At 37.1% G+C, this 115,343-nt stretch carries 120 protein-coding genes and 2 riboswitches (2 of these 122 cut by a window edge); of the genes, 37 read left to right on the forward strand and 83 right to left on the reverse strand.

Translation table 11 applies throughout. From position 1 onward, the window contains the following. Nucleotides 1-93, reverse strand: partial view of a YkyA family protein gene (locus M3610_RS02205; protein WP_251456250.1) — the beginning only. Its footprint begins 570 nt before the window's first position; only the first 93 of its 663 coding nucleotides appear in the window; its start codon is at nt 91-93; its stop codon lies off the left edge, out of view. 178 nt (nt 94-271) lie between these two features. Between M3610_RS02205 and def the strand changes: the two genes are divergently transcribed. The 3 genes from def (at nt 272) to rnjA (ending at nt 3,210) form a co-directional block, all read left to right on the forward strand. Then, the gene (def, locus tag M3610_RS02210) at nt 272-826 is read left to right on the forward strand and encodes a peptide deformylase (RefSeq protein WP_251456252.1); all 555 of its coding nucleotides are present in this window, start codon (nt 272-274) and stop codon (nt 824-826) included. 500 nt (nt 827-1,326) lie between these two features. Continuing rightward, entirely contained in the window at nt 1,327-1,536 is a 210-nt protein-coding gene (locus M3610_RS02215) for a DNA-dependent RNA polymerase subunit epsilon (protein ID WP_098572596.1), read from the forward strand. A 6-nt stretch (nt 1,537-1,542) separates the two neighbouring features. After that, the gene (gene rnjA / locus M3610_RS02220; protein ID WP_251456255.1) at nt 1,543-3,210 is read left to right on the forward strand and encodes a ribonuclease J1; all 1,668 of its coding nucleotides are present in this window, start codon (nt 1,543-1,545) and stop codon (nt 3,208-3,210) included. An 85-nt stretch (nt 3,211-3,295) separates the two neighbouring features. On the opposite strand, the gene M3610_RS02225 is transcribed toward rnjA, so the two are convergent. From M3610_RS02225 to M3610_RS02275, 11 genes are all read right to left on the reverse strand, one after another. Beyond that, nucleotides 3,296-3,955, reverse strand: coding sequence for a potassium channel family protein (locus M3610_RS02225; RefSeq protein ID WP_098572594.1), 660 nt, complete (start codon nt 3,953-3,955; stop codon nt 3,296-3,298). A gap of 83 nt (nt 3,956-4,038) precedes the next feature. Then, nucleotides 4,039-4,947 carry a DUF4349 domain-containing protein gene (locus M3610_RS02230; RefSeq protein ID WP_251456257.1) on the reverse strand — a complete coding sequence of 303 codons (909 nt, stop codon included), beginning with the start codon at nt 4,945-4,947 and terminating at the stop codon, nt 4,039-4,041. Between the two features lie 140 nt (nt 4,948-5,087). After that, nucleotides 5,088-5,543, reverse strand: coding sequence for a TlpA family protein disulfide reductase (locus M3610_RS02235; RefSeq protein WP_098572592.1), 456 nt, complete (start codon nt 5,541-5,543; stop codon nt 5,088-5,090). A gap of 64 nt (nt 5,544-5,607) precedes the next feature. Next, on the reverse strand, nt 5,608-6,156 hold the full coding sequence (locus tag M3610_RS02240; RefSeq protein WP_098572591.1) for a peroxiredoxin: 549 nt from the start codon (nt 6,154-6,156) through the stop codon (nt 5,608-5,610). A 265-nt stretch (nt 6,157-6,421) separates the two neighbouring features. Continuing rightward, the gene (locus tag M3610_RS02245; RefSeq protein WP_251456259.1) at nt 6,422-7,543 is read right to left on the reverse strand and encodes an N-acetyldiaminopimelate deacetylase; all 1,122 of its coding nucleotides are present in this window, start codon (nt 7,541-7,543) and stop codon (nt 6,422-6,424) included. 93 nt (nt 7,544-7,636) lie between these two features. Then, nucleotides 7,637-8,347, reverse strand: a complete 711-nt coding sequence (dapD, locus tag M3610_RS02250) for a 2,3,4,5-tetrahydropyridine-2,6-dicarboxylate N-acetyltransferase (RefSeq protein WP_098572589.1) — start codon at nt 8,345-8,347, stop codon at nt 7,637-7,639. 76 nt (nt 8,348-8,423) lie between these two features. Continuing rightward, the gene (locus M3610_RS02255) at nt 8,424-9,311 is read right to left on the reverse strand and encodes a transcriptional regulator CcpC (RefSeq protein WP_285850881.1); all 888 of its coding nucleotides are present in this window, start codon (nt 9,309-9,311) and stop codon (nt 8,424-8,426) included. A 33-nt stretch (nt 9,312-9,344) separates the two neighbouring features. Then, nucleotides 9,345-10,856 (reverse strand): MDR family MFS transporter, encoded by a 1,512-nt coding sequence (locus tag M3610_RS02260; protein ID WP_251456261.1) that lies wholly within the window; start codon nt 10,854-10,856, stop codon nt 9,345-9,347. Between the two features lie 55 nt (nt 10,857-10,911). Then, nucleotides 10,912-11,364 (reverse strand): cyclic-di-AMP-binding protein CbpB, encoded by a 453-nt coding sequence (gene cbpB, locus M3610_RS02265; RefSeq protein WP_251456264.1) that lies wholly within the window; start codon nt 11,362-11,364, stop codon nt 10,912-10,914. Between the two features lie 150 nt (nt 11,365-11,514). Then, nucleotides 11,515-11,751, reverse strand: coding sequence for a YkuJ family protein (locus M3610_RS02270; protein ID WP_026566292.1), 237 nt, complete (start codon nt 11,749-11,751; stop codon nt 11,515-11,517). A 221-nt stretch (nt 11,752-11,972) separates the two neighbouring features. Next, a complete protein-coding gene (locus tag M3610_RS02275) occupies nt 11,973-13,184 on the reverse strand; it encodes an EAL domain-containing protein (RefSeq protein WP_098572585.1) in 1,212 nt (403 codons plus the stop codon). 139 nt (nt 13,185-13,323) lie between these two features. Here M3610_RS02275 and M3610_RS02280 point away from each other — a divergent pair, with 139 nt between their 5' ends. The 5 genes from M3610_RS02280 (at nt 13,324) to M3610_RS02300 (ending at nt 17,534) form a co-directional block, all read left to right on the forward strand. Beyond that, entirely contained in the window at nt 13,324-14,172 is an 849-nt protein-coding gene (locus M3610_RS02280; protein ID WP_251456265.1) for a C39 family peptidase, read from the forward strand. A 156-nt stretch (nt 14,173-14,328) separates the two neighbouring features. Then, on the forward strand, nt 14,329-15,204 hold the full coding sequence (locus M3610_RS02285; RefSeq protein WP_251456266.1) for a metallophosphoesterase: 876 nt from the start codon (nt 14,329-14,331) through the stop codon (nt 15,202-15,204). A 184-nt stretch (nt 15,205-15,388) separates the two neighbouring features. Next, entirely contained in the window at nt 15,389-15,865 is a 477-nt protein-coding gene (locus M3610_RS02290; RefSeq protein WP_098572583.1) for a YkyB family protein, read from the forward strand. A 155-nt stretch (nt 15,866-16,020) separates the two neighbouring features. Beyond that, nucleotides 16,021-16,221, forward strand: a complete 201-nt coding sequence (locus M3610_RS02295) for a hypothetical protein (RefSeq protein WP_098572582.1) — start codon at nt 16,021-16,023, stop codon at nt 16,219-16,221. A gap of 158 nt (nt 16,222-16,379) precedes the next feature. Beyond that, nucleotides 16,380-17,534, forward strand: a complete 1,155-nt coding sequence (locus tag M3610_RS02300) for an aminotransferase A (protein ID WP_098572736.1) — start codon at nt 16,380-16,382, stop codon at nt 17,532-17,534. 50 nt (nt 17,535-17,584) lie between these two features. Here the strand turns inward: M3610_RS02300 and M3610_RS02305 are convergent, their stop codons facing one another. From M3610_RS02305 to M3610_RS02345, 9 genes are all read right to left on the reverse strand, one after another. Next, nucleotides 17,585-17,764 (reverse strand): hypothetical protein, encoded by a 180-nt coding sequence (locus tag M3610_RS02305; RefSeq protein WP_144548723.1) that lies wholly within the window; start codon nt 17,762-17,764, stop codon nt 17,585-17,587. Between the two features lie 74 nt (nt 17,765-17,838). Beyond that, nucleotides 17,839-18,717, reverse strand: a complete 879-nt coding sequence (locus tag M3610_RS02310) for an NAD(P)-dependent oxidoreductase (RefSeq protein WP_180230037.1) — start codon at nt 18,715-18,717, stop codon at nt 17,839-17,841. Between the two features lie 162 nt (nt 18,718-18,879). Then, nucleotides 18,880-19,353: a hypothetical protein gene (locus M3610_RS02315; protein WP_251456268.1), complete on the reverse strand. Its 474-nt coding sequence runs from the start codon at nt 19,351-19,353 to the stop codon at nt 18,880-18,882. A gap of 87 nt (nt 19,354-19,440) precedes the next feature. Then, a complete protein-coding gene (locus tag M3610_RS02320) occupies nt 19,441-20,226 on the reverse strand; it encodes an SDR family oxidoreductase (protein WP_251456270.1) in 786 nt (261 codons plus the stop codon). Between the two features lie 126 nt (nt 20,227-20,352). Beyond that, nucleotides 20,353-20,988, reverse strand: coding sequence for an FMN-dependent NADH-azoreductase (locus M3610_RS02325; RefSeq protein ID WP_098572578.1), 636 nt, complete (start codon nt 20,986-20,988; stop codon nt 20,353-20,355). 107 nt (nt 20,989-21,095) lie between these two features. Next, entirely contained in the window at nt 21,096-21,242 is a 147-nt protein-coding gene (locus tag M3610_RS02330) for a hypothetical protein (protein WP_180230028.1), read from the reverse strand. Nucleotides 21,243-21,477: 235 nt separating this feature from the next. Further along, nucleotides 21,478-23,190, reverse strand: a complete 1,713-nt coding sequence (gene ptsP, locus M3610_RS02335; RefSeq protein WP_251456272.1) for a phosphoenolpyruvate--protein phosphotransferase — start codon at nt 23,188-23,190, stop codon at nt 21,478-21,480. Next, nucleotides 23,190-23,456: a phosphocarrier protein HPr gene (locus tag M3610_RS02340; RefSeq protein WP_026566280.1), complete on the reverse strand. Its 267-nt coding sequence runs from the start codon at nt 23,454-23,456 to the stop codon at nt 23,190-23,192. Before M3610_RS02340 ends, ptsP begins: the two co-directional genes overlap by 1 nt. 412 nt (nt 23,457-23,868) lie before the next feature. Beyond that, nucleotides 23,869-24,063 carry a hypothetical protein gene (locus tag M3610_RS02345; RefSeq protein WP_098572576.1) on the reverse strand — a complete coding sequence of 65 codons (195 nt, stop codon included), beginning with the start codon at nt 24,061-24,063 and terminating at the stop codon, nt 23,869-23,871. A gap of 250 nt (nt 24,064-24,313) precedes the next feature. Here M3610_RS02345 and M3610_RS02350 point away from each other — a divergent pair, with 250 nt between their 5' ends. Beyond that, a complete protein-coding gene (locus M3610_RS02350; RefSeq protein ID WP_026566278.1) occupies nt 24,314-24,502 on the forward strand; it encodes a YkvS family protein in 189 nt (62 codons plus the stop codon). A 70-nt stretch (nt 24,503-24,572) separates the two neighbouring features. Here M3610_RS02350 and M3610_RS02355 read toward each other — a convergent pair whose 3' ends face one another. Continuing rightward, nucleotides 24,573-24,692, reverse strand: a complete 120-nt coding sequence (locus tag M3610_RS02355) for a DUF6254 family protein (protein ID WP_222127323.1) — start codon at nt 24,690-24,692, stop codon at nt 24,573-24,575. A gap of 145 nt (nt 24,693-24,837) precedes the next feature. Between M3610_RS02355 and M3610_RS02360 the strand changes: the two genes are divergently transcribed. After that, entirely contained in the window at nt 24,838-25,449 is a 612-nt protein-coding gene (locus M3610_RS02360; RefSeq protein ID WP_251456274.1) for a CPBP family intramembrane glutamic endopeptidase, read from the forward strand. 32 nt (nt 25,450-25,481) lie between these two features. Here the strand turns inward: M3610_RS02360 and M3610_RS02365 are convergent, their stop codons facing one another. Next, entirely contained in the window at nt 25,482-26,531 is a 1,050-nt protein-coding gene (locus M3610_RS02365) for a YkvI family membrane protein (protein ID WP_251456276.1), read from the reverse strand. 193 nt (nt 26,532-26,724) lie between these two features. Between M3610_RS02365 and M3610_RS02370 the strand changes: the two genes are divergently transcribed. Further along, nucleotides 26,725-28,878 carry an ATP-dependent Clp protease ATP-binding subunit gene (locus M3610_RS02370; protein ID WP_251456278.1) on the forward strand — a complete coding sequence of 718 codons (2,154 nt, stop codon included), beginning with the start codon at nt 26,725-26,727 and terminating at the stop codon, nt 28,876-28,878. A 50-nt stretch (nt 28,879-28,928) separates the two neighbouring features. Here M3610_RS02370 and M3610_RS02375 read toward each other — a convergent pair whose 3' ends face one another. Both M3610_RS02375 and M3610_RS02380 read right to left on the reverse strand, forming a co-directional pair. Further along, nucleotides 28,929-30,623: a M3 family oligoendopeptidase gene (locus M3610_RS02375; RefSeq protein ID WP_251456280.1), complete on the reverse strand. Its 1,695-nt coding sequence runs from the start codon at nt 30,621-30,623 to the stop codon at nt 28,929-28,931. 103 nt (nt 30,624-30,726) lie between these two features. Then, nucleotides 30,727-31,167: a MarR family winged helix-turn-helix transcriptional regulator gene (locus tag M3610_RS02380; RefSeq protein ID WP_251456282.1), complete on the reverse strand. Its 441-nt coding sequence runs from the start codon at nt 31,165-31,167 to the stop codon at nt 30,727-30,729. 235 nt (nt 31,168-31,402) lie between these two features. Here M3610_RS02380 and M3610_RS02385 point away from each other — a divergent pair, with 235 nt between their 5' ends. Next, entirely contained in the window at nt 31,403-32,644 is a 1,242-nt protein-coding gene (locus M3610_RS02385; protein WP_251456284.1) for an MFS transporter, read from the forward strand. Nucleotides 32,645-32,668: 24 nt separating this feature from the next. Here M3610_RS02385 and M3610_RS02390 read toward each other — a convergent pair whose 3' ends face one another. Further along, nucleotides 32,669-33,190 (reverse strand): hemerythrin domain-containing protein, encoded by a 522-nt coding sequence (locus M3610_RS02390; RefSeq protein ID WP_251456286.1) that lies wholly within the window; start codon nt 33,188-33,190, stop codon nt 32,669-32,671. 223 nt (nt 33,191-33,413) lie between these two features. On the opposite strand from M3610_RS02390, the gene M3610_RS02395 reads away from it, so the two are divergent. Further along, nucleotides 33,414-33,761 (forward strand): hypothetical protein, encoded by a 348-nt coding sequence (locus M3610_RS02395; RefSeq protein WP_251456288.1) that lies wholly within the window; start codon nt 33,414-33,416, stop codon nt 33,759-33,761. Between the two features lie 136 nt (nt 33,762-33,897). Here M3610_RS02395 and M3610_RS02400 read toward each other — a convergent pair whose 3' ends face one another. From M3610_RS02400 to M3610_RS02415, 4 genes are read right to left on the reverse strand one after another with little or no spacing between them, the layout of a single operon-like run. Beyond that, nucleotides 33,898-34,182 (reverse strand): ferredoxin family protein, encoded by a 285-nt coding sequence (locus M3610_RS02400; protein WP_026566270.1) that lies wholly within the window; start codon nt 34,180-34,182, stop codon nt 33,898-33,900. Continuing rightward, the gene (locus M3610_RS02405) at nt 34,182-35,477 is read right to left on the reverse strand and encodes an FAD-dependent oxidoreductase (protein ID WP_098572568.1); all 1,296 of its coding nucleotides are present in this window, start codon (nt 35,475-35,477) and stop codon (nt 34,182-34,184) included. Before M3610_RS02405 ends, M3610_RS02400 begins: the two co-directional genes overlap by 1 nt. Next, nucleotides 35,470-36,501 (reverse strand): electron transfer flavoprotein subunit alpha/FixB family protein, encoded by a 1,032-nt coding sequence (locus M3610_RS02410; protein ID WP_251456290.1) that lies wholly within the window; start codon nt 36,499-36,501, stop codon nt 35,470-35,472. The genes M3610_RS02405 and M3610_RS02410 overlap by 8 nt, the downstream gene beginning before the upstream one ends. A 35-nt stretch (nt 36,502-36,536) precedes the next feature. After that, nucleotides 36,537-37,361 carry an electron transfer flavoprotein subunit beta/FixA family protein gene (locus tag M3610_RS02415; protein ID WP_098572566.1) on the reverse strand — a complete coding sequence of 275 codons (825 nt, stop codon included), beginning with the start codon at nt 37,359-37,361 and terminating at the stop codon, nt 36,537-36,539. A 407-nt stretch (nt 37,362-37,768) separates the two neighbouring features. Here M3610_RS02415 and M3610_RS02420 point away from each other — a divergent pair, with 407 nt between their 5' ends. Continuing rightward, the gene (locus tag M3610_RS02420; protein ID WP_098572565.1) at nt 37,769-38,503 is read left to right on the forward strand and encodes a ZIP family metal transporter; all 735 of its coding nucleotides are present in this window, start codon (nt 37,769-37,771) and stop codon (nt 38,501-38,503) included. A gap of 47 nt (nt 38,504-38,550) precedes the next feature. Here M3610_RS02420 and M3610_RS02425 read toward each other — a convergent pair whose 3' ends face one another. From M3610_RS02425 to M3610_RS02450, 6 genes are all read right to left on the reverse strand, one after another. Then, nucleotides 38,551-38,793, reverse strand: coding sequence for an aspartyl-phosphate phosphatase Spo0E family protein (locus tag M3610_RS02425; RefSeq protein ID WP_098572564.1), 243 nt, complete (start codon nt 38,791-38,793; stop codon nt 38,551-38,553). A gap of 279 nt (nt 38,794-39,072) precedes the next feature. Then, nucleotides 39,073-39,603, reverse strand: a complete 531-nt coding sequence (locus M3610_RS02430) for a 1,2-dihydroxy-3-keto-5-methylthiopentene dioxygenase (protein WP_251456292.1) — start codon at nt 39,601-39,603, stop codon at nt 39,073-39,075. 39 nt (nt 39,604-39,642) lie between these two features. Beyond that, nucleotides 39,643-40,263 (reverse strand): methylthioribulose 1-phosphate dehydratase, encoded by a 621-nt coding sequence (locus M3610_RS02435; protein ID WP_251456294.1) that lies wholly within the window; start codon nt 40,261-40,263, stop codon nt 39,643-39,645. Further along, nucleotides 40,260-40,931, reverse strand: coding sequence for a 2-hydroxy-3-keto-5-methylthiopentenyl-1-phosphate phosphatase (locus M3610_RS02440; protein WP_251456296.1), 672 nt, complete (start codon nt 40,929-40,931; stop codon nt 40,260-40,262). Before M3610_RS02440 ends, M3610_RS02435 begins: the two co-directional genes overlap by 4 nt. Further along, the gene (mtnW, locus tag M3610_RS02445; RefSeq protein WP_251456298.1) at nt 40,928-42,139 is read right to left on the reverse strand and encodes a 2,3-diketo-5-methylthiopentyl-1-phosphate enolase; all 1,212 of its coding nucleotides are present in this window, start codon (nt 42,137-42,139) and stop codon (nt 40,928-40,930) included. Before mtnW ends, M3610_RS02440 begins: the two co-directional genes overlap by 4 nt. 75 nt (nt 42,140-42,214) lie before the next feature. After that, a riboswitch (SAM riboswitch) is annotated at nt 42,215-42,325 on the reverse strand. A gap of 161 nt (nt 42,326-42,486) precedes the next feature. Beyond that, nucleotides 42,487-43,680 (reverse strand): pyridoxal phosphate-dependent aminotransferase, encoded by a 1,194-nt coding sequence (locus tag M3610_RS02450; protein ID WP_251456300.1) that lies wholly within the window; start codon nt 43,678-43,680, stop codon nt 42,487-42,489. A gap of 124 nt (nt 43,681-43,804) precedes the next feature. Between M3610_RS02450 and M3610_RS02455 the strand changes: the two genes are divergently transcribed. Together M3610_RS02455 and mtnK are read left to right on the forward strand one after the other, a co-directional pair. Next, nucleotides 43,805-44,590 carry a carbon-nitrogen family hydrolase gene (locus M3610_RS02455; protein ID WP_098572558.1) on the forward strand — a complete coding sequence of 262 codons (786 nt, stop codon included), beginning with the start codon at nt 43,805-43,807 and terminating at the stop codon, nt 44,588-44,590. A gap of 65 nt (nt 44,591-44,655) precedes the next feature. Beyond that, a riboswitch (SAM riboswitch) is annotated at nt 44,656-44,807 on the forward strand. 102 nt (nt 44,808-44,909) lie between these two features. Further along, nucleotides 44,910-46,094 carry an S-methyl-5-thioribose kinase gene (gene mtnK / locus M3610_RS02460; protein ID WP_251456302.1) on the forward strand — a complete coding sequence of 395 codons (1,185 nt, stop codon included), beginning with the start codon at nt 44,910-44,912 and terminating at the stop codon, nt 46,092-46,094. A gap of 32 nt (nt 46,095-46,126) precedes the next feature. Here mtnK and M3610_RS02465 read toward each other — a convergent pair whose 3' ends face one another. The 7 genes from M3610_RS02465 to M3610_RS02495 form a co-directional block, all read right to left on the reverse strand. After that, a complete protein-coding gene (locus M3610_RS02465; RefSeq protein WP_251456735.1) occupies nt 46,127-46,711 on the reverse strand; it encodes a DUF2087 domain-containing protein in 585 nt (194 codons plus the stop codon). Between the two features lie 129 nt (nt 46,712-46,840). Continuing rightward, on the reverse strand, nt 46,841-49,135 hold the full coding sequence (locus M3610_RS02470) for a thiamine pyrophosphate-dependent enzyme (RefSeq protein ID WP_251456304.1): 2,295 nt from the start codon (nt 49,133-49,135) through the stop codon (nt 46,841-46,843). After that, nucleotides 49,135-50,148 (reverse strand): 2-oxoacid:acceptor oxidoreductase family protein, encoded by a 1,014-nt coding sequence (locus M3610_RS02475; RefSeq protein ID WP_251456307.1) that lies wholly within the window; start codon nt 50,146-50,148, stop codon nt 49,135-49,137. The genes M3610_RS02470 and M3610_RS02475 overlap by 1 nt, the downstream gene beginning before the upstream one ends. Nucleotides 50,149-50,423: 275 nt before the next feature. Beyond that, nucleotides 50,424-51,143 (reverse strand): LutC/YkgG family protein, encoded by a 720-nt coding sequence (locus tag M3610_RS02480; RefSeq protein WP_285850884.1) that lies wholly within the window; start codon nt 51,141-51,143, stop codon nt 50,424-50,426. Nucleotides 51,144-51,145: 2 nt separating this feature from the next. Further along, nucleotides 51,146-52,570: a LutB/LldF family L-lactate oxidation iron-sulfur protein gene (locus M3610_RS02485; protein ID WP_251456309.1), complete on the reverse strand. Its 1,425-nt coding sequence runs from the start codon at nt 52,568-52,570 to the stop codon at nt 51,146-51,148. 84 nt (nt 52,571-52,654) lie between these two features. Beyond that, nucleotides 52,655-53,371: a (Fe-S)-binding protein gene (locus M3610_RS02490; RefSeq protein WP_098572552.1), complete on the reverse strand. Its 717-nt coding sequence runs from the start codon at nt 53,369-53,371 to the stop codon at nt 52,655-52,657. A gap of 221 nt (nt 53,372-53,592) precedes the next feature. Then, nucleotides 53,593-54,321 (reverse strand): FadR/GntR family transcriptional regulator, encoded by a 729-nt coding sequence (locus tag M3610_RS02495; protein WP_311315792.1) that lies wholly within the window; start codon nt 54,319-54,321, stop codon nt 53,593-53,595. A 321-nt stretch (nt 54,322-54,642) separates the two neighbouring features. On the opposite strand from M3610_RS02495, the gene M3610_RS02500 reads away from it, so the two are divergent. Further along, on the forward strand, nt 54,643-56,334 hold the full coding sequence (locus M3610_RS02500) for an L-lactate permease (RefSeq protein WP_098572550.1): 1,692 nt from the start codon (nt 54,643-54,645) through the stop codon (nt 56,332-56,334). A 119-nt stretch (nt 56,335-56,453) separates the two neighbouring features. Further along, entirely contained in the window at nt 56,454-58,199 is a 1,746-nt protein-coding gene (locus tag M3610_RS02505; protein ID WP_251456311.1) for a B12-binding domain-containing radical SAM protein, read from the forward strand. A gap of 18 nt (nt 58,200-58,217) precedes the next feature. Here M3610_RS02505 and M3610_RS02510 read toward each other — a convergent pair whose 3' ends face one another. Both M3610_RS02510 and M3610_RS02515 read right to left on the reverse strand, forming a co-directional pair. Next, complete coding sequence (locus tag M3610_RS02510) at nt 58,218-58,355, reverse strand: hypothetical protein (RefSeq protein WP_251456313.1); 138 nt, start codon at nt 58,353-58,355, stop codon at nt 58,218-58,220. Then, a complete protein-coding gene (locus tag M3610_RS02515) occupies nt 58,355-58,516 on the reverse strand; it encodes a hypothetical protein (protein WP_166257651.1) in 162 nt (53 codons plus the stop codon). Before M3610_RS02515 ends, M3610_RS02510 begins: the two co-directional genes overlap by 1 nt. Nucleotides 58,517-58,656: 140 nt before the next feature. Here M3610_RS02515 and M3610_RS02520 point away from each other — a divergent pair, with 140 nt between their 5' ends. From M3610_RS02520 to M3610_RS02540, 5 genes are all read left to right on the forward strand, one after another. After that, entirely contained in the window at nt 58,657-59,010 is a 354-nt protein-coding gene (locus tag M3610_RS02520; RefSeq protein WP_251456315.1) for a DUF3905 domain-containing protein, read from the forward strand. Nucleotides 59,011-59,120: 110 nt separating this feature from the next. Then, the gene (locus tag M3610_RS02525) at nt 59,121-60,248 is read left to right on the forward strand and encodes a CdaR family transcriptional regulator (protein WP_251456316.1); all 1,128 of its coding nucleotides are present in this window, start codon (nt 59,121-59,123) and stop codon (nt 60,246-60,248) included. Between the two features lie 119 nt (nt 60,249-60,367). Further along, nucleotides 60,368-61,831: a glycolate oxidase subunit GlcD gene (gene glcD, locus M3610_RS02530; RefSeq protein WP_251456317.1), complete on the forward strand. Its 1,464-nt coding sequence runs from the start codon at nt 60,368-60,370 to the stop codon at nt 61,829-61,831. Continuing rightward, complete coding sequence (locus M3610_RS02535) at nt 61,828-63,153, forward strand: (Fe-S)-binding protein (protein ID WP_251456318.1); 1,326 nt, start codon at nt 61,828-61,830, stop codon at nt 63,151-63,153. Before glcD ends, M3610_RS02535 begins: the two co-directional genes overlap by 4 nt. Nucleotides 63,154-63,489: 336 nt before the next feature. After that, nucleotides 63,490-63,687, forward strand: coding sequence for an alpha/beta-type small acid-soluble spore protein (locus M3610_RS02540; RefSeq protein ID WP_026566245.1), 198 nt, complete (start codon nt 63,490-63,492; stop codon nt 63,685-63,687). Between the two features lie 44 nt (nt 63,688-63,731). Here M3610_RS02540 and M3610_RS02545 read toward each other — a convergent pair whose 3' ends face one another. The 6 genes from M3610_RS02545 to M3610_RS02570 all read right to left on the reverse strand — a co-directional run bounded on the left by M3610_RS02545 (nt 63,732) and on the right by M3610_RS02570 (nt 70,975). After that, entirely contained in the window at nt 63,732-64,973 is a 1,242-nt protein-coding gene (locus M3610_RS02545; protein ID WP_251456319.1) for an anti-sigma factor domain-containing protein, read from the reverse strand. Beyond that, on the reverse strand, nt 64,970-65,719 hold the full coding sequence (gene sigI / locus M3610_RS02550) for an RNA polymerase sigma factor SigI (RefSeq protein WP_251456320.1): 750 nt from the start codon (nt 65,717-65,719) through the stop codon (nt 64,970-64,972). The genes M3610_RS02545 and sigI overlap by 4 nt, the downstream gene beginning before the upstream one ends. A gap of 309 nt (nt 65,720-66,028) precedes the next feature. Continuing rightward, nucleotides 66,029-66,493, reverse strand: coding sequence for a hypothetical protein (locus M3610_RS02555; protein WP_098572542.1), 465 nt, complete (start codon nt 66,491-66,493; stop codon nt 66,029-66,031). A gap of 109 nt (nt 66,494-66,602) precedes the next feature. Further along, nucleotides 66,603-68,141, reverse strand: a complete 1,539-nt coding sequence (locus tag M3610_RS02560; protein ID WP_251456321.1) for an aldehyde dehydrogenase family protein — start codon at nt 68,139-68,141, stop codon at nt 66,603-66,605. Nucleotides 68,142-68,156: 15 nt separating this feature from the next. After that, on the reverse strand, nt 68,157-69,254 hold the full coding sequence (locus M3610_RS02565; RefSeq protein WP_251456322.1) for an SDR family oxidoreductase: 1,098 nt from the start codon (nt 69,252-69,254) through the stop codon (nt 68,157-68,159). A 140-nt stretch (nt 69,255-69,394) separates the two neighbouring features. Next, nucleotides 69,395-70,975, reverse strand: coding sequence for a peptide chain release factor 3 (locus M3610_RS02570; RefSeq protein WP_251456324.1), 1,581 nt, complete (start codon nt 70,973-70,975; stop codon nt 69,395-69,397). A gap of 175 nt (nt 70,976-71,150) precedes the next feature. On the opposite strand from M3610_RS02570, the gene M3610_RS02575 reads away from it, so the two are divergent. From M3610_RS02575 to M3610_RS02585, 3 genes are all read left to right on the forward strand, one after another. After that, on the forward strand, nt 71,151-71,411 hold the full coding sequence (locus M3610_RS02575) for a hypothetical protein (RefSeq protein ID WP_251456326.1): 261 nt from the start codon (nt 71,151-71,153) through the stop codon (nt 71,409-71,411). A 150-nt stretch (nt 71,412-71,561) separates the two neighbouring features. Further along, entirely contained in the window at nt 71,562-73,301 is a 1,740-nt protein-coding gene (locus M3610_RS02580) for an AAA family ATPase (protein WP_251456328.1), read from the forward strand. 125 nt (nt 73,302-73,426) lie between these two features. Beyond that, entirely contained in the window at nt 73,427-73,843 is a 417-nt protein-coding gene (locus M3610_RS02585; RefSeq protein WP_251456330.1) for a YkvA family protein, read from the forward strand. 25 nt (nt 73,844-73,868) lie between these two features. Here the strand turns inward: M3610_RS02585 and M3610_RS02590 are convergent, their stop codons facing one another. Then, nucleotides 73,869-73,994 carry a YjcZ family sporulation protein gene (locus M3610_RS02590; protein ID WP_251456332.1) on the reverse strand — a complete coding sequence of 42 codons (126 nt, stop codon included), beginning with the start codon at nt 73,992-73,994 and terminating at the stop codon, nt 73,869-73,871. A 34-nt stretch (nt 73,995-74,028) separates the two neighbouring features. Beyond that, nucleotides 74,029-74,124, reverse strand: coding sequence for a YjcZ family sporulation protein (locus tag M3610_RS02595; RefSeq protein ID WP_098572537.1), 96 nt, complete (start codon nt 74,122-74,124; stop codon nt 74,029-74,031). A gap of 243 nt (nt 74,125-74,367) precedes the next feature. Here M3610_RS02595 and M3610_RS02600 point away from each other — a divergent pair, with 243 nt between their 5' ends. Next, nucleotides 74,368-75,174: a glycerophosphodiester phosphodiesterase gene (locus M3610_RS02600; protein WP_251456334.1), complete on the forward strand. Its 807-nt coding sequence runs from the start codon at nt 74,368-74,370 to the stop codon at nt 75,172-75,174. 86 nt (nt 75,175-75,260) lie between these two features. On the opposite strand, the gene M3610_RS02605 is transcribed toward M3610_RS02600, so the two are convergent. From M3610_RS02605 to phaQ, 4 genes are all read right to left on the reverse strand, one after another. Further along, entirely contained in the window at nt 75,261-76,097 is an 837-nt protein-coding gene (locus M3610_RS02605) for an undecaprenyl-diphosphate phosphatase (protein WP_098572535.1), read from the reverse strand. A gap of 223 nt (nt 76,098-76,320) precedes the next feature. Next, a complete protein-coding gene (locus tag M3610_RS02610; protein ID WP_251456741.1) occupies nt 76,321-77,520 on the reverse strand; it encodes a coiled-coil domain-containing protein in 1,200 nt (399 codons plus the stop codon). 221 nt (nt 77,521-77,741) lie between these two features. Next, complete coding sequence (locus M3610_RS02615) at nt 77,742-78,341, reverse strand: hypothetical protein (RefSeq protein WP_251456336.1); 600 nt, start codon at nt 78,339-78,341, stop codon at nt 77,742-77,744. Then, a complete protein-coding gene (gene phaQ / locus M3610_RS02620) occupies nt 78,322-78,759 on the reverse strand; it encodes a poly-beta-hydroxybutyrate-responsive repressor (protein ID WP_251456338.1) in 438 nt (145 codons plus the stop codon). The genes M3610_RS02615 and phaQ overlap by 20 nt, the downstream gene beginning before the upstream one ends. Nucleotides 78,760-78,904: 145 nt before the next feature. On the opposite strand from phaQ, the gene M3610_RS02625 reads away from it, so the two are divergent. Then, complete coding sequence (locus M3610_RS02625) at nt 78,905-79,687, forward strand: alpha/beta fold hydrolase (RefSeq protein WP_251456340.1); 783 nt, start codon at nt 78,905-78,907, stop codon at nt 79,685-79,687. A 68-nt stretch (nt 79,688-79,755) separates the two neighbouring features. Here M3610_RS02625 and M3610_RS02630 read toward each other — a convergent pair whose 3' ends face one another. From M3610_RS02630 to M3610_RS02665, 8 genes are all read right to left on the reverse strand, one after another. Next, nucleotides 79,756-80,808 (reverse strand): alpha/beta fold hydrolase, encoded by a 1,053-nt coding sequence (locus M3610_RS02630; protein ID WP_251456342.1) that lies wholly within the window; start codon nt 80,806-80,808, stop codon nt 79,756-79,758. A 5-nt stretch (nt 80,809-80,813) separates the two neighbouring features. After that, on the reverse strand, nt 80,814-81,362 hold the full coding sequence (locus M3610_RS02635) for a hypothetical protein (RefSeq protein WP_251456344.1): 549 nt from the start codon (nt 81,360-81,362) through the stop codon (nt 80,814-80,816). Nucleotides 81,363-81,380: 18 nt separating this feature from the next. Beyond that, the gene (locus M3610_RS02640; RefSeq protein WP_251456346.1) at nt 81,381-82,034 is read right to left on the reverse strand and encodes a hypothetical protein; all 654 of its coding nucleotides are present in this window, start codon (nt 82,032-82,034) and stop codon (nt 81,381-81,383) included. 38 nt (nt 82,035-82,072) lie between these two features. Further along, the gene (gene adhE, locus M3610_RS02645; RefSeq protein ID WP_251456348.1) at nt 82,073-84,676 is read right to left on the reverse strand and encodes a bifunctional acetaldehyde-CoA/alcohol dehydrogenase; all 2,604 of its coding nucleotides are present in this window, start codon (nt 84,674-84,676) and stop codon (nt 82,073-82,075) included. A 257-nt stretch (nt 84,677-84,933) separates the two neighbouring features. After that, nucleotides 84,934-87,693, reverse strand: a complete 2,760-nt coding sequence (ppc, locus tag M3610_RS02650; RefSeq protein WP_251456350.1) for a phosphoenolpyruvate carboxylase — start codon at nt 87,691-87,693, stop codon at nt 84,934-84,936. A 170-nt stretch (nt 87,694-87,863) separates the two neighbouring features. Then, on the reverse strand, nt 87,864-88,970 hold the full coding sequence (locus M3610_RS02655; protein ID WP_251456353.1) for a cadherin-like beta sandwich domain-containing protein: 1,107 nt from the start codon (nt 88,968-88,970) through the stop codon (nt 87,864-87,866). A gap of 84 nt (nt 88,971-89,054) precedes the next feature. Further along, a complete protein-coding gene (locus tag M3610_RS02660; RefSeq protein ID WP_098572525.1) occupies nt 89,055-89,504 on the reverse strand; it encodes an SRPBCC family protein in 450 nt (149 codons plus the stop codon). Between the two features lie 125 nt (nt 89,505-89,629). Beyond that, the gene (locus M3610_RS02665; protein ID WP_251456355.1) at nt 89,630-90,811 is read right to left on the reverse strand and encodes an LL-diaminopimelate aminotransferase; all 1,182 of its coding nucleotides are present in this window, start codon (nt 90,809-90,811) and stop codon (nt 89,630-89,632) included. A gap of 178 nt (nt 90,812-90,989) precedes the next feature. Between M3610_RS02665 and M3610_RS02670 the strand changes: the two genes are divergently transcribed. Continuing rightward, a complete protein-coding gene (locus M3610_RS02670; RefSeq protein ID WP_251456356.1) occupies nt 90,990-91,625 on the forward strand; it encodes a YczE/YyaS/YitT family protein in 636 nt (211 codons plus the stop codon). A 74-nt stretch (nt 91,626-91,699) separates the two neighbouring features. Here M3610_RS02670 and M3610_RS02675 read toward each other — a convergent pair whose 3' ends face one another. The 9 genes from M3610_RS02675 to pabB form a co-directional block, all read right to left on the reverse strand. Next, entirely contained in the window at nt 91,700-92,356 is a 657-nt protein-coding gene (locus tag M3610_RS02675; RefSeq protein WP_396953632.1) for a YcnI family copper-binding membrane protein, read from the reverse strand. Between the two features lie 31 nt (nt 92,357-92,387). After that, entirely contained in the window at nt 92,388-94,034 is a 1,647-nt protein-coding gene (locus tag M3610_RS02680) for a copper resistance CopC/CopD family protein (RefSeq protein ID WP_251456358.1), read from the reverse strand. Nucleotides 94,035-94,344: 310 nt separating this feature from the next. Then, complete coding sequence (locus M3610_RS02685) at nt 94,345-95,712, reverse strand: 4Fe-4S binding protein (RefSeq protein WP_251456359.1); 1,368 nt, start codon at nt 95,710-95,712, stop codon at nt 94,345-94,347. Further along, on the reverse strand, nt 95,699-96,061 hold the full coding sequence (locus M3610_RS02690) for a hypothetical protein (RefSeq protein WP_251456360.1): 363 nt from the start codon (nt 96,059-96,061) through the stop codon (nt 95,699-95,701). The genes M3610_RS02685 and M3610_RS02690 overlap by 14 nt, the downstream gene beginning before the upstream one ends. Nucleotides 96,062-96,297: 236 nt before the next feature. Next, entirely contained in the window at nt 96,298-97,032 is a 735-nt protein-coding gene (locus M3610_RS02695) for an urease accessory protein UreH domain-containing protein (RefSeq protein ID WP_251456361.1), read from the reverse strand. Between the two features lie 208 nt (nt 97,033-97,240). After that, on the reverse strand, nt 97,241-98,011 hold the full coding sequence (locus tag M3610_RS02700; protein ID WP_251456743.1) for a nucleotidyltransferase domain-containing protein: 771 nt from the start codon (nt 98,009-98,011) through the stop codon (nt 97,241-97,243). A 2-nt stretch (nt 98,012-98,013) separates the two neighbouring features. Beyond that, the gene (gene pabC, locus M3610_RS02705; RefSeq protein WP_251456362.1) at nt 98,014-98,880 is read right to left on the reverse strand and encodes an aminodeoxychorismate lyase; all 867 of its coding nucleotides are present in this window, start codon (nt 98,878-98,880) and stop codon (nt 98,014-98,016) included. Between the two features lie 2 nt (nt 98,881-98,882). Further along, nucleotides 98,883-99,476 carry an aminodeoxychorismate/anthranilate synthase component II gene (gene pabA, locus M3610_RS02710; RefSeq protein WP_251456363.1) on the reverse strand — a complete coding sequence of 198 codons (594 nt, stop codon included), beginning with the start codon at nt 99,474-99,476 and terminating at the stop codon, nt 98,883-98,885. Beyond that, nucleotides 99,473-100,873, reverse strand: a complete 1,401-nt coding sequence (gene pabB / locus M3610_RS02715) for an aminodeoxychorismate synthase, component I (RefSeq protein WP_251456365.1) — start codon at nt 100,871-100,873, stop codon at nt 99,473-99,475. The genes pabA and pabB overlap by 4 nt, the downstream gene beginning before the upstream one ends. Nucleotides 100,874-101,048: 175 nt before the next feature. Here pabB and M3610_RS02720 point away from each other — a divergent pair, with 175 nt between their 5' ends. The 4 genes from M3610_RS02720 (at nt 101,049) to M3610_RS02735 (ending at nt 104,567) form a co-directional block, all read left to right on the forward strand. After that, nucleotides 101,049-101,744 carry a response regulator transcription factor gene (locus M3610_RS02720; RefSeq protein WP_251456367.1) on the forward strand — a complete coding sequence of 232 codons (696 nt, stop codon included), beginning with the start codon at nt 101,049-101,051 and terminating at the stop codon, nt 101,742-101,744. Further along, nucleotides 101,741-103,099 (forward strand): sensor histidine kinase, encoded by a 1,359-nt coding sequence (locus M3610_RS02725; protein ID WP_251456369.1) that lies wholly within the window; start codon nt 101,741-101,743, stop codon nt 103,097-103,099. Before M3610_RS02720 ends, M3610_RS02725 begins: the two co-directional genes overlap by 4 nt. A gap of 68 nt (nt 103,100-103,167) precedes the next feature. Continuing rightward, entirely contained in the window at nt 103,168-103,959 is a 792-nt protein-coding gene (locus M3610_RS02730; protein WP_251456371.1) for a PepSY domain-containing protein, read from the forward strand. Nucleotides 103,960-104,084: 125 nt separating this feature from the next. Further along, nucleotides 104,085-104,567 (forward strand): PepSY domain-containing protein, encoded by a 483-nt coding sequence (locus M3610_RS02735; RefSeq protein WP_251456373.1) that lies wholly within the window; start codon nt 104,085-104,087, stop codon nt 104,565-104,567. Nucleotides 104,568-104,753: 186 nt separating this feature from the next. Here the strand turns inward: M3610_RS02735 and M3610_RS02740 are convergent, their stop codons facing one another. The 3 genes from M3610_RS02740 to M3610_RS02750 all read right to left on the reverse strand — a co-directional run bounded on the left by M3610_RS02740 (nt 104,754) and on the right by M3610_RS02750 (nt 106,847). Next, nucleotides 104,754-104,948 (reverse strand): IDEAL domain-containing protein, encoded by a 195-nt coding sequence (locus M3610_RS02740; protein WP_098572509.1) that lies wholly within the window; start codon nt 104,946-104,948, stop codon nt 104,754-104,756. Nucleotides 104,949-105,103: 155 nt separating this feature from the next. Beyond that, a complete protein-coding gene (locus M3610_RS02745; RefSeq protein ID WP_251456375.1) occupies nt 105,104-105,946 on the reverse strand; it encodes an ABC transporter permease subunit in 843 nt (280 codons plus the stop codon). Beyond that, nucleotides 105,939-106,847 carry an ABC transporter ATP-binding protein gene (locus M3610_RS02750; RefSeq protein ID WP_251456377.1) on the reverse strand — a complete coding sequence of 303 codons (909 nt, stop codon included), beginning with the start codon at nt 106,845-106,847 and terminating at the stop codon, nt 105,939-105,941. Before M3610_RS02750 ends, M3610_RS02745 begins: the two co-directional genes overlap by 8 nt. A 270-nt stretch (nt 106,848-107,117) precedes the next feature. On the opposite strand from M3610_RS02750, the gene M3610_RS02755 reads away from it, so the two are divergent. Next, nucleotides 107,118-107,966, forward strand: coding sequence for an alpha/beta fold hydrolase (locus tag M3610_RS02755; protein WP_251456379.1), 849 nt, complete (start codon nt 107,118-107,120; stop codon nt 107,964-107,966). Between the two features lie 81 nt (nt 107,967-108,047). Here the strand turns inward: M3610_RS02755 and M3610_RS02760 are convergent, their stop codons facing one another. Next, entirely contained in the window at nt 108,048-108,647 is a 600-nt protein-coding gene (locus M3610_RS02760) for a response regulator transcription factor (RefSeq protein ID WP_251456381.1), read from the reverse strand. Beyond that, nucleotides 108,640-109,782 carry a sensor histidine kinase gene (locus tag M3610_RS02765; RefSeq protein ID WP_098572504.1) on the reverse strand — a complete coding sequence of 381 codons (1,143 nt, stop codon included), beginning with the start codon at nt 109,780-109,782 and terminating at the stop codon, nt 108,640-108,642. Before M3610_RS02765 ends, M3610_RS02760 begins: the two co-directional genes overlap by 8 nt. Nucleotides 109,783-110,043: 261 nt before the next feature. Between M3610_RS02765 and M3610_RS02770 the strand changes: the two genes are divergently transcribed. Further along, nucleotides 110,044-110,826: an alpha/beta fold hydrolase gene (locus M3610_RS02770; RefSeq protein ID WP_251456383.1), complete on the forward strand. Its 783-nt coding sequence runs from the start codon at nt 110,044-110,046 to the stop codon at nt 110,824-110,826. A 68-nt stretch (nt 110,827-110,894) separates the two neighbouring features. On the opposite strand, the gene M3610_RS02775 is transcribed toward M3610_RS02770, so the two are convergent. Genes M3610_RS02775 through M3610_RS02790 form a run of 4 tightly spaced genes read right to left on the reverse strand, consistent with a single transcriptional unit; the run spans nt 110,895 to nt 113,654 of the window. After that, entirely contained in the window at nt 110,895-111,965 is a 1,071-nt protein-coding gene (locus M3610_RS02775; RefSeq protein WP_251456384.1) for an alpha/beta fold hydrolase, read from the reverse strand. A gap of 19 nt (nt 111,966-111,984) precedes the next feature. Further along, complete coding sequence (locus M3610_RS02780; protein WP_251456386.1) at nt 111,985-112,551, reverse strand: polyhydroxyalkanoate biosynthesis repressor PhaR; 567 nt, start codon at nt 112,549-112,551, stop codon at nt 111,985-111,987. A 22-nt stretch (nt 112,552-112,573) separates the two neighbouring features. After that, on the reverse strand, nt 112,574-113,197 hold the full coding sequence (locus tag M3610_RS02785) for a hypothetical protein (RefSeq protein ID WP_251456388.1): 624 nt from the start codon (nt 113,195-113,197) through the stop codon (nt 112,574-112,576). After that, entirely contained in the window at nt 113,187-113,654 is a 468-nt protein-coding gene (locus tag M3610_RS02790) for a hypothetical protein (RefSeq protein ID WP_251456390.1), read from the reverse strand. The genes M3610_RS02785 and M3610_RS02790 overlap by 11 nt, the downstream gene beginning before the upstream one ends. A 532-nt stretch (nt 113,655-114,186) precedes the next feature. Between M3610_RS02790 and M3610_RS02795 the strand changes: the two genes are divergently transcribed. Both M3610_RS02795 and M3610_RS02800 read left to right on the forward strand, forming a co-directional pair. Next, nucleotides 114,187-114,966, forward strand: a complete 780-nt coding sequence (locus tag M3610_RS02795) for an alpha/beta fold hydrolase (RefSeq protein WP_251456392.1) — start codon at nt 114,187-114,189, stop codon at nt 114,964-114,966. Nucleotides 114,967-115,059: 93 nt separating this feature from the next. Continuing rightward, a protein-coding gene (locus M3610_RS02800; RefSeq protein ID WP_251456394.1) for an alpha/beta fold hydrolase crosses the window boundary here: on the forward strand, nt 115,060-115,343 show its start. The gene runs 520 nt beyond the window's last position; 284 of the gene's 804 nt are visible here — the first part of the coding sequence; the start codon lies at nt 115,060-115,062; its stop codon lies off the right edge, out of view.

A 115,343-nucleotide genomic window follows, 5' to 3' on the forward strand; every position in this document is an offset into this window, starting at 1 on the left:
TTCTTCAGGTGTTTTTTCTTTTGTACATCCTGCAAAAATCACTGCCAAAACCAATATAAAAAAAATAAAACCAGAATTTTTTATAAATGACATGTTTTAAACCTCCTGCTTATTCCATATTCTACTATATCGACACTTGGTTTGTTTGACAATAACAAGTTTGTGAAAAGGATTCATCAGGAGGGCTTTAATCAATTGTTAACTTTTTATTAATTGTCTGATAGACTAATTATTATCAATAATTCAGTTAGAGTACAGGAGTGAGTGTTTCATGATAACGATGGGTGATATCATACGAGATGGCCATCCTTCCCTTAGAAAAGTGGCAGCAGAAGTATCCATGCCGCCTTCTGAAGAGGATAAACAAATACTAAGCAGCTTATTAGAATATGTCGTTAATAGCCAAAATCCTGAAATGTCTATACAATACGGCCTGCGCCCTGGAATCGGTTTAGCCGCCCCACAAATCAATGTCTTAAAACGAATGATTGCTGTCCATTTAATGGATGAGACAGGGACTCTTTATAGTTATGCGCTATTTAATCCAAAAATTATTAGCCATTCTGTTGAAAAATCCTATTTGAACTCAGGCGAAGGCTGCCTGTCCGTTGATAGAGCGATTCCTGGCTACGTCCCGAGATATGCAAGAATCACGGTAAAGGGAACAACTCTAAACGGTGAAGAAGTGAAACTTCGTTTAAAAGGACTTCCTGCTATTTGTTTTCAACACGAAATTGATCATTTAAATGGGATTATGTTTTATGATTATATTAATCATGAAGATCCATTAAGACCGATCGAAGGTGCCATTGCAATCGAGCGGTAAATCGCCATATTTGAAGTTGTAAAAACATAAAAGAACTGGCCCAAGGGTCGGTTCTTTTTTAGCTGGATTTTATATTGTCAATCTAATTCCATGTTTAACCATGATTGAATCAGCATTTTCTTCATATAATAAAGTAAAAATACTCTTATTTTAAAAAAACTCCAATAATCTGCCATAGCTTACTTTACATTGGACAAGGTTCGTATAAAATAGGAGATAAGGAGATGATCCACTATGTTAAAGAAGCTTAGAAAGAAGCTCTTAAAACAGTGGAATGATTTACTTCGAAAAAAATCTATTGCATAATTCCATTGCCTAAATTTATTTAGGGCCCTTCAAACTTGCGAAGGGCTCCTTCATTATTGTAAATTGTAAAAACAACGATTCTTTTTACATACTTTTCATACAAGACTAATGTTTTCCAAAGAAAATAAATGAAAAAGATGAAAATGTTTTATATAATAGAAAAAGCTATGTCCCAAGTTAGGAGCGATATTGTAATGATATTTAAAGTATATTATCAGGAAAGCATCACAGAAGTACCTGTCAGAGAGAATACAAAAACCCTTTTTATTGAAGGTGAATCAGTAAGAGACGTCCGTTCAAAAATTGCTGACCGTGGCTATAATGTTGAATCCGTTCAAGAAGTTAAGGGAGCACACCTTAGTTATGAACAACAAAATGAAGACTATAACGTATTGGAGAAATGATAATTTATGAAATTTGTTAAGAATGATCAAACTGCAGTTTTTGCCCTGGGTGGATTAGGCGAAATTGGCAAAAACACATATGCAGTTCAGTTCCAGGATGAAATAATTTTAATTGATGCCGGCATAAAATTTCCAGAGGACGAGCTATTAGGCATTGATTATGTTATTCCGGATTATACCTATCTGGTTAAAAATCAAGAAAAAATAAAAGGTTTATTTATTACTCATGGACACGAGGACCACATTGGTGGTATTCCCTATTTATTACGTGAAGTCAATGTTCCAATTTATGGAGGCAAACTGGCTCTTGGATTAATTAAAAATAAACTTGAAGAACACGGCTTATTAAGAAATGCAAAGCTGATTGATATAAAAGAAGACGATGTCATTAAGTTCCGCAAAACATCGGTTACTTTTTTCCGCACCACTCATAGTATTCCTGATTCTTATGGAATTGTTGTTAAAACACCACCAGGTCAAATTGTTCATACTGGTGATTTTAAATTTGATTTTACTCCTGTCGGTGAACCAGCTAATTTAACTAAAATGGCCGAAATAGGTAAGGAAGGCGTACTTTGTTTACTCTCAGACAGTACGAATAGTGAAATACCTGAATTTACGATGTCAGAACGCCGCGTAGGCGACAGTATTAACGATATTTTCCGTAAAGTGGATGGCCGAATTATATTTGCTACCTTTGCATCGAATATTCACCGATTGCAGCAAGTAGTAGAGGCTGCCGTGGTATATGGAAGGAAAGTTGCCGTTTTTGGACGCAGCATGGAAGCTGCCATAAATATTGGACTTGAGTTAGGGTATATTAATGCACCTAAAGAGACCTTTATTGAAGCAAATCAAATTAATCGACTGCCTGCTGATAAAGTTACCATCCTTTGTACTGGAAGTCAGGGCGAGGCAATGGCTGCCCTATCAAGAATTGCAAATGGTACACACAGACAAATTCAAATCATTCCCGGAGATACCGTTGTATTTTCATCTTCACCAATTCCTGGGAACACAATTAGCGTGAGCAGAACTATTAATATGCTCTACAGAGCAGGTGCTGAAGTCATTCACGGAAAACTCAGCAATATTCATACCTCTGGTCACGGTGGACAGGAAGAACAAAAGCTTATGCTTCGCTTAATCAGACCGAAGTTCTTTATGCCTATTCATGGTGAATATCGTATGCAAAGAATGCATGCTAAGATTGCCGTTGATTGTGGCGTACAAGAAGAAAACTGTTTTATCATGGATAATGGTGAAGTATTAGCACTTTCCGAGGATACAGCACAAGTTGCAGGAAAGATCCCATCTGGTTCCGTTTATATTGATGGCAGCGGAGTAGGCGACATCGGAAATATCGTTTTACGTGACCGTAGGATCCTCTCAGAAGAGGGGTTAGTGGTTGTGGTGGTAAGTATTAATATGAAAGAATTTAAAATTGCATCAGGACCAGATTTAATTTCACGTGGATTTGTTTATATGCGAGAATCAGGCGATTTAATCAATGACGCACAAAACCTCATCACCAAACACTTAAATAGGGTAATGGAAAGAAAGACAAGCCAATGGTCAGAAATTAAAAACGAAATTACCGATACATTAGCTCCTTTCCTGTACGAAAAAACAAAACGCAGACCAATGATCTTACCAATCATAATGGAAGTATAAATAATAAAAGAAGCGGAAGCACCTGTAGGGGCGCTTCCGCTTTTCTTTATTGTCTAGCTCCAGCGCCTAGGCGCCTCCGCTTTTCTTATTCCAATACCTTTTTTTCAAATCGATCGATATCCTGGTCTGTTCCGATTACAATTAACACATCATTAGCGTGAAAGGTTTCTTTCGCTTGTGGAGAAACAATAATCTCTTCTCCTCTTTTAATAGCAACAATATTCAAACCATATCTCTTCCGAATGTCCAAATCCATAATCGTATGACCACTAAGTCTTCCATTCGCGACAATTTCAACAATACTGTGTTCATCTGAAAGTTCAAGATAGTCAACAACGTTACTAGAGGCCATATTGTTTGCTATACGTCTTCCCATATCTCTTTCTGGATGAACAACACTGTCTGCTCCAATTTTACGAAGGACTTTTTCATGGTAATCATTCTGAGCCTTTACTGTAATACGTACGACACCTAATTCTTTAAGAATAAGGGTTGTTAGTATGCTTGATTGAATATCATCGCCAATAGCAACGATTACATGATCAAAGTTCCGGATCCCTAAGCTTTTTAAAACGGCTTCGTCTGTTGTATCACCTACAACTGCATGGGAAGCAATCATAGCATATTCATTGACACGTTCCTCATTTTTATCAATTGCCAGTACTTCCATCCCCTCATCGGTCAGTGTACGGCAAATACTTCCACCGAATCGGCCCAGCCCAATGACTGCAAAGCTCATTTTCATAGTATTACCCCTCTGCATCAAACATTCTTACTATGATCCATTTTAGCATTATTCATTAAAGATATATAGTATGGTACTTCTATTTACTCCGGTCTGTTTTTCTTCTTCCTATAAAAGAAAACGAAAAGAAATCCTAATAATAATAAAATAGCTATGATAGGGATATTGCCAATAATCAATACAACTAAACTTGATAAGCCAGCCAACAACAAATTGATACTTTTCATAAATTGTTTTTTTGTTTTTTCCCAAGTATTTAACTTGTCTTTATCGATAGTTGGAATAACTACGCTTTTTTCATATAAAGTGATGTTAACCGTCGAAAGGGATGTTTGATTTTCTAAGAATTTCATCTTTCCTTCAATGGCCTCGATTTCCTCTTGAACAACTGCTAAATCAGCAGAAATTTTCAATAAATCTTCTGTCTTTACAGCACTTTTCATGAATGCTGTTAACCGCTCTTCCACTACCCTTTTTGATTTTAATCTTGATTCAAGATCAACATATTCCTCCGTTACATCCTGCCCCGTAATGCTTCTATGCAGAACCTCAGCAGCTTGGCTCTCTGCATCATGTAAAAAAGCTTGAAAGTTTTTTTGTGGTATTCTTATTCTAATGCTGCCACTTACTTGCTCCTTCCCCTCTTTGTACACATTGGACTCAGTAATATAGCCACCATATTTGATTACTTTCTCTTCAAGAGTTCGGACCGTTTTATCGAATTTTTTTACACGTAGTTCGAGATCCGCTTGATAAATGACCATTTGGTTTTGAATTTTTATATTATTGGGTTCAGTTGGTTTTTCCGCCTTTCCCGATTCACCTGAATAAAAGTCTGCTTGCTCGCTACTTCCAGATTGAGCTTTATTTAAAGCCACATCATTACTTTGAGACATTTTTTCACTTTTTTCCTCACTGCCCGCACTGCAACCAGCAATCCAAACTAATAAGATAATAAATAGGATAGGTAACCTTCGTATTCTATTTTTCATCTTCAAACACCCCTTTAATTCTTATTGTTATGGCATGTATAAATATTTACTTATAAATACCGACGAGTAAAAGGCTGCAAGGTTACAGTCATATAAAAAAGCTGCCCGTTGAATTACAACGGGCAGCTTTTCAATGGTTATTATTCTGTTTTTTCCAATTCATCCAAGACACGGTTTACACGTTTCTCGAGCATTTTCATGCCGCTTCCACCTGCTTGGAAATGACGGAGCTTCCCTTCACGGTCAAAGACATAATACGCAGGGACATATTGATTTTCGAACGCTTCTGTTAACTTATGTTCACTGTCTACAAAAATCGGTTGATTGATACCATGTTCTGCGGCTACTTGTTTAATTTCCTCTATATTCAAATCGTTTTCAGAACGCGGCATATGAACAGCAACCACATTTAATTTGTCCTTAAAATCATCACGAAATTGGTTGACTTGAGGCATTGCTTCTTTACATAGATGGCAGCTGACCGACCAAAAATGGATTAATGTTGGTTTTTCACCGATAAGGTCAGACTTTGTTACTTCACCATTTAACCATTCAACAGCCCCAGTTAATTCTGGCATTGGTTCACGTAATTTCATGTGGTATCCCCCTATTAAAAAGACCTAACACTATAATAGGTTAGGTCAATCTATTTTCTACAAATTATACATTCAATGTAGCTTGTCCAGGCTTCCAGTTAGCTGGGCAAAGACCACCAGTTTGTAATGCTTGAAGTACACGAAGAGTTTCATCAACATCACGGCCGATATTGTTGTGGTTCACAACAGAATACATTAATTCACCTTCAGGGCTGATAATGAATAATCCGCGTAATGCGATCCCTTCTTCTTCAATTAGAACACCATAGTCACGAGCTACAACATGGTTAGTATCAGCTGCTAATGCGTAGTTTAAATCACCAAGACCATTTTCTTTACGGTCTGTTTTGATCCAAGCAAGGTGAGTATGAATAGTATCAGTAGATGCACCAATAACAACTGCATCTAAATCATCAAACTCTTCATAGCGGTCTGATAAAGCTGTGATTTCAGTTGGACAAACAAATGTAAAGTCCATTGGATAGAAGAATAATACAGTCCACTTATCGTTTTTCATGTTTTCTTCTAGACTTACTTTACCAAATTCTTTATTTGGCAATACTGCATCCATTTCAAAACGTGGTGCTTGTTTACCTACCATACGTTCAGGCATTCAAATCCCTCCAAATATTAAGTGGTTATAGCAATTCTCATTTGCTATCCTTTATCACAATACTAATTATAGGGTAGAACTTATTTCGAGTCAATATTAAATTATAATCAATTTAATTAAATAATTATTATTAATTATAACCCTATTTCCCCTCCATAAGTTTACCCTATTTACTTCAGAATAAAACGACGATATGTAACAATTTCCCTTTTAATTCTCTTTTATTTTATCATGATTGCGAATCAGAATAAAATAATCAGCCTGCTTATCTATTCCCCAGATGAGAAAAATAAGATCTAATAACTTTAATTGCTACACCTATTGCTTCTTCCTGTGGATTTAACTTTGCATGGTGCAATCCATATGGTGATTCTACACCAAGCCAAAACATAAGCCCGGGGATTTCTTTTAACATATAACCAAAGTCTTCACCTGTCATCGCTTCCTTACACTCAATGACATCTACATTGGTTTCTCCTCCAATATATTGCATAAAGTCTCTTGTGATCGACTCCGTGTTATATACTTGATGATACATCGAACCATAATCGATTGAGGCTTCACATTCAAAGCCTGCTTCGATTCCTTTAACAATTGCTTCAATGCGATGTTTAACCTTTTTCATTGATTCAGCTGAAAGCGATCTAATCGTTCCTTCAAGTCTTGCATTTTCAGCAATAATGTTTTGAACTGTGCCTCCAGTAATTTTCCCTATGGTTATAACAGCACTATCTAATGGGTCAACATTTCTCGAAACAATGGTTTGGAGCTGATTGACCAATGAACATGCGGCAACAACCATATCATTCGTTTCGTGCGGTCTTGCTGCATGCCCCCCCTTGCCCTTTAGATCAATAAACAATTCAGAGGTATTTGCAAATAATAACCCTTCCTTCAATGCTATTGAACCAACGGGATACTCTGGTGCAATATGTAAGGCAAAAATCAAGTCTGGCTTCCATTTTTGCATTTCTTCTGATTTTAACATTGGTTCTGCTCCGCCAGGTCCTTCCTCGGCCGGTTGGAAAACAAATAAAAGGTCGTCTTTAATTGGATTCTCTGTGAAATAAGTAAGTACCCCAAGAGCAATGCTCATGTGAAAATCATGGCCACAAGCATGCATCTTGTCATTATGTGTAGATGAAAAGGGTAAGTTTGTATCTTCACTTATAGGTAATCCATCAATATCAGTTCTATAACCAATTGTTTTATGAGGATCGATACCGTGGATCTTAACAAACAAACCAGTCTTCCATTTCTTTATGGTCATACGGTCTTGAGGCAAAGATTCAAGGTAATTTAACAAGTATGCCTGTGTTTTAAACTCTTGGAATCCTAGTTCTGGAATTTGATGAAGGTCACGGCGGATTTTGATAAAATGATTCATTTAATTACCTTTCCCCCCTATAAAAGAAGCGTGGAAAGAATCCACGCTTCCACTTTTATTATCTAACCCTAGTACCTCTAGGCAATTCCGCTTTTATAGTTGTCGAAGTTCTTGCATAATTTCAGTTTTCGATTTTGTTTTTTCATCGATGTCTTTTATTTTCCTAGCAGGCATACCAGCTACAACTGTGTACGGCGCTACATCTTGAGTAACTACTGCACCAGCAGCAACTACTGAACCTTGTCCAACTGTTACTCCCTCAAGGACGACGGCATTTGCACCAATAAGAACGTCATCTTCAATTACAACTGGCTTAGCAGATGGTGGTTCGATTACTCCCGCTAATACTGTTCCAGCTCCAATATGACAATTCTTTCCAACTGTCGCTCTGCCGCCAAGGACAACACCCATATCAATCATGGATTTTTCGCCAATCACAGCACCAATATTGATAACAGACCCCATCATAATTACTGCATTATCCCCAATCTCTACTTGATCACGGATAACGACTCCTGGCTCGATTCGCGCATTAATATGTTTCATATCTAATAAAGGGATTGCAGAATTACGGCGGTCATTTTCAACTACATAATCTTCAATATTTGCTTTATTCGCTTCTAATATTTCATTAATATCAGACCACTCACCAAAAAGAACACCAGTATTCCCATTAATAAAAGTTTTTGTATCATTACCAAAATCAATACCCTCTAATTGACCTTTTACATAAACCTTTACTGGTGTAGATTTTTTGCTATTTTGAATAAAAGAAATAATTTCATTTGCATCCATCATTTTCATTAGTAGGCCCCCTATTGTTGTCGTTACTAAAAATTACTTTATCAAACAAAAGAACTGAAAACAAGGAAAAACCACCTTATTCTTCTGAAGATTCTGCGATATATTCCTTAATTAATTCGACAAAAGCTTTAACTTGCTTTAGTTGAAAGGCTGATTCATAGCCCAAAAGCCATGTATCACGTTTTAAGGGGTGATTATTCTCATCAACAAGCGGTATTTTGAAAATTTCCCTGTCAGTTTTCGTTAATGTTATCGCCGGTAGTATGGCATAACCGATACCATTAAATGCCATTTGTTTACAGGTTTCAATTTGATCGACGACTACTGTTCTTTTTGGTGAAGTCTTAAAATTTCTCATCCACCAATCCTGAATTTCTTGATAATAATTTGAATCACTTTTAAATTGAATGAAGGGACGGTCTGTATGTAACACTTGTTCAGGACTAGTAATTTCCCTGTCAACTAAATATAACGGGTCATTAAAAAGGTGAACCTTAACCCCTTTCCAATCAGGAGTTCCCCGAATAATTCCAATATGAACTTGGTCCTCATATAAGAATTTTAAAATTTCGCTGCTCCATCCGGTCACTAATGAAATCTTAACTTGAGGGTATCTATCAATAAATTTCTTTAACACCTGCGGAAGCCAGTTTTGCCCTACAATCGAAGCAACAGCAATTTTTAAAGTGCCTGACACCCCCGATTGGAGAGAATAAATAGTTTCACGAACCTTTTCTTGCTTGGTAAGTACATCATTGACAAATTGAATAACATGTTCACCAGCAGGAGTTAGTGATAAACCTTTTTGTGAGCGAATAAATAGTTTAGTGCCCCAATCTTTTTCAATTGTTTGCAAGCGTTGTGAAAGGGCGGGTTGTGAAACAAATAGTCGTTCCGACGCCTTTCGCATATTCATTTCCTGAGCCAATACAGATAGTAGCTGAAATTCAGATAATGAGGACAAACGGACCACTCCTTAAAAAAAGCCCTGTGAAAGTTACACAGAGCTATCAATCTTTTTCGGTATAAATAATATTAATAGTAAACTAATAACAGCAAATGCAAGGACAACATAATAAACAAAGTGAAGGGAATGGGTCAATCCATTCTGTAAGATACTTCGGGCTGATTCTGAGAGTTGGTCTCGTTCAGTAGATTTTAAGAGGATATTGACATCATCCACTGAATATGAATGTCTATTTTGGCTGAAATACTGACTTAGCCGATTATTTAGGATACCTCCTAGTAATGCGGCACCAATTGTATTTCCAAGATTCCGCATAAACATATTAGATGCGGTGGCGATTCCTCTTTGTTCCCAACTAACAGTACTTTGAATCGAGACAATAAATGCTGTTGATGTTAAGCCCATCCCTAATCCTACCAAAAATGAACCCAACGCTGCCCATAACGGCCCAGATGATGCTGACATTGTCACAAAAGTTATACTGCCGATGATTAAGGACACCCCGCCAATAATTGAAGTTTTTCGATAGCCAATGGTAATTAACCATCGTCCTGCTAGAGTGGATGCGATAGGCCAGCCTATTGACATCGTTGTCAATGTAAATCCTGCGACAATAGGGGTTTGTTCCATCACACCTTGTACAAATGTTGGTAAAAAGCTGGAGATTCCAATTAACATAATACCTGTTGTAAGCGATGTTGTGTTAGCGATAAGAATTGAACGTTCTTTCCATAGCGAAAATGGCATAACCGGCTCCTTAGCACGGCTCTCTTGAAGCACGAACAAAAGGAATGTTAAGGCACAAAATGCAAATAAACTAAGTGTCTGCCATGAATCCCAAGCAAAGCGGCTTCCACCCTCCACAAGAATAAACATCAGCGAAGAGATCATGAACGTCATCAATAGCGCACCAAGATAATCTATCTCATGTTTTTTCTTACTGATATCTTCATGTAAAAACATCCAGAGACCCACTAATGAAAGAATCCCAAGTGGAATGTTAATCCAGAAAACATAATGCCAGCTAACATATTGAACAAGTAATCCCCCAACTGCTGGTCCTGTAATTGCCGAAATACCCCAAACACTAGATAGATATCCCTGAATTTTCGCTCTTTCCTCAGTAGTGTAGATATCACCAACGATGGTTGTCGCGATTGGCGTTACAGCCCCAGCGCCAAACCCTTGAATCAAACGGAATACTATCAACATTTTCATGGAAGTAGCAAACCCACATAGTATCGAACCGATTAAAAAGAATATAATACCGATTGTAAGTATTGGTTTCCGACCGAATAAGTCAGATAATTTCCCATAGATTAGCACGGTTACAGAATTCATTAATAAGTACGCAGAAAATACCCAGCTATAAAGGGTGAATCCGCCTAGGTCTGCAACTATGGCCGGCATAGCAGTGGAAACAATCGTGGCTTCAATCGCTCCCATAAACATTGCTAACATCACTGATGCTAATACTAGTGGTTTTTTTGTTTGCTTTTTTCGTGAACTTTCTTTGGTAATCTTTCCAGTAGGGATACTCATATTACCACCTCAAACGTTAAAAAAATCAAGCTCCCATTTTGGGAGCCTATAAGCATTATTTTTCAGTGTTTTGAATTTTGTTAATTATTTTATTTAATTGATTTAATAAAGTGCTTCTTGGTAATATTCCTTCAAAATAACCATCTTCTGTCTCTACACATAAAAAAGGTTGAGTAACAAGTAACTCAAGACATGTTTTAATTGATGCCGAAATCTTCACGCGTGGTACCGAGCTTTTCATAATCTCTTCTACACGCTTTCTTTCAAGTTGTTCAAACTCAATTCGCTCTAATCCTAGAATTGAATCCATAATAATTGGTGTGCTAATTAACCCATGAAGTTTGTAATGGGGATCTAACACAGGAATTGCCGTATAACCGCTTTTTGTTAAAACTAATAAGGCATGTTCGAGGTTATTCCCAATTTGCACATGCGCGACCCGTTCAGAGGGGATCATTAATTCTTTTATCGTTAATTTTAAAAATTCATCGTTAGGAAGACTGATCATCGCCGTAACTCCTCAATTTGTTTTTCTACAGTTACATTCTACCATAGTATCCAGGAGTCTGTGTTAAATTTGGTACCGTAACGTTGGAAACGTTTCCTCCTCCTGCACCATTGTGCACGACATGAAAAAGAAAGGAACCCTTAAGGTCCCTTATTGAATCAAATCAAAAATTTCAATTGTAATCATATCAATATTATCAAATTGATAACGTTTTGGTTTTTCCTTTTCATTATAGACCTCTAATTCAAATGTCTCCGTTTTCGGATGAAATGTTACTTGACACTTCCGATCTCCGTTTACTTCGAAATAGCGTTGTGCTGGTTCACCACTATTTGCTGTTTCCTGAAGATTTTTTAACCTCGTTAATATACCTTGAAGCTGTGACATATGCTTCGACTCCTTTCCAACCAAACAAACATCTACAATTATATTTCTCATTTAGCATTTTTCTATCCGAGTGGATGACTTTCACAATTTTCCAGACGTAATTAAATATGCCAATATTAAAAGAATAAAATAACACTGACCATTTGTCCAAGTAAAAATAATAAAATAGGGTAATTTTTTCTATGTGACTGAATTTTGGGTATTAAACATATAACAATCCTTTAAAGTAATTGATCGTTTTGGAATAAGTATTGATAGGCAATATCAATAAATAAATAATCATCCCCATTCATAGGAAAAGAAAAAGTACGAATGGTTTCTCCAGTTTCTATATCAGAGTATAAGTCAGATAAGATCCCTTTCCGCTCATTTCTCATTTTAATAATATTTTCTAAAAAATATGGCCGCCAGCTCCAGTTCTTATGAATGTATTCTGCTTGTTCAATCCATCCATCTATCCCTTTGAAAATATTGACAGATTTCTGGAAGCCATCCTCATCACAGACATACATCCTAAAAGCTATCTGGTCTAATTCTTTTATTAAAGCCTGAAAAAGGGTTTGAAATGTTCCATTCCTGTTTTTCATCACAATCTCTTGAACCTTAGCTTGAAAGGTTTCTGCAGTCGTATAAACAGCCTCTAATTTCTTTTTTTCATAGGAAATAAAGTCATGAAACTTATCTTTTAATCGCTCTTTCAACAAATCATGTTGAATAAAGTCAGGTGCAGGCGGATGTAAATAATATCCCTGATAATAGCGGCCGCCATTTTTCCATGCAAATTGCAGCTGATAACTCATCTCAATATTCTCAAACAAGAGGGTTGCACCTATTTTCCTTGCCAGCAGGGATAACGAATACAATACATCATTAAAATTTATTCCTGTTGATGTTGATTTTAAAGCCTGTAAGTTAATTTTCAAAATATCTGGTTCCAGCTGCCCAATCCGTTCAAAATAATGACTTTCACTATCAATTCTTGCAATGGCTATTTTTATTCCATATGTTCGATAATATTGCAGTAAGTGATCAAATTGATTTAAATCCCCAGAATAATTCCGATCAGATATTTCAAGGACAATTCGAGTGAGATTAAACCCTTTTTTTTCAAAAGAGAGCAGTTCTTGTAAGAAAGGCTCACCATGCCCGTACATTAATAAATCAGCATGTCTATTTAAAAATATACTTACATCCTCATCTAGGGTCAGTGCTTTTTCTAGCGCCATTTTAACTAATAACAAATCTACTTCGTATTTATATTCATCAGGAATTTGATCATCTTGAAAAAAGTTCCCTAAACTAATGATATTCTCTTCAGATTTATATCTCCCTAAGACCTCATAGGCAATTACACTTTGTTGATCGGCACTAAAAATCGGTTGAAAATAGGGAAATACATTTTCAAGATCCGATAGTATTTCCAAAGCATCCATCCAAGTACCTCCAAAAATTTTTTCTTATTATACCATACGCTTATGTAAAGTTTATCGTTCTTTTCCAAAAGGATACCATTATAACCGCCTAGAAACAATCATATCCTATACCCAAGTTGTATGATAAGGAGGATATGTTTTGAAAAGACTTTGTTTATTAACCATGATCCTTCCTATGTTTGGATGTAGCCATTTTGATGCTGATACCAATGATAACATTGAAATTAAACAGCCTCTCTCCGCGGTAACAGTAGAAGAGAGCACACCCAACTCTTCAGCACCTAAGTTAAATAGTACTCCTTACAATATTCACGATGTAACAGAGCAAGTGATAAATGTTAAGAATAAAGTAAATAAAAGCAAGTCGGTTACTACCACCCAAAAGAAAAAAGAATCCGTAATGCTGAATGTAGTGCTAATAAAGCAAAATCCTGAGTTACGATACGGTTGTGAAGTCACAAGTCTTGCAATGGTGTTAAATTATGCCGGGGTAAAAACAAGCAAGTTCGACCTTTACAGATCTGTTCGGAAAGATTCAGACCCGTTAATCAAATCACCAAAGGGTGATATTTTACGTTGGGGAAACCCTGCTGATGGCTTTGTTGGGGATATGACTGGCCGAAGAGCAGGGTATGCTGTGTTTGACCAACCAATGATTGATTTAATCAACCAAAAACTTCCTGGAAGAGCGGTTAATTTAACAAACAAGCCCTTCGATCAAGTATTAGAACATGTATCTGCAGGATATCCTGTTGTAGTTTGGACAACCGGGGATTACCGCCTGCCTGACCGTTGGGAGGGATGGTACCATGGGAATCAATATATTAAAACTCCCCTTGATTTACATGCCGTCGTTTTAGTAGGGTATGACACCAATTATGTCTACTTGAATGACCCCCTTTCAGGTAGAAAAAAAGTACGGGTTGGTAAACAACAATTTATATCATCGTGGAAAGCATTAAAAAGCCGAGCCGTTAGTTACCATTAGGAAAAGCAGCCAAATTTGGCTGCTTTTAAGAATATTTTATCTTTTTATGAATAAACACATACAAAGTACCTTTCCACTTGCATTATTTATCGTTTTTAATGAAAATACAGAAAGATGCTGCTTTTTTGGTAAATAACAGATAGGCTGGTAGAAAAAATGGCTAAAAAACAGACGAGGAGAACGTTTTTAAGACGATCATTTGGCTCAGTCCTTACCCTTCTTGGCTTAAGTTCGGGTGGATTTCTATATGCTAACCGAATAGAGCCTTCCTTACTCGATATACAAGAACTTCAAATAAAACATCCATTAATCCCAAAAAGCTTTGATGGGATAAAACTAGTACAATTTAGTGATACTCATTTAGGTTTTCAGTATAGTCTTCACCAATTTACTAAATTAGCAAAAAAAATTAATAGTCTTCAACCTGATATAATTTTGTTTACTGGAGATTTAATGGATGAGCCCAATCAATATACAGAAATTAATAAATTGCTGCCGATTTTAAAAAGTTTACATGCCCCACTTGGAAAATACTGCATTTTTGGAAATCACGATCATGGCGGATATGGTTCTGATATTTACAGAAATATCATGGAGAACTCTAATTTCAACGTCCTTTTAAATGAATCAGCTCTAGTTAAAATGAGTGATGGAAGCATGATCTGTTTACTCGGAATTGATGATGCGATGTTAGGGAATCCTAATTTGCCATTGGCATTAAGAAATGTACCTCAAAATACTTTTAAACTATTATTATCGCATGCCCCTGATCTTGCACAAACTGCGGCACAATATCCGGTCCATTGGCAACTTAGCGGCCATAGCCATGGGGGACAGATTAAAATCCCATTTTTGGGAGCACTTGTGACTCCCCCCTTTGGCCAATTATACCCAGAGGGTCTTTATTCAGTTGGTGATGATTCCCCCCTATCACTCTATGTGAACAGAGGAATTGGAACCACTCGTCTCCCCTTTCGCTTTTTGTCAAAACCTGAGTTAACTATTTTTACGCTTAGTAGACACGAAAAATAATCAAAAAAAAAACTCCTTTCCATTATTTTTGATGGGGAGTTTTTTTAAATTAGAAAAAGTTCTTTACAATAATGTTTGTACATTCAATTATTTATATTTTACAATGAAATTAACGTTATATTCCTTTTTCTTAATAAAAAAGGTATAATATAGATGTTTTATATAACTGAAAGGAGAACATATTTTGAATCGTGATCAGAAAGGCCCCCTAATCAATCTAAATCTAACCATCGACAACCTCGCACAAGCTATCTTTATTGTGAATCGCCATGCCAAAACAGCACCTAATCCCAAATTATTGTACAAATTAAAACAGGAAACACTTAAGAAATTAATTAACGAAGGTAAAGCGAAAAAAGTGGGTCTCCATTTTTCTGAAAATCCGCGAAATAGTCAACAGCAGTCCGATGTGCTAGTTGAATGTGGAAGGTACACATTTCATATGCCTCCAACGAAAACTGACTTTCTAAATCTACCTCATTTTGGGAAATTAGACGAACGAGTAAGAAACCCAAAAGCAACACTTTCCCTTAATTCAGCAAAAGCATTACTTCAACTTTATACAGGTATTTCAGATCTTGAGCAAATTCCACCGAAAAATAAAAAAAGCAAAACCTATCAAAAACCCATCTTCAAAAAATTAGGCGAAAGATACTCTTGAAGCCAGGTCTCCTGGCTTTTTCATTTGGCACGTCTGTCCTTTTTCGCAAAAGCTTCGTGATGATTTTGTGAACAATATCACTAAAATATAGACGTGTATTCACAGTAGATTTACAATACAGTTATAGATAAATAATTCAAAGAGGTGCTTTACCAATGAAAGGAACTGCGATTCTTTTTCAGGAGCAAAATGTTACATTTATTGAAGATGTTGATCATTCTATTTATGAAGAAATTAAAGAACAGTGTGGTTGTGAACAATGTCATTGCAAACTCGAAAATAAATTAGTTAATTTCGGTGCTGTATCACCTGTATTTTGGCACGAAGACGAAGTTGACTGGGACTATGGCTACTAAGACATTTTAATTTTTATAAACACCCCCACCCCCTAAAAACGGTCTGAGAGCTCAGATCGTTTTTTCATTCCTGTTTGGTAGAATCTTCACCCCAAAATAGTCTATAATCATTTTATACATAAAAAGAAATGAAGATTTACTCGGAAGGATGGACAATGTTGGAGCATTTAATCAATCAACGCGTAAAAAATATCGAAATCTCCGGAATTAGAAAGTTTTTCAATATGGTAGCCGATGTCGATGACTTAATTTCCTTTACGATTGGGCAGCCTGATTTTCCTACTCCAGAGCATGTGAAAATGGCCGGTATTGATGCGATTAAGCAAAACTTCACTTCATACACCCATAATGCAGGAACGATAGAATTAAGGGAAGCTGCTTGTAATTTTGTTAAAACTAAATATGGCTTGGATTATAAACCTGAATCAGAGGTTATTGTTACTGCAGGGGCAAGCGAAGCAATCGATATTGCATTTCGGACTATTTTAACAGAGGGTTCGGAAGTTCTTTTACCGGGGCCGATTTACCCTGGCTATGAACCAATTATTAATATGATGGGAGCAACCGCAGTCCATGTCGATATTCGACAAAATCAGTTTCGCTTTACTCTAGAAATGATTAAACCCTTAATTACTGAGAAGACCCGCTGTATCGTACTCCCCTACCCTTCTAACCCAACGGGAGTGAGTCTTACAGAATCAGAGTTAAGAGAAATAGCCGATTATCTTAAGAATAAAAATATCTTTATCCTGGCTGACGAAATATATAGCGAGCTTACCTATGATCAGCCACATAAGTCAATTGCTGCTTTTCTAAAGGAACAAACCATCCTCATTAATGGTTTATCAAAATCCCATTCAATGACAGGCTGGAGAATCGGCTTTTTATTTGCCCCTGATAGCATCGCAAAACATATTTTAAAGGTTCATCAATATAATATTTCTTGTGCCACTTCCATAGCACAGAAGGCAGCCTATGCGGCATTAACAACAGGTATTGATGATGCGATTGTTATGAAAGAAGAATATTTAAAAAGAAGAGAGTATGTTTACAAGCGTTTATCGGCTATGGGACTTAATGTAGTTAAGCCAGACGGTGCATTCTATTTCTTTATAAAAATCCCTGAAACCATCGCATTAAACAGCTTTGATTTCTGCCTTAAGCTTGTTCAAGATACAAAAGTGGCTGTTGTTCCAGGTAGTGCTTTCTCAGAATATGGAGAGGGCTATTTCCGTTTATCGTTTGCTTGTTCGATGGAATTATTAGAACTCGGCCTAAACCGGCTAGAACCATTCTTGAAAAACTTGAAATAGGGAAAATTCAAGACCCTCACAATGAATGTGAGGGTCTTAAGATGTAAGTATTACTGCCCTTTGTATTTCCCATTATTTTTAGGTGCTTTTTCTTTTTTTGCTTTTTCTTTATGAGCTTGATTTGCCGCTGCTGAACCTATTTCAGTGGCGAATTCTTCGTTGGCAACTGCAGAATCAAATCCCTTTTTATTCTTTTGTTTAGCGTCGTTCTTTTTCGTCCTTTTAGCCATGTTACAATTCCTCCTATATCAAGATATCTCTCATAGTTTCAAATAGATAGGAGGAATTTATTCAATCCAATTTATCACTTCCAATATTTATAAAGCGCTTGGGTACCGCTATTTTCTTCTCCTCTTTCTGCCAATTGATCATATAAAGACTTTGCCAAGGAAAGACCTGGCACTTCCATCTCCATTCGTTCTGCTTCATCTATCGCGATTTTCATATCTTTAATAAAATGCTTTATGTAAAAACCAGGTTCAAAATTTCCTGCTAACATTCTAGGAGCAAGATTGCTCAACGACCAGCTGCCAGCAGCTCCGGTGGTTATACTTTTAAGGACATTTTCAGGGTCCAGACCAGCTTTTTCAGCATAATTAATCGCTTCACAGACACCCATCATATTTGAAGCAATCGCAATTTGATTGCACATTTTTGTATGCTGACCTGCACCAGGTTTACCTTGATAGACTACGTTAGTTCCAAGAAGTTCTAAAATAGGCCGCACCTCTTCAAATGCTTCCTTTTCACCCCCAGCCATGATCGAGAGTTTAGCTTCTTTCGCTCCCACATCTCCACCAGATACTGGTGCATCTATAGCCTGGATTCCTTTTTTCTTTGCCTCCTCATAAATTCTAACCGCAAGTGAAGGAGAGGAGGTTGTCATATCGATAAAGTAACTACCTGAAGTTCCATTAAAAATTAAACCATCTTCATCGAAGTATATTTCTTCCACATCTGTAGGATAACCTACCATTGTAAATGTCACCGATGCTTTTTCTGCCACCACTTTGGGAGTTGCAGCCCAATCTGCACCTAGATCTAATAGTTCTTGTGCTTTTTCCTTTGTCCTTGAATAAACAACTAAGGAGTATCCAGCATTTATTAAATGACCTGCCATACTTTTTCCCATAACCCCAGTCCCAATAAAACCAACCACCGTATTTTCTGGTGAAAGCAACATCATCATCCCTCTCATGTTTATTTTCTTATTTATTTTAGCATTATCTATTAAAAATATCGCAAAAAAAAACCGGAGCGTCCCAATCGCTCCAGTCTTTGTGCTCCATCTCCAATATTATGCACATCTTTATTTTGCCCTTTTTCATTCCAACATAATCATAAATTACAACTCTGATGAAAAGTTTGTGAGATAGACACGTCCGAATACTTCTTGATTATTAAAGACTTCAATCGAAACCGCATTATTCTTTTCAATCATGTTTTTAAGTTCATGAATATGTAAATCTTCTTTTAGTGGAAGCGGGTCCATAAAAATATATTTTTCGCTTTTTCCTTTTACTTCTAAATATTCACCGTTTAACACTTGATCTTCGCCGTATACTATTTCTCTTTTACCAATTGCGGCTGCTAGTTTATCATCATGAATAGTTACTTTCACTTTATATAATTGCTGCCCTGATAATATATCATTGTTAATTCGAAAACGGAACTGTAATTCATTATTTTTTGTCAACAAAGCATCTGCATAACGATTGACAATTAATTCATTGGAAAACAGTAAACCACAGCCACTCATTAGCATGGACCCACATAGAACCAAGAGCAAAACAGTCATGAAACGAATATTTTTCAGCATGTAATAACACTCCCTTAATATTTTTACCATCGCCAAAATACATCGGTAATAAACGTAAAGAAAGGTTAATATAGGAAAAAACTTTTTTTAAATTGCTTTGATCATCCCTCCATCTACTAAAAATGAACTGCCTGTCATATAAGAATTAGCATCAGATAATAGGAATGCCGCAACATTTGCAAATTCCTCAGGAGTACCGTATCTCTTTAAAGGAATTCCTTCCTTGGCCTTCAATGCAATGGTTTCTCTGTCAACCCCTAATTTATCTGCGTTTACTTGATCTAAATGATTAACGCGGTCCGTGGCAATCCGACCAGGTGCAATCGTATTAATTAAAATATGATATGGAGCTAACTCAGACGCTAGTGTCTTTGAAAGCCCAACAATGCCAGTCCGGAAAGTGTTTGAGAGTATTAATCCTGGAATCGGTTCTTTAATTGAAGTAGATGCGATGTTAAGAATTTTCCCGCCTTGTTGTTTTAAATAGGGCAATGCTGCACGAATCAATCGAACATATGATAATAAATTCAATTCAAAGGAACTCTGCCATTCATCATCTGTTAATTCCTCAAACGAACCTGCAGGGGGACCTCCAGCATTGTTCACTAGCAAATCGATACTTTGAAATGTATCTGCAGTTACTTTTACCAACTGATTAATATCCTCTACATTCATTATGTCAGTTTTTTGGTAGGCTACTTTTCCCATTCCGAGAGATTCAAGCTGACTTGCTTTCTGTCTTAGCTTTTCCTCGTCACGTCCAGAAATCATAACATTTGCTCCCTCTTTTACTAAACGTTCAGCTATTGCAAACCCTAGACCCTGGCTCGAAGCAACAACCAAAGCTGTTTTACCAGTTAAATTCAACTCCATCGTGTTCGATTCCTCCTTCATAAATCTACTACTAGTATACAGGATATATTGAGGGAATACTTGGTAAAATTTCATAAAAAAAGAGACAGATTTATTCTGCCTCTTTTCCAAAAACTAGAGTGGTCTTTAAAAGGTATGTGCCAAATCTTTTGCTCTTGCAATTGCATTTTCTTTAATTTCTTGCGCCTTGTCAGGCATAGCATTATGACCTTCTACAAACAATCCTTCAAGAGAAGGAACTCCAAAGAAACTCATCATCACACTAATATACCGGTGCCCCATTTCCATCTCTGCTGCAGGCCCCTCTGAGTAAAATCCACCTCGTGCTTGTATGTGCAAGGCTTTTTTATCAGTTAACAAACCTATTGGACCTTTTTCCGTATATTTAAAGGTCTTTCCTGCAACTGCTACTGAATCAAGATATGCCTTCATAATGGGTGGAAATGAGAAATTCCATAGAGGCGTGACAAATACATATTTATCGGCACTCACAAACTGCTCACTTAACTCGTTAAGGCGGCTGACTTTCTGCTTTTCTTCTCCTGTTAGTTCATCAAAGCTTTGACCGGAACGGAGTTTCCCCCATCCGCTAAATACATCAGCATCAATATGAGGTATATTTTCTTTATACAAATCTAAATGTATAACCTCGTCACCAGAATTAACTTGTTTATAGCTATCAATAAAAGCCTTACCTACTGCCATACTATAGGATTGTGTTTCATCGTGAGGATGTGCCGTGATATACAAAACGCGTACCATTCATGCTCCACCTTTCATTTGAATAAAGACATTATTATTATCAGTTTAAAGGCAGGAAAATAATCAAAAAGGATCTGCCCGAAGACAAATCCTTTTTCTTCCATTATTTATTCATTTGTATCAAGGGAGTAAGGGTTCCGACCAATATTACTTCTCATTTCATCAGTCATCTGGAATGTTTCATTAACCAATGACTCATTTGTTGCCTGACCTAGTAGTGAACTCCCATCATAATGTACAGGTTTTTGTTCCATATGTCCTTTCACCTCCGCCATTACTACTATAGTATGTATAATTATCACCTAATATATTTCCTGATTTTGTCTATCAACCACCCAAAAGAACTTCCATAAAAAAGGGTATTTAGCATTACTTATTATACTCAAAGATCGATAATAAAAATGACAAATATATGAAAAGTCAAAAAAATATATGTATGCATAACAAAAAGACCGGCTAATCTTCAGCCGGTCTTTCTGTTTCATATATTTACTTTGTTGCAGCATTAACTGCTTCGATAACCTGATCAGTTGTTTGCATATTTAAAACTTCTTGAGCAAGCTTCTCCATATCAGATTTTTTCAAATTCCTGATTTGAGAACGAGCTTTTAAAATTGATGTAGCACTCATTGAAAATTCATCAAGTCCGAGTCCAATAAGAACTGGAATAGCTGTTTCATCTCCTGCCATTTCCCCGCACATACCTGTCCATTTTCCTTGTGCATGTGCTGCATCAATAACCATTTTTACTAATCGTAAAATGGATGGGCTATATGGCTGGTATAAGTAAGAGACACGCTGATTCATTCGGTCTGCAGCCATTGTATATTGAATTAAATCATTTGTACCGATACTAAAGAAGTCTACTTCTTTTGCAAATTGATCCGCTAAGACGGCCGTTGACGGAATTTCAACCATAATACCAAGTTCAATACCTTCAGCAACTTTCTGGCCTTCTGCAAGAAGTTTTTGCTTTTCTTCTTCAAGAATTGTTTTGGCAGCACGGAACTCATCTAGTGTTGCAATCATTGGGAACATGATTTTTAAGTTTCCATAGTTGCTCGCACGTAACAGTGCTCTAAGCTGAGTTCGGAAGATGCCTTGCTCTTCTAAACATAAGCGAATTGCACGGAAGCCTAAAAATGGATTCATTTCCTTTGGAAGATCCAAGTAAGGAAGTTCCTTATCTCCACCAATATCCAGGGTACGAACAACCACTGGCTTACCATTTAAACCCTCTAAAACAGCCTTGTAGGATTCAAACTGTTCTTCTTCTGTTGGAAGTTGATCTCTTCCCATATAGAGGAATTCAGTCCGATATAGACCTACACCCTCACCGCCATTTTCAATAACTCCTTTTAAATCCTTGGGAGTTCCGATATTGGCTACTAACTCAACATGGTGATCATCATTTGTTACAGTTGGTTCATTAACAAGCTTGGCCCATTCGGCTTTTTGAACTTCGTACTCATTATGAATTTTACGGTACTGTTCAACAAGCTCAGGTGTTGGGTTAATATGTACCTCACCCTTAAGTCCATCAACAATAACAAGATCTCCATTATTGATTTCCTCTGTCGCTGCCTTTGTTCCAACTACCGCTGGAATTTCCATTGAACGAGCCATGATAGCTGAATGAGAGGTACGTCCACCAATGTTTGTTGTGAATCCTAAGACAAATTGTCTGTTTAATTGTGCTGTGTCGGAAGGAGTTAAGTCTTCAGCAACAATAATCACTTCTTCAGCAATCATACTTGGATTAACAAGCTGCACACCTAATAAATGGGCTAATACACGCTTCGTTACGTCACGAATATCTGCTGCACGTTCCTTCATATATTCATTATCCATCTGTTCAAACATCATAATGAACATATCTGCTGTTTCCTTTAATGCAGATTCAGCATTTACTTTATCAGACTGAATTTTATCTTCAATTGGTGAATTTAATTCAGGGTCACTTAATACAAGTAGATGTGCTTCAAAAATCGCTGCTTTATCAGCTCCAAGGTCTACTTTTGCACGGTCACGAATTGCTTCGAGTTCTGTTTTAGATTTCTCTATAGCCTTGCGGAAACGGTCAACCTCAGCAGCAGCATCATCAATTGTTCTTGATTCAAAAGATAAATCTGGTTCAACAAGACGGTATGCTTTTGCAATAGCGATCCCGTTTGATGCGGCTATTCCCTGTAAAAAAGTCATTATTCTGCCAATCCTTCTTTTTTCAATGTCTCTTCAAGGCTATTTAATGCATCGTTTGCATCGTTTCCTTCTGCAGAAATGGTAATATCAGCTCCTTGGCCAACACCTAAAGACATAACGCCCATAATTGATTTTAAGTTAACTTTTTTACCTTTATATTCTAAATGAATCTCAGAATCAAATCTGCTTGCTGTTTGAACTAATAAAGTTGCTGGTCTAGCGTGAATTCCTGTTTCTGCGACTATTTTAAATTGTTTTTCTGACATGCTAATCAAACTCCTTTAGTATTTATATAAGATAAAACTTGCTTCATTAAAAATAAACATTTCTCATCATTTAGTCAACTAAATCAATAACTAACTAAAGAGTAATAGTAAAATCATTTCTTTCCAACTATTTTTTCCCAAAAAGAAACAAACATGTAATGCTTATTTACTCTGATGATAATGTTTTGATTTATACAATTGCTAGAATATCATTTTCTTCATATTCAAACAACTGAAAAAGCTAATTTATATTTTATGTCACAAATCTGTCAAAAACAATCAAAATCTTTCATTTTTTTAATAAACATAAAAAATCCTTCAACATAACTTCTACAGCATTTTAGTTATCCGGATTTTTTATTACTATATAGAAAAAGAACTCCCTATTGTGAGAGTTCTTCTGTGTCAGCCATTAACTTCTTGGCTCCTCTAGATATTGATACAATACATCTCCGCCCCTTTGACCAATCCCGCGGAAATGTTTAAAGTCTGCCCTTTTCACTAGCACCTGACGAAATTCCATAAACTGATCATTTGTGACATAATACTCAGAAAGTTCCCCTGACATGAGGCGATTCAATATATCTGTAATCATTTCTTCTGTCATTCCAAACACCACCTTCACCTGATTTTATTTTAACGCAACCGCCTTTCCTTAAGCCAGCATTGTAAATTTCTTCAGCTATATTTGAAAGCGTTTTCTATTCTTTTGTTGCCTTTTTTCTCATATAATTATATTGTTAATAAAGAATTAACATAATTGTCAAATAAAAGGCTTTACGAAACGAAAAAAGTAGTGCAAACTGTTATTTAACTGGATTTTATTTATAGTTTTTGAGGTAAAGGAGAGAGACATTATGAGAAAAGCAGAAGTTGGAAATATCATAGAATTCCGTGGTGGCTTGAAAGGGATTGTTGAAAAGGTAAATGAAAATTCTGTCATTGTCGACCTAACAGTTATGGATAATTATCGTGATTTAGAATTGGATCAGCGGACTGTTGTCAATCACAAAAACTATAAAGTTATAAAAGAAAGCGCTTATTAAAATAATAGTATCCTAGAAAAGGCAGCCCTTATTATGGCTGCCTTTTCTTTTTTGACATTAGCCAAAATAGTTATTGGCCTTTTCCAGCTTCATTTGCCAATTGCTTTTTTGTTTTTACTTTTCCATGTGGATTTTGATCTTGCTTCCGGACAGTCCATTCTCTTTCTTGTTCACTTTTTGATTTGCTCATTTCTTTCACTCCCTTCCTTTTTTATTTTTTTCTTTTCTTTATGTTCTAACCTAACGAAACCGTAAAATTTGAGATGTAATGATTTCCATTCGAAAAACTTATTTGATAAAATATATTTTATGTTTTGTAAAAAGGAGATCGCGTAATGAAGATATTCTTCCAAGACCCGCGCGTACTAATTGGATTAATTATTGCACATATACTTTTATTTTTTTCATTTCATGATAAAGTGATCTTTTGGTATATTTTTGCTGGTTCGATTTTAATCTTAATCGCATATGCTATGTTTCAAGAAGAGGTGGATGATAACGTATCCTTTATTCAGTATATTTTTCTTGGGGCACTTACCGGTTTATTATTATATAGTATCTTTTGGCTTGGGATTCGGGGAATGAAGCTCCTGCATCTACCCTATGATACAAGTCTTAGGAACCTATATAAATGGTTTGCTCCTACAATATTTTGGCAATATATTGCCCTTGTATTAGTTGCAGCCCCAGGAGAAGAACTTTTCTGGCGGGGGTTTATCCAAAAAAGATTGAGCAAAATGTTTAAGCCTGGGTTCAGTATTTTGGCAGCGTCAATCCTGTACGCTTCTGTCCATATTTATGCCGGCTCATTTTTATTAGTACTTGCGGCCTTTATTTCTGGTTTCGCTTGGGGATATCTGTACCTCTGGAAAAAAAGTATGCCTTTGGTGATTGTTTCTCATATCATTTTTGATTTGATGATGTTTATTTTCTTACCTTTGCATTAAAAAGCAGTTGCTCTCCTGAACAACTGCTTTTTTTATTTTTTGACACTTGTTGGTAATGGCTTTATCCAAAGTAAAATAAAAAAAATCATACAAATATACCCAAACAAAGGATATAAATAGGAGAGCAGCGTCCCATAATTTACAAGGCTGATTAAATAAGAAACAACAAAAATGAGTGTTACAGATAGGATTGTCGGAATAGACGAATATTGTTTCAACTGCCGATCGAGTCCAAACACATTTCCAATCACAGAGGTGAAAATTTCTCCATAAATAACTAGAACAAAAATCCAAAATAAAAATGGGGCTAAATTTTTCATGACAATGGCCATTGGGATGTTATATATTTCTAAACTAGGAAGCATGATTAACGAAAAGTGACTTGCAATTAAGATTATAGTTAAAGCAGCCCCTCCAAGAATTCCTCCCCATTTAATCGTCCAATCATCCTTCACCTCTGTAGCAATTGGCACTAAAACTGCTTGAGATAGGCCAAGATTTAAAGCCACATAAGAAAATGGGGCGATGACACTCCTCCAGCCATCATCCGCATGCGGAATAAAAAGTAATTGATCGATAAAGTGGGGCATTTGCACTGAAAAGAGCATTAAGATAAGGCTGAAAGTTATCATAAGTGGAACAACAAATGTATTAACTGCAAAAAGACCTTTTGTTCCAACTAACATGACTAAAAAGGATAAAAAAATGGTCAAGAAAACGCCGGCCGCTTTTGGCAAACCTAACTGCTCCTCAAATACAGCCCCTGCTCCGGAAAGCATGACTGCACTAACTCCAAGAAGCATAAAAAGCATAAAGATATTAATGACACGACTTGGCCATTTGCCAAACAAATACTCATTAAACTCTTGATAGGATTTTGCATTTATATGTGCAGCCATTCTCATTAATTTCGACCCCAATGAAATAAAGAGATATCCGCTCATTATTATACTTATTAAGCCAAAGAAACCAAACCGTGAAAAAAATTCAACGATTTCTTTTCCCGTGGCGAAACCAGCCCCTACTACAGTCCCTACATAGACTGCAGCTATCTGAAACGCTTGCGTCCATTCCCTCTTCACATCATCTCCTCCTTATCATCAATATATGATGATAGGGACAAACAAAGACGAGCTTTTTTTCCTTAATTAGAAAGCATTGCCAAAACATTTCTCTTGAAAGTCAAAAAAGGTCAGAGTATACTATCGACATAAGGTCAAATATAGTCAAAGTCAAACAATATTATTTCATAATTTAATAGGAGGTTATTTACTTATGCTTTGTCAACAATGTAATGAAAATAATGCAAACGTACAATTAAATATGATTATTAATGGGCAGCGTAAGGAAATTAAACTCTGTCATAAATGTTATGCAAAAGAAAAGCAATCTTTAGGAGCAGGGCTGGGTCAAAATATGAACTTTTTCCAAGGTTTCCCATTCGAAGACTTTTTCATGTCAAGTGCAGCCCATGGGAAAGATGACATCAGTCAACCTGTTACACAAACTGGTGGAAAAAGCGGACATAGCAGTTTTATAGATCAATTCGGACGAAATTTAACTCATCTGGCTAAAGCGGGATTAATTGATCCGGTAATTGGTCGTGATGGAGAAGTAAAGCGTGTTATCGAAATATTAAATAGACGTAATAAAAATAATCCTGTCCTAATTGGTGAACCAGGAGTGGGAAAAACAGCGATAGCTGAGGGTCTTGCGCAGAAAATTGCGGAAGGAGATGTTCCTGGTAAGTTGCGTAATAAAGAGGTTTACTTGCTAGACGTTGCTTCCCTCGTTGCCAATACAGGAATTCGCGGACAATTTGAAGAGAGAATGAAACAACTCATTTCCGAATTACAAGACCGGAAAAATATTATTCTTTTTATTGATGAAATCCACCTTCTCGTTGGTGCTGGTTCCGCAGAAGGGTCAATGGATGCAGGAAATATCTTAAAGCCTGCCTTAGCCCGCGGTGAGCTTCAATTGGTTGGTGCAACCACACTTAAGGAGTATCGACAAATCGAGAAAGATTCGGCTTTAGAACGACGCTTCCAGCCCGTACATGTTCTTGAACCAACACCAGAGGCTGCCATTGAAATTTTAAAAGGGATACAAAAGAAATATGAAGATTATCACCAAGTAAACTATTCCGAGCAAGCGATTCTTGCCTGTGTTCACTTGTCACATCGCTATATCCAGGACCGCTTCTTACCTGACAAGGCGATTGATTTACTGGATGAGGCTGGTTCAAAATTAAATCTTAATTCAGATTATCAAAACAATGAACAAATTGAACAACGCTTAAAAGAGATTGATGTTGAAAAAGAAGAGGCACTGAAAGGCGAGAATTATGAAAAGGCTGCTACACTTCGCGATGAAGAAGCCAAACTGGAAAAAGCATTAAATAAGGTTTCAGGTATAGAGAGACCTCTTGTGGATGTATCTCATATCCAAGAAATCATCGAAGAAAAAACAGGTATTCCAGTTGGAAAACTACAACAAGATGAACAGTTAAAAATGAAATCTTTAGAAGAAAATCTAAAGTCTAAGGTTATCGGTCAGGAAAAAGCAGCAAATAAAGTAGCGAAAGCAATTAGACGCAGTCGGGCCGGTTTAAAATCAAAACATCGCCCAATCGGTTCCTTCTTATTTGTTGGACCCACCGGAGTTGGTAAAACAGAATTAACTAAAACACTTGCCGAAGAACTATTTGGCTCAAAGGATTCGATGATCCGCCTAGATATGAGTGAATACATGGAAAAACACAGTATCTCTAAATTGATTGGCTCACCTCCTGGCTATGTAGGTCACGAAGAAGCAGGACAGCTAACAGAAAAAGTACGCAGAAACCCTTACTGCATTATTCTATTAGATGAAATTGAAAAGGCACATCCAGATGTTCAACATCTATTCCTGCAAATTCTTGAAGATGGGCGCCTGACGGATAGTCAAGGAAGAATTGTCAGCTTTAAGGATTCCGTAATCATTATGACAAGCAATGCTGGCGTAGGCCACAAGACCGTTCATGTTGGATTCGGTACAAACGAGGGGATTGAAGAAGCAAGTATCCTTGACTCACTTGGCAGTTTCTTTAAACCTGAATTCCTGAACCGCTTCGACAGTATCATTGAGTTTAATTCACTCAGCAAAGAGCATATCCTTTATATTGTCGATTTAATGATTAATGAGTTACAAGAAATGCTTACGGCACAAAAGATTGAATTAATGGTGACACAAGAAGCGAAAGAAAAACTCGCAAGGCTCGGATATCATCCAGCTTTCGGAGCACGACCGCTCCGCCGTGTCATCCAAGAGCAGCTTGAAGATAAAATAGCGGATTTTATCTTAGAGCAGCCAGAGATTAAAAAATTAACTGCTATTGTTGAAGAAGATGAGCTAAAAGTTGTTTCCCATGTTACTATGGTTAAATAAATAAAAGCGAAGCCCTTCTAGAAATTCTAGAAGGGCTTCGCTTTTTTCATTTATAGTTTTTTATCATCTACAGAGTTTAACCAATTTTCAATCACACCCACTACGGATTCTATACAACCGGCCTCAAATGGCGAGATTAAATTCGCTGCTTCAACTAACTTAGTGAATGACATACTACCGCCTAATTTACATAGTTTAACATAGTCTGCCCATGCCTCTTCTTGATTTTCTCTCGAGCGCTTCCAGAATTGAAAAGCACAAATTTGTGCAAGTGTATAATCAATATAGTAAAACGGTGAATTATAGATATGTCCTTGGCGCTGCCAGAAGCCGCCATTTTCTAAGTATTCATTCCCGTCGTAATCTTTATGAGGTAAATACTTCTTCTCAATTTCACGCCATTGAAGCTTACGCTCTATTGGGGTTGCTTCTGGATTTTCATAGACCCAGTGTTGGAATTCATCAACGGATACCCCGTAAGGCAGGAATAACAGGGCATCACTTAAATGAGAAAACTTGTACTTATCGGTGTCTTCCTTAAAGAACAAATCCATCCATGGCCATGTGAAAAATTCCATACTCATGGAATGAATTTCACATGCTTCGTATGTCGGCCAAGCATATTCAGGAATCTCAAAATGACGACTCGAATAAACTTGGAATGCATGACCAGCCTCATGTGTTAGAACATCAATATCTCCAGAGGTACCGTTGAAATTTGAAAAAATGAAAGGTGCTTTATAATTTTCAATAAAAGTACAATAGCCACCGCCAGCTTTTCCCTTCTTCGCTACAAGATCCATCAAATTATTTTCTTGCATAAATTGAAAGAATGCCCCAGTTTCTTGTGAAAGTTCCTCATACATTTGCTGCCCATTTTCAATAATCCATTCCGGAGTGCCCTTTGGAGTGGCGTTTCCCGTTTGAAAATTAAAAGATTCGTCGTAATATTTAAGTTTATCGAGACCGATTCTTTCTTGTTGGCGCGCCTTTAATTTTGTTGCAATTGGTACAATATATTCCTTAACTTGATTACGGAAATTGGCAACCATTTCTGCATTGTAATCGGTTCTCATCATCCGGTAATAACCAAGTTCAACAAAGTTTTTAAAACCTAGTTTCTGAGCGATTTCAGTCCTAACTTTAACAAGGTCATCATAAATACGATCAAACTCTGCTTCATGCTCAACCATAAATCCAAATTTCGCTTCATTTGCCCTTTTTCTCATTTCTCTGTCCGTTGACTGAGCGAACGGTTCTATTTGGGCTAGAGTTCTTTCTTCCCCTTCGAAGTCAATCTTTGCAGATGCCATTAGCTTCGTATATTCCGTTGACAATCGATTTTCTTTCTGAAGTAATGGAACGATTTCTGGTTTGAATGTCTTCAGCTGTCCTTCGGCAAGGGCAAAAAGCTGTTTCCCCCATTTTGCCTCTAATTGAGACCTAAACTTAGAATCAACCAATACTTGGTAATACTTTGTCACTAACCCTTCCACTTCAGGCTGAATTTCATCTATATAATCTTGTTCTTCCTTGTAAAACTCATCATTCGTGTCAATGGAATGACGGATATAACAAAGATTGAACATCGTACCCAAGTCATTTCTTAGTGTATTAATCTCATTCATTACCGCGTTTTGTTCATCTAGTGAAGTTGCGTTTTTAAAACTCTCAATTGCCGAATTAAATTTTTTAGTTACTTCTTCTAAATTTGGCCGTATGTATGTATAGTTTTCAAACCCCATTGAAACAACCCCTTAGTAAATTTTTCTAATATTTCCACCTATTTTATTATATACTATCGCTTAACATTCCTGACAACAAAAAAAATACGGCCAAATGACCGTATTAGAATTTACCAGCAGGTATTCCCAGCTTTTTTAACAATTCAATCGCTTCTAGTTTTTCAGATTCACTAAGCGATGACATGAGACTATTGATTTGCTCTGCATGTTCAGGGAAAATTTCCTGAATAAATTTTTTCCCGTCTTCTGTGATTTGTGCATAAGTGACACGGCGATCTTTCGGACAGGCAATTCTTCTTAACATTCCTTTTTGTTCAAGCTTGTCGACCACGTAAGTAATACTTCCACTTGCAAGCAAGATTTTCCCGCCAATTTGCTGCATGGGCTGGTCACCCTTATGATACAGAAGTTCTAGAACAGCAAATTCCGTAGGGTTTAACCCGTTTGCCTGGATTACTTTATTTACATGTTCGTTAATAGCTTTATATGCTCTTGAAAGGACGATAAAAAGCTTTAATGAATTAGCAGTTGAATTATTTTCCATAAAAAACTCATCCTTTTAGTTTTATATAAATTTCATTAATATAAGTGACCGGTTCTTATAAATATCTTGATTTCAAGATTATTATAAGGAATTTTTGACTAGTTGTCAATTTACCCAACAAAGAGGAGCTAAGAATTTTTGTTGAATAAAGAATAAATATTTCTTATTTCCCTCTTTCAATAGTAAGATAAGGTTAGCATATATTTACAACTACTTTAATAAAGAAGGGATGTTTATGAGTCAATCAGCAGTTTTACCATCACGCAAACCCAATACTTCTGAAGCAACCATCTACAAAATTTTATTTATTATTGGATTGTGCCATTTATTAAATGATGCCATTCAGGCCGTCGTTCCTGCGATGTTTCCTATTCTGGAAAAATCAATGGGCTTGAGTTTTACCCAACTTGGGATAATTGCTTTTTCCTTAAATATGGTTTCGTCCGTTATGCAGCCTATTGTCGGTTTTATTACCGATAAAAAACCAATGCCCTACGCACTGCCGGTTGGGCTCACTTTCACTTTAGTCGGTATTCTTGGATTAGGATTTGCTTCAAGCTTCGGATTGATCGTACTGTCAGTTCTGTTCATTGGTCTTGGGTCAGCGGTATTTCATCCAGAGGGTTCTAGAGTTGCCTATATGGCAGCGGGAAATCGCCGTGGATTGGCTCAATCCATATATCAGGTCGGCGGTAATACAGGGCAGGCACTAGCCCCTTTAATTACAGCATTAATTTTAGTTCCTCTAGGGCAAATTGGAGCTTCCTGGTTTACGGTTGTCGCCGCACTTGCGGTAATTTTATTAGTCTATATCGCTAATTGGTACCATCAGAGATTAATAGTTTCTCCAAATGTATTAAAGAAAAAGAAATCTAGTGCAGGAACGAATAAAGGGTTAACGAAAGAGGTAAAAACTACATTAGTTTTGATTCTGTTATTAATTTTTGCTAGAACTTGGTACACTTCTGGAATTACAAATTTTTACACTTTTTATGCAATCAAGGAATATTCTTTGACGATTAAACAGTCTCAGCTCTTCCTCTTCGCTTTTTTAGTTTCGGGAGCAGTTGGTACTTTTTTCGGAGGGCCGCTTTCAGATCGCTTTGGAAAGAAAACCATTATTACGATCTCAATGTTAATGACCGTTCCCTTTTCTATTTTAATTCCGTATACACCGCCCACGCTGGCGTTTATTTTCCTGATTATCACTGGATTTATCTTAATGACTAGTTTCTCAGTTACGGTAGTATACGCTCAGGAATTAGTCCCAGGTAAAATTGGGACGATGTCAGGATTAACAGTTGGCCTTGCATTTGGTATGGGGGCAATTAGTTCTGTAGGCCTTGGTTATATTGCAGACTGGATTGGACTGCAATCAATGATCCGATGGCTCGGAGTGCTCCCAATACTTGGTATAATAGCTTTCCTTCTTCCGACCGATAAGAAGATTTTGGAATGGAATAAGCAGGAAAAATAAAGGATGGGCACGGAGCCCATCCTTTTATTTTTCCTGGATTTTTTGATATAGTTCTTCCTTTTCCTCGTCTGTTAGCATTCTTTCCGCCATTGGGAATAAAACATTTTCCTCTTTGGAGAAATGCTCTGTTAAGATAAAGTAAGCACTTTGAACGAGCTGTGCTGCTTTTTTCATTTCTTCAATGGCCCCCGATTTATTTTCTATATTTGTAAGAAATTCGCCAATTTTGGTTTTTGCTTGGTCATGCTCATACTCCATTACAGCAATAGGTCCTGAAGTTGTTCCGATATAAACACCCATCATCGGAAAAAGAACACCTTCTTCTCTTTCGGAATGGGGGTCTAATGCGGTCTTAAATTCTTTTACACCTGTAATTAATGCTGAGAAATTAGTCTCGATACCTATTTCTTGGTCAATTTTTTGTGTCAACTCGTACATGTCATCTAATTGCTTTAATAACGGTGGATGTTCACCTTTTAATTGCTTCAGTCCTTTACTTAATTCAGCTTGGGGCATGCCTCCAAACGCACTCATACAGCCACTCATCTACAATCACCTCAATCACTTTTATTGGTACAAGTATAAAATCAACCAGTAGTCTATGTAGTGACTTTGCTCACATTTATGTAAAATTGGGAATCAATTAATGAAATTTTGTCAGTTTAATGAAAGTTCACTAATTTTTTTAATAATTTTAACATTTATCACACAAAAAAAGATTAAATGTTTCATATAATAGAGGTAGACAATTATAAGGGAGGGAAAAGAAATGAAAACCCCAAATTATCACGATTTTTATCAAAAGGCACTAATCCCCATTGGTGTAAATGACCAAATTGCTTTACAGGAATCCAGTGCATATTATGCGAACTCACCTTCAACCCATTGGCTTATTGCCGTAGAAGGGGTTCAACTCCCACAGACAAAAATATATTTTCATTGGAAAGTAAGTATATACCCTGCTGATTGTGAAGGAGACTTCGATTGGAAAAAGCCTTATTATTGTTCTCCAAACATGGAGTTAATTGATCATGCAAACGCATTTGCATCTTCTCTCGTTACAGCCGGCAAAAGCGATAAACTTTCTTCAGCAACGCTTCTAGAGAAGATAAGCTAACCCCTAAAAATATTACCTTCTGCTTCACCTTCTTTTTACCTTCATTTGTGAAATAACCCACATATAGTAAAAAAGAAAAATTTACATAAAAAAGGTGCTGTCTGCGATTGCAGATAGCACTTTTTTCATTTGAAACTTAAGCTAGCCTAAAGACAATTCCATGTCCGCCTTTAGGGTATTCCCATTTAATATTTTGATATGGACAGCCGATCCGACAGCTTCCGCATTCATGGCAGCCCTCATAGCCTACCTGCATGCGTGTTCCTTCCCACTTATAAACCTCAGCAGGGCAAAATACTGTACAAAGCTTATCGGGACATTTTGTCATGCAGACGTCATGATCCAGTACGGTCAAATGAGATTTTGTATCACATTTAAAACGGAGGAGATACTGTTTTTCCTCGATATTTTTCGTTGACATTATTTCACCGCCTTCCAAGCACGATAAATATCTTGTATCACACGGATGGTTCCACGTTCTGAAGTCACACTCTTCATGATTTGTTTTTGTTTTTCCCGCTTCGGTGTTCCATCAACGGTAAAGAATTTGCTCATAGCTTTATTCATCATTGGAACATATTCATTAAAATATTGTGGATACTTCTCAAAGGTATGTGCAGCATCCTTATATTTCTCTAAATCCTTCATTATGAAACTACTATTTAGTGCATCACGATAGCTATTTAAGCTTGATTCACTGAAATCCCCGCGACTATGTGCCTGAACTACAGCTTCTGCAGCCATTTTTCCAGATGACATCGCCATGTTCGAACCTTCACGATGAATCGCATTGACTAGCTGTGCTGCATCTCCAACGACAATAACTCCATTTCCAGCCACTTTAGGAACGGAACGGTAGCCGCCTTCTGGTATGAGATGGGCAAGATATTCAGCCGATTCTCCCCCAGCGAGCATTGGTTTTACCATAGGGTGAGTTTTTAAGTAGTCTAGGAGCTCATATGGCTTTATTTTCGCTTTGATCATACTCGATAGTGTTGTACCTACTCCAATATTTAAGCTTTCTTTATTGGTGTATACAAACGCGGTTCCTAGGTTGCCTTTTGTTGAGTCACCAAAGATTTCAATGGTACACCCCTGATTATCTTCCAAATTAAAACGATCATTGATTTTTTCTTTTGGTAAATTAATCACTTCCATTACTGTTAAAGCAACTTCATCTGGTCGAAATTCCTTATGGAAGCCCAACTGTTTTGAAAGGAGCGAGTTAACCCCGTCTGCAAGCACAACGACATCAGCATATACCTCACCATTTGGACGGTCAGTACGAACTCCAACGACCTTACCGTTTTCAACAATACATTCAGTTACTACTGTTTCATTTATCAGAAGGGCACCTGCATCTACTGCCTTTTTGGCAAACCATTGATCAAACTGTGCACGTAGGACTGTAAAATTATTATATGGTTCTACACCCCATTCAAGACCTTTGTATCCAAATTGAACAACAGATTCTTTATCCATCATCCAAAAACGCTGTTCAATTACAGGTCGTTCCAAAGGTGCTTCCTTCCAAAATTCAGGAATTAATTCTTCCATTTGCTTCCGGTACAATACCCCGCCCATTACGTTTTTAGCCCCTGGGTATTCCCCTCTTTCAAGTAGTAAAACGTTTAGTCCACTTTTTGCACAGGTAAGGGCACATGAAGTACCTGCTGGTCCAGCACCAACGACAATTACATCAAATTTTTCAGACATAACTCATTTCACCGCCCTTTACAGATTTAATCTGCCTAAATTGTTCGGTTAATTTTGGAATGATTTCCAAGGCATCTCCAACAATTCCATATGTTGCAACATCAAATATTGGCGCATTGGGATCTTTGTTAATCGCGATAATGAAATCAGAATTTTTCATACCAACGACATGCTGAATGGCTCCAGATAAGGCAACGGCAAAATAAATTTTTGGAGTGACTGTCTCACCTGTTTGACCAATTTGAAGGTGATGCGGCAGCCAGCCAGCCTCAACAACATCACGTGTACCACCAACCGTTGCACCAATAGTTTCTGCAAATTCATATAGAAGCTGGAAGTTCTGCAAATCTCCCATTCCCTTTCCGCCACAGACGATGACATGGGCATCAGCTAACTTGACTTTTTTTGTTACGTCATTCACAATTTGCAATACCTTTGTACGCATATCTTCTTCATGAAGTGATATTTTTTCCTCAATGATTTTGCCAGTTCTCCTTGACTCAGGTTCTAATGCCTTCATTACCTTTGGTCTCACTGTTGCCATTTGCGGTCGATGTTTCTTACAAAGGATGGTTGCCATAATATTACCACCAAAGGCAGGTCTGCTTGCTTCTAGTAATCTGTTATCAATATCCACGTCTAGCATGGTTGTATCTGCCGTTAAACCAGTGTTTAAATCTGTAGCTACGGCACTTGCTAAATCTTTCCCATTGGGTGTTGCACCGTAAAGGATGATCTCTGGTTTGTATTTTTCTGCAAGGAGCATTACACCCTTCATATATGATTCTGTACGATAATTCATTAAAACAGGATGATCAACCATATATACAATGTCTGCACCATAAGAAATGATTTTATCAGCCAATGGTCTTATTTCATGACCAAGTAAAAAGCCAGCTAATGGGACTTGTAATTTATCTGCTAACTTTCTTCCTGCACCAAGTAATTCTAGAGAAACGCCTTCGACCCTGCCATCATTTTGTTCAATGAATACCCAGACTCCTCGATAATCGTCTAGATTCATATTAATTTCCCCCCTTGACAAAAAATTGTTCTATATTATTTAGATATCTGGATTGTTAATAGTTCCTTCTTCTCCATCAAAAGGTCCATAAGTTGCTTAACCTGCTCATCTATAGCACCTTCTAGTCTTTTTCCACCTTCTGGACGAGGCGGTGTAAACATCTTCCCTACAATTGTTGGTGAACCTTTTAGTCCGAGCTGCGAGCGTTCAACATTTTCAAAGTCACTTACTGCCCAAATTATCGGTTCATACCTTGCAGCTTTAATCATGTTGGTCATTGGTGAATACTCAATCTCATTAATCTCTTTTTCAACTGTTAATAAGCAAGGTATTTCTGACTGAATCAACTCATAGCCGTTTGTTAATTTTCGTTTTATCAGTACTGTCTTTTCTTTCTGATTGACCTCTGTCACTTCAATTACATTGGTAATTGGCGGGATATCCATCCTTCTTGCGATTCCGGGCCCAACTTGTCCTGTATCACCATCGATTGCATGCTTTCCACAAATAATCATATCCACTGGGTGCTCTTTATTTATTTTTTCTAAAGCTTTTGAAAGAGCGTAACTTGTTGCCAGTGTATCTGCTCCTGCAAAGGCACGGTCTGAAATTAGATATCCTTTATCTGCACCTATTTCTATACTCTTTCTTATGATTTCAGTCGCTTGCGGCGGACCCATTGATAAAACAGAAATAATCCCCCCAGTTTTCTCCTTGATTTTTACCGCCTCCTGAACAGCGTGGGCATCGTAAGGATTCAAGATAGCAGGTGCACTGCGGCGGTCGAGTGTGTTCGTTTTTGGGTTGATTTTAATAATTTTTGTATCGGGTACTTGTTTGACACATACGACAATATGCATGTAGGAATTTCCCTCCTCCATATGATCTCTAGAATTAGTGAAAGCGTTTGCTCCCTTATGGTTGAAAAATGCTTTTATTAACGATATATGTATCGCAACAGAAGCATAGTACCAAACATTGATAGATTTCTAAATTTCTTACTGGATTTTACTTAAACTAGTGATGTGTAAAAGATTCCAAACAAATCTTTATGCAATATCTGAGAGGCAGTGATAAAAGTATTAACAATTTGAAGTTATGACAAGTTGTGGTAAGATATGTAGTTAATCGTGATGTAAATATTTGATTAATAGTACTAATATAACTATATGAAATATTTAGATATAAACAATGATAAAAATCACAGTTCATGTCTAATTTTGTAGATGTCTTGATTAGGATTATTGGATAAGGAAGGAAGTATGTGATGACTGAGGTTATTTTTGGCAGTGTACTTTCAGCGCTATCTACTGGGGCAGGTGCACTACTCATTCTATTTATTCAACATTCTATTACACATCGCTGGAAGGATATTTTATTAGCCTTTAGTGCTGGTATTATGATGGCAGCTTCTACGATAGGTTTAATTCCTGAGGCATTGAAATACGGTGGATTTGCATCACTTTTTGTAGGAATCTGTCTAGGAGTATGGACGCTTACTCTATTAGAAAAAAATATTCCTCATATTGACTTACAACATAACAAATCTGGAATTCAGTTTGACGAGAAAGCTCTATTAATTATTTCTGCGATTACGCTGCATAATATTCCTGAAGGATTATCAGTTGGTGTCAGTTACGCGTCCGAGCAAGGCGATACAGGCAATCTTATCGCTTTGGCAATTGGATTTCAAAATGCACCGGAAGGCCTTCTTGTCGCATTATTTTTAATTAATCAGCGGATAGGTAAGTGGAAGGCCTTCATTATAGCGACCTTGACGGGAGCCATTGAAATCGTTACATCTTTATTAGGATATTTCTTGACATCATATGTTCAAGGTCTTGTACCCTATGGGCTTTCTTTTGCAGCCGGTGCAATGTTATTTATCATTTATAAGGAATTGATACCCGAAAGCCATGGAGACGGAAATGAGCGGGTGTCCACCTATGCATTTATCATGGGACTGCTGGTCATGGTGTACATTATTGATATATTTTCATAGGATTAAAAAAACGGGGCCTAATCGAAATGGTTGTTTTTGTATTGTTATTAAATCAATATTTTAGGCCAAATCATAATCATCTGTTTAAAAGCAAACTTAATTTCATCATTTGGCTTGGAGGATCCTTCCATAGCCTTTTGATACTTGTTTATTAATTCATCCAGCTCTTGACTATATTTTATAGTTACTTCACTCGTAAACCCAAGTGAGTTGGCACTATTAATCATTAGTTGCCTTTTTTTCTTAATCTCTTCAATCATTTCATTATAATTATTACAATGCTCGTACATGTGTTTCCGCTTCCCCCTACCTATTACCCAATTGCAGTAAACCACTAAAATTTAGACTACTTGATGAATTATGACAAGAATTTTACTAAAAGTAAACACATTCGCAAAAGTAGACAAAACTTCCTATTTCTTTTGTTTTTCGACAATTTCTTTGTTTAATATATCGGTTTTGCGACAAAATTCTTCATTTTTCATAAAAACCCTATTCCAATAAATTAATAAGTTGGGAGCTAAAAAAAACTGGCCGCTTTAACACAGCAGCCAGTTTTCCTCTTACTATTATTGAACTTCTAACTTCTCGTAAATTGGAACCCATCCTTCGGTTGTTACAAATATCCTTACTGCAACAACTTTTCTGTCTTCTTCTAAGGTAAAATAGTGTCTTGTATTTTCGGGTACTGAAATCAAGTCGCCAGGATTTAAATGTACCTCAAAGAACTCACCATCTTTTCCTTGAATGACAAATACACCGTGACCACTGACAATAAAGCGAACTTCATCATCTGTATGATGATGTTCGTTTTTAAAATTTGTCAGCAAAACATCCAAATTCGGCGTATTTTCTGACAATGAAATGACATCTTGAGCTTTGTAACCCCGTCTAGCAGAGATATCAGCGATTTCTTCAGAAAAAACACTTAATATGTCTTCTTTTTCTCCCTCACTCAAAAGATACTTTTCTACCAAATCACTAGGGAGCTTGCTAATATCCCAATTTTCATAAATAACTTCTTGAGATTCAAGGAAACTTGCAACCTCTTCTTGAACATTTATTTGCTCTTCTTTGTTTTGAAACGTAATATATGCCATTTTATATTCTTCCTTTCCATTTTTGGTTGATTAGAAGCCTTAAATATTTGGAGATGGTTTATGCTCTAATAACCGTAATTGATACCGAAATAAAAACTCAGAAGCTTCAAGTATTTTTTTCGCTTCAAATGCAGTTCTCCCCCATACCGTGATTCCATGGTTACGAATTAAAATAGCACCTGTATCACCTGAAATATGTTCAGAGAATTCAGCAGCCAGAGTCGCTATATGTGCATAATTTCGAATGATCGGTATTTTTAAGGTTGCATCCTCTTCCCACATATCAAATGCTTTAATTAGCTCTTGTCCTTTAAAGGTGACCACACCCTGATCACCATATATTTCTGAAATAACATTATTATCAATTGTATGAACATGAAGACTGCAGCCAGCATTCGTTTTACGATAAATTTCAACATGAAGAAGTGTCTCTGCTGAGGGTTTTAAATGTGTTTGTTCGACAGGATGACCAAACTCATCAACAAGTAAAAAATCTTCATCCGTACGTTTCCGCTTATCCTTACCACTAGCTGTAACCAGAAATTGGAGTGGATGATCATTTACTTTTATCGCTAGATTGCCGCTCGTACCCATAAACCAGTCACGATTTGCAAGTTCATCTTTTACATCTGCCAGATCATTCCATCTTTCCTTTATCATTTTAGTTCCCTCACCTCAATTCTTTTTTTTATTTCCTCGATACATTCGAAGAACGTACTAAATCCTTGATGAGTAATGCCCCATTCCTCACATTTCTCCTGCAGTAAATCTCTTGCTAACACAAAATTAGCATGTTTTGCTGCCTCAAGATCTGTGACCGAATCTCCGATGACAATCTTGAACAGGTCGTTTTCATGGGTCACTTTTCGAATAATGCTCGGCTTACAGCAGCCACAATTATTGTTACATAACGAATCGCATTCGTTCGGCCAAAGTATTTTAATCCTCTCACCTGAAAAATCAGATTCGTTACAATAAATACCAGCAAATGGTCCAAACTTCTCTAATATCGGATAAACAAAAAAGTCAATCCCACCGCTAACAATATATAAAGGAATCTCTTCTTTATGCGCAAATTCTACAAATTCTTTAAATCCCGGGCGGATTTTTGCATGCTCAATCGCAAACGCAGTCAACTCTTCCTTCAATTGACTAGGTAATAAGGAGAACAATTTTCCTACTCCCTCATTAATGGAAATTTGGCAAGTGAGAATTTGATCTTTAATTTCTTCCCATCCCTGAGGAGCAAATTCTTCCATCATCCGGATAATGTTATCACTTTCCGTTACGGTTCCATCAAAATCACAAAAGATTACAGGTTTTGTCATACTGTTACCTCTGCATTTCCCCATAGCTTTAGTGCCAGCTTAAGTTCTGGATACATTTCAGCCCCTTCAGACAATAACTTGCCTTGGAGATTAGTTTCAATCGCTTGTCGGAATGCAAGACCGCCGCCTCGTGCACCGTCTGGATGACCATGTACTCCACCTCCAGCATTAATAACCGAATCGATACCAAAATCACCTATTAACAATGGAACCAAGCCAGGATGAATTCCAGCCGATGGAACGGGGAACGACTTTTTAAAACTGTCCTCACTTGTTAATTCATTAGCAATCGACAGTGCCTTTGGTTTTTCTAATGCAACTGTCCCATACGGCGATGGGAACAGTGACAAATCAGCACCGGCATATCGAAGCAGTTTACCTAGTAATAAAGAATGAGATACTCCATATACGGGTGATGATGCCAATGCACCACTGAAAGCAGGATGTGCCATAAGCGGTAATGAAATTTCATCATCTTCTCTTAATTCCTGCAGCACATCTAACCCATAGGAAAACACATTGAATAATAGGAGGTCTGCTCCAAGTTCAGCAGCCTTTCTAGCTTTTTCTTTGAGCTGCGAAGTTCTGCCTGTTAGATTAACAGCATATAAAGTGCGGTGTCCTGTTTGGTCATACACTTCTTGCAGTGCTTTTTTCCCTTCGACAATTCTTTTTTCAAATGGTGTTAATTCATTTTCAAACAGGATTTCATCATCCTTGACCAAATCAACACCACCAAGGGCTTGTTGTTTTAACTGTTCGACTAAAAACTTGAGGTCTTTCCCGAGTACGCCTTTAAAGATGCTCATTAATAAAGGTCGATTATTAACGTTTAATTTATTCCTTAGTCCATCAATCCCAAATCTTGGACCAGGAAACTGCCTCTTTAATCCCTCATCAAATTGCAAATCAAGTAATTTAATTTTTCCATCCAATGAGAGTTTACCGAAAACGGTTGTTAAGATAGCAGGGAGGTCATTAGAAAAGTTTATCGTTGGATAGGCAATTTTAATCAGTGCTTGCTCTTCTGTTTCTGAGGGATTCACTTCGACTGATACAACTCTTCCTTTATGTTTACGCAATTGGTTTTGTTCTAATTCAGGCAGATTCGTCCATGACCCAACGGTTAAACCAAGGGCAATTTCTTCTGCCTTCTTGGATGGTTTCTTTTCGTTATTTAGTAGATATGTAGCAATAATTTCAGTCATTATAAAAACACTTCCTTTTATTCAAACATAAAAAAACCTCTTCAACAAAGAAGAGGTTAGCCGCCAACTAACATCTTCTCATCTTTCAGCCTTGTTGCTGCAAGAATTAGCACCGTGCTTAAAACTAGATTTAAGTCGGTTGCCGGGCTTCATTGGGCTTTTCCCTCCGCCTGCTCTTGATAAGAAAACGATTCGTATATTATTCAGTTATTAATGTGTGTTTCACTTTAATTTGCATTATCGCAAGAAAAAAATAAAATGTCAATCGATTTAACTGGCTAATCAGAATTTTAAACAAAATTCTGAACGCATAAGTGCAACTACTCTTCTGTCTTCGCCTTAAGGGGCTAGCCATTCGGGGAGTTTTCTTTAAATATTTCTAAACGACTAATTCTTTCAACGGCTTCAGCTAATCGTTCTTCTGTTGAAAGTAGTCCCACCCGAACATACCCTTCTCCAAATTCACCAAATCCAATTCCAGGTGCAACCATAATATGTGCCTGTTCAAGGAGAATATTAGCAAATTCCGTAGAGGAAAAGCCTTCAGGAACCTTAAGCCAGGCAAAAAAGGATCCCCTTGGTGCGCTGACATTCCAACCCAAGGAATGAAGCCCACTTATCAATACATTCCTTCTTCGCTCATACAACTCGTTTAATTCCTTTACACAGTCTTGAGGGCCAATTAAGGCCTCCGCAGCAGCCTCCTGTACGGCTCCAAATAAACTGACATACAAATGATCTTGTAAAAGTTCAATAGCAGAAATGACACTTTCATTCCCAATTGCAAAACCAACACGCCAGCCTGCCATATTATAGGTCTTAGATAAGGTATAAATTTCAATTCCAACTTCCTTTGCCCCTTGAACCTGTAAAAAACTTACAGGTTTCTTACCATCAAACCCGATGGCACCATAGGCAAAATCATGAACTATACAGATATCATGTTCATTCGCTAGTTTGATTGTCTCCTCAAAAAATTCATGAGTCGCTACCGCACCAGTTGGATTATTAGGATAATTGAGGAACATTAGTTTTGCTCTATCTAAAACATCCCCATTCAACTCACCATAATCCGGTAGAAAATTATTTTCCTCCCTTAGCGGCATCCTTACCATTTCGGCTTTTGCAAGTGCAACCCCTGACAAATAATCCGGGTAGCCTGGATCGGGCACGAGGATGGTGTCGCCGGGATTTAATAAACACTGCGGAATTTCGACAAGACCCGCCTTACCGCCAAACAGTATAGCCACTTCTTTATCTGGATCAATGGGAACTCCATATTCTCTAAAATAAAAATCAGCTGCAGCTTGTTTTAAATACTGGTGCCCTTGAAAGGGAGAATATTTGTGATTTAATGGATTCACCGCGGCTTCCTGAAGTTTAGCTACGATATGTGCCGGTGTTGGCTGATCGGGGTTCCCTTGCCCCAAATTAATCACATCATACCCCTGTGAAATATATTCCCCGACTTTTTTAACGAGTGAAGCAAAAAACTGCTTAGGAAGACTATTTAAAATCTCTGATGTTGAAAATTGCTTCATGGTTCTCACCTGCTTTAATGATTTATAAAAGTAATTCTATTGTTAAATTCTAGTCACAAATGATATAACTTTTATAACAGCTTGTAAAGAAAAAATTCCGAAAGTTCAAACGAGGTGAAGATTCGTGAAATTAAAAATTTCATGTATACAAATGGATATCGCCTTTGGGGATCCAAATAAAAACTATCAATCTGCTGAAAGACTCATTGAAAAGGCTGTAGCCGGCCAGCCCGATATCATTGTACTACCAGAGCTGTGGACAACAGGGTATGACTTAACTCGTCTAAATGAAATTTCTGATTATCATGCTGGTAAGACCATTGATTTCCTTCAAAAGGCAGCAAAAAGGTACAAAGTAAATTTTGTTGGCGGATCTGTAGCCAACCGAGAAGAAAACGGTATAAAAAATACCTTGCTCATCGTCAATAAGGAGGGTAAACTCGTTCACCAGTATAGTAAACTTCACCTGTTTAAGCTAATGGATGAACATGTTTATTTAGAAGCAGGCTCTCAAAAAGGACTTTTTGAAATTGAAAATAATAAATTTGCGGGGACTATTTGTTATGACATTCGCTTTCCGGAGTGGATTCGAGCACATACATCTGAAGGGGCTGAGGCACTGTTTGTGGTTGCCGAATGGCCAGCGCAGCGATTGTCTCATTGGAGAGCCCTTTTAATTGCCAGAGCCATTGAAAATCAATGTTATGTCATTGCTTGTAACCGTGCCGGTCAAGATCCTAATAACCAGTTCGCCGGGCATTCCTTAATTATCGATCCGTGGGGAGAGGTGATAGTGGAAGCTGAAGAAAGCGAAGAAATTTTATCGGCAGAAATTGAGACGGATTTAGTCAAAGAGATTCGTAAACAGATCCCTATTTTCACAGATAGAAAACCCGAATACTATAATTAATTTTCAAAAAATATTGACAATATTATTTTATTGCTGATATGATTTTCACCAGTTAAATAAATATTCTCTTATCACGAGCTGGCTGAGGGATTGGCCCTTTGAAGCCCAGCAACCGACCTTAAACAAATTGGATAATAGAGCGCTTCATGCGCTTAACGATTCCAATAAGGCACGGTGCTAATTCCAACAGAAGGATTATCTTTCTGAGAGATGAGAGGTGCGATAGACAATTTGTCTTCCCGAGCCTCTTTCAAATGAGAAAGAGGCTTTTTTGTGCCTAATGCACAATGAAGCCTCCAAAAAACAAGGAGGAGCCATTATGAGTCTACTAAAACAGAAAACATACCAACCATTAACTAACGAGAGTGCGGTAGAACTTGCACTGGAATTAAATATTTTTCCAGGGCATGCTAAACTCTCCTGCAAGGAGATTGGCGACGGAAATCTCAATCTTGTTTTTCATATTGTCGAAGAATTAAAAGGAAAAAGTATTATTATTAAACAAGCTCTCCCATATGCAAAAGTAGTTGGTGAAAGCTGGCCATTAACACTGAAAAGAGCAAAGATTGAAGCAGATGCCTTAAAAATTTTCGGGCAAATTGCTCCTGAATATGTTCCAGAAGTATTATTCACAGATGATGTCCTTGCTGTAACTATTATGGAGGATCTTTCCCATCTTTTGATCGCAAGAACTGGCTTTATTAAAGGTGAAAGCTATCCATTAATTGCTAAACATCTGGGTGAATATCTTGCTAAGACATTATTTTACACTTCAGATTACGGATTAGGCCCTGGAGTAAAAAAAGAACGTGTCCAACAATTTATTAATCCCGAATTATGCAAAATCACTGAGGACTTGATCTTTACCGACCCATTTATGGATGCAGATACAAACGAATTTGAGGATAGCCTTCGTCCAGCAGTCGAAGCTCTTTGGCATGATGAAGAAGTAAAATTTCATGTAAATGTCTTGAAGAAAAGCTTTTTAACGGAGGCTGAGGCCCTCCTGCATGGAGATTTACATACTGGAAGTGTGTTTGCTAGTAATTCTGAAACCAAAGTAATTGACCCTGAATTTGCTTTCTACGGACCTGCAGGCTTTGATATAGGTCAAGTATTTGCGAACCTCCTTTTCCAGGTTATTGTGAATGAAGAAAAACGTGATCTTTTCATCAACCACATTGAAACCGTATGGAATGTGTTTGAGGAGCAATATACATTCCTATGGAATACTGAAAATAAAGAGATTGCTGTAAAAACTTCTACATTCTTAAACTATCAGATATCCAAGTTTTTTGGGGATACCCTCGGGTTTGCAGGCTGTGAATTAATCAGAAGAACAATTGGCCTTGCACATGTTGCAGATTTAGATGGGATTGAGGACGAGCAAACCAGAATCACTGCTAAACAAAAAACGATTGAGCTCGGAAAAATCCTAATAAAACAACGAAATGAAATTAAGGATCTAACATCATTTATCGCAACTATAAAAGAACGTATATAGGTAAGAAAAGCAATCCACTTTGGATTGCTTTTCTAGTCGATTTTTGCCCACATCTCTTCTGGATTTAGTTCATAAATACCATTCTCTCGAAACATATAGTGATTAATGATAAATTCCCGGCGAATGGTTGCATAGTCATCATGGAATTTTTTTATAAACTCATTTAATTGTTTTTCTTCGTATTTTTCACCCATTTTTAACCCCTGTATCATGTGTTCAAATACGATTAATTTCTTTTTTCGTTGTGCTGGAATATTTTTTAGTTTCCCAGTTTTCGTAAAGAAATTTTCGATGATTTTTTGTCTCTCGAGACTAGACTCGACCATTTCATCCAACTCCTCTCCCTTTTTTTCTAACAGTTCTGTAAACACCTTTGCCTGCTGATTTATCAATGATTCGTTTAGGTAAAAGTAGATCGTATTCTTGACTCTTCTGTCATAAACCACATGAACTTCCCGTAATTTCTTTAAATGATGTGTAATTGTTGGAGCAGACAGGCCAAGCTTTCCAGCAATCGCCTGACCGTGGAGTGGGCCTTTCGCCAATATGGCTACTATTCGAATTCTTGTTGGGTCTCCCATTGTTTTATAAAAAGATACGATTTTATCTAATTGGATCAATTTCCTACCTCACTTTTTTATAATTTCGATAACCATCTAATTAGATATATATCAAATTAACTTTTCCATGTCAATAATTTAAAAAAGACACTCCCAAAAGGAAGTGTCTTTGATCTATTCTACTATTTACAACATTGGATTTTCATCTTTTGCTTTTAGACGCTGCCATCTTTTCTCCACTTCAGCTTCAAACTCTTCTAACATTGGCTTGTTCTCTTCTTTTAGTAGGTGTTTTGTTTTTCCCATATACTTTAACCAATCCGAAAGTGGAATTCGTTTATTCTTTTCTTCTGGATTGTAAGTGATTGTTGTAACACCCTGTTCGACTTCATAAAGCGGGAAGAAACAAGAGTTTACCGCAGCCTCCACAATGGTTGTGCCAAAACGGTCATCGGATTTCCAGTTAAGTGGGCATGTGATGAGAATTTTACCATAAACTGTTCCAACATTTTGTGCATACCATTGTGCTTTTGCACCCTTTTTCACTAGGTCCTGAGGGAATGCCTCGGAACCAGTAAATACATATGGAATATTCGTTGCTGCCATTATTTGTGCGGTATCTTTATGATGGAAAGCTTTACCACGCTGTGTTTTTCCTACACCAGAAGTACTTGTCATATGACCGATTGGCGTGGAATATGACATTTGTGAGCCGGTATTCATGTAGCCCTCATTATCATATTCAAGCATAATTAGCTTATGACCACGAAGAGCTGTACCAATAGCTGATCCCATTCCGATATCCATTCCGCCATCGCCAGTAATCATTACAAATGTAGCATCATCAGATACTTGAATTTCACCGCGGCGTTTTAATTCCATGAATGCTTCAACTGTACCTGATAATGTTGCAGCACCGTTTTGGAATAGGTTATGCATCATTGTTTGCTTATGGGATGTGCTTGGATAGGATGTTGTTGTTACATAGGCACATCCAGTTTGGAATAGTGTAACGATGTCTCCTTCAATTCCTTTAAAGAACAACTCAAGACCAGCAAAAATACCACAGCCCGGACATGCACCGTGACCTGATGCAATTCGTTTCGGTTTACCAGTTAAGGCCCTAAGTGGTGGAATTTTCACTTTTAATTTATTGGTTTCTTCATCCATCTTTACATCAATTAATCCGGTTTTAAAGACATCCCCATGTTGTGGTAAAATAACTGGTTTGAGAATTTTCTCAGGATTGCCAGGAACATGCCCATAGTAATCAAATGGCTTTTCGGCAAAGCCTTTTTCCAATGTATCCAATGCCCTATCAAAGAAAGCCTCGGCATCACTTGCATAGAAATCCTTACCTCCAAGTCCAAATACACGACTTAACACAATCGTCTTGTTGTCTTTGTCATCTTGAAGGGCAGATTTCACTTCATGTGTAAGATTAGGCCCATTTGCTCCATAAGAATCCGCGCGTTCCCCAATTAATAATGATTTTACATTCTTAAGAGCTTCGCGAATTTCTTTTGCTGGGAATGGACGAATAATATTCGGGCTGATCACACCAGCCTTTATTCCTTTTTCACGAAGTTGATCCACAACATCTTTAGCAGATTCTGCTGCAGAGTTTAATAGAAATAAAGCTACCTCTGCATCTTCCATTTTATATAAATCTAGTATAGGATATTCTCTTCCAGAAAGCTTCGCGTATTCTTCAGCTACTTCTTTAAATACCTCACCAGCATTATACATTGCTTCTGACTGCTGGAAGTGATTATTAAGGAAATCATCTCCGCTCATATGCGCACCAATTGTTACTGGTTTACTTAAATCCCTGATAAAGTTGTAATCTGTTGGGCATTCACCCACAAATTGCTGCACAACACTGCGATCCTTAAAGAATTCCACCCGGCGCTTTTGGTGAGAAGTAAAGAATCCATCATAAGCCACAATAACAGGTAAACGGACTTTAGAATGTTCTGCAATTTTTAAAGCCATAATATTCATATCATAAACTGCTTGCGGGGTTTTTGCTGTTAATATGACCCAGCCTGTATTTAAAGCATAATATAAGTCAGAATGATCTCCGCGAATATCTAATGGACCACTGACAGCACGTGTAACAAGATTCATTACCATAGGAAAACGAGTACCTGATTGGACTGGCATCTGCTCAAGCATATACAAGAATCCATTTGCACTTGTTGCATTGATTACCCTTGCACCAGTTGCTGCTGCACCATAGCAAATCCCGGCAGAACCATGCTCACCATCTGCAGGAATCAGTTTAATATCATGTTCTCCACGTGTTTTCATTTGATCTAGAAATTGAGCAACCTCTGTGGATGGCGTAATTGGGAAGTATCCCATAATATGATAATTGATTTGGGCTGCAGCCATTGCGGCCATTTCATTCCCTGATTCAAAAGTAGAAATTTGTTCTGCAATCCTTTTTGCTGTTAATTTATCTTCTAAAATAGACATTATTGGACCCCTCCTGCAATATACGGAAAGTTTTGCTTTACGCGGTGTTCATCTGCATACCCAAGTAACTCACGAAGATCACCAAGGGCATCTGTTGGACAGGCTTCCACGCACTTTAGGCAGCCTTTACAGTATTGATAATCAATACCTTTAAGGAACATTTGTTTTCTGCCGCGCTTATCCTCCCCTTCTTCCCAAACGAAACAGAAATCCGGACAAACATTGTCACAGGCTGCACAATTAATACATTTTTCTTGCTGGAATTCTGGAAGGAATCCTTGGCGTGAACCGCTTAAATCTTTATAAATACTATTAGCTTGTGAAACCATGACTCCACCGATTTCCTGGGTCATGTATCCAAGCAATGGCAATGGACGGGTAAAGGCTTTTCCTTCCGCACTGGCTGGTACTTCGTATGTTTTAAATTGAACCTCATTATAACCGCGGTCAAAAGTACGGATATTTGGTTCGACTAGATGTGGGTATTTTTTTGTGAACGTTTTTCTTATTACATCTCTCATTGATTCCGGATCTAAAAAGTCACAAATGCGATAGAGTGCACCTAGCATAGCTGTATTTACTTTCGTTTTTTCTTCAACGGCAATCGAAAGGGCATCTATTATAGCAAGTGTACCGTATTGCAATTGTAAATCCTTTTTTACTTCATCAAAATCTCTCGCGGTATTAACGAGTACGATACCATCAGCATTTAAACCGCTGACAACATTAACAGTTCTATATAAAGCTTCATGGAAAACCCCAACAATATGTGGTTGTTCAATTGGACTATGGTCTCTAATTTCCACATCTGGTTCACAGAAGCGGATGAAACTCTTTACAGGAGAGCCCTTTTTTTCGGATCCGTAGGATGAAAAATTGGATCCTTTCAAGCCAAGACTCAAAACACCTGCCTCCGCCAACATTTTTCCAGCAAGGTTAGCACCTAACCCCCCAATTGATTCAAGACGGATTTCAAAAAATCCTAGTTCATTTTTTTTCGGTAAAATAGACATAATGTCCCTCCCTGACTTCGTTCAATAAAACTCCACGAAATAGACATAAAATTTTACTATCCCACAACTATTGTAAAACGAATATTTTTATTAATCTGTGATAAAAGTCAAACACAAAGAAAAAAATTTGTAACACAAAAATTAATTATTGAATAAACGCTAGTATATATGATCTTCAAGATGACATTTCATTATATAACAGATTATAAATTGTTGTATAACAGGATAAAACAAAAAAAGCCTGCACCGATTATGGTACAGACCTCTAAAAATATTTATAAATCATTAATGACAATATATGATGCCTTTACCGGTCCATGAACTCCAACGACAAGATTCAATTCAATATCTGCAGAGTTACTCGGTCCAGTAATAAAATTGATGCATGAAGCAACGTGACCAGTTTTCTTATGAATCTCCCGCATCTTTTGAGATGCTTGCGTAATCCGCGGTACTAGTGTACTTTTCGGTATAAGTGCGATATAGGTGGCAGGGAGAAAACTGACAGTTCTCCCCTTATTCTCATCGCTAAACAATACGACCGTTCCGGATTCAGCCAATGTTATTTCACTAATTGTAATCCCCACATTGGCCTTCTCTGCTTTTGCAATGTTTTGGTGCCCCTTGCTATGATTCCATTCGTAAACTTCTATATTCTGTGCTGGCCATTCCTTTTTTATAAGTGGATCGAGTCCCCACTTGGAAAAGCGTTCATCTTTCCATGTGACAATCGGACCACCGCCAAAGCCAGAAACTACTTCATTTAGGACTGAAGGTAAATCATTGCTATCAGTTACATAAAGGCTTGTATGAATTTTTTTACATTGCTCTTTAAGAACCTCTAACAATTCATCTTGTGTAGCATCCTTTAATACCTCATATTGGGGCTGGAATTTCCAGGCCGGCCTTTCAACTGGGGAGGAAATGCGGGGCCGCCCAAGACTGCCCGCAATTTGGTTTAGAAATTTATCTCGATTGTGAATCGCTCCAACCATGATTATTTGCCTCCTTTTTCACGGTTTTTAAACCAATCTCTGAATCGCTCTTTATTTGGTGCTGGAAAATCACGAATATCTGTCCAAGCCTTTAATGGACCTGGTCCCTTAGAAATCTTCTCACCCACTGTAAAAGGGTTCATGGCAGCAGGTGCCATCTTAGATCCTATGTTATACATGATTGGAGAGGCTGCCCCTAAACCAAAAGCCTTCATTAATAGTTTTTCGGATATTGGCGCTTTTCCCTCTTTTTCAACAATGACTTCTCGGTGTTTATGAAGAAGGTTATGTAACGGGATTTTTACTGGACATACCTCTGTGCAAGCTCCACATAGGGTTGAAGCGTAAGGGAGCTCTTTAAATTCATCATACCCGCCTAATAATGGAGATAGGACTGCACCAATAGGCCCCGAATAAATAGAGCCATATGAATGTCCGCCCACATGCCGATAAACCGGACATACGTTAATACATGCAGCACAGCGGATACACTGTAAAACAGATTGGAACTCTCCGCCAAGTATCTTGGATCTTCCGTTATCAACAATGACAAGGTGAAATTCCTCAGGGCCATCGACATCTAATGCTTCTTTCGGTCCTGTTAACACAGTAATATAGCTAGTTAATTTCTGACCTACCGCACTTCTCGTTAGTAAACTAACTAAAACTTCCATCTCTTCAAAGGTTGGAACCAGTCTTTCCATTCCCATAACTGTAATTTGTGTTTTAGGTAATGCTGTTACTAAATCAGCATTTCCTTCGTTAGTTACTAGACTAAAAGAACCAGTTTCGGCCACAGCAAAATTACAGCCAGTAATCCCGATATCTGCTGATAGGTATTCCTTTCGAAGCATCTCACGGGCATGCCATGCTAATTCTTCTGGTTTTGATGTTTTTGTGTAACCTAACCTATCCGTAAACACATCACAAATTTGTTCTTTATTTTTATGAAGCGCTGGTACAACAATATGTGATGGGGGATCATGATCATCAATTTGAAGAATGTATTCACCAAGGTCTGTTTCTATAACCTCACATCCCTCATTTTCCAACATTGCATTTAAACTGATTTCTTCAGTTACCATCGATTTCGATTTAACAATTTTCTTGGCTTCCTTCTTTTTTACAATCCCTTGGATGTACTCATTTGCTTCTTCCTTGGTTTGTGCAAAAAATACATGTCCGCCACGCTTGGCAACATTCTCACTTAGTTGTTCTAAATAATAATCCAAGTTTTCCAGTACATGTTGGCGGATTTCTTCCCCATGCGAGCGCCATTCTTCCCAGTTTCCTAGTTCCTCAGCCGCTACTCTTCTTTTTACACCCATACCGTCCTGTGCTCCAGCAACAGCCCCGCGCATGAAGTCATCATGAATTCCTTTATCAACACGTTCTTTAAAATGTTCTGTGCTAATCTTCATTGCCATACAATCATTCCTCCATTCTTCTAAGTTAATAAAACTTGTCTATTGATTTCCGCTCCAGTCACTTCAATCAACAGACTTCCAAAATCAACGGCTATTTAATACCTCGGCAATATGCATTACCTTGATTGGCTTACCAACTCTATCAATTCTTCCGCCGATATTCATCAAACAGGCTGCATCCGCACCGATTAGATACTCAGCCCCAGTTTCTTCAACGTGTCGGACTTTTTCATCCACCATTTGCTCTGAAATTTGAGCCATTTTTACTGCAAAAGTCCCCCCAAAACCACAGCATTGTTCCTTCCCAGGCAATTCAGTAAACCTTAGACCTTTTACATTACTTAATAGAATCATAGGAGCTTTCTTTACACCCAACAATCTTGTCATGTGACAGGAGGTATGATAGGTTACACTTCCTTCAAAACGGGCACCGACATCTTCAATTTTCAAAACATCAACAATGAATTGCGTAAGTTCAAATGATTTTTCAGCAAGTCTTTTTGCTTTTGGTTCCCAAACCGGGTCTCCCTTAAAGATATGCTGATATTCATGGAACATAGTTATGCAGGACCCTGATGGTGAGACTATGTATTCAGCATCACTAAACGTGTCGATCATTCGTTTCATAGCTTCTTTTGTTTCTTTAACATAACCACTATTATATGATGGCTGCCCACAACAAACTTGCGATTCAGGAAAATCAATTTCACACCCGAGCCTCTCAAGTAATTCGACAGTGGCCTTTCCTACATTACTTTTGAACATATCTACAATACAAGTTGCAAAAAGTGTAACCTTCATGATCGTCTTCCTCTCCTACTTTTAAATTTACACGAGTTCCGCTGATGAACTGGTCATCTGATGACCAATTGAAAAAAATTAAGATTTTTATATCATTCATACTACAATAAAAGTAGACCCTATTGAAAGTGCTTCCAGCAAAAAAAAAAGAAAATTTTAAAAAACATGCGTTCCAAATTAGTTTGGAGGTTGCATGTTTTTTGGATTAATTATACAAAAAGCTAGCTTGTAAAATTCGCAGATTGAAAATATTTTTGTAATACGGCTTCAACGTTCTCAAGATGTAAAAGCATAAACTTTCTTGCTTTTTCTTCATCCTGTTCTTTAACCGCTTCAAAAATATCCTTATGTTCATCATAAAGTCGTTCCATCGTGGTTTGTTTAGAAAAGAGCCAAACACGACGTGTTTCTTTCATGGTTTCTCCCATTAATCCAGAAACATGATTCATCAAGCTAAGCAGCAAAGGGTTTTGCGCGGCATCGGCAAGAGCAAAATGAAATTGGAGATCAGCTTTTTCGCCCAGTGTTTCATTCCCTTGAGCATTTCTCATTTCTTCAAGTGCTTCCTCCATCATTGCTAAATGGTGACTTGTTCTTTTTTTCGCAGCTGCAGCAGCCGTTCCAATTTCAATAATCTTACGAACCTCTAATAATTGAGCAATGTCTTCTTGGTTCATTAAAATAGCTGTTGATAGTGGGAAAGTAATTTGATCTGATTCAAATTCCTTTATGAAAGTACCTTCCCCTTGCTTCATTTCAACGAGCCCCATCGCTCTTAAAGAGGTTAACGCTTCACGGATGGCGGAGCGGCCTACTTGGAAATTTTCAGCAAGTTGTTGTACCGAATCAAGTTTTTCCCCAGGTTTAACCTGACCCGTTCGAATCATTTCATATATGGCCTCTGCTACTTCTTCATAGATCTTTTTTGGTTTTATTTTTTTATAATTCACCGGTCCAGCCCCTAACAAGCATTTGTTTCTTAGATCCATTTTCATTATACATTTTTCTCGAAAATCTGCCTATATAATCTACATTATCACTATAAACAAGATTCCACTATTCGTTACGTAATAATATTTAATAATGGAAATTTTAAAAAAAAAGATTGAATTTCTTCGATTTCGTCCATATAATTCATTTTAGAAGCAAGAAACATCTAGTCATCTGATGACCTTGTCACCATTTGTAAGCGATTGCTAATTTAAAGGAGGGTAGATTTTATTATTTGGAGAAAAAATCAAAAAAAGCTAATTCGGGGGGATTAAGCTATTATGACATTTACTCAAAACTTTACAGCAGTGGGAGATAATCTCGCATTATCTGCTGTTGTTGCACTAATTCCGATTCTTTACTTTTTCTGGGCTTTAGCCATTAAACGGATGAAAGGCTATCTTGCAGGAGTATCTACACTTGCTATAGCCTTGGTGATTGCTATTTTTGCCTATAAAATGCCTGCGGGTATGGCATTTATGTCGGCCTCACAAGGTGCTGTATATGGAATACTGCCGATTGGCTGGATTATCATTACATCAGTATTCCTCTATAAACTTACTGTAAAGACTGGACAATTTGATATTATTCGAACCTCTGTTGTTTCTATTACGGAGGACCGCCGTTTACAAGCATTATTGGTAGCGTTTTCCTTTGGAGCTTTTCTTGAAGGTGCCGCAGGTTTTGGTGCACCTGTTGCCATTTCCGCTGCTCTTTTGGTAGGATTAGGATTTAATCCTTTATATGCTGCAGGGCTTTGTCTAATTGCTAATACTGCACCTGTTGCATTCGGAGCGATTGGTGCACCGATTATTGCCATGGAAGGGCCAACTGGTATTGCAGCAACAGAGATCTCAAAAATGGTAGGCCGCCAGTTGCCATTTTTATCGGCCTTTATCCCATTCTATCTAGTATTTATCATGGCTGGCTGGAAAAAAACGAAAGAAGTCATGCCAGCTATTCTCGTATCAGGAGTAGCATTTGCTGGTACTCAATTTTTCACCTCTAACTTTATGGGACCAGAACTTCCCGATATCTTATCAGCTTTAGTTTCCTTATTTGCACTAGCTGTCTTCTTAAAATTCTGGAAGCCAAAAACAATCTTCCGATTTTCTTCTGAGCAAGAACTTGCTGCTACATCGGCAAGGAAACTTAAAACACAAGAAGTTAAACATACGGGAGGGCAAATTTTCAAGGCTTGGTCACCTTTCCTATTGTTAACAGCAATTATTACATTATGGGGTATTCCTACCGTTAAGCTTGCATTAACTGGTCATTACGAGGGGGCAAACGCCATCTTAAAAGCAGTTAATTCGATTGGGCATGCACTTACATATATTCCAAATGTGCCATTAATAAATAATAAAATCATTAACACCGCAGGAGCTCCTATCCCAGCAATATATAAATTGGAACTTCTTGGAGCAGCCGGTACAGCAATCTTAATCGCAGCCATTTTAACAAAATTCATCGTCGGCATCTCTTGGAAAAATTGGGCTATTACTTTTGGCGAAACCATCAATGAATTAAAATATCCAGTCATTACAATTGCTGCTGTTGTTGGTTTTGCCTATGTTACGAATGCATCTGGAATGAGTACTACTCTTGGAATGACACTTGCCAAAACAGGTTCTTTACTATTTCCGTTTTTCTCACCTTTCCTTGGTTGGCTTGGAGTGTTTATTACTGGGTCCGATACTTCTGCAAACTTATTATTCGGTAACCTCCAAAAAATCACTGCGACTTCTATTGGTATGGATCCGGTGTTAGCTCTGGCAGCTAACTCTTCCGGCGGAGTAACCGGAAAAATGATTTCACCACAATCAATAGCTGTTGCCTGTGCCGCTGTTGGACTTGCAGGTAAAGAATCCGAACTGTTCCGCTTCACAATCAAACACAGCTTCTTCTTAGTAATAATTATTGGAATAATGACCTTTGTTCAGAGTCATTACCTCAGTTTTATGATTCCTTAATAATTATTTTGTAAGACCCATGCCAAACCGGCATGGGTCTTTTGTATCGTTTTCTTCTTTTTTTCTCTAAACTAGGCTATAATAAAATATTGTTTTCATTTATGCAAAGGAGTTTTTATATGAATGTTATTTGTTCAACCCTGAATGCTAAGTTTATTCATACCAACCTAGCGATTCGCTGCCTAAAGGCTTATGCAGCACCAGATTTTAATATACAAATCAAGGAATATACCATAAAGGACCCTATTTTAAATATTGTGACAGATCTCTATCAACAGAAACCGAAGGTGATTGGATTTAGCTGTTATATCTGGAACATTGAAGAAACCATTAAAGTGGTGAATCTGTTAAAAAAAGTGGACCCATCGCTAGTTATTGTTCTAGGCGGACCTGAGGTTACTTATGACACACGTGAATGGATGGAAAAAATCCCTGAGGTGGACTTTATTGTTATGGGTGAAGGCGAACAAACCTTTAAACAGTTACTAACTGAAATCCAAAATAATCGTAACTTTAAAAAAGTACCTGGAATTGCCTTACGTGAGAATCAGCAAATAGTCATTACTCCCCAAATGAATAAGTTGGACCTAAAGGAATTACCTTCACCCTATCGTTTCCCTGAAGATATCGCCAATTTAGGCAAACGAGTCATCTATATTGAGACTAGCCGTGGTTGTCCATTCAGCTGTCAATTTTGCTTGTCATCGATTGAGGTGGGTGTCCGATACTTTGACCGAGAAAAAATTAAAGAAGATATACGCTATTTAATGGCTAATGGGGCAAAAACAATTAAGTTTGTCGATCGTACCTTTAATATTAGCAGGAGTTATGCTATGGAAATGTTTCGTTTCTTAATTGATGAACATCTTCCTGGAACCGTCTTTCAGTTTGAAATTACAGCAGATATTATGCGTCCTGAAGTAATTGAATTTCTTAATCAAGAAGCACCTAAAGGTCTTTTCCGCTTTGAAATCGGTGTTCAATCCACCAATGACTTTACCAATGAACTGGTGATGCGAAAACAAAATTTTTCGAAACTGACAAGGACAGTCTCAATGGTAAAAGAAGGTAGGAAAATAGACCAGCATCTTGATTTAATAGCTGGTTTACCTGAAGAAGATTATGCTTCTTTTCGAAAGACTTTCAATGATGTATTTGAGCTCCGTCCGGAAGAGCTGCAATTAGGTTTTCTAAAAATGCTCAGAGGCACAGGAGTAAGGCTTCGGGCAGATGACCATAAATATATATATATGGATCATTCTCCCTATGAAATCTTAAGCAACAACGTCCTCTCTTTCGACGATATTGTTAGAATTAAGCAGGTTGAAGATGTTTTGGAAAAATACTGGAATGACCATCGGATGGATGCAACTGTGGAATATTTAATAACCAATGTATTTCCTTCACCGTTTGACTTCTTTCAAGAATTTGGTTCTTTCTGGGAAAGCCAAGGCTGGTCCAGAATTGGTCATCAACTTGAAGATTTATTCCGTAGACTGTATACCTTTTTAGAACACCAGGATGTTGCCGAGCTTGATGTTATTGTTGGGCTAATGAAGTATGATTACTTTTTGAAGCACAAATTCAAACCAAGAAAACCTTGGTGGGAAGCAAGCTTTAATAAGGAAAAAAGAACACAAAATTACAAACAAATTTCCGAACATCCGTCTATTTTAGGGGATTCGTTTGTTGAACTTGGACTCGATGAAAAAGAATTGTATAAACATACGATGCTTGAAGAACTCACCTTTGATTTATCAGAATTCCTAACAAGCGGGAAGATTTTTAAACATCCTTCCTGTCTTTTAGCTTATTTTGACCCCATGAACAGTCGTACACAGATTTTTTCATATTTAGAAAAATAACAAGCCGGCGTTGCCGGCTTATTTCTTTTTATTATTTTTCTTCTCTTTTTGTGTCACCTGCATAATTTCATATAATTTTGTGCCGTTAACATCGCCAAATTCGATGCTGAATTCTTCAGTAGGAATACGTGGTGGGGTTTTACGGCGGCTTTTCATTAACTTCTTCCCTTTTTCCCTAGTTTTGAATTTCGATTTTGAAATCTAATCGCATTGTTATTATCAGTGAATTCCGCTGAAAATTCACTTTCTTGAACATTTTTATGAGGTGTTTTTGTATATTTTTCCACTGCATCAAATTCTGCTTTACGTTTTGCCATCGAATAATCCTCCCAGAAAATAGTTTAACCTTACTACCCTAGTTTTGAACAAACTAAAGGTAATCATTCCTTTCCTTTTTTTTCATAAATAAATTTGCTCCACTCGAAGAAAATAAAGAAAAAACAGGAGTGATTTGAAAATGAAAAAAACGAAAAATACACAGTCCGCCGAGCCAGTAAGCTTGAATGAAACCATGCCTCATCAAATCAGTGCCCCTAGCTTTGAGGGTACTGGAATAAAAATGGAGCCTCCCTTTGTTAATGAACATGGTGTTACGATTGGTGATAGTATTTATGCCTCGCCTAATTCTCCTCTAGAGAACTGGACAAAAGATACCGATCCTTCGATTATGGCGGGAGATGAATGGGTTCATCCGACTAATGATATTGGCTGGAACACAAGTGAAAACCGTGAGTTATTGGAAAGTAAAAAGAAACCGCAAGCATATCCTTTTATGCATCCTTCAAAAGATGTAAGTCAAGGAAGTGATTAAGTTCATCATTTTTACCAAACTCTGGATGACACGTCCAGAGTTTTTTTTACCAAACAACCTGCAGGCAAACACTGCTATAATAGAAGCAGTTGTTCTTGGAGGTGTTACCCTTGATATTACCTGAATTAGCTGAAAAAATTGTCAAAGAAGTCCAGAAGTTAATTGGTGAAGATATTATTGTTGTAAACACGGAAGGCTATATCATTGCAAGCACTGACTTCGATCGAGTAGGGTCTTTCCATGAAGGAGCTTTGATTGCATTACAACAAAAAAGAAAGATGATCATTACACATGAAGACCAATTAAAGTTATCTGGTGTAAAAGCTGGGATTAATTTACCGATTTTCTTTCAACATGATGTGATTGGAGTAATTGGAATTACTGGCGAACCAAATAAAGTTACCCCTTTTGGTGAAGTAATCCGAAAAATGACTGAACTCCTTATTAGTGAAAATTATTATGCTGAACAGTTTGAATGGCATACCCGAGCATTAGAATCATTCATAATGGATTGGGTCCAAGCCAAAGAGTGGAATTACTCTTTCTTAGACCGAGCTAAGCTTCTATCAATTGACATAACAGTCAAAAGATTGGTTGTAATTATTGAATTTATCGGGTTAAACGCACCACTTTCAAGGGATAGTTGGACAATGATTTTTAATAGGTTTCAGCAAAATTCAAAAGAAGTTGTCACTAGGTCTGGCAATGATAGGATGGTATTACTCATAAATTGCTCTAATCAACCTACACGGGAGAGTATTGAGAGACGTTTACAGCATTTTTTTCAATTCTTGACAAACAAGTTCGGGATTCAAGCGATTGCTGGTGTTGGTCAGGCAACGGATTCTCAGGAAATTAGTGATTCCTATCGACAAGCTGAAAGATCTTTGAACATAGCAAAGTTAAATACCTCGATTATTTTCGATGAAGACTTGACTCTTGAAATGATTTCTGAAGAAATCAATCCCAAAACAAAAGCTGATTTTATTACAAGAACCATTGGACCCCTTTTGAAGGAAACAGAACTATTAGAAACCATTAAAGAATTATTTAAGCAAAATCATTCGCTGAAGAACACATCGAATACCTTACATATACATATCAATACCCTCCACTATCGTTTAAAAAAAGTTGAGGAATTAACACAATTAACCCCTAATAATATCCATGATTTAGTTACATTGTATCTTGGCATTCTCTTTTTGGATGAACAAACAAAAATCAAAAAATATTATTGAGTTTTTTTAGATGTTTAACCATAGCAGGCAGATGCCTGTTTTTTTTATACTTAATTTAGAACATAAAAACATTTAACTTGTAGGCGTTTTCAGTGAATGAAGTGAATGGAGGAAACAGCATGCTTTCCAAAGTAGTAAAAGACAAATTAATCAGCATTGTTTCAAGGGAAAATTTTGATGATGCCAAAACCGAAAGACTTGTTTATTCCTATGATTCAACCCCAAACTTGCAGGCAATGCCGGATGCGGTTGTCAGCCCAAGGAATACAAAGGAAGTTTCAGAAGTTGTTAAGGTATGTAATGAAAATAAAGTGCCTATTGTACCGAGAGGTTCCGGGACAAATCTTTGTGGAGGCACATGCCCAACTGAGGGTGGCGTAGTTATTCTATTCAAGCATATGAACAGTATTGTTGACTTAGATGAAGAGAATTTAACGATTACTGTCCAGCCAGGGGTCATATGCCTCGATGTAGCTAACGCTGCTTCAGCAAAAGGACTTTTTTATCCACCCGATCCAGGTTCAATGAAAATTGCCACGATTGGTGGAGCCATTAACGAAAACTCTGGTGGATTACGTGGACTTAAATATGGAGTCACCCGGGATTATGTGATTGGTCTTGAGGTTGTCATGCCAAACGGAGATATCGTAAGAACAGGTGGAAAACTGGCAAAGGATGTCGCAGGGTATGATCTTACCCGGTTAATGGTAGGTTCAGAAGGAACTCTTGGGATCATCACTGAAGCAATTTTAAAGCTTATCCCCATGCCTGAAACTAAGAAAACGATGCTAGCCTTGTATCAGGATCTAGAAGCAGCAGCAAAATCTGTTTCCAAAATTATTGCCAATAAAATTATACCTGTCACACTTGAGTTCCTAGATCAACCTACGATCAGAGTAGTTGAAGACTATTCTCAAATTGGATTACCTACAGACGTTCAAGCAGTTCTATTAATTGAACAAGATGGCTCTCCTGAAGTCGTCGAACGTGATATTGAAAAAATCATCAAGGTTTGTAAGCAGGAAGGTGCCGTCTCCGTACAAGTAGCATCTTCAGAAGAAGAAGCATTAGCCTTAGCTGCTGCAAGGCGCACAGCACTTTCTGCACTTGCACGACTCAAGCCAACTACTGTACTTGAAGATGCTACTGTCCCAAGGTCAGAAATAGCGAAAATGGTAAACGCAATTAATAACATTGCTGACAAATACAATCTGCAAATTTGTACCTTTGGCCATGCAGGTGATGGAAATCTCCATCCTACATGCCCAACAGATGCAAGAAATCACGAAGAAATGGAACGTGTCGAGATGGCTTTTGCAGAAATCTTTGAAAGAGCAGTGGAACTTGGCGGAACCATTACAGGTGAGCATGGTGTCGGAGTTATGAAAGCACCGTATCTTGAATGGAAACTGGGTAAAGAAGGAATTGCCGTGATGAAAGCCATTAAACTTGCTTTGGATCCAAATAATATCATGAATCCGGGTAAGGTTTTTGCAAAAAGTTATAGGAAGCGAGTGGTAGTTTCTGGCCAGGGAACAGTTTCCGCAGCAGACGACAAAAAACACATGGTGGTTTCAAAATGACAACAGTGAAAGAAAAAGAAATCATCCAAGAACAGTTTAAAGCCAGAATGAATGAAGATGAATTATTAAATTGTATGCGCTGTGGTTTTTGTTTACCCGCGTGTCCCACATATATTGAATCAGGCTATAAAGAATCACATTCCCCGCGGGGCAGAATCGCCTTAATGAAGGCTGTTACCGATGGTTTAATTGAACCGGATGAAGACTTTGAGCGTTCGCTTAACCTATGTCTTGGCTGCGTGGCATGTGAAACTGTTTGCCCATCTGGAGTAAAGTATGGTCATTTGCTTGAAGAAGCACGTGATATTGTCAGTCAGAATAAGAAATACTCATTATCGACTAGCATCGTTCGAAAAACAGTTTTCGAGGGATTATTCCCACATCCAAAACGAATGAAAAATGTGACAGGGTTAATTGGGTTTTACCAACGTTCTGGTTTACAAACTATGGCGAGAAAAATTGGATTTTTAGGTATGTTGCCTGAGCATTTAACCTTAATGGAAAAAATACTTCCTCCAGTTTCAACAATGAAAGAACTGAAAAATAGACCGGTTCATGCAGAACCAATTGGAAAACAAACACACCGAGTTGCCTTCTTTAGCGGCTGTTTGATGGACTCCATGTTTATGAAAACAAATGATGCTACCATCAAATTACTCCAACTGGCTGGTTGTGAAATTGTTATTCCTGAGGAGCAAACCTGTTGTGGTGCCCTGCACGGTCATTATGGTGAAAAAGGGAGTTCAATAGATCTTGCCAAGAGAAATATCAAAGCATTTGAGGATTTAAATGTTGATTTTATCATTACGAATGCTGGCGGTTGTGGTGCATTCTTACTTGGTTATGATCACTTATTAAAAGAAGACCCAGAGTGGAGTGACCGCGCTAAGAAGTTTACCGAAAAAATTCAAGATGTAACTGAAATTTTAGTTTCAGTTAACTTCCATGAACGGGTAAAATTAGAGCTCCCACCTCAGATAATTACTTATCAGGATTCTTGTCATTTAAGAAATGTGATGAAAACTGCATCTGCCCCTAGGCTCCTTCTGCAGTCCATTAAGGGAGCTAAATATGTTGAAATGAATGATGCAGACCGTTGCTGCGGTTCGGCCGGTATATACAATATTATCGAATCAGAAATGTCAATGAAAATGCTTGATTACAAAATGGTCCAAGCAAAAAATACCCACGCTTCCACAATTGTTACTACTAACCCTGGCTGCTTATTACAAGTAAAAGTTGGGATTGAAAAGGAAGGACTCTCCGAGAAAATGCGAGGTGTTCATATCGTTGACCTCTTATTAGAGGCAGTGAAGGCATAGTAAAAAAGAGCCGTTTGGCTCTTTTTTATTTAATTGGCTGTGTTAAAAATTAATTTTAACACTCTGTTGATTGGAGTGGAAGGCACGAAGACTCCTGCGGGAATGCGGAACAGGGGAGACCCCGCAGGCGCTAAAAGCGCCGAGGAGGCTCCCCGGCACGCCCGCGAACCGCTTGTGCCTGGAACGGAAATCAACAGACAAACTTAACACAGCCATTTTTTTAAAATTTATATCCAATAACGAAAAACATTTCCACTTATAAAACAACAAAATAAATTAATAATACCTATACAGAGGTAAAATAATCTCTGTATTGAAAATAAGGAGCTGATTTATATGGCTAATAGCAGTAACAAGTTGTTAGTACCTGGGATTGAACAATATTTAGATCAAGTTAAATACGAAATCGCCCAAGAATTTGGAGTCAATTTAGGGTCAGATACAGTTTCAAGAGCAAATGGATCTGTAGGCGGGGAAATTACAAAACGCCTTGTCCAACAGGCACAAGCACAATTATCTGGACAACAACAATAATTTCATAAATATGGAAAAAGTCCGGAATTACTTCCGGACTTTATTTATCTATTTCTTCCATGAGAATTTTTATTTTTTTGGTCATCATCTTTATTTTCATTGATATGATGTTTATAGTTTTTATCCTCATGTTTATTTATTTCTTTTTCTTTACTTTTCCATTTACTTTGGTTTTTATCGATACCATTATGATTGTCTTTCTTTTTAGACTTTTCTTGGTTCAACGAATTTTTGTTCTCAGCTTTTTTTTCTTTGACGGGGTCTCTATGACTGTCTTTCCCGTTAGATTTTTCTTGGTTCTGTGATTTTTTGTTCTCAGCCTTTTTTTCTTTTTGTTTATTATTTTGTTTTATAGGCCGCTCTTGATTTTGTTTTATTTTATATTCATCTATTTTTTTCAATTGTCCAGGTGGATTAACTTTTCCATTTATCCATTTCTTTTCCAATTGCCTTTTATTTTCTGCAAATGCCTTATTTTGAACAGCCTTATTTTCTGTTTGTTTCTTCACTGGACCTGAAGGAGTAGAGTGAACAGGCTGTTTCTTTTGTTTAGGTTTACTATCGGTAGTTTTCTTTTTATCTTTCGTTTTCACTTCATTTGTTCTATTAATGGAAACTTTGGCGTTATTATCGTGTAATTTACCAGCGGTAATGCCAAGTTTATGCGCTTTTTTTAATTCTTCTTTAGTAGGATTTACAACGGTAAGTTCAACCTTTTGTTTGTCAACTGATGCTTTAATTTCTTCAATGTTTGCTTTAAGTTCCTTTTCCACTTTTTCATCAGGATCGGTGGTCCTTACTGCGGAAATGGTAACGTGTTCTTTTGTACTCAAATAACCTTCTTTATTCATTTCAGCGAAAATCGTTTGTGCTAATTCAGAAACATTTTTCTTTTTCCAATTAGTCAGGTGCGAGACAATCTTCTTTCCGTCATTGTTAAATCCTATAATTTCAACAACCTGCATTTTTTTATTAACACCAAGTTCGATACTTGGATTAACATCAATTGACATATAGGCATACGCTTTATTACTTTGATACATTGGGAAAAATGAGCCAAGCATAATAACGAACGCAGCCACTAGTGCCCAAACAGGTTTAAATTTAAAAATGCTATTAAACCAACTAAAAGGATTTGAGCTTTTAACATGATCTATGGGAAAAAAGTGAATTTCTTCCCCAATTGCATAGGGCTGATTTTGCCTTCTGCTATGTAAAAACTCACCTTCAGGGGTCATAAGCGTTAGGAATTCTTCTTCAATTTCCATTATAATTCCCTTTTTCATGTGTTTAGCACCCCCTTTATATAATCTTTCATATAAACATAATCACTAGATAATATAAGTGCAATGGCAATAATATATTTCCTATTTCGTTCAATCGTCTTCCTGCTGACATCTACCATTTTCTCTAACTGTTTAATGGGCAGCCGTTTATTATTAAATAACATTTCTTTTAATTCTTCGTTTTCGACTAACAATTTTGCAGCGATAATTGCGTTTTTGCGTGCATCGACATGCTTAGGTGAATTCTCAACTAAGTCAGAAAAACTTAAATCAAAAGTAGTTAATAATTTCTGAAAATGAACAATTTCATCTTTTCTTAATTGTTCATCATTCTTTTTCTTGTATTCATCTAATGAGAGTTCATTAACAATAATTGTTCCAGCTGTTTCTTCTTCATTTGTATCATTAGTTAAGTCAAAACTTAAATGTTGATTTTTGGATTGCTTACGAATATAGTCAATTACTCTTCTTTTGATTATGACTTCAGAAAAACTCAATAAGGAGTTCCCACGCTCTGTAGAATATTTCTCAATCGCTTCATTGAACGCGATGAGCCCAATACTAAATTCATCATCGGTTTCATAGATATATCGTTTGCATACAGAAGATACTGTTTTTGCTATAAATGGTTTGTAGGAATTAATAATTTCATCAAGTAAATAACGGTCACCTTGTTGAATCAGAAGAACCGTTTCTTCCAAGGTGTTCTTCTTTTTCTTTTTGGCCATAAACAATAAACCTAGCATATGCTCACCTCTATTCGACCAATTATAACATATGAGTGTTATCTTGGACTTTTTTGGGGGTAAGCATTTTAAAAAAACAGCCCCAACAAAGGCTATCTTTTCCTGTTTATTGTTATAACCCTTATTTATTTATTTTTCTTTTTCCCAAACCACATCCTTTTACCTTTTTCCTAATGTATAAAAAGTTTATTTTCACTACATAGTTACGCTCCATCTGAAGCAATTTGTGGGGGTTCATTTTAAAAAAATTTTCCCAATAAAAAGCTTCAAACCAGAATATCCTGATTTGAAGCTTTTTATAAGTAATTTTTATTTTTGAAACTTTAAAGACAATAAAAATTTAATTAAAAAACCAATAAGCAACCCAGGGATTAAAAACAGCATCGGTAAAAAAACTGGGCCAGGATGAATTTGAAAAATTGTAACCTTAGGCGATACCATTAATCCTACAGTAACAAAATAGGCACCGAAGACAAATGGAAAAAACGAGTATTTTTCATTTTCAGGCATAGCTGAACGATAACCATCCCACAAGGAAAACAAATAGACACACGGGTAAAACATAAGCCATTGATAATTAAGTACCTTCTCTGCATTGTTAATTTCTCCTAAGAAACTATACATGATTGCCGAATTAAAGTGACTATTTGAATTGATCATTACTTCTAATGTAACAAACAATATTCCTTTGATATATTGACCCATTAACAATTGACTAAAACCAGGAAAAGCAATATTCCAAAAAACAGCTTCAAGTTTGCTCATCTTTTTCATCGTACAGTCCCGCTTCTCGTGGCATATTTTTAAAGCTAAAAAAAATTCACTTAACTTAGTTTATCCATCTCTGCCAAAAAATAGCGGATTTTCTATTATTTTTCCCAACTTAATTCTTTTTGAGGATGCGTAAGTAGATTTTTGAAAATATAATCCAGTTTCGATTAGCTTGGAAATAACTTTTAAAAAGTTGAAGAAATAATGGGTATTTTCCTTGATAAGGATACCAATGAATTTCACTCTTTTTCCGGCCGATGTCCTCGACAATAGCTTTTTCATGGCAAAAAATTCTTAACCCGGCATCCCCATGGTACCTGCCGATTCCACTTTGTTTTGCCCCTCCAAAGGGAAGGCCATGATGGGCAATACTAATAATAGCGTCATTTATAACTACTGCTCCTGAAACGAGTCTAGAGGATACTCTTCTAGCTTTTACAGGATCATTTGACCAAACGCTTGCATTTAACCCATAAACCGTGTCATTTGCAAGACTAATTACTTCATCTTCACTCTCAAATGGAATGACTGGCAGAATCGGTCCAAAGGATTCCTCCTGGATTAATTTCATATCATGGTTCACATTTGTAACTACAATAAGCGGTAAAAACATTCCATTGTTCCATTTTTCAGGCATTAGACCAGTCTCAAGTCTTGCTCCCTTGCTCAATGCATCCTCTAACTGGTCTCTTAAAATTTCTATTTGAGCTGGGAAAGTCATCGAACCGACATCGTCATCTTCATTGTTCCCCTGTTTTAAGTTTAAAATTTCTTTTTTTAGTAAAGATAGAAATTTAGGATAAATTGATTTTTCAACATACAGCCTTTCTGCACTCATACAAACTTGACCACTGTTAGTAAATGCCGCCCACACTGCCCCTTTTGCCGCACGCTCCAAATGAGCGTCTGCAAATACAATCATTGGATCCTTGCCGCCAAGTTCTAGGGTTGTTGGAATTAGATGTTTTGAAGCAACTTGTTGAATGATTTTCCCAGTCCGGACAGATCCAGTAAAGAAAATATAATCTGGTTTCCCATTTGTGAAAGCTTCCCCTACCTCTTTTCCACCATGTGCAACTTGAACAACTCCCATAGGAAAGCCCGCTTCAGCAAAAAGCCCCTCCATACATTTCCCTACTAGTGGAGTTACTTCTGATGGTTTTAAAATCACTGCATACCCAGAGGCCAAAGCACTAAGCATCGGGACCATTGCCAATTGAAAGGGATAATTCCATGGAGAAATTACCAAAACCACTCCCCTTGGCATGTATTCAATAAATGATTTCTTTCCTATCAATAAAAGAGGCGTTTTTACTCTTTGCCGCTGAAGAATTTTCTCCCCATGTTTTATTATGTGATCAATACTGTCCAGGGTTGGCATGATATCAGCTACCAGTGCCTCCGTTACCACTTTTCCAGTGTCCGCAGCGATTGTTTTTGCTATATCTTCCATCTGCTCTACGATAATATCTTTAAGTCTTAATAGATACTTTCCTCTTTCAGACATAGTCAGATTACTCCACTGCTTAAACGCTGTTTTACTCCTATGATAAAAGGAATCGACTTCGTTAACAGATGTTGCAGGAATTTCCCCCAGTCGCTCTCCTGTTGCTGGGGCAATTATTTTAAGCTTTTCTTGAATTGCATCCATATATTATCACCCCCGTTAAATAATTTTAATATGAAAGGTTGGGTTATCTTTTTGTTGTAAGTAAAATTCTGTCATTGGTTTAATTCCATCTTTAAAGTCGGGACAGGCGATCCCTGATTCCCTTAGGTCTGTAACGGCTTGTGTACAATCGAATTGTCCCCTCCAAGTAAAGTAGTCCAATTCTTCTTTCTCTACTCCCAGAAATTTGCGCAACGGTTTAATAGAAAGGAACCATTTCCCGACAGTTAATGGAATCATTCCTTTTGGTTGTTTGTTTAGCATTTCTTTCATCATGATTTCATATATTTCTGAAGCACGGTAGGGATGTGGGTCTGTTAGATGATACGTTTTTCCAGCAGCATTGTCTAATTGGCTAAGATACGCAGTTGCTTGAATAATATAATCGATGGGAACAAGGTTCACATAAGCTTCACCTTTCCCTAGTCGAGGTATGAGAGGAAGAAATTTCAACCGATCTAAAAAGTTCATAATAAAATAAGGGCCATCAAATTTAATGGTTTCTCCCGTATCGGAATGGCCTTTGACAATCCCCGGCCGAATGATAGTAACAGGTATTTCTTTTTTTAATGTTTCCACTAAAACCTCTGCTTCATATTTCGTTTGTTCATAATGATTTTTAAAACCAGGTGGTGTAATAAGTTCCGTCTCATACAGAGTACCTTCACTATTTCCGACCACATAGGCAGTACTAAAATAAATATATCTATTTAGGTTTGGTAATCTTCGCACCCATTCATTTACGTTTTCCGTACCATTTACATTCACTATTTGCGCTATTTCTCTTGGAACCGCTAAATCATAAATGGCTGCTAGATGAAAAACATGGGTAACCCTTTGTTGTAAGATTTCCTGTTCTTCATCTGTAATAGCAAGACACGGTTTGGTTATATCTCCAACAATAATGTGGAAGGTGGACTCATCTAACCCATATTCCGCTATTATAGCTTCCGATTCTTTTTTTGCTCTTTTAACCATATTAGGCAGGACTAGGACAAAAACAGATCCTATCAATTGATTATTTTTTATTACTTCGCGAATCAATTGATTACAAATGAACCCAGGAAACCCAGTAAAAAAGAAACCATTTCCCAACTTATCTCCTCCTTAGTCTTTATCAAGACGATTGTAATCATTTTAAAGTCCTAAGAAAAGACTTGTCCATGGGTAATTAGTCTGAATTTTCAGTTTAATAAACATTAAAAAAAGTAGCGGATTCTATTCCGCCACTTTTCTTAATCATTTTGGTCCATTGGATTATAGAGTTTAACTGATGGATTTTTCTCTTGAAACCATCTGAGAGCAAAGTCATTTTCAAACAAAAATACATAATGATCATATCTGTCTTTCACTAACATTGAACGAGAACTCGATAGATTTTCATCAACCATTTCACTATCTACCCACCTGGCAATTTTTGAACCCATTCTTTCCATTAAAACTTCTGCATTATATTCATTTCTCATCCGATGCTCAAAAACTTCAAATTGTAATTGACCAACGGCACCTAATAAATAATCATCCGTTTTAACGGTTTTATATAGCTGAATGGCTCCTTCTTGAACCAGTTGCTGAATTCCTTTATAAAAGGACTTCTGCTTCATGACGTTTTTAGCGGAAACCCTAACATACAATTCTGGTGTAAATTGCGGAAGTCTTTCATATTGAAAATCATTTTTCCCGGTAGTCAAAGTATCACCAATTTGATATGTGCCTGTGTCATATAATCCGATAATATCTCCACTAACCGCTTCATCGACAGTATTCCGTTCTTCAGCCATAAATGAAGTTGACTGCGAGAGCTTGATTTGTTTATTCAAACGCGGAATATTCACTGTCATTCCCCGCTCAAATTTCCCAGAACACACACGGACAAAGGCAATCCTATCTCTGTGGGCAGGATTCATATTTGCTTGAATCTTAAACACAAAACCTGAAAATTGTTCCCCTAACGGATCAATTTCTCCTATGGATGAATTGCGCGCCATTGGAGGCGGAGCAAACTTTAAGTATGACTCTAAGAATGTTTGAACTCCAAAGGCAGTTAACGCACTTCCAAAAAATACTGGTGTCAAGTTACCTGCTGCAATTCTTTCAGCTGAGAACTCATTCCCTGCTTCATTGAGGAGCATAATTTCATCTAGTGTTTGATCATAAAGTCCAGAATTTTTTAGCGGATGGTCTCCGGCAATTTCTCCGTCATCATTTAACGGTATAAAACGGTCATCATCCTCTACTCGGAACTGTTCCACTCGATTGTTATATCGGTCATAAATACCAAGGAATTCTTTTCCCATCCCAATCGGCCAGTTCATCGGATATGATTCTATGCCTAGAACCTCTTCTAATTCAGCTAGCAGTTCAAGCGGCGGCTTGCCCTGACGATCGAGTTTATTCATAAATGTGAAAATAGGAATCCCGCGCATCCGGCATACTTTAAATAGTTTGAGTGTTTGTGCCTCTATCCCCTTGGCAGCATCAACGATCATTACAGCACTATCTACAGCCATTAAAGTACGATACGTATCTTCACTGAAATCTTGGTGTCCAGGCGTATCCAAAATGTTAACTCGGAATCCTTCATAGTCAAATTGCATGACACTGGAGGTAACGGAAATCCCCCGTTGCTTTTCAATTTCCATCCAGTCACTGGTTGCAAACTTTCCTGTTTTTTTCGCTTTTACAGTTCCCGCGTCTCGAATAGCTCCTCCGAATAATAATAATTTTTCGGTTAGCGTAGTTTTTCCGGCATCTGGGTGGGAAATAATCGCAAATGTCCGGCGTGACAATACATCTTCTTTAAAATTGTTACCCATTTCGTTTTCCTCTCTTTTGACAATAAAAATTTTTGTCCATAACTTCAATCTTATCTCTCAAACGGAAACTTTGCAATATTTCTTTAAACCCGAAAGCATAAAGAATATAATGAAAGAAAGCGGTAATGATGAAAAATAAATATCGTGATTACATAACACATCGGAGGTACCTGACTTGGATATTACTAAAATCGATCAACAGACTTTGAATTTATTGCATAAAGCCTTTGAAATTATCCTCAACGAAAACAAGATTTCTTATAAAAAAATAGGTATTGCTGAAGAGGATGCCCAATTATTGTTCTTGATTGAAGGAAAAGATGAAAAAGTTCATGTTTTTAAATGGAATAAAGCATCCTGTATCGGTGCCAGCATTGGCTCAATTGCTCAAAGTGTATTACATCCAATCATTCCACATCTTCGCTTATTATCGTAGTTTTTATAAACCACACCAGCGCATTTTAAAAAAATTGTGCTGGTTTATTTTTTTATGCGGGCATTTCTAGTTTCCCAACGATTCCCACATCCATTTTTCTGGAAACCCCTTTATAATAGAGGAGAACTCTGTTGAAGGAGATGAAGAAAATTGAAACCAAGTATAAAAAAAGTCTCGAAATTTATTCCGCTCATTGCAGCGTTAATATTAGTTATTGCAGGAATCGTCTGGATTATTCAAACTACCAATAATGAAGTTGCTATACCATTCTCCTCTGTTGAGAAAACTATTCAAGCACAACAAGGGAAAACTGTAAGTATAACTGAAAAACCCGATGGAAGCCTTTATATTCATGCTGGTGAAACGGTATATCTTTCCCATGTCCCACCGAACAGCCAAATGGTAGATAAATTGGTTGTTAAATATAATATTGAATACTCCTATTCAAAGAGCAGTAAATATGGAAAATGGATATTAGGCGGCGTTATTCTTCTGTTGGCTGGAGCAGCATTCACGCTTCAAAAAACAAAAGGTGGATTGGGAATAAATAATTCAATGAAGAATAGTGTTGCAAAGTCGCGAACCCTTCCCTCCATTAGTTTGAAGGATGTAGGTGGACTCGGGGACGAAATGAAGGAAGAAATTTTACAAACTCTCTCGATCCTAAAAGAACCTGAGCGTGCTTCAAAATTAGGGATTACACCACCAAAAGGTATTCTTTTGTACGGCCCGCCAGGTACAGGTAAAACATTACTCGCTCAAGCAATTGCCCGTGAATTAAACGCTGCTTTCTTTTCGGCAAGCGGTTCGTCATTTAATGAAATGTTTATTGGAGTGGGGGCTAGCCGGGTCCGATCATTGTTCAAAGCAGCAAGAAAGCAAGGCCCTGCCGTTGTTTTCATTGATGAGGTCGATGCTTTAGCAGCAAAAAGAAAGGCACATGGCGGCGAGGAAGCCGAAAAAACCTTAACAGAATTACTTGTACAACTTGATGGCGGACATTCAAATGATGGAATTCTTTTTATTGCTGCCACAAACAGAAAAGACATGTTGGATGAAGCCTTCCTTCGTCCAGGAAGAATCGATTTTTCCTTCCATGTACCACTTCCAGATACAAAAGGAAGAAGAGAGATAATTGCTATCCATGCTAAAGATAAATCATTTGATAAAGATGCTCTTGCACAATTAGATGAATTGGCAGAAAGTACTTCAGGTTTTTCAGGTGCAGAGCTCCAATCACTTTTCGAAACGGCTAGCAGAAGAGCTGTTCGGAACGGCCAAGAGTCCATCCAAAAGCAGGACATTGACTATGCCCTTGATCGAACGATTTTAGGAAGCACTTCCCGGTCATTACAAGATTATGATACAAAACGCAGGGTCGCAATTCATGAGGCTGGTCATGCCATTGTAGCATCATTGACGAAACCTGGTTCCGTTAGGAAAGCAACCATTATCCCTCGTGGAGAGGCGCTCGGTTATGTTGCACCAATTCCAAAGGAATTGCATCTATCTACGACCAGTGACTTATTAGAGCGCGTAGCAATGATATTAGCTGGCGGGGTTGCTGAGAGAATTCATTTAGGAGAACACAGCATCGGCGTAAGTGGCGACGTTCAACAAGCAAAACAAATTATCGAACAAATGGTAGATACTGGTATGCTTCAAGAAGGATTTACATTGACCTTCAAAAAACAAGATAAAGAAGAAAAGATGCAAGAGCTATTTGAAAAAGCTTTACAAAAAGCAGAGAGTCTTATTAATAACCATCAATATCAGTATCAACAATTAGTCGATGCATTATTAAAAAAAGAAACACTTGAAGGCTCAGAGATTGAAGAAATAGTTTGGGGAACACCGGCAACCATAAGTGATAATATGGTCTTAGTATAAAGATAGCCTATGAAAACCAGGTGCTGTTTATTGGGCACCTGGTTTTCATTTATGATGAAATATCTAATGTTTTTTTTATTTGGTGGTAAACTAAGCATGGACTTCACAAAAAGGAAGTGAATGCATTGTTCGGTAAAACTAAGGTTTTTGAAAAAGAGCAGCATAAATATTCTAATGAAGCTAAAGAATACCTTGGCAACCCGCAAAAAACAGAAGGATTGCTTAACAAAGCGATCAAAATGGCAAATGAGAAAAAGGGAAGTTTAGGAGATGTTTGGGAAAAACTGCAATTATTTTTTGAATTAGTTAAAGCCTATTCAAAAGGTGAATATAAAAATGTCTCACCCAGCACAATTCTTACTGTCATTGGTACCCTTCTTTACTTTGTTTCGCCACTTGACTTAGTACCAGATTTCATTATTGGTCTGGGGATCCTGGATGATGCAGCTTTGATTGGCTTTACTGTAAAGAAAATTTCCAATGAATTAGATGCTTTTAGTAAATGGAAACGGGCTTTTTCAAATGAAAACCCGCTTGATTAAACAAGCGGGCCTCCATTTTACGTTTTTATCTAAAGCAAGCTGCACCGACAATAATCAAGAGGATAAATAATACTACGATTAAAGCAAAACCGCCGCCGTAACCGCAACCTCCATATCCGTATCCGCATCCTCCAAATCCGTAACCAAACATTTTTCAAGACCTCCTTTTTATCTAAGTTGATTTCTTAGTAGCACCATGAAGCCCCAATAATGATTAACAAAATAAATAAAACGACCAGTAGGGCAAATCCGCCGCCGTATCCACCAGCTACACCTGACATTTACATTACCTCCTTTTCTTAATTCCATATATCCTATTCACTTGATTAAAAATGTGCGATAGACACATATCCAAATTACCCAGTTTAATAAAAAAGAAGAAGCCCATAATTAAGGAAAAATTCAAGTACAATAAAGGAATTAGCCCTCAGAAAAATATTTTTTACAATTTATCCTCTTCGAATTGACATTCTTATCTATTTTTCATACCATGTTCACAAATATATATAGATTGGGGCACCAACTTGAGAAATGCTGCTACGCTTTTATTCGTACTTATCATGATCATATACAGAGCAATCACACGGTTTAGTGAGAAAAAGAAAGAAACCCTCCCCTTGAAAATCGGTCATAGAGGTGCGGCAGGCTACTGTCCAGAGAATACAATTTCATCCTTTAGGAAAGCCGTAGAATTAGGTGTCGACTACCTCGAGCTTGACATTCAAATGACAAAAGATCATGAATTAGTTGTGATACATGATCCAACCGTTAACAGAACAACAAATGGGAAAGGGAAAGTAAAGGATTTTACTTTACAAGAAATTCAAAGTCTTGATGCAGGAAGTTGGTTTCATTGTAATTTTACGGGTGAGAAGATCCCCTCTCTCTCTGAGGTATTTGAGGAGTTTGCAGGGAAAATCGGCTTTTTAATTGAATTAAAAAAACCCTCACTTTATCCCCTGGTTGAGGAAAAACTTGCGGAGGAATTGAAGAAAAGAGAGTTAACATCCGTTGACAAGCAAATTATTGTTCAGTCCTTTGACCGTGGTGCGCTAAAACGGTTTCACGACCTTCTGCCTACCATTCCAATAGGCATTTTGATTAAAAACTCCGGTGTGAAGATGATTTCGAATAAAAATTTAAAGTCCTTTACAAGCTATGTGTCGTATGTAAATCCCAAAATAACCATGGTGAATAAGCGGTTGATTAAAAGAATTCACCACCATGGCTTTAAAACAATGATTTGGACTGTTAATAAAAAGAATGACTTAAAAACGCTTAATCATTTCCATGTTGAAGGAATTATCAGTGACTTTCCAGATTTATCATAAATAGAAATAGGGTCTATTATTGACTTAATAGACCCACTTACATTCTTTATTAACCTTTTGGTTTAACAATACAGAGAAGGCACGGATTAGATAAATATTACATACAGGATAATAGCCAGCACAATCCGATAAATAGCAAATGGTAATAATCTTATTTTGTTAATAAGCTTTAGGAAAAAGCGTATAGACAAAAGAGCGAAAATAAAGGCACTAATAAATCCTGCAATAAAAATTGGAAGGGCATCCAACGTCATATACTCCCAATTCTTTAATAAAGAGAGAAAACTAGCTCCAGCCATGATTGGCACAGCCATGATAAAGGTAAAGTCTGCGGCAGCACGGTGACTCATCCCCATCAAAACTCCTCCTGAAATTGTTGAACCCGAACGAGAAAATCCTGGCCAAAGTGAAAAACATTGAAACAAGCCAACAGTCAATGCTTGTTTGTAGGTAATTTGGTCAACTGTTTGTACTTTTGGACGTTTTGGACCAAAAATATCCGCAAGAATCATTAGGATCGCCCCAATAACTAAGCCAATTAAAACAGTTGCAGTTGAAAATAAGTGCTCATCAATATAGTCGTTAAAAAGGACGCCTAGTACACCGGCAGGGATTAAACCCACAATTACTTGAGAAAGTTTTAAACGGCCTTGTACTTGTCCTGAAGCTGCTTGTTTTTTTAAGCGCCCCAATCCTAATAAATCAATAAAACGATCTTTAAAGGTGACAACAACCGCCAATATGGAACCAAGTTGGATAACGACTTTAAATGTGTTTGCTCCATGCTGTGTTAAAAACTTTTCGGATTGCAGCCACATATCATCCACGATAATCATGTGCCCGGTAGATGATACGGGGGCAAATTCTGTTAATCCTTCTACCAGCCCTAGAATAATAGCTTTAATAATCATAAGTAGTTCCATTTCTGATAATCTCCTAACCTTGTTGCAAATGTATTGTAAGTGATTAAATTTATAACTCATCTATTTTACTCATTAAACAATAACAATGCAATATTTTTTAAATTCCAATTTACTCTCCACTATTAATAACGCAATTATTCAAAAATTAGTTTCATGTATTTTTTTCCAAAGAAAAAATGCAGCCTTAAATTATTGCCACATTCAGTGTTTTTTCATTATATGGTTAGTCGTTGATAATTCTCATAACACGCCCATTAAACTTCTTTTTGTAAAATCCTTGCGTTAAATCTGCAACGGCTATTCCGGTTGAACCTTGAGAACCAATAAATTTACCTCCGCCAAGGTAAATCCCTACATGCCCATCTATTTTATAAGTGTCAAAAAAAACTAAATCTCCAGGATGCGCTTCACTTAGGGTAACTCTTTCGCCAGTATTTTTTAGGATATCTGTATGAGCGCCCACTTTAATTCCTGCCTGTCTGAAGGCCCACGCAACAAATCCTGAACAATCAAATCTACCATGGGCAACATCATAAGAGTTTCTTCCCCCGCCAAATACATAAACGGAGTTCCCAATATATTTTTCCCCAGCATGAATGACCACATTAATGGCTTCATTGGTGGTTGTAGGTAATGGAACATCCAAATTCACGGTTTCATTATTTTTATCTGTTCCCTTAGAATTCTGAGCCTCGTTTAATAAGAGCGCTTCTTTTATTGCTAGTGTTCCATCTTTCTGTTGTAAATCAGCTTTCTCAGAAAGTTTTTCCTGCTCTTTCATCCTAAGTTCTGCTTTTAAAGCATCATTTTGCTTTTTTTGTTCTAATATTTGTTCTTGCATCCATAAAAGTTCTGTTTTCATATTTTGCAATTCGTTTAACTTTTTCACCACTGAAGATTGTTTAGTTTGGACTTCATTCTGATCTTCTTTATAATGTTTAACTAGATCTTGGTCTGCTTCCACCATCGAGGCAACAGCACCAAGTCTTTCTACAAAATCACTAAAGCTCGAAGAACCTAGAACAACGTGTATATATCTAACCTGACCACCACTTTCTTGTAGCGATAAGGCACGTTTTTTTATTAATTCATTGCGTTTATTAATTCTCTCTTGAATGGATGCTATTTCTTGCTGAAGATCCTGTACTTGGGATTGTGAGGCTTTTACCTTTTCTTCTGTTTGTTCAATCATTTTTTTATTATCTTTAATGGCTTGCTCAACTCTAATAATTTGTTCAGCTAGTCTAATTAATTCATCTTGGACTTGAAAAATTTCTAAATTTGCTTTTGAAATATCTGTTTGAAGACCTGTTCGCTGATCCTGTACACTTTTAAGATTATTTTCCTTTGCATCTACTGATGGACAAGAAAAAACACTCCCGATTCCCATAATAAAGGTCGTACATAGTGCGATTATCTTCATTTTCAAATTGGTTCCCCTGCCTTCTTAAAATAAACATCCAGCATCTAAGACGAATTATGTATTTTAAATTCTAGGTTACACAACAAAATTCCTATGTAATTAACAAATTAAAAGAACCACAATCTCTAGAATAGTTAGAAGAGAGATTGTGGTTCTTATGACTTGCAATCGATGCTTATATTCCCCAATTCTTTTAATTCTCCTTAGTTGATAACTAGTAGTTACGGCATCTTGACAAATTCTTTAAGACTACCTTTGCTTCGGTCAACAATGTTTAAATGAGTATCTCTTGCCAATTTAATATATTCCTTCCTAACCTGCTTCCACGCATTGCGCCGGTCACGACCAAAAGTTACGCTTGATTCTGCATTTTTTTCAAAATTATCTTCTAGTTGGTCGACAATCTGAAAAACTGATTTAATTGGCGTTAATGCAATTTTCTCTAATTGTGCAGATACCTCTAAAACCTGTTTCTTAAGTTCTTCTCTCTCATTCACCGGAAAGTCCTCATCTTTGATTTCTGCTTTACCGAATGAAAATTGATGCATTAGTTCAGAAACCATCTCTTTGTTTGTTTTTTTCGACTGCTCATACAAATTCGCAACCGATTTTCTAAATTGCTTATTGAAATTAATGACTTCTCTTAAGGCATTAATATATGCATCTTCTCTATTCTCTTGAAGCTGTTCTGCCCGTTCACTAGAAAGCTCAAATTGATCCCAAAAAGTGTGTACAAATGACCCAGGAGCCACCGATTCTTCTGCCGTTGGTACATTCTTTTCTTTAACAGTCTGGACCGTTTCATTTTTCTTCTGTGCCATCGTCTTTCCTCCTCTTTCTATTATTGACTTTCTCTATTGGATCCTTCTTATGGAACGAAGGAATATAGAGCTCAAAGAAACTGGTGTACATTTTGAAAAATTGATCCAATAACGATTGATAAGATTCTAGTTGGTTGGCATAACCATTTAAGTATGTTATTCCTGCGTTAGTAATTGAATATTTTCTTTTAGCAGGACCGCTCCCAGTTGTATCCCATTCTGAAGATAGAAGCTCGTCCTTTTCTAGTTGTCTTAGCAGTCTGTATAAATTCCCCTGGTCAAGCGTCTTAAAACCGAATGCCTCTAGCTTCTGGCTAAGTTCATACCCATGAAGTGACACCCTGCTAAGAAGCAATAAAATAAATGGCAGCACAAAATTTTTTGATGGATTGATCGTTTGATTGTCCTGATTCACCATATTTTTATCACCTCGCCCTGTATATGTGTATTTTACACCTATGAGTAATATTTTGTCAACTCAGCAAATATTTATGAATAAAAGTTAGAGTTTTCATTTACTGTTATTTGGCAATAAGCTAATAAAAATAAAAAGGTGGTGTGAAATGGAAACAGCAAGAATAAGTAAATTGGGAGTTCCTTATATGCACTTAGGGACAGGCGAGCCGTTGGTCTTGATCCATGGATTAGGTGAAGTAAAAGAAGGGTGGGAAGACCAATTTGAATTGGCTAATCAGTATGAATTGATCATCCCTGACTTACGTGGTCATGGAAAATGCAGTAAGACAGAAGGCATCTCAATAAAAAATTTTGCCATAGATATCCTCGGTTTGTTAATGGAATTAAAAATTGAAACCGCTCATATTTTGGGTCTTTCAATGGGTGGTGCAGTTGCGCAAGAGATTTACCGACAGGCACCGGAACGCTGCCGCACTCTCCTGTTAATTAGTTCATTTCATTACTTTCCTAAGAAACTGAAGAGTGTTTTATTTGAACCACGAAAAGAACTTCTCCAGCAAGTTTCATACATGAAGGAACACTCAGATTATGCAGCACGGATGGCACTTTATTCGTGGAATAAGGACACAGTTGAGAAGTTTAATAAGTTTTTCCAACCAAAACCGCAGATATTTGTTGACTCATTAGTAGCATGTTTTGAGGTAAATAATTTATCGTTATTACCAATGGTAGATGTTCCGACACTTATTATTGGAGGTCAGTACGACTCCGTCTTGCCTGTTTGGATTCAGGCTTGGATGCACAGGCTTATTCCAAATTCAGAATTTATTATTATGAGAAATACCGGCCATCTGGCCAAATTGGAGGCAAAAGACCGGTTTAATCGACTCTTAAGGACATTCCTTGCTAAACAAAAAGCTGCTTCATAACTAGTTAAAGCGGGATGGAGAGGAGTCCTTCCCGCTTTTACTTCCTTTTAATTAAGAAATTCCTAATTTTATTGTGACCGTGAGCAGAGCCATTTATCCGCAAAAATGGCAAAATTTCCAGATAAGGCTAAAGAAACGTGTCCACCATCAAATACCTCGTATGTCTTATCTTCACTAGAAACCATGTCCATAACAGGGAGGCTTTGTTTCTCTAGTATCAAGGTATCTCGTGATGTTGAGAAGACAAAGAATGAACAATGGATATTTTTTAAGTCTACTTTCCTTCCGCCAATCGTTAGCTCTCCTTTTAAGAGTTTGTTATCTTTATAGAGATCATTAAATAGCTGTTTGAAGGCAGCCCCTGAAAACGAGGCGGAGTCTTTTGTCCACTTGTCCATCCGCCGCCATTTTTTAACATATTCATCATCATGTGCACGGGAAATCAGGTTTACCCATGGACTAACGGAGACAGGTGAAAGTCCCCTAAACATTCCGTACATTATTTCAGATGGAATAACACCATAAACCTCAGAAAGTCGATCAAAATTTATAGTTCCTTTTTGGAGTCCGTTTAACCACTTATCCGGAACGATTCCTATACTGAAATCAATTGGTACCGTTGCTAGGACTAAATTCTTAATAGGCAAGTTTGTTAGTGAGGTAAAAATAGCAGCAATTGTGCCTCCTAAACAATAGCCGATCATCGATATTTCTTTTGCACCGGAATGTCGTAACGCACGTTTGACACCATTTTCTAAATAATCAAGGATATAATTATCAAGAGTGATCTCACTATCCTCATAACTAGGAGAACCCCAATCAAGGAAGTAAACATCATATCCTCTTTCCGTTAATCCTCCAACTACACTACTTCCTTCCCCGACATCTAAAATATACGATTTATTAAGCAGTGAGTAGACTAAAAACACAGGGATTTGATATTCTTTTTCTTTAGCAGGATGATAATATAATGTTGATTTATTTTTTTTCCAAACAATTTCTCTCTTGGTTGGAACAATATCCGGTTTCGGTTCTGTTAAGACTTTATAGACTTGTTCCCACCTTAAAGATTCCTTTTTCAAATCAACTAATGGAATATTTCTTAGTGCTTTAGCTATCATCTTTCTCAGCCCCTTCCATCCTCACTGCCAGTCCCAGTCAGAACAAGCTCATTGCCCCTTTTCTTAGTCTGCACTGGCTGCACAAGTTTTTTCAAGGCTGCAAGTTCCTGTTTAATATCTGTTAATTGAGAGATTTCTTGTCTCAAATTTTGAATCTCATTTTGAATGAAAGCTGATTCTTCCTTTATCTGTTTTATAATCGTCACCATATCTTGAAACATTGCAACGTTACCCGTACTAAGGGATTCTAAACTATCCTGTAAATTCCAAACCTGCTCTTCTAAAATATCAATTTTTTCTTCGGTTTGAAGAGATAATTTTGCTACATTTGCAATATCTTTTTTGGTTGGAATATTCATTACACCTGCCATGAGTTCTTGGTTCTTTCTTAACCGCTCCATATATCTTGCATGACTATCTGTCCCCACACTAAGAAGTCGAACGAACTCATTATTGTCAGTGATCATGTATAGCATGCCATTCAATTGTCTTTCCCACATTTCACTTATTCTTCTAAATCCTTGCAACGGATCATAGTTTTTTTCCTTCGTCATTGCTTTTTGCCTCCTTTTTTAGAAATTTGTCATCTCTTCTTCTTTCTCCAAATATTTATTAAATGGAAACAACAACGGTTTAATTTGTCGTGCTAATAAATTAACAAAACCTTTTTGATTTTCATATATTAGGTTTCCAACTTGTTTAACACCCTTGATATATTGCTTCCTGATTTTTTTCCTAAGGACCACATATTGCTCGATCGTTTCAAGATATTTATCAATTGGTTGATTTTTGCTAATAACTTGGCAAGGTGTACTTAGAATTGAAATGGTTCTTTTTTGAAGTTGATCAATCTGGGCATTAATTTCTTCGTATGACTTGAGTGGAAAGAAATGCTGTAGACTCGTGGTGGACATCAAAAATTCCTCTCTTGCAGTCCTTTCCCATTCAGTAAATTCCTTATCAAATCTCTCTGCCATTTCTTTTATGTTTTCTTGATTCCTTTGGATGCTATCAGCAAAAAACAATGCTTCCTTTAGAAATATCTCGTCTCGGAAGTCTGAACGCTTAGACCATTCGTCTAATTCTTGAAATGCTTTGCGCCAGAGAATGTCTAAGCTTGACAGTTGTGCAGCGCTCACCTCTTTTTCTCTAATTTGTTCAGCCTCCTTTTTGATGATTTCGAGGATAGGTTCTTGTTCTTTTTTAATTTCTCTTTTCTCAAACATCCTACTCGCCTCCTTAAATGAAAATTTAATTCTTCCATTTAAATACCACTAAAGGCCTGACGATAAATTTCTTCAAGTTCGCCTATAAATGGTTGTTTTGGATTTGCAATCGTATCTTGATCGTCAAATGCACGTTCTGCGAGAACTGCTACTTTGCTATCAAATACTTCTTTATCAACCCCGCTTGCTTCTATACTCATCGGGATTTCTAGTTCCTTTGTTAATTTAATAATTGCACGGACTAGGCTTTCAATACCTTCTTCAGTCGTACCGGCAGGCAGCCCAAGCATTTTAGCAATTTCCGCATAACGTTCATCAGCTATGAAGTTTTCATATTTAGGGTATGTCATGAACTTATTTGGTTTGGCTGCATTGTAACGGATTACATGTGGCAAAAGAATCGCATTGGCGCGTCCATGTGGTATATCAAATTCAGCCCCTAAAACATGGGCAAGACTATGGTTTATTCCTAAGAAGGAATTGGCGAAAGCCATCCCTGCTATTGTAGAAGCATTATGCATTTTTTCACGGGCAAGTTCATTACTTCCATCTCGGTAAGCTATTGGCAAATACTTAAAGACAAGTTGAATGGCTTTTAATGCAAGTCCATCTGTATAGTCATTGGCCAATACGGAAACATACGACTCAATCGCGTGTGTCAACACATCCATCCCTGTATCAGCGGTAACATGCTTCGGAACTGTCATAACAAACTGTGGATCGATAATGGCTACATCCGGTGTCAATTGGAAATCCGCGAGAGGGTATTTTATATTTGTTTTATTATCTGAAATAACAGAGAAGGCTGTGACCTCTGAACCGGTTCCGGATGTTGTTGGAATTGCAATAAATTTTGCTTTTCCACGTAGTGCTGGGAATTTAACTACTCTTTTACTAGGATCAAAGAATTTTTGTGTTAAGCTATGAAAATCAGTTTCTGGATGTTCGTAAAATAGCCACATCGCTTTTGCGGAATCTATCACTGAGCCGCCGCCAAGAGCAATAATACAATCTGGTTGAAATCTTCTTATCCGCTCTGCACCGATTTTTACTGTATCAATGCTAGGTTCAGGCTCGACTTCGGAGAATGTTTCAAATTGGATTTTCCTTTGATTCTTGTTTAGATAGTAAACAACCTTGTCAACATACCCATTTTTGACAGCACTGTTACTTGTGACAATAAATGCCTTTGAGATTCCTGGTATAGAGGCTAGCATTTGGATTGAATTTTTTTCAAAGAATATTTGCGATGGAACTTTAAACCACTGGGTAAATGTTCTTCTCTTTGCAACCTTTTTAATATTTATGAGATTTTGTGCCCCTACATTTTGTGACACAGAGTTCCCTCCATAAGTACCACATCCGATGGTTAATGACGGTAATGATGTATTATAAATATCCCCGATTGCACCATGTGTCGTTGGTGTATTGACCATGATCCGCCCTGCCTTCATACGAAGTGCAAACAAATCTACTAAGCATTGGTCCGAAGTATGTATTGATGCTGAATGCCCAAGACCACCATATTCCAAGGTTTCCTCAGCAATTTGAATGCCCTCTGCAAAACTATTAACCTTGTAACAAGCAAGTATCGGACTTAGTTTTTCACATGAGAGCGCATATTTTGGCCCTACACCCTCTAGTTCTGCAATGAGAATCTTGGTATTTTCAGGAACATTCACTCCTGCCAATTTTGCAATCATTGTGGCTGGTAATCCGACAATTAAATGATTAATGGTATTCGTCTTTTCAATAATGGCGATCTTCTCTACCTTTAATCTTTCTTCTTTATTAAGGAAATAACAATTATTAGAAATCATTTCCTGTTTCATTTCATCATAAATTTCTTGATCAATAATTAAAGCTTGTTCAGAAGCGCAGATCATTCCGTTATCAAAGGTTTTTGACAGGATAATGTCGTTAACAGCCCTTTTGATATTTGCTGTCTTTTCAATATAACAAGGTACATTTCCTGCACCTACCCCAAGTGCAGGTTTACCTGAGCTATAAGCTGTTTTCACCAAATTTGGTCCACCTGTTGCTAGAATAAGAGAAACCTTTGGATGCTTCATTAAGGCCTGAAACGCTTCATGTGAAGGAACTTCAATCCACTGAATGCAATTCTTTGGTGCACCTGCCCTAATGGCTGCCTCCTTCAGTAAAATCGCGGTCTCCGTACAACATTTTTGGCCAAACTGTGGGAATGCGAAAATAATTGGATTCCTTGTTTTAAGCGAAATCAAGGATTTAAATATTACAGTAGAGGTTGGATTTGTTATTGGAATAACCGCAGCAATCACACCTACTGGCTCGGCGATCTCTACTATTCCTTCATTTTCGTTTTCGTTGATTACACCAACAGTTCTTATCTCTCGAATATTGTTATAAATGAACTCGGTAGCAAACATATTTTTGAATACCTTATCTTCATAAACCCCTCTTTTTGTTTCATTTACAGCCAATTTTGCAAGATTCTTATGATTTTGAAGAGCAGTAAGAGCCATTTGTTTGACAATTTCATCAACCATCTCTTGGTTGTATGAACGGAATTCACCAAGTGATTTCTCTGCATTATTTGCTAATGTATCAATCATTGAAGTGATTATTTGTTTATCATGTACTACCTTTTCTTCAACTGCCATATAATATCTCCTCCAAGTTCATTCCTTGATCTTTGATTCGACTAAAAATTGGCCTATATCCTCTTAATAATTACTTGGATACTTTTCTGGTTAAAATATAGCACGATGGATAAATCGAAAAATGTCGAATTTTGCGCAAAAATGAATGAATAACCATTCATTTTTAAAGAATTCATAAAACGTTCATAAATTTTCCCATATATATATAAAAGCCCTAAATCCTTTTTGAAAAAGAATTTAAGGCTTCCTTTTATAAATCAACCAGTATTCCGTAGTCCAGCAGATATTCCACTGATAGTTAGCAAAACTTCAATTAATAAGTCTTCGTTTGATCCACCCTGACTTCGCAGTTCTTTTATTAACTCTACTTGTAAAAAGTTTAATGGATCGACATATGGATTTCTTCTAAATACCGATTCTTTAATATTTGGTGTATGATCAAGCAATTCATTATCGCCTGTAATTCGAAGAAGAATTTCTTTGGTACGTTCATATTCTTCAAGAATATTAGTAAATATCCGTTCAGCCATATTTTGGTCTTCAACAAGGGATAAATATTCTCTAGCTGTCGTGATGTCTGCTTTCATTAAGGCCATTTGTAAATTATCAATTGTTGATCGGAAAAACGGCCATTTTTCATACATATCCTGGAGAATAGGCAAATTTTGTTCGCTCTTTGCTGCAAACCCTGTTAAACCGGTTCCGGCTGCATACCATGCAGGAAGCAGTTGGCGGCTTTGCGTCCAAGCAAATACCCATGGAATGGCCCGTAAATCTTCAAATCGTCCTTGATTTTTTCTGCTCATCGGTCTGGAGCCGATGTTTAAATCCCCTATCTCTTTTAGTGGTGTGGCTTCAGTGAAATAGGTAAGAAAATCTGAATCACCAAACACCAATGATTGATATTTTGTTAAGGCTAAACTCGATATTTCTTCAATCGATTCAACCCAAATTGGATCACGTTGGAAACCTTGCTCTGCTTCCTTAGAGATATGTGCAACGGCTAAAAGTAATGTAGAGGTAGCTTGTTCTAAACTACGGTAGGCAATATCCTCAAGCAGATATCTTGAAGATAATACTTCACCTTGCTCAGTAATTTTTACACCATCCCCAATCGTTTCAGCCGGCTGGGATAGGATACTTTTATTTAATGGACCGCCGCCACGGCCTAACGAACCACCACGACCATGGAAAAACTTTAGTCCGATTTGGTACCTTTTCGCCATTTCATGAATCTCAATTTGTGCCTTATATAGTTTCCAGTTAGCTGTCAGTGTACCGCCATCTTTGCTTCCATCCGAGTACCCAAGCATGATTTCCTGCTGATCACCCAATATTTGCAAATGATTACGATAGACAGGCATCTCGAAAAGTGTTTCCATTATTTTTGGCCCAGCTGTTAAATCGTCGATTGTTTCCAGTAATGGTGCCACGTGTAAATGACTTTCTAAAGTGCCATCTGCGTGAAGGCGATAAATCCCAGCCTCTTTTGCAAGTACCAGTACCTCAAGCAAATCACTCGGTGATTTTGTCATGCTCACAAGATAAACGGAAATAGCTCGCTTTCCGAATTCTTCGTGTGCCTTCTTAATTGTTTGGAACACTTTAATCATTTCCTGTGTTTCCGTTGAGTAGTCTTCATTTAATAGTAAGAGTGGACGAGGATCTAATAATATATTTTGCAATATTTTTAGTTTCTCCTCTTCAGAAAGACCCGCGTAATTCTCGGTGATACTGACTTTGCGTAAAATTTCTGTTATGGCTGCTTCATGTTCGCCGCTATGATTTCGAATATCGAGTGTAGCTAAATGAAACCCAAATAATTGTACTTGTCGGATCAGCTTTTGAATAATTTTTGATTCATGTCCTGCTGGATGATGCTTTTTCAAACTCCTTTTAATCACATACAAGTCTTCTAATAATTCTTCGGAAGATTTATAGCCCAAATCCGTTTTTCCAACTTGTTTTACACGTTCAATAATAATTGCAAAGGCACGGCGGTATGCCTCACCTTTATTTGGCCATTTTTTGTCATCCGTTAAATAAGTATCCTCTTGCTCAATTAATGTAAGAAGATCCTCACTTACCTCCACCCTAGAAGTGGAATGACTGTATCGTTTCATTAATTCGACTAAAGCTTTTTTATATTTTTTTAAAACGAGTCTTCTTTGTCTTTTCAAAGTCTCCCAAGTGACATCATGTGTAACATTTGGATTTCCATCCCGGTCACCACCGATCCAGGAACCAAAACGTAAGAAATTAGGAACTTCCCATTGTGTATTAGTGAAGTTCTTCTCTAAACATTCTGCCACTTCTTGATGAATTTCAGGCAGTACTTCGAAAAGAGTTTGATCAAAATAATACAAACCATTTCGAACTTCGTCTAAAACAGTAGGCTTGTTCTGTCGTAATTCATCCGTTTGCCAAAGTATTGAAACTTCGTTAAACAAACTTTCTTCCAGCTTTTTTCTTTCTCTTCTTGTTAACAAAGGGTGATCGAGGTTTTTAAGAATATCAGCAATTCGCTGCTGAATCTCAAGTATGGAGCGTTTCGTTGCCTCTGTTGGATGAGCTGTAATTACAAGCTCAAGAGATAAAGTATTTAAAGTATCTTGAATGACTTCTTCTTCTATATTATTCTCTTTAAGCAAAAGAATCGCACTTTCAATAGAAGCAGGTTGGACAACCCTTTCCTCTTGAAGTTGGTACTGTCTTCTTCTACGCATACGATGGTTCTGTTCCGCTGCATTAATTAAATGAAAATACATTGAGAATGCTCGAATAACTTGTTTCCTCATCGGAGCATCTAGACTAGAAATTTCTTCTTTTAAGGCATTATAAATTGATTGATCAAAATTTTCTCTTAATGTTTTACACATTAAACGTATTTTTTCCACTTTATCAAATAATGCAGAACCACTGTGATTAATCAGAATATCTCCTAATATTTTACCCAGTAATTTTACATCACGACGCAACGGAAGACTGCTGTCATTTTTTTTTACTTCTGTTGTCATACTGCCACCTTCCTTTAATCTCAAAATTCGCTAAATTTTTTATTTATTAATATACCACAATTTTGTTGGACGTGTTAAAGATAAGTTTTCTTTTTTTTTAATAAATTTTTAATTATACGAAAAAAACCTGCATTGTGCAGGTTTTTTAGGGTTAACTAATCCGTACTTTTTTAAGATTCTTTATCAAACACAAGCACATATGTCTTTCGATCAACATCATCATACGTAACGACGACAGAAATAATTGTTTTCTTGTCATTTTCCAGTTTTATTGTTTTGCTCGTTCCACCTTCAATCGAGATTTCCGAACGGCTATATTTTGCAATCGGCTTTAGTGTTATTTCATCAGCATCACTTGACACCGTGATATGATAAGTAAACTCATCGCTTGTAAAGTTACTATCCCATGTTTCTGTATTTAAAGAACTTTGCTGTTGGGATGTCGGCTGTGCAGAATTAGGTCGAGTATTTATTCTTGTACTAGGCTGGATAGATACTGGATTATTTTTCTGATTTGCTGCAGGGGCTTTGACTTCAGCTGGTGTATCTTCCACTGCTTTATCCTCAACAGCTTTCATCCTTGTAACGTGGATGGTATAAATCTTCTTTTTACCATTTTCAGCAGTTACCGTGATCATAATATCTGACTGTCCTACGGGAAGTGAAACATCCACCCCATTTTTCCCTGTTATTGTAGAATTTACTTTTATTGTTGACGTTGCTTCTATCGCTGTCGGTTTAAATGTAATGGCAGGAATTTCATTTGAAACATTGACATTATATTCATTAACATCTGAAGAAAATTTGGGTGATAACTCGCCTTTTGATAGTTCAATACTTTTTAAGAAATTATTCGCATTTTTCTCTCTTGTTACCGTCAGAGTATAGGTATTTGATGAACCAGTTCCATTATTTACAGATATAATAAACTTATTGTCTCCTGTTTGAAGCGCATAAGTCCCTGTTGTCCCCTTGACAATCTCCTGACCGTTAATCGTAATCGATGCATCTGTATTAGAGCTATCTACTAAAAGCTTAATATTTTCAACCTCGTTCCCAACTGTGGCAGTATATTCAAATAAGTCTGCAGCGAATTTCTGGTCGAGCTCCTTGCCTTCAATTTCTAATTTTGAAAGATTGCTTGCTAGTTGGTTTTCTTGAACTGTTGACGTATTAGTTTCAGCATAAACAGATGGTATGGATGATCCAGCTCCCACCCATGCCAGTGAAATAACTAGAAATACATTTAGGGCTTTGTTTGGTTTTGATTGTTTCATCGTTAATCCTCCTGTCCTCTATCTTTCGGGATAGTGGAATTTGGACTAACTTTATCATGGTTTGCTTAAGTTTAGCTTAAATTTTTACCTGCGATGAAATTCTTCTAATTTAGTAGAAATGACTGACGCTACCTCATCATCTGATTTTTGGAGTGCTTTTTTAAAAAGGGAATTAGCTAAAGATCCCATTGGCCCTGTTGCATTGATTTCTAGAAAGCCCGTCACACGAGTTTTATTTTTATTTAATGCCTTTGCTTCAAAATAGCCCTTACCTAAATATTTTTCATTTGAACGTTTTAAATCAAAAGATATCCTGGATGGTTCGTTCCACTCTTTAATATCTATCAATAAACTAACCTTTTTTTTCATTACTCCAAGATCACTCTTAAATTCCCAACAGATTTGACGTTCATTTCTTTTTTCATGTTGAATATAGCCAGGTACAAGTGGTGCCCAATTGTTTTCGTCTCGAATAAAGTCCCAAATCACTTCAATCGGGATATCTAATTCTAAATGTTGTAAATCGCTGAGCATTTTATCCCTCTTTCATTTTCAAAGTAAAAGACCCTCTTGCGAAAGAAGGTCTTTTAAAAAATATATGTAGATATTTATATTTATAGAAGAGGCAAGAAGGAGTTTGCCCAAAAAATCACCATACTTTACTTCTTTCTTGAATATTCCATTAGGAATTCATGAATTCTTTCAGCCGCTTGGGATAGTCGTTCTGGTGGTTGCACCATAGCAATCCGAACATATCCCTCACCCAGGTTTCCAAACGCATCACCCGGAATGACAGCCACTCCAGCTTGGTCAATTAATTCAAAGGCAAACTCACGGGATTTCCATCCTGCTGGGATTCTTGCCCACACAAACATGGTTGCTGGGGACTTGGCAACTTGCCAACCACTTTTTTCAAGCCCAGAAATCAATACATTGCGACGCAGCTCATATTCATTCACCTGTGTTTTAAGAAAAGCAAAATCTGAAGTTAACGCCCTTACGGCTGCTTTTTGGATCGGATAAAAGACTCCATAATCAATATGTGATTTAAATGATGCTAAGATGTCAATGGCTTGCACATTGCCGACGACATAACCAATCCGGCAGCCTGCCATATTAAAGGTTTTTGAAAGAGAATTAAATTCAATTCCAATCTCCTTTGCCCCAGGGACAGACATGAAACTAAGCTGTGGATTCCCATCGAAAATCAACTCAGAATACGCAAAATCATGAACAACCAAAATATTGTGCTGCTTAGCAAAGGTAACTACCTTGTCAAAAAATGACTGATCAGCTAAAGCTGTTACAGGGTTACCAGGATAACTGATAATCATCATTTTGGTTTTATCCAGCACATCTAACGGGATTTCTTCTAGCATAGGCAGGAACTTGTTTTCAGCTAATAACGGCATCGGATAGATAATCCCGCCTGCAATGTTTACACTTGCCTCATAAATGGGATACCCGGGATCCGGTACCAATACATAATCACCAGGATTAATGATTGCCGAAGCCAAATGAGCAAGACCATCCTGAGACCCCATCAGCTGCAATACTTCAGATTCTGGGTTTAGGTCAACCGCATATCTTTGCTTATAAAAATAACTTACGGCATGATTAAATTCAGGTATCCCTGTTAGGGTATAGCCATATTTGCTTGAGTCACTAGCACAATCAATCAATGTATCGACAACAAATGACGGCGGTGGAAAATCTGGACTTCCTACACTTAAATCAATGACATCCTTACCAGCTTTGATGGCTATTAGTTTTCGATTTGCTATCTCTTGAAAAATACTAGCCGACATTTTTTTTACTTTTTCTGATGCAACGAGATGCATAGATATCCCCTCTATCCTAAGAAAAATTTAACTATTCTAACATATTTAAATTATATCAATCTAATGAATTCAATTCTATATATCAATATAATCATTGATTATTATTCAATCATACTTTAGAATCTTAAGATAGGTTTTAATATTCAGAAAAAAAGGTTTTGTGTGGGGGTAACTAAAAATGAAGCTGGTTCAGTATTTATTATTTTTTGCGGGACTAACCTTTTTTGGCTTAGGAAATGCAATTGCCGTTAAGGTAAAATATGTGGGCCTGCATCCTTGGGAGGTACTGAATGTTGCGCTATTTGAACATTTTGGTTTAACCATTGGAACATGGGGAGTCATATGCGGACTGATCCTGATAATCATTTCTGTTTTTGTAGCAAGGAGTTATATTAACATAGGTACTATCCTTAATGCCTTATGTATTGGACCTATCATGGACTTTTTCCTCTGGTTAGATATTCTTCCAAAAGCAACAGATACTTGGGTTGATTACCTTATTCTTCTCTGTGGAATCATCATTACAGGGGTCGGCGGCGGGATGTATGTTGCAGCAGGAATCGGTGCGGGTCCTCGTGATGGCTTTATGTTATCCATCTCTGATAAAACTAAGTTATCAGTTAGTCAAGCACGCATTACGGTAGAAAGCATAGTATTATTGGTTGGTTTATTGTTAGGTGGTCCTGTTTTTATAGCTACTTTCCTTTATACATTCATTCAAAGTCCAATTTTCCATCATTCTCTTAAGCTATTTAAGGCATTAGTAGAAACAATCACTAAGAAGAAACGACGAACTCAAGATATTGCCCTCTGAATAAGACTAGGAAGCCACCATATTTTAACCTTTTAAAAAAATAGAAGATGCACACGGCATCTTCTATTTGCATTTTATTTTTTTCGGATTGCGATAATCAGTGCAGCGAAGGAAAGCAACGCTGCTAATCCCGATAAAATTAGTGATAAAGATGTGAATGTTTCTGTTTTCTTTTCAGTCACTTCTGTTTTCGTTTTTGAGTTATCCTTTGTTTGTGCCTTATCACTATGTTCTGATGTTTGACTGCTATGTTGGTCTGTGTTGGAAGTAGTTACTATATCTGTAATAGAATGGGGTGCGTCAGTCCCTTCCCCACCGGTCCATTCGACTATACTGCCATCCTTGTAATATTGAAAAGCATCCCAAGCAGCTTTGGTTGCCTTTTCCGGGTTTTTCGCTACAAATACAAATTGTTGGAATTGACCACTTAAAATCCCTTCCCCAGTTGTTTCGAAGGTAAATGTTTTTACTTTACCACTAGCATCCTTTTCAGATGAATAGGTCCAGCCTGGAACGGGTTGATAAGACATAATTTCTACACCAGCTGGTGCTTTGACCGTTACTTTCGTGGTGGCTACATCCTTTTCAACTGGCACTTTTAAAGTATAAGTTTCCCATGCGCCTGTTGAAGATGTTTTTGGCATTACTGTGACATGAGCACTAGCCATACTTGAAAAGACAAATAAGCTGATTACTGCCGGAATAAATACTTTTGAAATTCTGCCAATCATTTTTTTCATTGTTAACTCTCCTCGAATGTTTTTATTGGCTTCCCACTAAAACGATGAAATCTGTATCGATACTTTCTAATGACTTTGTTAAAACGTGTACATGTACGTTCCACTTTCCAGCCATGGTAAAATGTAAACCCTTTACTTCGTACTTTCCTTCGGCCGTTTTTGCTAGGTTAACCGTTTCTTTTCCCATATCCATTTCAAGCATTGTAAACGTTAGGTGTAATTGTTCAATATCTTTGATGGGCTGTCCTGCTTTATCTTTTAATGTAACTTCAAATAAATTCGTTCCAATTATATTTGGGGTTGCTGCCAGTGTAATTTGCTTGCCCTCATTTACTATATTGGTTTCCTTGAACGGCCCCGGCGACTGCATGGCTGTTGGTAAATTGGTTAACACGACAGAAAGAATAAGGATGATTAGACCCGTTAAAAGTTCACCCTTTATGGGAGTCCCTAATCCATTTGCAGTACCCCTTTTTCCTTTAAGAAAATTCACCCCAGCAAGCACTACCATTAGGACAAATAAACTAACTTTACCTATTAATACCTGTCCATAAGTTGTTTGGACCAGGGCTGAAAGGTTGGGAATATATAATAAGCTGCTATATATTCCTGTACAGGTTAAGAGCAGAACAATAATTAAGCCCCATTTGGAGAAGTTTTTTATCATTCTAAGATAATCCTGTTTAAAATCCGTATTTTTTCTTAATGAAAGGAAGCCGACAAAACCAATTAAACTTCCAATCCAAATCGATGCGCCGAATAAATGAAGGAAATCCATTGCAATCGGTAAAAATTGATTTGATTGGGAAGCAGCATGACTTGTCATAGACTTTGTCCATAGCAAGGCACTTCCTAGAATAAAACAAGCCCACAAAATGATTCGTTTCGTGCTCTCGGCCATCCCCATGAAAGAGGTAAGTAGAACAAGCGTAATGAGGAGAGCGATTTGAATAGTCCATGAATGCCCATAACTCGTATTCATTAAGACATTTTCAATTAATGGAAAGCTGACTTCACTCCATGGGAATCCAGATTCAATCGATGCCTGTAGTGGCAAACTTAATAAAAGGCTAAAGAATAGGAGGGTTAGACTCGCATTAATTAGTCTCCGGAACTTCTTGTCAACTGATTCTATCTCCCTTAATTTATAGGGCATGACCATCATATAAAAAAAGATTAGCCCAACATAACCAGCATTACTAAAATATTGAAGCCAACGAATGACGATTAGATCGGCCTTGGGTTTGTAACCCTTTGTTACCTTATTGGAAGTTGCTGAATTTTGACCTTCATCACCAACCTGAAATGGAATGACACCTTCGACCGGATGCCCATCACTTGAAACCACCCTCCATTTAATCCGGTAGGATCCATCGGGAAGGCCATTCTTTAATCCACTCGTTAGGATAGATGGTTGTTTTGGATCAACTCGGCCATTCTTTTTATCGACTCGATTCCCCTCTGAATCAAACACTTTTATGGAGTTAAAGGCCGGTTGGATTGATTCATCAAATTTTATCATAACCTCGGATGGTGCCTTTTCAACTGTTTCATTTTCTAATGGTGTAGACTTTTTTATGTAGGCGTGCGCCGAAGAAATAGACGGAAATAAAAATAGAAACAGGGCAAAGATTAGTAGTAATGTACTTACCTTCTGTTTTGTTTGCAACCCATCACACCCTTATCACCAAAATCATTGTTGTAATAACTTAACTTTATGAAAAATAGTTTCTACTGTCGATACAATGATAATGATAAATAGGGTTAATAACAATATCTTTTCTAGACCAACTTGTGACTAATTGTTGAACTTTTACGGTTATTGAGGAATTTTTATTTATAATTATCCTTAAAAAGTTTGGTTTGCAAGTAATAATCATAAAAGGAAGAGATTATCAAAAACCTCAGAATAGGTTTTTGATAATCCCTTCCCCTTTTTAAAATTATTTATAATAAATAAGGCATTATTTAATCCTACATCAAACTCTATGCATCATAGGTAAGGAGAATAAATAAATATTTGTGATTGCTAGGACAGTCATAAGCGCGTAATATGGCAGCATAGCTTTAAAAGATGTCATTTTGCCTCTACCCATTCTGTACACCACATAACAAGTACCTACCAACCCGATTAATATCACTATATACTGAATCATTTGTACGGTTGGAGTTGAGGCGAGACTTAAACTTGCTGGGTTAGTATCTACTCCAAATAATCGGATTGAATTAAACCATACTGCCTTCCCTTCTGTGAAGATGTGGAATAGGTTATGAGCCAGATGACCAGCAAGATCCAAAGGAATAATCGCATAGCCAAAACGAGTAAAGTTCTTTTTGATTGAACCTTCCATTCCAAGTAGTGATGCTAGTTTTGCAGTTCCTAACAATAAAAAAATTGGTAATGCCATGGCAATGATAAAGGCAATCGTAAAGTTCACAACATAGTTTTCTGTACCAGTCACAGAACCAATTGCATTCAGAATATCCTGCCATGGTTCAAGCATGGTTATATTTTGTACGAACACGATACCCATAATAACAGCAGCTAAAGAAGCATGCTCAAGCTTCGGATTTTTTAATCCCCACAATTCTTTTGTAGGAATTCTAGTTGTAATTTTAACCGAATTGCTTGGACAGTTTTTCACACAGTTTCCGCAAATATTACATTCTGCACTGGACTCCATTGTTTTAGGGAATTGGAACATTGGGCATCCTTCAACACCCTCGGTTCCTTTGAAGCAAGATTGGACTTTACAGGTTTTACAAATATCAGGAGTCGCCTGTACTTTTAATGCACCAGAGCGTGAATAGTTTCCAGCAAGACCACCAAGGAAACAGAGTGTTTTACAAAAGGTTCTTCTTTCATAAAAAACAGAAGTGGCTACAACCATGGTTACGAGTAAAAGCAATAGGTAACCTGAACCTCGTGGCGACTCTACAATTCCCCACACATGGTCACTGTAAGTAATGGCAATAAAGAATAAATCTATCAACCAAATTCCATATTTTCTTAAAAACTTAGGCATCGGTCGCTTGCTGCCAACAAATTTACGAACAATATCACTTAATTTACCGAACGGACATATGGCACACCAGAAGCGGCCTGTTAGTAAAAATAGGACTGGAATAATCGGCCACCATAACACCCAAGTCATCGTAGTACCAAAGTTTTTACTCGGATCTACGGTACCCATTACTAATTCGTAAACTATGATGAAAAATACAAAAATAACAATCCATTGAAAGATTCCAGGATACCATTTGCTTTTCACAAACTTTTTCACAACTGATATAGATAGGAGATCAAAAGGTTCCTTTTCTGGTAAGTTTTTCTCAGGCATTGCCATTGTTTACATCTCCCTTCCGTCTAAACCATCTATTCCAGACACCTATTAGGACAAATAATAGATTCACTGCCCCATATGAACCTAACACTTTATAGTTTGGTGGTGATTCAACCAGTGGTCCATGATGATATTGATCTTCATCACCACTTCCCTCCTTGTCCATTCCCTCCATGTCGGTTCTGCTGTCATGATTCATGGTGGCATGATCATCAACGGATGTTTCCCTTTTCATATTCTCTGTTGCTTGTTTTAAATTGGGTGTATGGGAATGTCCCTCATCTGCAAATACCCTTACATCGAATGAAAGGATAAATGCTAATGCAAAAATAAATAAAAATAGTTTCTTCATTTTTCAACCTCCAAAAAGCTATTTTTATATCTAATGTTCATATGTTTAATGTAATGGGGAAATTTGCAGATTGTATGCATTTTTGTTGGAGATAATATGGAGTATTGATTTTCTGTTCATTTGTTCATTGATTTGTAAAATCTGACTTCAATTTTTTGTTACTATAGCCCAAAATCTCAAAAAAAGAAGAACCAAAACGGCTCTCCTTTACTACTTTACTTTTTGTGTTGTTATTCTTATAAAGACCAATAAGTTAATGTATCAAAAATTCCTAAGAGAAACATCAAAATACCGGCAATCCTTTGTATCACCATTCCAAACTTTCTCCCTTTTTTCATTATCACTCCACTACCGCCGAGGAACCAAATGATAAAAATAAAAATCAATAGTGGAATTGCAGTTCCAATTGCAAATATTGGAGGTAGAATAAACCCATAAGTACTAGACAATACGACAGGCATTAAGGTGACAAAGAAAAGTACAAACATAGTCGGACAGAATGCTAATGAAAAACTAAATCCTAACATAAAAGAGCCGAATGGATTTTCACTCTTGAATTCATTTAATCCCCTTAATAGATTTAATGTTCCTGTTAATTTAATAAAACCCATCATAAATAACCCAACTATCATTAATAATGGCCCCATAATCTTCCGAATCCATGGAAAATATAAGGTGAGATTTTGTTCCATTTCCCTTCCAAGCAGCCACACCAAAACACCTAATAAAGAAAATGCTACTATTTTACCGAAAGTGAAAAAGATAACATCCTTCCAAGCGATTTTCTTTTGAATAGAACGGTTACCATAAATTGTTACAGCACTAATATTACCAGTTAGCTGACAAGGTGCAAGAGCCCCAATAAGTCCTAGAATAAACGCAAAGACTATTGGCCATGCTTCTAAACTATAGGCTATATTGGAAAACGGTTTACTAACAAATGAGCTAAAATGACTTAATATACTGTACATTTAATCACCTTAAATCAATATAAATTTGATAGACCAAAGCTTGACTTAAAAATTATTTCAAAAGGTATTCTACAACAAAAATTTGCAGAAACTATGAATTTTTATCCCTCTAACAATTATCAACCGCTAATATTTATATAAAACAATGAGCCACTTTTGATATAAAGTGGCTCACAAAGTAATTTATATTTTTTTGAGACTGAGATGATTATGCCCAAACCTCATCAAGAATATCTCGGAATAGATTATCCAAAATCGGGGTCATATCCTCATTGGATACTTTAAGGGTTTTCGCGTATTCCTCAAGCCGATTGATTTCTTTTTCTAAAAAGTCATTTATGGCATTAACCTTCGGCTCAAGATTAAGTTCATCCCCGCTGATTTTCCTTTCAAGCAACATAAGGATTTCCTGCTTTAACTGACCCTCTTCAAGAAGCTCTTCTACCAATGTTTGAAATTCAATTGGCGGGGCCGTATTGTATCTTTCAATCCAAATACAAGCTAAAACGGGTCTAAGGACATAAAAGTACTTTTTAATTTTCACATGGTCTCCACGGAGATAATCGCGAAAATTGCCTTTTGCCATATTTAAGTAATGATAGAGAGCGGATTGCGGTAAAAACACTTGATTCTGGATTGCCTTCAATTTATCTACTAAAGAAAAAGCTTGATAATAAACAATTCCCGAATGGAGCCACTCCATCAGCGGCGGATTGGATTTTCTAAACAGTTTGAGCGCCTTTCGTATTTCCCAACCATTTATATCAAGGAGGTCATTAATTGGAAGTTCGATCACCTCTCGCTTTTGATCAATGCTCAAATACCAGTCCTTTTTATGGATATAAATGAATCGAACATCGTAATCACTATCCTTAGAAGGAAATCCCCATGCCCGGCTCCCAGATTCAACGGCCAGACAGATTTTCACTTCAAATTGCTCTTCAATTTTATTAATTTCAGCGAGTATTTTTTCTTTCAGGGTTATTCACTCCTTAATCCATGCCTTGACCACAGACTTTTACAATAATGGCGATATTCACGATGCAATAGTTGTACTATTTGGCCTCGTTTACCAGGAAATTCATGTCCTTCCAATGTAGAAATGGGGACGATCTCTTGTATGGAATTAGTAACAAACATCTCATCTGCTTCCAGGCTATGTTCCAAAGAATAAAGCCCCTCTTCTACACTCAGATAATGTTTCTTGGCTAACTCACTAACAAACTGTCGTGTAATCCCATTTAAAATCCCCGTTTGTACGGAAGGGGTGTATAAGCAATTCCCTTTTACCCAAAAGATATTAGAGACAATCCCTTCTGCTATGCACCCTTTCTCATTTAGGAAAATCCCTTCTGTATCTGCAGCTTGTCCTATCTCTCTTTTGGCCAAGATATTATTCATAAAGTGATGGGACTTAAGACGTTCATTTCCTTCAGGACTGTTTCGTTTCAACTCCAATAAAACCGCCTTTTTTTCCGTTAAGTCCCCTGCCTGAGGTAATGGTTTAGGAAAAAAAAGAATGTTTGGGTTAGTATACGATTCTACTTGTAATCCAATATCCCCTATACCCGCTGAAACATTTAGCCTTAGGTAAGCATTGTTCAAATGGTTTACTTTTAATAATTCTTGCAGGATACTATTCGTTTCATTACGCTCAAAACGATAGTTGATGTTTAGAACTTCTAATCCTTGATTAAGTCGCTCTAAATGGTCATCCAGTAAGAAAGGATGTCCTTCATAGACCCGGAACGTTTCAAACAACCCCATTCCATATAAAAAACCATGATCAAACGGGGAAATCATCGCCTCTTCTTTTGTTAAAAATTGTCCGTTTATATATATCACCATAATTAATGACCCTTTTGCACAACGACATTTTTATAATGATGGACAAAGTTTCTCAAAAGATCCTTTCCTGAGGTAGTCAATATAGATTCTGGGTGGAACTGTACTCCTTCAATTGGTAACTCCTTATGACGGATTGCCATAATTTCTCCTTCTTTTGTCCAGGCGGAAATCTCAAAGCATTCAGGCAATGTCTCTCGTTTGACGATTAAGGAATGGTATCGAGTAGCCGGAAAAGGATTTGGCAAGCCCTTAAAAATTGTCTTTCCATCATGATACATATCGGATGTTTTCCCGTGCATCAGCCTTTCCGCGCGAATCACATCTCCATTAAAAGCCTGAGCAATTGCTTGCTGGCCTAGGCACACACCGAATATTGGGATTTTCCCTGCGAATGCTTGAATCGCGTCCAAGCTGATTCCTGCTTCATTTGGACTGCATGGCCCTGGAGACACCATTAAGAATTCAGGCTGTAGTTCTGCAATCTCTTCAATCGATGTTTGATTATTTCGCTTAACCACTAATTCCTCTCCCAATTCACCTAAATATTGCACTAAATTAAAGGTAAAAGAATCGTAATTATCTATCATAAATATCATTTCTCTACCTCCTCTGCCATTTCTTTCGCTTTCCATAGTGCCGCTGCTTTTTTCATTGATTCTTTGTACTCATGCTTTGGATTGGAATCAATAACGATTCCTGCTCCTGCTTGCACATGTGCCATCCCATCTTTAACAAGCATGGTGCGGATAATTATGTTTAATTCTAAATCGCCGCTAAAATCAATCCAGCCAAGAGAACCGGTGTACACGCCTCTTTGAACAGGCTCAAGTTCCTCTATTATTTCCATTGTACGGACTTTAGGTGCGCCAGTTATGGTCCCTCCAGGGAAAACAGAATCAATGATATCAAAACTTGATTTGTTATCCGCTAATTCTCCTCTTACATTGGAGACGATATGCATGACATGTGAATACTTTTCAATGACCATAAATTCATTGACCTCGACGGTCCCATACTTACATACCCTGCCAAGATCATTTCTTTCTAAGTCCACTAACATCACATGCTCCGCACGCTCTTTTTCATTTTCAATTAATTCATTCGCGAGCTGGATGTCTTCTTCGTGGTCTTTCCCCCTCGATCTAGTACCTGCAATTGGGCGGGTACTTACCACTTGTCCATCTTTTTTCACGAGTAGTTCTGGTGACCCGCTTACAAGTTGAAAGTCTGGCGTATGCAGATAGGCCATATATGGAGATGGATTTAAGGACCTTAATTGTTCATACACTTCAAGTGCTTCTACTTCAATCTGTTTTGATTGGCGGACGGCTAGATTCACCTGAAATACATCGCCTTGTCCAATATATTGCTGAATCTTAGTGACAGCCTGTTTAAACTGATCTTCGGTCATTGAAACCTCTAAATTATTATTGTTATTTTCTCTAGGCTTTTTTGTTTGAATGGAAGGGATATCTTGTATCCATTGATTTTCCCATAAGGAAATTTTTTCTTCCATCCCCTGATCATTTTCAGCTAAAAACATAAGCCACAAAATCTCTTCTTTATGATCAAAGACAAACCATTCCTTCACAATAAAAAAGTAGATTTCTGGCAGTCCTAAATCGTCCGATGCTAGTTCTGGAAGTACTTCAATGTAACGAGCGTAATCATAGCTTATGTATCCAATGGCACCTCCCAGGAAACTAGGAAGCCCTTCTATTTTATCAACATGATACCGGCTCATATATTCCATCAATAAGTGTAATGGATTTCCTTCTTGTTTCTCGGTACCATTTTCATTTTGAATTTCAAGCATATGGTTTTTCCCTTTAATTATCGTCTCAGGCTGAAGGGCAGCAATGCTATAACGCCCGCCGCGGCCGCTTTCCAACAACACATGATGGGTGTTTTTCTCAGCCAATACACGATATTGACTGAAAAACCTTGAATAAGTAAAAGGAATTTTCTTGCAGTATAAATGTAGTTGTGTCAACCAATTCACTCCTTAACTTTTCTCTTTTTTCATCATACTTGAAAAGGGTGTCAGGCACCACTCTTGTTTTGGGATTACAGGTCGACATTTTTTTCAATCATTAAAAGGAATTTATTAACTGGCTGTGGAAAAGTGTATTAAATTAGTATTATCCAATTTCTTAGGGGGATCAATTATGAAAAAGGCAACCATTTTAGTGGTTGAAGATGAAGAAAAGATCGCTCGGCTTCTTGAGATCGAACTTGAGTACGAAGGATATGTGGTAACTAAGGTAATGGATGGTCTTGAAGCATTTGAAGCATACAAGAAGGGGAAATGGGATTTAGTATTACTTGATGTCATGCTGCCTGGAATTAGCGGAATTGAATTGCTCAGGCGGATTCGGGTAAATGACCAAATCACACCTGTTCTTTTACTAACTGCCAAAAGCTCGGTTGAGGATAAAGTGTCTGGACTGGATTATGGGGCAAATGATTATATAACAAAGCCCTTTCAAATTGAAGAGGTATTAGCTCGGGTCCGTGCTGCTTTAAGGGTGAAAGCTGTAGAGCAGCCTCAAGAAGACGGAAGTTTATTAATATTTGCTGACCTCAAAGTAAATCCAAAAACAAGGGAAGTTTTTCGTGGAGAAGATGAAATTGAATTAACTCCTAGAGAGTTCGATTTGTTGGTTTATTTATTAACAAATAAGCGGCAAGTATTAAATAGAGATCAAATTTTGGAAGCAGTTTGGGGATATGACTTTATCGGTGACACAAATGTAGTGGATGTTTATATTCGATATGTCAGAAAAAAATTAGAACAGCAGAATAAGCCCGCATTAATTCATACTGTCCGTGGTGTCGGGTATGTTTTAAAGGAAGCTAAATGAAACTTAGTAATAAAATAAATTTTTATACTGCTGTGTTATTTGCCGTCTTATTAATCGTGATGAATCTATCGGTTTATTACACCTTTAACAAATTAATTCTCAACAGTGAATTAAACACCTCCGCAAAGGAAATGGAAAAAACGACAAATGATATTGGGAAATCACTTGGCTCTATATCTGAGGGAGAACTATTACGTTCTTACGTCCCTATCAATGGAATGATCCAATTTGTCACAGAAAATAACAAACCCTTATCAACAGTTACAAGCCCCACAGAACAGGCTTTAATTGGAAGAAAGGCCAAGTTTCACCAAGGGGAAGTTAGTACTTTTATTGTTTTTCAAAAAAAGTCTTATACCTTTGAGTCGATGCCTATTATTTTGCTTGATGGAAGTGTGGCAAATCTTCAAGTGACTAAAAGCATTCAGCCGGCAACTGATAACTTAAAAATTCTGAGGCTTGTCTTGATTTTGGTGACACTTCTAGCACTAATTCCTGTAGTTGTTTCCAGCCGGATTCTCAGTAAACTGATTACCAACCCTGTTACATCCATGATTAAGACTATGAAAGAAATTAGACAGAGCGGCCGCTTCAAGAGGCTGACGCTTGATGGAAAATCAAAGGATGAACTTTATCAAATGGGAGAAACCTTTAACCATATGATTGATTTGCTTGAGACAAATTACGAAAAACAAAAACAGTTCGTTTCAAATGCGTCCCATGAATTTAAAACCCCCTTAACCATTATTGAGAGCTATGCAAGTCTTTTAAAGCGGAGAGGTTTAAAGGAACCGGAGCTTTTTGCCGAATCGATTGAAGCGATTCACTCCGAAGCAGTTCGCATGAAAGACATGACTGAACAGCTGTTACTGTTGGCTAAGCATCACGAGCAGTGGAATATCCAAAAGGCTGAGCTTAATCTTAGTGATTTTATGCTGCAAACGGTTAAAGCCTTTCAAAGTGCTTATAATAGAGAAATACATTTTCAGCAGAAAAAATTACAGAAAACAGTTGTTACGGATGAAAGGAAACTAAAGCAGCTGCTGTATATCTTTCTGGATAATGCACGGAAATATAGTGATGATGCCATTACAGTTAATATCGGCATAATGCATGATGAGGCATTTATAAGTGTGGCCGACAAGGGAATCGGCATCCCAAAAGATGAACTGCCAAAGGTCTTTGACCGTTTTTACCGTGTTGATAAAGCAAGAACTAGAAAAAAAGGCGGTTCTGGACTTGGCTTATCCTTAGCAAAGGAAATTGCTGACGCCATTGGTATCAGGATTCACCTTGAAAGTGAAGAAGGAGTTGGAACCACGGCAACTCTTTTTATTAAAACTACTAAAAATTAATCCATTTCTCAGCATTTTCTAATCTTCATATTAGAAAATAAATGTACTTAACGTGGTGAGGTGATATTATGAAGAAAAAAACTGGGATTTGGGTGATAATAGGCTTTCTTTTTTTTGCCTTTCTCATTTATTTTAGTTGGCAAAGATTCGGTCCGACCGAAGCATCGGCTGAAATTCTATCAAAACAGGCAGCGCAAAAACTTGTCCAGGACCGCTATCAGGGAACTGTTATTCAAATTAACTTAACTGACAAGCAATACCATATAGATTTAGAGAAAAAGGATACTATTTATCAGATCGAACTAAATGCGATTTCTGGAAAAGTCCTTTCATTTGTCAAAAAAGAATCGAAGTCTCCACCTCTTAATGAACCAGAGGTTACATTTAAATCAGAAGATGAAATTAGAAAAATCATCTTAGCCAAGGTTAAAGGAACGATTACATCCTTTGAAAAAATAGTCAATGAGGACGAAACGATTTACAAGGCTGTTGTAAAAGAAGGAAATAATCAAACTACACTCTCAGTGAATGCACTTACAGGAAAGATTCTTTCCTCCATTACTACTCAAACCAATACCTCCTCTAGGCGGCTTACCGAGAAAGAGGCTCGCGATATTGCAAAAAAACAAGTGAATGGGATTGTTGAACATATTTGGCTGGAGACTAAAGGCGAACAAACCTACTACCTGGTCGAAATTGAGACACAAGATGACAGAGAAGCAATTGTACAAATACATTCCATTACAGGCAATGTTATATCCGTTTCATGGGACGATCGCAGTAGTGATGATGATGATGATGATAAGAGTGATGATTCTAAACAACGCGGCAAGGACGATAAAAAGGAAGATGATGACTAAAGTAAAGAACAGATAGTTTACCTAATGATAATTCTCATTAATTTCTAATGTTATTCCCCCTTTTGCTCTAATCTTCACTGGATATTCTATAAGTGTAGTAAACAAACACAAAGGAGGAATTATTAATGAAAAATAAATTTATTGTTGGTGCATTATCTGGGTTATTAATCTTGGGCGGTGCCGTTGCAGCGGGGGCTTCAAAAAATGATACACGAGCTGAGGACTCTATCCATCAGGAAGATAAAAAAATAAGTACAAATGTAAATGGAAATGACCAAGGCCAAACAACTATTAAAGTGGAATCTGATGACAGCAATAGTACAGCAGCGGCAAATCCTAATTTAATAACGGTGGAAAAGGCAACAGAGATTGCACTTAGTGAAGTAAATGGAACAGTTGATGAAATTGAACAAGAATTTGAGCATGGTAGAATGGAATATAAAGTAGAGCTAATCACGAACACGGGTGAAGCAGAGGTAAGGATCGATGCTGAAACTGGAAAAGTTGTTAGTGTTGAGCACGATGATGATAACGATAGTGATGACGATAATAAAACCGATGACGGCGCTCATCAAAACAGACACAGCGGTGATGACGATAATAACTGAGAACAAAACTTGTGAGGAATCCCCGAATAAAGGAACCTATCCCATTGGATAAGTTCCTAGTTTTTTTGAATCATTTATAAAATTAGATTATTGTTAATGACATTCATTTATATGTAAACAGAAAGAATCCCATCCATATATTGGATAGGCTTCTTTTTAGAATAATAGGATCCGTTAATCGATAACTTAAGAAATCTTTTTTAGCTCTTCTGTTAATTTTAGGAATAGTTCCTTATCCCCGTTTAGTAATGTGTGGTCGATTTCCTTGCGGATTTTCTCCCGTCTAAATTCTAGCAGGGCATTTTTTAGAAACATTTCTGCAACAACAGCATCTGTATTCTCATCCGAATGTTGTGGTGAATTAAGTAATTTCTTTTCCATGGAAATCAACTCCTTACGTTTTTTCTAATTATACAGTTAATTTTCTAAAAATTCAAACACTTTGTTCAAAAAAACCAAAAAAATTTTCACAAAAAAGATTGGTGTCAGGCACCGCACAAAGACACTTGTGCACCCCGGGGAGACAAATGCGGATTTTAGTGAATTTGGCTTTCAAAAAGGGTGTTTCTCTGGTTAAATTTGGTGATGATTTTAAGTAGGATTCCATTAGCAACCAGTAAACCAACTCCAATTAAGAATAAGGTTAGTGGACTTAGGAAGAAAAGCCCACTAACTTGGCTGATAATAAGGCCGACGACAGGTAACACCATAATACCGCCAAATTGTTGTGCTTCCTGAAAAGATTTTACTCTGGCGGAAACCAGCACATTCAAAACAATATTAAAAATTACTAAGGCTGGGATCACCCAAAACATTAAAAGTAACCAGGTTGAATTCATAAATAAAATTTCATCAAAAATTCGATAAGTAATTAGATTTACAATCACGGCATTTAGTAAAAAAGCGGCAAACGTTATGGCGATTGTAGGGATGAAGGATGCAATCACCTTGCCAAAAAACAATTCAGAAACTGTGATCGGAGCAAATAATAATGTTTCCAAAGTATTTCTCTCCTTCTCCCCTGCAAAGCTGTTCGAAGAAGTAACCATAGAATTGATAATAGCAGTCATTAAGAAAAACGGGATGATCATAAAGTTTAAGAAAAAATAAACCGATTTGTAACCAAGTGTGGGAAGCGCAGATAGGGTATTTCTTAACTCTTCATTCGGAAAGTTCTTAATGATGGCATTGATTGGTTTTTCTAAATCCTTTGAGGATTCCCCAATTAATTCTGTATTTAAACCAACATACGCAAATATTGCTGGGAGTAAAATGCATAGAAATAAAGGTAGGATTATCATTGGTACCCATATCTTTTTGGAAGAAAAAGTATTCTTAATATCTTTTTGAGCGACGGCAGCAATAATGTTCTTATTCATGCTTTTCACCCCTTATTTTAAAATATAAAGACTCCAAACTTCTATTGGTAATTTCACACGAATGAATCCACGTTTCGCTTAAAATACTCTTAAGTAGAGCTGGTATTTCATTTTTTGAGGGAAGGTTAAACTCGATATTATGCCGATCTTTTCTAATATATGCAAAGCCCCTATATGTCTTAGAGTCGATTGGCAAGAGACCCGTTTCAACCAATAAAGTAACATTCGTCAAATATCGATCCTCTAATTCACTTCTAGTTCCCTTATCAACGATTTGACCATCCTTTAAAAATAGGAAGGTGTCACAAATAGTTTCCAGTTGGTGCAGAACATGTGAACAGATGACAATCGTGACCTTTTCTTCCTTATTTACTTTTTTTAGGTAATGAATCACATCATTTATCCCTTCAGGGTCTAACCCATTTGTGGGCTCATCCAGGAACAAAATCGTAGGTTTATGTAGCAGGGCCTTTGCTAGGGTAATTCTTTTTTTCATCCCCGTTGAAAACGTGCCGACCAAATGGTCCTTCTTTTCAAACATTTCAAATTGCTCAAGTAGATGAGTGATACGCTTGGGGTCATGGGCGTTATAGATTTTAGAGAAGAAGACCAAATTATCCCAGGCACTCATGTCATGGTACAGGGCGGCACTCTCCGTTACAATCCCCGCCCTCTTTCTAATTTCATCACCCTCTGTTTGAGGGTCATATCCCATTACCCTCATCTTACCGCTCGTAGCATTAATTACTCCATTTAACAAACGAATCATTGTTGTCTTTCCAGCCCCATTTGGTCCAAGCAGACCAATAATACTACCTTCCTTAATCGAAAAAGAAACACCCTTTAAAATATCACGCCCATTAAACGCCTTATCCACATCAAACGCTTCAATAATTGACAACCTACATTCCCCCCAAATTTGGTGTCAGGCACCGCAAAAAGACACTCTCTCCAGTTATCCACGACGGATGGACACTTCGCCAAAAATATCCATTTTTATTAAATTTTATCAGATTCTTATGGGAGGTTTGTACTGTTATTTTGAAATTTATATAAATTGCTGATATTAATGGGTTTTTATTTTTAGGATATATATTTTTTGGGTATGTACAGATATTTAGGGAACATTATACTCATCTATTTTATTAACAAGAGTAGGTGAGAGATCTTGATGGAACAAACCGTCTTGGCAGGTTATCAACCAGTAAATAACATTAATGTTTATTACGAGTTTTATCCTAATCACACATCTGAAAAAACGTTTGTTTTATTACATGGCTTCCTTTCTTCCACCTTCACATTTCGCCATTTAATTTCTTTATTGAAAAAGGAGTACCAAGTTCTATCTATTGATCTTCCCCCCTTTGGGAAAAGCGCTAAATGTAACCGCTATGTATATTCTTACAAAAATTTAGCCGATACAGTAATCCAGCTTACAGAATCATTAGGGCTTAAAAAAATGACGTTTATTGGTCATTCTATGGGAGGACAAATTGTTTTAAATATCCTCCATATGATGCCAGAACTTGCGGACAAAGCTATTCTTCTCTGCAGTTCAGCTTATCTCAAGCGTTCAAAATTGCCATTGATTATTACAAGTTACCTACCCTATTTCCATTTTTTTGTAAAATATTGGTTTGCACGGACGGGGGTCAAGAAGAATCTTCAGGACGCACTTTATAATCACGCCATTATTAACGACGAAATGATTAACGGTTACTTACAACCATTTTTATCAGATGAAATTTTTGTAGCTCTTACAAGAATGATTCGTGATCGCGAAGGAGACTTGCCTGCCCAAATTCTTAACCAAATAAAAACACCTTGTTTATTACTATGGGGGGATCATGATAAATCAATGCCCCTTAATATTGGTGAGAAGTTAAACAAGGATTTAACTAATTCAGAGCTCATTGTTTTAAAAGATTCTGGACACGCCCTTCCTGAAGAACGTCCTAGGGAAGTTTTTGATTATATTAAAGGTTTTATTGATAAGTACCATACCGCAGCTGAAGCCTAGTTGCTTTTTCCTAATGGATTGAATTTGGTCTACTTTGAAGAAACAAAAAATGAACGGTGCCTGACACCGTTCATTGACTACTTATTTAAACCAGCCTTTTTCTTTGGATTGAGTAATCGCCTCGATACGGTTTTTTACTTCAAGTTTATCGAGGATAATTGAAATATAGTTTCTAACCGTTCCAGTCTTGATACTTAGCTCTTCTGCGATTTCCTTTGTATTTTTACCATCTGCAACGAGCTCCAACACTTCTTTTTCTCTGTCTGTTAATGGATTTTCCTCACCATACACATCATCCATAAGTTCTGGTGCATAAATTCTCCTTCCTGACATTACACTACGGATTGAACTTGCCAACTCTTCACTCGGACTGTCTTTTAACAAATACCCGTTCACACCTGCTTTCAACGCACGTTGGAAGTAACCGGTTCTGGCAAAAGTAGTTAATATGATTACTTTACAGCCTAGACCCTTTAGTTCTTCTGCTGCATCTAGACCACTCTTACCTGGCATTTCGATATCCATAATACAGACATCAGGATGGAATTTTTTCACCAGTAACACGGCCTCTTCACCGTTTGATGCCTTTCCAACCACTTCCATGTCTTCTTCCAAGTTAAGAAGTGAACCAAAAGCGCCTAATAGCATTTGCTGATCCTCAGCAATCACGATTTTAATCATTTTTCTCCTCCTTTTCCATCCTTGGTTTAACATCATTTGGTACTTTTATGATTAATGTCGTTCCTTCTTTGGTTCTCATTTCTAGACTCCCATTAATAAATTCCAAGCGCTCTTTCATGCCAATCAGCCCATGGCAGCCTTCCATCGTCTCTTTCTCCCCCTTATATACTCCATCATCGCGAATGGTCATTACCAATTCCTGCATTGATTGAATAATGGATATGAAGCAAGATTTCGCACCACTGTGTTTGACAACATTATTTACAGCTTCCTTCATACACATGCTGAGAATGTTCTCTGTAAACAGAGTAACTTTTGATGGAGTAAAATCTCCTTCACTGCTAAAATTAATTTCAGCCGCGTGAAGGATTTGTTCTACACGAGTAATTTCGTCTCTTAGTCGGATTCCACGCATCGATGACACCATCTTACGTACCTCACTTAATGCTGTTCGGGCTGTTTGCTGGACATCCTTTAATTCATTCCGTGCCTGCTCCGGGTCCTTTGAGATTAACTTTCGGGCCAAATCCGTTTTCAACCCAATAAGTGAGAGCTTTTGTCCAAGGGTATCATGAAGGTCCCGGGCAATCCGCTGCCTTTCCTCTATTTTAACTAACTCTGAAATCCGTTTGTTGGCATCCAGTAACTTTTCTTCCAGTTGACCTCTTTCCTTCCTGTTATGGATGCTAAACGGGAGAAGGATGACACTAATCCAGATGATAATAACAAAGGGTAATTGCTGCAGAAATAATTTTTCTTGCATGACAATACTGAAGTTAATGGATACCGACGTACTAAACAAATGAATAAAATACAACGTTAAAAAAGCAATTCTTTCTTTAATATTGCCGATAAAATATGCAAGAAAAAAAGCAAAGTAAACATAATTGAAAAGACTTGTGGCAGTAATAGAAATACCAATCAGGATCAACGTCCATAGATAGACGGGCCAGCCTTTAGACATAAACGCAATTCTGTAAAGAATAAAGAATAATAATGTGAGTAATATCCCCACTACTATTTCAATGGTTGAGGGGGATTGAAAAATAAAGTAAAACGGTAAAATGCCAAGAACCGTCCAAATATACGGAGCAATTCCATTGTTTTTTTGAAATGTCAGATACTTTTTTATCATAAGGGAACCTCATTTTCAATTAACGTCCTTAATCCTTTTATCATAACTCAAAACTGCTAGGTTGTACTCCAATTCACACCATTTTAGCTAAAAACTTTCTCTCTTCCTTTTGAGACAGGTAACTCTGATATCTGTGCATTACACCCATATGTAATATTTCCCCATTATTACATATATAATAAAATAATCGTACTTTTATACCCATTTAGACCATTCAAATATTGGAAATAACAGTTGTTATTATACAACTAGGAGGAATGAATGTTGAGTGAAATATTCAAAAGTTACTCCGGAATTCCTTATTTGCGGTTTGGTGCAGGTGAGCCTTTGGTTTTTATTCACGGTCTAGGTGAAGTAAAGGAGGGCTGGGCAAACCAGTTTGAGTTTGCGAATCAGTATGACTTAATCATCCCTGATTTACGGGGGCATGGAGAGTACACTGCACCAGGGGAGATCTCCATCAAAAGCTTTGCCTATGATGTAATTAGTATATTAAAAGAGCTGGGAATTGAAAGTGCACACATATGCGGGTTATCAATGGGGGGAATGGTTGCCCAAGAAATTTATCGTCAAGCACCTGGAATGTGCCGTTCTTTGATGTTAGTAAGTACTTACCATTATGCTCCAAAGCAATTCGGAACGCTTTTTATTAATTTCAGGAAAGCCTTAGGGGAAATTAAATCACCTGAAATGGTCACAGAAAGATCTGCAAAGGTTTGTCTTTATTCATGGAGTAAAGAAAATATCGAGACCTTCTCTAAATTTTACAAGCCAAACCGTGAATTCTTTTTTAAATCAATGGAGGCTTGTTTACAAGTAAATAACATAACATTACTCCCACAGATAAAAGTGCCAACGCTAATTATAGGCGGGCAGTATGATTCAGTTATACCCGTTTGGGTTCAGTTCCTAATGCATAAACAAATTAGGCACTCAGAATTTGTCATCTTCAGGAACACTGGCCATGTTGCTAAATTAGAGGCAAAGGATGAATTCAATAAAGTTCTGAGGACATTTTTGAACAAACATAAAAGAGCAAGTTAGGAGTGAGGAAACCTCTCTCCTCTCCTAACCTGCCCTACTAAAATATATCTGTTTATTCCAATCTATATTTAAAAAAGACGATTGGAACGACTAGACGCCCATTGATCAACAATTTCTGCTAATAAACCAGATAATGCAAGACCAACATGCCCTGAATCAACGCAAACATACGTTTTGTCTTCACTCGAAACTAAATCCATAATTGGTTTACTTTGCTCTTCTAAAACTAAATTGTCTCTAGACCCTGAAACTACGAATAGATTGGCACGAATATTTTTCAAATCGGCAGCCTTTTTCCCAACCACCAACTCCCCTTTAATCAGCTTGTTACCTATAATCAATTCATTGACAAATTGTTTATAGGCTTCACCAGCAAAAGGCACTTGATCCTGTGTCCATTTATTCATCCGACGCCATTTTTCAACATAACGGGAATCGTGGGCCCGATTTAAGAGCATGGTATAATTGGTAAAATAGATTGGTGATCCAATGGCTCTAAACATCAATTCCACATATTTAGGGGGAACAACCCCATAAACATCCAGAAAATGATCGATATTAATATCTCCACTTTGGAGACCTTCCACCCATTTTTCCGGCCCTACAAACGTACTGAAATCAATAGGAACCGTGGCTACGATTAAATTTTTTATTGGTTCCTCGGCTACAGATGCGTAAATAGAGGCAATCGTGCCGCCTAAACAATATCCAACGAGTGAAATTTCCTCCGCTTCAGAATGGCGAAGCGCCCGCTTAACAGCCGTTTTTAAATATTTCTCGACATACGTATCGATACCAATCTTTTTGTCTTCATAGCCTGGTGTACCCCAATCCAATAAATACACTTCATAGCCCATCTCAGTTAAGTTTTTTATCACACTTTTCTTAGGATCAATATCTAAAATGTATGGTTTATTAAAAAGCGAATACACAAAAAATAATGGAATCTCATACTTTTTCTGTTTGGCAGGGTAATGCCATAAAACTGATTTATTCTTTCTCCATACTTCAGTCCTTGGAGTCTGAGCAACCTTGGGTTCAGGTTCAGATAAAAGTTTTACGACATTCGCCCAACGGTCCATTTCTTTTTGATAATCAAATTCTGGAATGCTCCCCTTGAACGGTGCTTCTGTTCCCAAGCTCCCCACTCCATTTCATTTATTTCGATGTCCCTGAATCTGCTAATTCTCGCTCCACTTCTTTGTCCTTTTCAAGAAGACCTTTTAATGACTCAAATTCTTCTTTAAAGTTAGTTAATTTCTTTAACTCTAACTTCATTTCTTGGAGTTCGGCCTTTAATTCTTTGGTCTTTATTTGCTCTTTTTTCGTTTTTACTAACTCTGTTTTAAGCTGCTTTGTTAATTTAATGATTTCTTTTGAAATATCCACAATACTCTCGATTTCTCTAGTTTGCGACTTCATGGAATCCTGCAAATCCAAGATTTGTTCCTCAAGAGCTTCAATTTTTTCCTCGGCTTGGACCGTTAATGATGCAATATTAGCTATATCATTTTTAGTTGGTAAATTTAGAACGCTTGCAAGTGTTTCCTGATTCTTTTTAAATGCCTCGAGATACCGAGAATTAATTTCGGTTCCGGCATTAGACATTTTTATGAAATCCTTGTTAGCCGTCCAATGATTGATAAAATCATTTATCTGTTTTTCCCATAAAAGACTAAGCTCATGAAAGGATTCAACTGGATCGTAAGGTTTTTTACCAGACATTACTCTCACTCCTTTTTAGTCATTATTTGGATTGATTGGTAGAATCCTTCATATAATTCTGAAATGGCATTATCGCAGATTTCACTTGCTTAGAAAACATATTTACAAATACTTTTTGATTTTCATATAAAACATTGCTGGTTTTCTTAACACTCTCAATATATTTTTCTCTGCCATTTTTTCGATAAGCAATATATTGTTCAACGGTTTCTACATATTTATCTAAGGAATTTAATTGTCCTGTTAATAATGCTTTAGTTGGGGTTAATAATAAATGAGCTGTTTTAGTTTGAATGTCCTCAACAACTTTGTTAATTTCTTCATATGATTTCACAGGAAAGAACTGCTGTAGTGGAGTGGTTGTCATAAGTAATTCTTCGCGCACTGGCTCCTCCCACTCTTTCAGTTCCACCCCAAATTGCGTCGAAACGGTGAGGGCATTTTCTTGATTCTGTTTAAGCATTTCCACGTAGTTCTTGACTGCTTCTAAGAAAAGTGTATCTCGTTTATTTAAGCGATTTTCCCAAGCATCTAATTCATTGAATCCTAACTTCCAAAGAAGGTCTAAGCTTGAGGCATTTTGTTCCTCTTCAACCTCTACTTTTTGATTTTCTGATTCTAATACTTTTTCAGTTTTATTCGTCATGTTTTTTCTCCTCCAAATTCAATTCAAATAATTGTTTTAACTCATTAAGCTCTTCTTCCAAGCTTTTTAGTTTACATGCGTGGATTTCCCGTGTTTCCTTTTCCAATACGGCTTGCAAAGCTCCCCATGATTCACGGATCATTTTTAACTTGTTCCGGTTCTCTTTCTGTCTTTTATTCATCCAATAGATAGATTCATCCAAAAGATCTAACTTTTCCTCATAATCTACGATTCTTACAGAAATAGCACTTATTTCATCTTTATTTGGAAGTCCAAGCTGATTTAATCTTCTTGTTGCTAATCTTCTGTGAATTTTTAAATGCTTCACATGTGTTTCCATAGCATTTCCAAATGCAATAGTGAATTTTCTGTTATTTGTGTATGCATGGATTCTCTTATTGATTTCTGTTTCTATTTTTTTATAAAAAGAATCTCTGTCTTGATGCATGGACTCCATGTACATCCCTCTTCACTAACTGACCAGTTTCTTCTATTTACTGTACACTGGCAGTTGTCCCACCGTCAACATCTAGTATATGATCATAAACATAATTAGAAGCTTTGAGGCTAAGAATAGTGCTGGACATTTTATGTTATTAAAAATAGCTGCAATTGCTTCGAAGGGTTCCTCAAAATCATTAATTAGAATAGTAATATAGTTAATATTATTGTAGTAAACTGAGGTTTTGTAAACCTCCCTCTTTCGACAATATCCACAAAAGTCTTCGTCCCTTAAAAGAGCGAAAAATTAATGCTGTTAAATTAAACAAACATCTTCAAAACACTCCTTTAGACCGAAGGAAATCCCAAAAATTACCGGAACGATTTTTAAATAATATTATCTGGTGTCAGGCACCCAAGAAATACATTTGTCCTCCAAAGAAGGACACTAAGGTTAGATACGTTTTTATTATTCTGAATTTTACGAAAACCAAAACTTTACAAATAGTGGTAATCTACTTTATGATAAATAATAATAGGAGGGGTATATGAGTAGAGTTTCTTTTTGTTGCTCTGAGATTCCTTACTTACGTTTTGGTGCTGGTGAACCTTTAGTCTTTATTCATGGTTTAGGAGAGGTAAAGGAGGGCTGGAACAATCAGTTTGAATTTGCGGATCAGTTTGACTTGATTATTCCCGATTTACGCGGGCATGGTGAGCATACTACGGATGAGAAAATATCTATTCCACAGTTGGCTCATGACATTATTACTCTATTAAATGACCTTCAGGTTGAAAGCGCTCATGTTTGCGGCTTATCCATGGGCGGATTGGTAGCCCAGGAAATTTATCGTCAAGCTCCCCAGATGTGTCGGTCATTAATGCTAGTAAGCACCTTTCATTTCATCCCTAGACCCTTGGCAAAGTTATTAATAAACTATCGAAGAGTCCGCTCACTATCTACCACCCCAAGTTTACCCACAAAAACAGCTGCACGCATTTCACTTAATTCATGGAAGGGTACAGTTTATCAGAACTTTCATAAATTTTACAAACCTAATCATGAGGTTTTTCTAAAATCAGTTAAAGCATGTCTGGAAGTGAATAATTTAAAACTACTTCCTCAAATAAAAGTCCCTACCTTAATCATGGGGTCTCAATATGATTCGGTTATCCCTGTATGGATCCAACTATTAATGCACAAACAAATACGCCACTCTGAATTTGTGATCCTTAGGAATACTGGTCATATTGCCAAATTAGAACAAAAGGACGCATTTAATAGAGTTATTCGCAACTTTTTAAAGAAACACTCAAAAGTAAGCTAAGGGAGGGATTTGGTCCTCCCTTCTTCCATGTTCTTTCCTTAGTTCAATTATCATATAATTTACCGTTACTTTTAATAAAGGAGGATTGAATTAATGCCAATAGCTACTGGAAATGGGATCAATCTTTATTATGAGGTTCACGGAGAGGGTGAACCATTGCTTTTAATAATGGGGTTATCACTAAATTCAAAATCTTGGTTCAGGACACTCCCTGCTCTCAGTGAGCACTTTAAAGTAATTATTTTTGATAATCGCGGGACAGGTCTTAGCGGCAAACCAAATTCCCCCTATTCAATTGAGCAAATGGCAGAAGATGCTAAATGTGTCTTGGATGCTGCCGGAGTAGAAACAGCCCATGTATACGGCATTTCTATGGG

The organism is Neobacillus sp. MER 74 (genome assembly GCF_023714155.1).

Excerpts from the sequence above, each read along its gene's own strand:
- def (WP_251456252.1), top strand. The coding sequence starts at position 272 with ATGATAACGATGGGTGATATCATACGAGATGGCCATCCTTCCCTTAGA.
- M3610_RS02215 (WP_098572596.1), top strand. The coding sequence starts at position 1,327 with ATGATATTTAAAGTATATTATCAGGAAAGCATCACAGAAGTACCTGTC.
- rnjA (WP_251456255.1), top strand. The coding sequence starts at position 1,543 with ATGAAATTTGTTAAGAATGATCAAACTGCAGTTTTTGCCCTGGGTGGA.
- M3610_RS02225 (WP_098572594.1), bottom strand. The coding sequence starts at position 3,955 with ATGAAAATGAGCTTTGCAGTCATTGGGCTGGGCCGATTCGGTGGAAGT.
- M3610_RS02230 (WP_251456257.1), bottom strand. The coding sequence starts at position 4,947 with ATGAAAAATAGAATACGAAGGTTACCTATCCTATTTATTATCTTATTA.
- M3610_RS02235 (WP_098572592.1), bottom strand. The coding sequence starts at position 5,543 with ATGAAATTACGTGAACCAATGCCAGAATTAACTGGGGCTGTTGAATGG.
- M3610_RS02240 (WP_098572591.1), bottom strand. The coding sequence starts at position 6,156 with ATGCCTGAACGTATGGTAGGTAAACAAGCACCACGTTTTGAAATGGAT.
- M3610_RS02245 (WP_251456259.1), bottom strand. The coding sequence starts at position 7,543 with ATGAATCATTTTATCAAAATCCGCCGTGACCTTCATCAAATTCCAGAA.
- dapD (WP_098572589.1), bottom strand. The coding sequence starts at position 8,347 with ATGAAAATGATGGATGCAAATGAAATTATTTCTTTTATTCAAAATAGC.
- M3610_RS02260 (WP_251456261.1), bottom strand. The coding sequence starts at position 10,856 with ATGAGTATCCCTACTGGAAAGATTACCAAAGAAAGTTCACGAAAAAAG.
- cbpB (WP_251456264.1), bottom strand. The coding sequence starts at position 11,364 with ATGATCAGTCTTCCTAACGATGAATTTTTAAAATTAACGATAAAAGAA.
- M3610_RS02270 (WP_026566292.1), bottom strand. The coding sequence starts at position 11,751 with ATGTCACAGCTTCAAGGTATATTAACGAGGTTAAAAAATCTTCAGGAA.
- M3610_RS02275 (WP_098572585.1), bottom strand. The coding sequence starts at position 13,184 with ATGGATGCTTTGGAAATACTATCGGATCTTGAAAATGTATTTCCCTAT.
- M3610_RS02285 (WP_251456266.1), top strand. The coding sequence starts at position 14,329 with ATGGCTAAAAAACAGACGAGGAGAACGTTTTTAAGACGATCATTTGGC.
- M3610_RS02295 (WP_098572582.1), top strand. The coding sequence starts at position 16,021 with ATGAAAGGAACTGCGATTCTTTTTCAGGAGCAAAATGTTACATTTATT.
- M3610_RS02305 (WP_144548723.1), bottom strand. The coding sequence starts at position 17,764 with ATGGCTAAAAGGACGAAAAAGAACGACGCTAAACAAAAGAATAAAAAG.
- M3610_RS02310 (WP_180230037.1), bottom strand. The coding sequence starts at position 18,717 with ATGTTGCTTTCACCAGAAAATACGGTGGTTGGTTTTATTGGGACTGGG.
- M3610_RS02315 (WP_251456268.1), bottom strand. The coding sequence starts at position 19,353 with ATGCTGAAAAATATTCGTTTCATGACTGTTTTGCTCTTGGTTCTATGT.
- M3610_RS02320 (WP_251456270.1), bottom strand. The coding sequence starts at position 20,226 with ATGGAGTTGAATTTAACTGGTAAAACAGCTTTGGTTGTTGCTTCGAGC.
- M3610_RS02325 (WP_098572578.1), bottom strand. The coding sequence starts at position 20,988 with ATGGTACGCGTTTTGTATATCACGGCACATCCTCACGATGAAACACAA.
- M3610_RS02330 (WP_180230028.1), bottom strand. The coding sequence starts at position 21,242 with ATGGAACAAAAACCTGTACATTATGATGGGAGTTCACTACTAGGTCAG.
- ptsP (WP_251456272.1), bottom strand. The coding sequence starts at position 23,190 with ATGACTTTTTTACAGGGAATAGCCGCATCAAACGGGATCGCTATTGCA.
- M3610_RS02340 (WP_026566280.1), bottom strand. The coding sequence starts at position 23,456 with ATGTCAGAAAAACAATTTAAAATAGTCGCAGAAACAGGAATTCACGCT.
- M3610_RS02345 (WP_098572576.1), bottom strand. The coding sequence starts at position 24,063 with ATGACAGAAGAAATGATTACAGATATATTGAATCGCCTCATGTCAGGG.
- M3610_RS02350 (WP_026566278.1), top strand. The coding sequence starts at position 24,314 with ATGAGAAAAGCAGAAGTTGGAAATATCATAGAATTCCGTGGTGGCTTG.
- M3610_RS02355 (WP_222127323.1), bottom strand. The coding sequence starts at position 24,692 with ATGAGCAAATCAAAAAGTGAACAAGAAAGAGAATGGACTGTCCGGAAG.
- M3610_RS02360 (WP_251456274.1), top strand. The coding sequence starts at position 24,838 with ATGAAGATATTCTTCCAAGACCCGCGCGTACTAATTGGATTAATTATT.
- M3610_RS02370 (WP_251456278.1), top strand. The coding sequence starts at position 26,725 with ATGCTTTGTCAACAATGTAATGAAAATAATGCAAACGTACAATTAAAT.
- M3610_RS02375 (WP_251456280.1), bottom strand. The coding sequence starts at position 30,623 with ATGGGGTTTGAAAACTATACATACATACGGCCAAATTTAGAAGAAGTA.
- M3610_RS02380 (WP_251456282.1), bottom strand. The coding sequence starts at position 31,167 with ATGGAAAATAATTCAACTGCTAATTCATTAAAGCTTTTTATCGTCCTT.
- M3610_RS02385 (WP_251456284.1), top strand. The coding sequence starts at position 31,403 with ATGAGTCAATCAGCAGTTTTACCATCACGCAAACCCAATACTTCTGAA.
- M3610_RS02390 (WP_251456286.1), bottom strand. The coding sequence starts at position 33,190 with ATGAGTGGCTGTATGAGTGCGTTTGGAGGCATGCCCCAAGCTGAATTA.
- M3610_RS02395 (WP_251456288.1), top strand. The coding sequence starts at position 33,414 with ATGAAAACCCCAAATTATCACGATTTTTATCAAAAGGCACTAATCCCC.
- M3610_RS02400 (WP_026566270.1), bottom strand. The coding sequence starts at position 34,182 with ATGTCAACGAAAAATATCGAGGAAAAACAGTATCTCCTCCGTTTTAAA.
- M3610_RS02405 (WP_098572568.1), bottom strand. The coding sequence starts at position 35,477 with ATGTCTGAAAAATTTGATGTAATTGTCGTTGGTGCTGGACCAGCAGGT.
- M3610_RS02410 (WP_251456290.1), bottom strand. The coding sequence starts at position 36,501 with ATGAATCTAGACGATTATCGAGGAGTCTGGGTATTCATTGAACAAAAT.
- M3610_RS02415 (WP_098572566.1), bottom strand. The coding sequence starts at position 37,361 with ATGCATATTGTCGTATGTGTCAAACAAGTACCCGATACAAAAATTATT.
- M3610_RS02420 (WP_098572565.1), top strand. The coding sequence starts at position 37,769 with ATGACTGAGGTTATTTTTGGCAGTGTACTTTCAGCGCTATCTACTGGG.
- M3610_RS02425 (WP_098572564.1), bottom strand. The coding sequence starts at position 38,793 with ATGTACGAGCATTGTAATAATTATAATGAAATGATTGAAGAGATTAAG.
- M3610_RS02430 (WP_251456292.1), bottom strand. The coding sequence starts at position 39,603 with ATGGCATATATTACGTTTCAAAACAAAGAAGAGCAAATAAATGTTCAA.
- M3610_RS02435 (WP_251456294.1), bottom strand. The coding sequence starts at position 40,263 with ATGATAAAGGAAAGATGGAATGATCTGGCAGATGTAAAAGATGAACTT.
- M3610_RS02440 (WP_251456296.1), bottom strand. The coding sequence starts at position 40,931 with ATGACAAAACCTGTAATCTTTTGTGATTTTGATGGAACCGTAACGGAA.
- mtnW (WP_251456298.1), bottom strand. The coding sequence starts at position 42,139 with ATGACTGAAATTATTGCTACATATCTACTAAATAACGAAAAGAAACCA.
- M3610_RS02450 (WP_251456300.1), bottom strand. The coding sequence starts at position 43,680 with ATGAAGCAATTTTCAACATCAGAGATTTTAAATAGTCTTCCTAAGCAG.
- mtnK (WP_251456302.1), top strand. The coding sequence starts at position 44,910 with ATGAGTCTACTAAAACAGAAAACATACCAACCATTAACTAACGAGAGT.
- M3610_RS02470 (WP_251456304.1), bottom strand. The coding sequence starts at position 49,135 with ATGTCTATTTTAGAAGATAAATTAACAGCAAAAAGGATTGCAGAACAA.
- M3610_RS02475 (WP_251456307.1), bottom strand. The coding sequence starts at position 50,148 with ATGTCTATTTTACCGAAAAAAAATGAACTAGGATTTTTTGAAATCCGT.
- M3610_RS02480 (WP_285850884.1), bottom strand. The coding sequence starts at position 51,143 with ATGGTTGGAGCGATTCACAATCGAGATAAATTTCTAAACCAAATTGCG.
- M3610_RS02485 (WP_251456309.1), bottom strand. The coding sequence starts at position 52,570 with ATGGCAATGAAGATTAGCACAGAACATTTTAAAGAACGTGTTGATAAA.
- M3610_RS02490 (WP_098572552.1), bottom strand. The coding sequence starts at position 53,371 with ATGAAGGTTACACTTTTTGCAACTTGTATTGTAGATATGTTCAAAAGT.
- M3610_RS02500 (WP_098572550.1), top strand. The coding sequence starts at position 54,643 with ATGACATTTACTCAAAACTTTACAGCAGTGGGAGATAATCTCGCATTA.
- M3610_RS02505 (WP_251456311.1), top strand. The coding sequence starts at position 56,454 with ATGAATGTTATTTGTTCAACCCTGAATGCTAAGTTTATTCATACCAAC.
- M3610_RS02510 (WP_251456313.1), bottom strand. The coding sequence starts at position 58,355 with ATGAAAAGCCGCCGTAAAACCCCACCACGTATTCCTACTGAAGAATTC.
- M3610_RS02515 (WP_166257651.1), bottom strand. The coding sequence starts at position 58,516 with ATGGCAAAACGTAAAGCAGAATTTGATGCAGTGGAAAAATATACAAAA.
- M3610_RS02520 (WP_251456315.1), top strand. The coding sequence starts at position 58,657 with ATGAAAAAAACGAAAAATACACAGTCCGCCGAGCCAGTAAGCTTGAAT.
- glcD (WP_251456317.1), top strand. The coding sequence starts at position 60,368 with ATGCTTTCCAAAGTAGTAAAAGACAAATTAATCAGCATTGTTTCAAGG.
- M3610_RS02535 (WP_251456318.1), top strand. The coding sequence starts at position 61,828 with ATGACAACAGTGAAAGAAAAAGAAATCATCCAAGAACAGTTTAAAGCC.
- M3610_RS02540 (WP_026566245.1), top strand. The coding sequence starts at position 63,490 with ATGGCTAATAGCAGTAACAAGTTGTTAGTACCTGGGATTGAACAATAT.
- M3610_RS02545 (WP_251456319.1), bottom strand. The coding sequence starts at position 64,973 with ATGAAAAAGGGAATTATAATGGAAATTGAAGAAGAATTCCTAACGCTT.
- sigI (WP_251456320.1), bottom strand. The coding sequence starts at position 65,719 with ATGCTAGGTTTATTGTTTATGGCCAAAAAGAAAAAGAAGAACACCTTG.
- M3610_RS02555 (WP_098572542.1), bottom strand. The coding sequence starts at position 66,493 with ATGAAAAAGATGAGCAAACTTGAAGCTGTTTTTTGGAATATTGCTTTT.
- M3610_RS02560 (WP_251456321.1), bottom strand. The coding sequence starts at position 68,141 with ATGGATGCAATTCAAGAAAAGCTTAAAATAATTGCCCCAGCAACAGGA.
- M3610_RS02570 (WP_251456324.1), bottom strand. The coding sequence starts at position 70,975 with ATGGGTAACAATTTTAAAGAAGATGTATTGTCACGCCGGACATTTGCG.
- M3610_RS02590 (WP_251456332.1), bottom strand. The coding sequence starts at position 73,994 with ATGTTTGGTTACGGATTTGGAGGATGCGGATACGGATATGGAGGTTGC.
- M3610_RS02595 (WP_098572537.1), bottom strand. The coding sequence starts at position 74,124 with ATGTCAGGTGTAGCTGGTGGATACGGCGGCGGATTTGCCCTACTGGTC.
- M3610_RS02605 (WP_098572535.1), bottom strand. The coding sequence starts at position 76,097 with ATGGAACTACTTATGATTATTAAAGCTATTATTCTAGGGCTGGTAGAA.
- M3610_RS02610 (WP_251456741.1), bottom strand. The coding sequence starts at position 77,520 with ATGAAGATAATCGCACTATGTACGACCTTTATTATGGGAATCGGGAGT.
- M3610_RS02615 (WP_251456336.1), bottom strand. The coding sequence starts at position 78,341 with ATGGCACAGAAGAAAAATGAAACGGTCCAGACTGTTAAAGAAAAGAAT.
- phaQ (WP_251456338.1), bottom strand. The coding sequence starts at position 78,759 with ATGGTGAATCAGGACAATCAAACGATCAATCCATCAAAAAATTTTGTG.
- M3610_RS02625 (WP_251456340.1), top strand. The coding sequence starts at position 78,905 with ATGGAAACAGCAAGAATAAGTAAATTGGGAGTTCCTTATATGCACTTA.
- M3610_RS02630 (WP_251456342.1), bottom strand. The coding sequence starts at position 80,808 with ATGATAGCTAAAGCACTAAGAAATATTCCATTAGTTGATTTGAAAAAG.
- M3610_RS02635 (WP_251456344.1), bottom strand. The coding sequence starts at position 81,362 with ATGACGAAGGAAAAAAACTATGATCCGTTGCAAGGATTTAGAAGAATA.
- M3610_RS02640 (WP_251456346.1), bottom strand. The coding sequence starts at position 82,034 with ATGTTTGAGAAAAGAGAAATTAAAAAAGAACAAGAACCTATCCTCGAA.
- adhE (WP_251456348.1), bottom strand. The coding sequence starts at position 84,676 with ATGGCAGTTGAAGAAAAGGTAGTACATGATAAACAAATAATCACTTCA.
- ppc (WP_251456350.1), bottom strand. The coding sequence starts at position 87,693 with ATGACAACAGAAGTAAAAAAAAATGACAGCAGTCTTCCGTTGCGTCGT.
- M3610_RS02655 (WP_251456353.1), bottom strand. The coding sequence starts at position 88,970 with ATGAAACAATCAAAACCAAACAAAGCCCTAAATGTATTTCTAGTTATT.
- M3610_RS02660 (WP_098572525.1), bottom strand. The coding sequence starts at position 89,504 with ATGCTCAGCGATTTACAACATTTAGAATTAGATATCCCGATTGAAGTG.
- M3610_RS02665 (WP_251456355.1), bottom strand. The coding sequence starts at position 90,811 with ATGCATCTCGTTGCATCAGAAAAAGTAAAAAAAATGTCGGCTAGTATT.
- M3610_RS02670 (WP_251456356.1), top strand. The coding sequence starts at position 90,990 with ATGAAGCTGGTTCAGTATTTATTATTTTTTGCGGGACTAACCTTTTTT.
- M3610_RS02675 (WP_396953632.1), bottom strand. The coding sequence starts at position 92,356 with ATGATTGGCAGAATTTCAAAAGTATTTATTCCGGCAGTAATCAGCTTA.
- M3610_RS02685 (WP_251456359.1), bottom strand. The coding sequence starts at position 95,712 with ATGGCAATGCCTGAGAAAAACTTACCAGAAAAGGAACCTTTTGATCTC.
- M3610_RS02690 (WP_251456360.1), bottom strand. The coding sequence starts at position 96,061 with ATGAAGAAACTATTTTTATTTATTTTTGCATTAGCATTTATCCTTTCA.
- M3610_RS02695 (WP_251456361.1), bottom strand. The coding sequence starts at position 97,032 with ATGTACAGTATATTAAGTCATTTTAGCTCATTTGTTAGTAAACCGTTT.
- pabC (WP_251456362.1), bottom strand. The coding sequence starts at position 98,880 with ATGGTGATATATATAAACGGACAATTTTTAACAAAAGAAGAGGCGATG.
- pabA (WP_251456363.1), bottom strand. The coding sequence starts at position 99,476 with ATGATATTTATGATAGATAATTACGATTCTTTTACCTTTAATTTAGTG.
- M3610_RS02720 (WP_251456367.1), top strand. The coding sequence starts at position 101,049 with ATGAAAAAGGCAACCATTTTAGTGGTTGAAGATGAAGAAAAGATCGCT.
- M3610_RS02725 (WP_251456369.1), top strand. The coding sequence starts at position 101,741 with ATGAAACTTAGTAATAAAATAAATTTTTATACTGCTGTGTTATTTGCC.
- M3610_RS02730 (WP_251456371.1), top strand. The coding sequence starts at position 103,168 with ATGAAGAAAAAAACTGGGATTTGGGTGATAATAGGCTTTCTTTTTTTT.
- M3610_RS02735 (WP_251456373.1), top strand. The coding sequence starts at position 104,085 with ATGAAAAATAAATTTATTGTTGGTGCATTATCTGGGTTATTAATCTTG.
- M3610_RS02740 (WP_098572509.1), bottom strand. The coding sequence starts at position 104,948 with ATGGAAAAGAAATTACTTAATTCACCACAACATTCGGATGAGAATACA.
- M3610_RS02745 (WP_251456375.1), bottom strand. The coding sequence starts at position 105,946 with ATGAATAAGAACATTATTGCTGCCGTCGCTCAAAAAGATATTAAGAAT.
- M3610_RS02755 (WP_251456379.1), top strand. The coding sequence starts at position 107,118 with ATGGAACAAACCGTCTTGGCAGGTTATCAACCAGTAAATAACATTAAT.
- M3610_RS02760 (WP_251456381.1), bottom strand. The coding sequence starts at position 108,647 with ATGATTAAAATCGTGATTGCTGAGGATCAGCAAATGCTATTAGGCGCT.
- M3610_RS02765 (WP_098572504.1), bottom strand. The coding sequence starts at position 109,782 with ATGATAAAAAAGTATCTGACATTTCAAAAAAACAATGGAATTGCTCCG.
- M3610_RS02770 (WP_251456383.1), top strand. The coding sequence starts at position 110,044 with ATGTTGAGTGAAATATTCAAAAGTTACTCCGGAATTCCTTATTTGCGG.
- M3610_RS02780 (WP_251456386.1), bottom strand. The coding sequence starts at position 112,551 with ATGTCTGGTAAAAAACCTTACGATCCAGTTGAATCCTTTCATGAGCTT.
- M3610_RS02785 (WP_251456388.1), bottom strand. The coding sequence starts at position 113,197 with ATGACGAATAAAACTGAAAAAGTATTAGAATCAGAAAATCAAAAAGTA.
- M3610_RS02790 (WP_251456390.1), bottom strand. The coding sequence starts at position 113,654 with ATGGAGTCCATGCATCAAGACAGAGATTCTTTTTATAAAAAAATAGAA.
- M3610_RS02795 (WP_251456392.1), top strand. The coding sequence starts at position 114,187 with ATGAGTAGAGTTTCTTTTTGTTGCTCTGAGATTCCTTACTTACGTTTT.